Source organism: Klebsiella sp. 7-CIP_Kleb. (assembly GCF_050378655.1).
Lineage (GTDB): Bacteria > Pseudomonadota > Gammaproteobacteria > Enterobacterales > Enterobacteriaceae > Klebsiella > Klebsiella quasipneumoniae.
The window spans coordinates 219817-332190 of record NZ_JBNRLJ010000002.1; the positions used below are offsets into that span (position 1 = coordinate 219817).

Annotated in this window: 107 protein-coding genes, 3 tRNA genes, 1 other RNA gene and 2 pseudogenes (2 of these 113 cut by a window edge); 57 read left to right on the top strand and 56 right to left on the bottom strand. The window is 58.3% G+C overall.

Going from position 1 to position 112374, the window contains the following annotated elements:
- The 7 genes from acpP to yceD form a co-directional block, all read right to left on the bottom strand.
- Window positions 1-87, bottom strand: partial view of an acyl carrier protein gene (gene acpP, locus ACQUTI_RS08735; RefSeq protein WP_000103754.1) — the 5' portion only. 150 nt of this gene lie to the left of the window's left edge; the window shows 87 of its 237 coding nt (coding positions 1-87); its start codon is at window positions 85-87; the stop codon falls past the left edge of the window.
- 210 nt (window positions 88-297) lie between these two features.
- Window positions 298-1032 carry a 3-oxoacyl-ACP reductase FabG gene (gene fabG / locus ACQUTI_RS08740; RefSeq protein WP_002899294.1) on the bottom strand — a complete coding sequence of 245 codons (735 nt, stop codon included), beginning with the start codon at window positions 1030-1032 and terminating at the stop codon, window positions 298-300.
- Window positions 1033-1044: 12 nt separating this feature from the next.
- The gene (gene fabD / locus ACQUTI_RS08745) at window positions 1045-1974 is read right to left on the bottom strand and encodes an ACP S-malonyltransferase (RefSeq protein ID WP_254465551.1); all 930 of its coding nucleotides are present in this window, start codon (window positions 1972-1974) and stop codon (window positions 1045-1047) included.
- A gap of 15 nt (window positions 1975-1989) precedes the next feature.
- Entirely contained in the window at window positions 1990-2943 is a 954-nt protein-coding gene (locus ACQUTI_RS08750) for a beta-ketoacyl-ACP synthase III (RefSeq protein ID WP_043523193.1), read from the bottom strand.
- Between the two features lie 53 nt (window positions 2944-2996).
- The gene (gene plsX, locus ACQUTI_RS08755; protein ID WP_205841332.1) at window positions 2997-4094 is read right to left on the bottom strand and encodes a phosphate acyltransferase PlsX; all 1098 of its coding nucleotides are present in this window, start codon (window positions 4092-4094) and stop codon (window positions 2997-2999) included.
- A 203-nt stretch (window positions 4095-4297) separates the two neighbouring features.
- Window positions 4298-4471 carry a 50S ribosomal protein L32 gene (gene rpmF, locus ACQUTI_RS08760; protein WP_000290724.1) on the bottom strand — a complete coding sequence of 58 codons (174 nt, stop codon included), beginning with the start codon at window positions 4469-4471 and terminating at the stop codon, window positions 4298-4300.
- Between the two features lie 16 nt (window positions 4472-4487).
- Window positions 4488-5009 carry a 23S rRNA accumulation protein YceD gene (yceD, locus tag ACQUTI_RS08765; protein ID WP_017900733.1) on the bottom strand — a complete coding sequence of 174 codons (522 nt, stop codon included), beginning with the start codon at window positions 5007-5009 and terminating at the stop codon, window positions 4488-4490.
- Between the two features lie 141 nt (window positions 5010-5150).
- Here yceD and ACQUTI_RS08770 point away from each other — a divergent pair, with 141 nt between their 5' ends.
- Window positions 5151-5735, top strand: a complete 585-nt coding sequence (locus tag ACQUTI_RS08770) for a Maf family protein (RefSeq protein WP_004204559.1) — start codon at window positions 5151-5153, stop codon at window positions 5733-5735.
- A gap of 37 nt (window positions 5736-5772) precedes the next feature.
- On the opposite strand, the gene rluC is transcribed toward ACQUTI_RS08770, so the two are convergent.
- Window positions 5773-6726: a 23S rRNA pseudouridine(955/2504/2580) synthase RluC gene (gene rluC / locus ACQUTI_RS08775; protein WP_012542245.1), complete on the bottom strand. Its 954-nt coding sequence runs from the start codon at window positions 6724-6726 to the stop codon at window positions 5773-5775.
- Between the two features lie 699 nt (window positions 6727-7425).
- Between rluC and rne the strand changes: the two genes are divergently transcribed.
- Window positions 7426-10659 (top strand): ribonuclease E, encoded by a 3234-nt coding sequence (gene rne / locus ACQUTI_RS08780; RefSeq protein ID WP_048323660.1) that lies wholly within the window; start codon window positions 7426-7428, stop codon window positions 10657-10659.
- A gap of 38 nt (window positions 10660-10697) precedes the next feature.
- On the opposite strand, the gene ACQUTI_RS08785 is transcribed toward rne, so the two are convergent.
- Window positions 10698-11726: a LysR family transcriptional regulator gene (locus tag ACQUTI_RS08785; protein ID WP_428923242.1), complete on the bottom strand. Its 1029-nt coding sequence runs from the start codon at window positions 11724-11726 to the stop codon at window positions 10698-10700.
- Between the two features lie 16 nt (window positions 11727-11742).
- Here ACQUTI_RS08785 and ACQUTI_RS08790 point away from each other — a divergent pair, with 16 nt between their 5' ends.
- On the top strand, window positions 11743-12957 hold the full coding sequence (locus tag ACQUTI_RS08790; RefSeq protein WP_004204552.1) for an MFS transporter: 1215 nt from the start codon (window positions 11743-11745) through the stop codon (window positions 12955-12957).
- 53 nt (window positions 12958-13010) lie between these two features.
- Here ACQUTI_RS08790 and murJ read toward each other — a convergent pair whose 3' ends face one another.
- The 4 genes from murJ to rimJ form a co-directional block, all read right to left on the bottom strand.
- Window positions 13011-14546: a murein biosynthesis integral membrane protein MurJ gene (gene murJ, locus ACQUTI_RS08795; RefSeq protein WP_004204551.1), complete on the bottom strand. Its 1536-nt coding sequence runs from the start codon at window positions 14544-14546 to the stop codon at window positions 13011-13013.
- A gap of 111 nt (window positions 14547-14657) precedes the next feature.
- Window positions 14658-15569, bottom strand: a complete 912-nt coding sequence (locus ACQUTI_RS08800) for a Gfo/Idh/MocA family protein (RefSeq protein ID WP_072140422.1) — start codon at window positions 15567-15569, stop codon at window positions 14658-14660.
- Window positions 15570-15583: 14 nt separating this feature from the next.
- Window positions 15584-16237: a YceH family protein gene (locus ACQUTI_RS08805; RefSeq protein ID WP_004204549.1), complete on the bottom strand. Its 654-nt coding sequence runs from the start codon at window positions 16235-16237 to the stop codon at window positions 15584-15586.
- 9 nt (window positions 16238-16246) lie between these two features.
- Complete coding sequence (gene rimJ, locus ACQUTI_RS08810; protein ID WP_017900738.1) at window positions 16247-16831, bottom strand: ribosomal protein S5-alanine N-acetyltransferase; 585 nt, start codon at window positions 16829-16831, stop codon at window positions 16247-16249.
- Window positions 16832-17059: 228 nt separating this feature from the next.
- Between rimJ and mdtH the strand changes: the two genes are divergently transcribed.
- The 7 genes from mdtH (at window position 17060) to ACQUTI_RS08845 (ending at window position 22426) form a co-directional block, all read left to right on the top strand.
- Window positions 17060-18268 carry a multidrug efflux MFS transporter MdtH gene (mdtH, locus tag ACQUTI_RS08815; protein WP_053810568.1) on the top strand — a complete coding sequence of 403 codons (1209 nt, stop codon included), beginning with the start codon at window positions 17060-17062 and terminating at the stop codon, window positions 18266-18268.
- Window positions 18269-18381: 113 nt separating this feature from the next.
- A complete protein-coding gene (locus tag ACQUTI_RS08820) occupies window positions 18382-18942 on the top strand; it encodes a lipoprotein (RefSeq protein WP_004204546.1) in 561 nt (186 codons plus the stop codon).
- Window positions 18943-19067: 125 nt separating this feature from the next.
- On the top strand, window positions 19068-20114 hold the full coding sequence (pyrC, locus tag ACQUTI_RS08825) for a dihydroorotase (protein WP_122543577.1): 1047 nt from the start codon (window positions 19068-19070) through the stop codon (window positions 20112-20114).
- A gap of 72 nt (window positions 20115-20186) precedes the next feature.
- The gene (gene dinI, locus ACQUTI_RS08830) at window positions 20187-20438 is read left to right on the top strand and encodes a DNA damage-inducible protein I (RefSeq protein WP_122543575.1); all 252 of its coding nucleotides are present in this window, start codon (window positions 20187-20189) and stop codon (window positions 20436-20438) included.
- 302 nt (window positions 20439-20740) lie between these two features.
- On the top strand, window positions 20741-20995 hold the full coding sequence (gene bssS / locus ACQUTI_RS08835; protein WP_002898992.1) for a biofilm formation regulator BssS: 255 nt from the start codon (window positions 20741-20743) through the stop codon (window positions 20993-20995).
- A 125-nt stretch (window positions 20996-21120) separates the two neighbouring features.
- The gene (solA, locus tag ACQUTI_RS08840; RefSeq protein WP_004204542.1) at window positions 21121-22239 is read left to right on the top strand and encodes an N-methyl-L-tryptophan oxidase; all 1119 of its coding nucleotides are present in this window, start codon (window positions 21121-21123) and stop codon (window positions 22237-22239) included.
- Between the two features lie 73 nt (window positions 22240-22312).
- Window positions 22313-22426 (top strand): DUF2770 family protein, encoded by a 114-nt coding sequence (locus tag ACQUTI_RS08845; RefSeq protein WP_004204539.1) that lies wholly within the window; start codon window positions 22313-22315, stop codon window positions 22424-22426.
- Here the strand turns inward: ACQUTI_RS08845 and ACQUTI_RS08850 are convergent.
- Window positions 22412-23476 carry a rhodanese-related sulfurtransferase gene (locus ACQUTI_RS08850; protein ID WP_017900742.1) on the bottom strand — a complete coding sequence of 355 codons (1065 nt, stop codon included), beginning with the start codon at window positions 23474-23476 and terminating at the stop codon, window positions 22412-22414. The genes ACQUTI_RS08845 and ACQUTI_RS08850 overlap by 15 nt on opposite strands.
- 206 nt (window positions 23477-23682) lie before the next feature.
- Between ACQUTI_RS08850 and ACQUTI_RS08855 the strand changes: the two genes are divergently transcribed.
- From ACQUTI_RS08855 to ACQUTI_RS08865, 3 genes are all read left to right on the top strand, one after another.
- The gene (locus ACQUTI_RS08855; RefSeq protein WP_023317908.1) at window positions 23683-24603 is read left to right on the top strand and encodes a Kdo(2)-lipid IV(A) acyltransferase; all 921 of its coding nucleotides are present in this window, start codon (window positions 23683-23685) and stop codon (window positions 24601-24603) included.
- A gap of 171 nt (window positions 24604-24774) precedes the next feature.
- Window positions 24775-26013 carry a multidrug efflux MFS transporter MdtG gene (gene mdtG, locus ACQUTI_RS08860; RefSeq protein WP_004204535.1) on the top strand — a complete coding sequence of 413 codons (1239 nt, stop codon included), beginning with the start codon at window positions 24775-24777 and terminating at the stop codon, window positions 26011-26013.
- Between the two features lie 91 nt (window positions 26014-26104).
- The gene (locus ACQUTI_RS08865; RefSeq protein WP_002898981.1) at window positions 26105-26491 is read left to right on the top strand and encodes a MysB family protein; all 387 of its coding nucleotides are present in this window, start codon (window positions 26105-26107) and stop codon (window positions 26489-26491) included.
- On the opposite strand, the gene ACQUTI_RS08870 is transcribed toward ACQUTI_RS08865, so the two are convergent.
- The 3 genes from ACQUTI_RS08870 to mdoG form a co-directional block, all read right to left on the bottom strand.
- Complete coding sequence (locus ACQUTI_RS08870) at window positions 26492-26719, bottom strand: YceK/YidQ family lipoprotein (protein WP_004204534.1); 228 nt, start codon at window positions 26717-26719, stop codon at window positions 26492-26494. It lies immediately after the preceding gene.
- A gap of 66 nt (window positions 26720-26785) precedes the next feature.
- On the bottom strand, window positions 26786-29314 hold the full coding sequence (gene mdoH / locus ACQUTI_RS08875) for a glucans biosynthesis glucosyltransferase MdoH (protein WP_017900745.1): 2529 nt from the start codon (window positions 29312-29314) through the stop codon (window positions 26786-26788).
- Window positions 29307-30860: a glucans biosynthesis protein MdoG gene (gene mdoG / locus ACQUTI_RS08880; protein ID WP_004140751.1), complete on the bottom strand. Its 1554-nt coding sequence runs from the start codon at window positions 30858-30860 to the stop codon at window positions 29307-29309. The genes mdoH and mdoG overlap by 8 nt, the downstream gene beginning before the upstream one ends.
- A 251-nt stretch (window positions 30861-31111) precedes the next feature.
- Here mdoG and mdoC point away from each other — a divergent pair, with 251 nt between their 5' ends.
- Window positions 31112-32272 (top strand): glucans biosynthesis protein MdoC, encoded by a 1161-nt coding sequence (gene mdoC / locus ACQUTI_RS08885; protein ID WP_064178142.1) that lies wholly within the window; start codon window positions 31112-31114, stop codon window positions 32270-32272.
- A 34-nt stretch (window positions 32273-32306) separates the two neighbouring features.
- On the opposite strand, the gene ACQUTI_RS08890 is transcribed toward mdoC, so the two are convergent.
- The 6 genes from ACQUTI_RS08890 to ghrA form a co-directional block, all read right to left on the bottom strand.
- Window positions 32307-32900, bottom strand: coding sequence for a TetR/AcrR family transcriptional regulator (locus ACQUTI_RS08890; RefSeq protein WP_017900746.1), 594 nt, complete (start codon window positions 32898-32900; stop codon window positions 32307-32309).
- Window positions 32901-32966: 66 nt separating this feature from the next.
- Entirely contained in the window at window positions 32967-33494 is a 528-nt protein-coding gene (gene ymdB, locus ACQUTI_RS08895; protein WP_186602189.1) for an O-acetyl-ADP-ribose deacetylase, read from the bottom strand.
- Between the two features lie 152 nt (window positions 33495-33646).
- Window positions 33647-34129: a DUF1097 domain-containing protein gene (locus ACQUTI_RS08900; RefSeq protein WP_023317903.1), complete on the bottom strand. Its 483-nt coding sequence runs from the start codon at window positions 34127-34129 to the stop codon at window positions 33647-33649.
- A gap of 103 nt (window positions 34130-34232) precedes the next feature.
- Window positions 34233-34787: a TorD/DmsD family molecular chaperone gene (locus ACQUTI_RS08905; RefSeq protein WP_062914045.1), complete on the bottom strand. Its 555-nt coding sequence runs from the start codon at window positions 34785-34787 to the stop codon at window positions 34233-34235.
- Between the two features lie 22 nt (window positions 34788-34809).
- A complete protein-coding gene (locus tag ACQUTI_RS08910; RefSeq protein WP_065877928.1) occupies window positions 34810-35547 on the bottom strand; it encodes a phosphatase in 738 nt (245 codons plus the stop codon).
- Between the two features lie 88 nt (window positions 35548-35635).
- Window positions 35636-36574, bottom strand: coding sequence for a glyoxylate/hydroxypyruvate reductase GhrA (gene ghrA / locus ACQUTI_RS08915; protein WP_186602191.1), 939 nt, complete (start codon window positions 36572-36574; stop codon window positions 35636-35638).
- Between the two features lie 268 nt (window positions 36575-36842).
- On the opposite strand from ghrA, the gene ACQUTI_RS08920 reads away from it, so the two are divergent.
- A tRNA-Ser gene (locus tag ACQUTI_RS08920) sits at window positions 36843-36930 on the top strand.
- A gap of 456 nt (window positions 36931-37386) precedes the next feature.
- Here ACQUTI_RS08920 and ACQUTI_RS08925 read toward each other — a convergent pair.
- Window positions 37387-38292 (bottom strand): LysR family transcriptional regulator, encoded by a 906-nt coding sequence (locus ACQUTI_RS08925; RefSeq protein WP_004204523.1) that lies wholly within the window; start codon window positions 38290-38292, stop codon window positions 37387-37389.
- Between the two features lie 114 nt (window positions 38293-38406).
- Between ACQUTI_RS08925 and ACQUTI_RS08930 the strand changes: the two genes are divergently transcribed.
- The 4 genes from ACQUTI_RS08930 to ACQUTI_RS08945 all read left to right on the top strand — a co-directional run bounded on the left by ACQUTI_RS08930 (window position 38407) and on the right by ACQUTI_RS08945 (window position 40376).
- Window positions 38407-39267 carry a pirin family protein gene (locus ACQUTI_RS08930; protein WP_153245223.1) on the top strand — a complete coding sequence of 287 codons (861 nt, stop codon included), beginning with the start codon at window positions 38407-38409 and terminating at the stop codon, window positions 39265-39267.
- A gap of 18 nt (window positions 39268-39285) precedes the next feature.
- Complete coding sequence (locus tag ACQUTI_RS08935) at window positions 39286-39963, top strand: isochorismatase family protein (RefSeq protein ID WP_004204521.1); 678 nt, start codon at window positions 39286-39288, stop codon at window positions 39961-39963.
- 145 nt (window positions 39964-40108) lie between these two features.
- Window positions 40109-40196: transfer RNA gene (locus ACQUTI_RS08940), tRNA-Ser, on the top strand.
- Between the two features lie 43 nt (window positions 40197-40239).
- Window positions 40240-40376, top strand: a non-coding RNA gene (locus tag ACQUTI_RS08945) — RtT sRNA.
- Between the two features lie 455 nt (window positions 40377-40831).
- Here the strand turns inward: ACQUTI_RS08945 and phoH are convergent.
- The 4 genes from phoH to efeU all read right to left on the bottom strand — a co-directional run bounded on the left by phoH (window position 40832) and on the right by efeU (window position 45410).
- On the bottom strand, window positions 40832-41620 hold the full coding sequence (gene phoH / locus ACQUTI_RS08950) for a phosphate starvation-inducible protein PhoH (RefSeq protein ID WP_002898923.1): 789 nt from the start codon (window positions 41618-41620) through the stop codon (window positions 40832-40834).
- A gap of 504 nt (window positions 41621-42124) precedes the next feature.
- Window positions 42125-43396 carry an iron uptake transporter deferrochelatase/peroxidase subunit gene (gene efeB, locus ACQUTI_RS08955; RefSeq protein ID WP_428923243.1) on the bottom strand — a complete coding sequence of 424 codons (1272 nt, stop codon included), beginning with the start codon at window positions 43394-43396 and terminating at the stop codon, window positions 42125-42127.
- Window positions 43397-43400: 4 nt separating this feature from the next.
- Window positions 43401-44528 carry an iron uptake system protein EfeO gene (efeO, locus tag ACQUTI_RS08960; protein WP_017901109.1) on the bottom strand — a complete coding sequence of 376 codons (1128 nt, stop codon included), beginning with the start codon at window positions 44526-44528 and terminating at the stop codon, window positions 43401-43403.
- Between the two features lie 51 nt (window positions 44529-44579).
- Window positions 44580-45410 carry an iron uptake transporter permease EfeU gene (efeU, locus tag ACQUTI_RS08965; RefSeq protein ID WP_004204515.1) on the bottom strand — a complete coding sequence of 277 codons (831 nt, stop codon included), beginning with the start codon at window positions 45408-45410 and terminating at the stop codon, window positions 44580-44582.
- 270 nt (window positions 45411-45680) lie between these two features.
- On the opposite strand from efeU, the gene ACQUTI_RS08970 reads away from it, so the two are divergent.
- A complete protein-coding gene (locus ACQUTI_RS08970) occupies window positions 45681-46865 on the top strand; it encodes a NupC/NupG family nucleoside CNT transporter (protein ID WP_004204514.1) in 1185 nt (394 codons plus the stop codon).
- Window positions 46866-46896: 31 nt separating this feature from the next.
- On the opposite strand, the gene ACQUTI_RS08975 is transcribed toward ACQUTI_RS08970, so the two are convergent.
- Entirely contained in the window at window positions 46897-47331 is a 435-nt protein-coding gene (locus ACQUTI_RS08975; protein WP_004204513.1) for a DUF3574 domain-containing protein, read from the bottom strand.
- 134 nt (window positions 47332-47465) lie between these two features.
- Entirely contained in the window at window positions 47466-48974 is a 1509-nt protein-coding gene (gene putP, locus ACQUTI_RS08980) for a sodium/proline symporter PutP (RefSeq protein ID WP_004147889.1), read from the bottom strand.
- 420 nt (window positions 48975-49394) lie between these two features.
- On the opposite strand from putP, the gene putA reads away from it, so the two are divergent.
- Window positions 49395-53357 (top strand): trifunctional transcriptional regulator/proline dehydrogenase/L-glutamate gamma-semialdehyde dehydrogenase, encoded by a 3963-nt coding sequence (putA, locus tag ACQUTI_RS08985; protein WP_254465547.1) that lies wholly within the window; start codon window positions 49395-49397, stop codon window positions 53355-53357.
- Between the two features lie 179 nt (window positions 53358-53536).
- Entirely contained in the window at window positions 53537-53932 is a 396-nt protein-coding gene (locus ACQUTI_RS08990; RefSeq protein ID WP_023317894.1) for a lysozyme inhibitor LprI family protein, read from the top strand.
- On the opposite strand, the gene rutR is transcribed toward ACQUTI_RS08990, so the two are convergent.
- The gene (rutR, locus tag ACQUTI_RS08995) at window positions 53933-54571 is read right to left on the bottom strand and encodes an HTH-type transcriptional regulator RutR (RefSeq protein WP_004204508.1); all 639 of its coding nucleotides are present in this window, start codon (window positions 54569-54571) and stop codon (window positions 53933-53935) included.
- Between the two features lie 284 nt (window positions 54572-54855).
- Between rutR and rutA the strand changes: the two genes are divergently transcribed.
- The 7 genes from rutA to rutG are packed head-to-tail and all read left to right on the top strand — an operon-like array spanning window position 54856 to window position 60278.
- Window positions 54856-55947, top strand: a complete 1092-nt coding sequence (gene rutA, locus ACQUTI_RS09000) for a pyrimidine utilization protein A (protein ID WP_004204507.1) — start codon at window positions 54856-54858, stop codon at window positions 55945-55947.
- A complete protein-coding gene (gene rutB / locus ACQUTI_RS09005) occupies window positions 55947-56657 on the top strand; it encodes a pyrimidine utilization protein B (protein WP_428923244.1) in 711 nt (236 codons plus the stop codon). Before rutA ends, rutB begins: the two co-directional genes overlap by 1 nt.
- On the top strand, window positions 56650-57042 hold the full coding sequence (rutC, locus tag ACQUTI_RS09010) for a pyrimidine utilization protein C (protein ID WP_004204505.1): 393 nt from the start codon (window positions 56650-56652) through the stop codon (window positions 57040-57042). The genes rutB and rutC overlap by 8 nt, the downstream gene beginning before the upstream one ends.
- A complete protein-coding gene (rutD, locus tag ACQUTI_RS09015) occupies window positions 57039-57842 on the top strand; it encodes a pyrimidine utilization protein D (protein WP_017901104.1) in 804 nt (267 codons plus the stop codon). Before rutC ends, rutD begins: the two co-directional genes overlap by 4 nt.
- On the top strand, window positions 57839-58429 hold the full coding sequence (locus ACQUTI_RS09020; RefSeq protein ID WP_017901103.1) for a malonic semialdehyde reductase: 591 nt from the start codon (window positions 57839-57841) through the stop codon (window positions 58427-58429). Before rutD ends, ACQUTI_RS09020 begins: the two co-directional genes overlap by 4 nt.
- A gap of 10 nt (window positions 58430-58439) precedes the next feature.
- A complete protein-coding gene (rutF, locus tag ACQUTI_RS09025) occupies window positions 58440-58934 on the top strand; it encodes an NADH-dependent FMN reductase RutF (RefSeq protein ID WP_012968592.1) in 495 nt (164 codons plus the stop codon).
- 21 nt (window positions 58935-58955) lie between these two features.
- Window positions 58956-60278: a pyrimidine utilization transport protein G gene (gene rutG, locus ACQUTI_RS09030; protein ID WP_122542639.1), complete on the top strand. Its 1323-nt coding sequence runs from the start codon at window positions 58956-58958 to the stop codon at window positions 60276-60278.
- Between the two features lie 315 nt (window positions 60279-60593).
- On the opposite strand, the gene ACQUTI_RS09035 is transcribed toward rutG, so the two are convergent.
- Together ACQUTI_RS09035 and ACQUTI_RS09040 are read right to left on the bottom strand one after the other, a co-directional pair.
- A complete protein-coding gene (locus tag ACQUTI_RS09035; protein WP_114508016.1) occupies window positions 60594-61532 on the bottom strand; it encodes a DMT family transporter in 939 nt (312 codons plus the stop codon).
- A 163-nt stretch (window positions 61533-61695) separates the two neighbouring features.
- Window positions 61696-61869: a general stress protein gene (locus ACQUTI_RS09040; protein ID WP_002898708.1), complete on the bottom strand. Its 174-nt coding sequence runs from the start codon at window positions 61867-61869 to the stop codon at window positions 61696-61698.
- An 87-nt stretch (window positions 61870-61956) separates the two neighbouring features.
- On the opposite strand from ACQUTI_RS09040, the gene ACQUTI_RS09045 reads away from it, so the two are divergent.
- The 3 genes from ACQUTI_RS09045 (at window position 61957) to ACQUTI_RS09055 (ending at window position 63150) form a co-directional block, all read left to right on the top strand.
- Window positions 61957-62178 (top strand): hypothetical protein, encoded by a 222-nt coding sequence (locus ACQUTI_RS09045; protein WP_049116017.1) that lies wholly within the window; start codon window positions 61957-61959, stop codon window positions 62176-62178.
- A gap of 127 nt (window positions 62179-62305) precedes the next feature.
- On the top strand, window positions 62306-62902 hold the full coding sequence (gene wrbA, locus ACQUTI_RS09050; protein ID WP_002898704.1) for an NAD(P)H:quinone oxidoreductase: 597 nt from the start codon (window positions 62306-62308) through the stop codon (window positions 62900-62902).
- A 20-nt stretch (window positions 62903-62922) separates the two neighbouring features.
- On the top strand, window positions 62923-63150 hold the full coding sequence (locus ACQUTI_RS09055) for a YccJ family protein (protein ID WP_008805934.1): 228 nt from the start codon (window positions 62923-62925) through the stop codon (window positions 63148-63150).
- Window positions 63151-63215: 65 nt separating this feature from the next.
- Here the strand turns inward: ACQUTI_RS09055 and agp are convergent, their stop codons facing one another.
- Window positions 63216-64463, bottom strand: coding sequence for a bifunctional glucose-1-phosphatase/inositol phosphatase (gene agp, locus ACQUTI_RS09060; protein ID WP_017899485.1), 1248 nt, complete (start codon window positions 64461-64463; stop codon window positions 63216-63218).
- Window positions 64464-64615: 152 nt separating this feature from the next.
- On the opposite strand from agp, the gene ACQUTI_RS09065 reads away from it, so the two are divergent.
- Together ACQUTI_RS09065 and ACQUTI_RS09070 are read left to right on the top strand one after the other, a co-directional pair.
- Complete coding sequence (locus tag ACQUTI_RS09065) at window positions 64616-65065, top strand: winged helix-turn-helix transcriptional regulator (protein ID WP_004201482.1); 450 nt, start codon at window positions 64616-64618, stop codon at window positions 65063-65065.
- Window positions 65066-65180: 115 nt separating this feature from the next.
- Window positions 65181-65969: an SDR family NAD(P)-dependent oxidoreductase gene (locus tag ACQUTI_RS09070; protein ID WP_004201480.1), complete on the top strand. Its 789-nt coding sequence runs from the start codon at window positions 65181-65183 to the stop codon at window positions 65967-65969.
- A 19-nt stretch (window positions 65970-65988) separates the two neighbouring features.
- On the opposite strand, the gene ACQUTI_RS09075 is transcribed toward ACQUTI_RS09070, so the two are convergent.
- Complete coding sequence (locus ACQUTI_RS09075) at window positions 65989-66210, bottom strand: hypothetical protein (RefSeq protein WP_004201478.1); 222 nt, start codon at window positions 66208-66210, stop codon at window positions 65989-65991.
- A gap of 256 nt (window positions 66211-66466) precedes the next feature.
- Between ACQUTI_RS09075 and ACQUTI_RS09080 the strand changes: the two genes are divergently transcribed.
- The gene (locus ACQUTI_RS09080; protein ID WP_002898600.1) at window positions 66467-66589 is read left to right on the top strand and encodes a small membrane protein; all 123 of its coding nucleotides are present in this window, start codon (window positions 66467-66469) and stop codon (window positions 66587-66589) included.
- Between the two features lie 118 nt (window positions 66590-66707).
- Here ACQUTI_RS09080 and ACQUTI_RS09085 read toward each other — a convergent pair whose 3' ends face one another.
- The 3 genes from ACQUTI_RS09085 to ACQUTI_RS09095 form a co-directional block, all read right to left on the bottom strand.
- Entirely contained in the window at window positions 66708-68099 is a 1392-nt protein-coding gene (locus ACQUTI_RS09085) for an APC family permease (protein WP_023289089.1), read from the bottom strand.
- Entirely contained in the window at window positions 68089-68280 is a 192-nt protein-coding gene (locus tag ACQUTI_RS09090) for a hypothetical protein (protein ID WP_049116019.1), read from the bottom strand. The genes ACQUTI_RS09085 and ACQUTI_RS09090 overlap by 11 nt, the downstream gene beginning before the upstream one ends.
- Before the next feature lie 160 nt (window positions 68281-68440).
- Window positions 68441-69862, bottom strand: coding sequence for a glutamine synthetase family protein (locus ACQUTI_RS09095; RefSeq protein ID WP_002898595.1), 1422 nt, complete (start codon window positions 69860-69862; stop codon window positions 68441-68443).
- Window positions 69863-70087: 225 nt separating this feature from the next.
- Between ACQUTI_RS09095 and puuD the strand changes: the two genes are divergently transcribed.
- The 4 genes from puuD (at window position 70088) to ACQUTI_RS09115 (ending at window position 74515) form a co-directional block, all read left to right on the top strand.
- Window positions 70088-70840: a gamma-glutamyl-gamma-aminobutyrate hydrolase gene (gene puuD, locus ACQUTI_RS09100; protein ID WP_025999163.1), complete on the top strand. Its 753-nt coding sequence runs from the start codon at window positions 70088-70090 to the stop codon at window positions 70838-70840.
- A gap of 25 nt (window positions 70841-70865) precedes the next feature.
- Entirely contained in the window at window positions 70866-71423 is a 558-nt protein-coding gene (puuR, locus tag ACQUTI_RS09105; RefSeq protein ID WP_002898590.1) for an HTH-type transcriptional regulator PuuR, read from the top strand.
- A gap of 321 nt (window positions 71424-71744) precedes the next feature.
- Entirely contained in the window at window positions 71745-73232 is a 1488-nt protein-coding gene (gene puuC / locus ACQUTI_RS09110; protein WP_428923245.1) for an aldehyde dehydrogenase PuuC, read from the top strand.
- 2 nt (window positions 73233-73234) lie between these two features.
- Complete coding sequence (locus tag ACQUTI_RS09115) at window positions 73235-74515, top strand: NAD(P)/FAD-dependent oxidoreductase (RefSeq protein ID WP_004201473.1); 1281 nt, start codon at window positions 73235-73237, stop codon at window positions 74513-74515.
- Here ACQUTI_RS09115 and ACQUTI_RS09120 read toward each other — a convergent pair.
- The gene (locus ACQUTI_RS09120) at window positions 74512-75474 is read right to left on the bottom strand and encodes a LysR substrate-binding domain-containing protein (RefSeq protein WP_162574830.1); all 963 of its coding nucleotides are present in this window, start codon (window positions 75472-75474) and stop codon (window positions 74512-74514) included. The two genes, ACQUTI_RS09115 and ACQUTI_RS09120, sit on opposite strands and share 4 nt — an antisense overlap.
- Window positions 75475-75556: 82 nt before the next feature.
- Between ACQUTI_RS09120 and ACQUTI_RS09125 the strand changes: the two genes are divergently transcribed.
- Window positions 75557-76642, top strand: a complete 1086-nt coding sequence (locus tag ACQUTI_RS09125) for a tartrate dehydrogenase (RefSeq protein WP_109938794.1) — start codon at window positions 75557-75559, stop codon at window positions 76640-76642.
- Window positions 76643-77461: 819 nt separating this feature from the next.
- On the opposite strand, the gene ptsP is transcribed toward ACQUTI_RS09125, so the two are convergent.
- The gene (gene ptsP, locus ACQUTI_RS09130; protein WP_122543660.1) at window positions 77462-79963 is read right to left on the bottom strand and encodes a phosphoenolpyruvate--protein phosphotransferase; all 2502 of its coding nucleotides are present in this window, start codon (window positions 79961-79963) and stop codon (window positions 77462-77464) included.
- 309 nt (window positions 79964-80272) lie between these two features.
- Here ptsP and ACQUTI_RS09135 point away from each other — a divergent pair, with 309 nt between their 5' ends.
- From ACQUTI_RS09135 to ACQUTI_RS09155, 5 genes are read left to right on the top strand one after another with little or no spacing between them, the layout of a single operon-like run.
- Window positions 80273-81349 carry a PTS fructose transporter subunit EIIC gene (locus tag ACQUTI_RS09135; protein ID WP_023317881.1) on the top strand — a complete coding sequence of 359 codons (1077 nt, stop codon included), beginning with the start codon at window positions 80273-80275 and terminating at the stop codon, window positions 81347-81349.
- Between the two features lie 20 nt (window positions 81350-81369).
- Window positions 81370-81690 carry a PTS fructose-like transporter subunit IIB gene (locus tag ACQUTI_RS09140; RefSeq protein ID WP_094311318.1) on the top strand — a complete coding sequence of 107 codons (321 nt, stop codon included), beginning with the start codon at window positions 81370-81372 and terminating at the stop codon, window positions 81688-81690.
- Window positions 81691-81740: 50 nt separating this feature from the next.
- Complete coding sequence (locus ACQUTI_RS09145; RefSeq protein ID WP_080847095.1) at window positions 81741-84038, top strand: formate C-acetyltransferase; 2298 nt, start codon at window positions 81741-81743, stop codon at window positions 84036-84038.
- A complete protein-coding gene (locus ACQUTI_RS09150) occupies window positions 84004-84879 on the top strand; it encodes a [formate-C-acetyltransferase]-activating enzyme (protein ID WP_004201461.1) in 876 nt (291 codons plus the stop codon). Before ACQUTI_RS09145 ends, ACQUTI_RS09150 begins: the two co-directional genes overlap by 35 nt.
- Window positions 84880-84894: 15 nt before the next feature.
- On the top strand, window positions 84895-85236 hold the full coding sequence (locus ACQUTI_RS09155; RefSeq protein ID WP_004201460.1) for a PTS fructose-like transporter subunit IIB: 342 nt from the start codon (window positions 84895-84897) through the stop codon (window positions 85234-85236).
- A 13-nt stretch (window positions 85237-85249) separates the two neighbouring features.
- Here ACQUTI_RS09155 and ACQUTI_RS09160 read toward each other — a convergent pair whose 3' ends face one another.
- Window positions 85250-86017, bottom strand: coding sequence for a phytanoyl-CoA dioxygenase family protein (locus tag ACQUTI_RS09160; protein ID WP_122543662.1), 768 nt, complete (start codon window positions 86015-86017; stop codon window positions 85250-85252).
- Between the two features lie 261 nt (window positions 86018-86278).
- Between ACQUTI_RS09160 and ACQUTI_RS09165 the strand changes: the two genes are divergently transcribed.
- A complete protein-coding gene (locus ACQUTI_RS09165) occupies window positions 86279-87112 on the top strand; it encodes a helix-turn-helix transcriptional regulator (RefSeq protein ID WP_023317878.1) in 834 nt (277 codons plus the stop codon).
- Window positions 87113-87129: 17 nt separating this feature from the next.
- Here ACQUTI_RS09165 and ACQUTI_RS09170 read toward each other — a convergent pair whose 3' ends face one another.
- From ACQUTI_RS09170 to ACQUTI_RS09185, 4 genes are all read right to left on the bottom strand, one after another.
- Window positions 87130-88029 (bottom strand): GGDEF domain-containing protein, encoded by a 900-nt coding sequence (locus ACQUTI_RS09170; RefSeq protein ID WP_049092229.1) that lies wholly within the window; start codon window positions 88027-88029, stop codon window positions 87130-87132.
- A 244-nt stretch (window positions 88030-88273) separates the two neighbouring features.
- Window positions 88274-89302 (bottom strand): ABC transporter ATP-binding protein, encoded by a 1029-nt coding sequence (locus ACQUTI_RS09175; protein WP_100050812.1) that lies wholly within the window; start codon window positions 89300-89302, stop codon window positions 88274-88276.
- A 1-nt stretch (window position 89303) separates the two neighbouring features.
- Window positions 89304-90878: an ABC transporter permease gene (locus tag ACQUTI_RS09180; RefSeq protein WP_017899472.1), complete on the bottom strand. Its 1575-nt coding sequence runs from the start codon at window positions 90876-90878 to the stop codon at window positions 89304-89306.
- Between the two features lie 21 nt (window positions 90879-90899).
- The gene (locus ACQUTI_RS09185) at window positions 90900-91916 is read right to left on the bottom strand and encodes an iron ABC transporter substrate-binding protein (RefSeq protein ID WP_023317875.1); all 1017 of its coding nucleotides are present in this window, start codon (window positions 91914-91916) and stop codon (window positions 90900-90902) included.
- Between the two features lie 400 nt (window positions 91917-92316).
- Between ACQUTI_RS09185 and ACQUTI_RS09190 the strand changes: the two are divergent.
- Both ACQUTI_RS09190 and ACQUTI_RS09195 read left to right on the top strand, forming a co-directional pair.
- Window positions 92317-92928: pseudogene (locus ACQUTI_RS09190) on the top strand (CSS-motif domain-containing protein); the annotation flags it as partial.
- A 162-nt stretch (window positions 92929-93090) separates the two neighbouring features.
- A pseudogene (locus tag ACQUTI_RS09195) lies at window positions 93091-93852 on the top strand (EAL domain-containing protein); the annotation flags it as partial.
- Between the two features lie 43 nt (window positions 93853-93895).
- On the opposite strand, the gene ACQUTI_RS09200 reads toward ACQUTI_RS09195, so the two are convergent.
- From ACQUTI_RS09200 to ACQUTI_RS09215, 4 genes are all read right to left on the bottom strand, one after another.
- Entirely contained in the window at window positions 93896-94237 is a 342-nt protein-coding gene (locus ACQUTI_RS09200) for an STAS domain-containing protein (protein ID WP_048295782.1), read from the bottom strand.
- 64 nt (window positions 94238-94301) lie between these two features.
- On the bottom strand, window positions 94302-96728 hold the full coding sequence (locus tag ACQUTI_RS09205; protein WP_186602195.1) for a glycogen/starch/alpha-glucan phosphorylase: 2427 nt from the start codon (window positions 96726-96728) through the stop codon (window positions 94302-94304).
- Between the two features lie 301 nt (window positions 96729-97029).
- Window positions 97030-97117 (bottom strand) — tRNA-Ser (locus ACQUTI_RS09210).
- 119 nt (window positions 97118-97236) lie between these two features.
- Entirely contained in the window at window positions 97237-98889 is a 1653-nt protein-coding gene (locus ACQUTI_RS09215) for an ABC transporter substrate-binding protein (protein WP_065879004.1), read from the bottom strand.
- A 268-nt stretch (window positions 98890-99157) separates the two neighbouring features.
- Between ACQUTI_RS09215 and yccA the strand changes: the two genes are divergently transcribed.
- A complete protein-coding gene (gene yccA, locus ACQUTI_RS09220; RefSeq protein ID WP_205439808.1) occupies window positions 99158-99817 on the top strand; it encodes an FtsH protease modulator YccA in 660 nt (219 codons plus the stop codon).
- 87 nt (window positions 99818-99904) lie between these two features.
- Window positions 99905-100234 carry a sulfurtransferase TusE gene (gene tusE, locus ACQUTI_RS09225; RefSeq protein ID WP_004201447.1) on the top strand — a complete coding sequence of 110 codons (330 nt, stop codon included), beginning with the start codon at window positions 99905-99907 and terminating at the stop codon, window positions 100232-100234.
- On the opposite strand, the gene yccX is transcribed toward tusE, so the two are convergent.
- From yccX to ACQUTI_RS09240, 3 genes are read right to left on the bottom strand one after another with little or no spacing between them, the layout of a single operon-like run.
- Window positions 100231-100512, bottom strand: a complete 282-nt coding sequence (gene yccX / locus ACQUTI_RS09230) for an acylphosphatase (RefSeq protein ID WP_004201446.1) — start codon at window positions 100510-100512, stop codon at window positions 100231-100233. The two genes, tusE and yccX, sit on opposite strands and share 4 nt — an antisense overlap.
- A 48-nt stretch (window positions 100513-100560) precedes the next feature.
- On the bottom strand, window positions 100561-101349 hold the full coding sequence (locus ACQUTI_RS09235) for an AraC family transcriptional regulator (RefSeq protein ID WP_004201445.1): 789 nt from the start codon (window positions 101347-101349) through the stop codon (window positions 100561-100563).
- Window positions 101350-101366: 17 nt separating this feature from the next.
- A complete protein-coding gene (locus ACQUTI_RS09240; protein ID WP_017899466.1) occupies window positions 101367-101921 on the bottom strand; it encodes a YbhB/YbcL family Raf kinase inhibitor-like protein in 555 nt (184 codons plus the stop codon).
- A 190-nt stretch (window positions 101922-102111) separates the two neighbouring features.
- Here ACQUTI_RS09240 and rlmI point away from each other — a divergent pair, with 190 nt between their 5' ends.
- A complete protein-coding gene (gene rlmI / locus ACQUTI_RS09245) occupies window positions 102112-103314 on the top strand; it encodes a 23S rRNA (cytosine(1962)-C(5))-methyltransferase RlmI (RefSeq protein WP_017899465.1) in 1203 nt (400 codons plus the stop codon).
- Between the two features lie 59 nt (window positions 103315-103373).
- Complete coding sequence (gene hspQ, locus ACQUTI_RS09250) at window positions 103374-103691, top strand: heat shock protein HspQ (RefSeq protein WP_017899464.1); 318 nt, start codon at window positions 103374-103376, stop codon at window positions 103689-103691.
- A gap of 28 nt (window positions 103692-103719) precedes the next feature.
- On the opposite strand, the gene ACQUTI_RS09255 is transcribed toward hspQ, so the two are convergent.
- Entirely contained in the window at window positions 103720-104133 is a 414-nt protein-coding gene (locus ACQUTI_RS09255) for a CoA-binding protein (RefSeq protein WP_004201441.1), read from the bottom strand.
- A gap of 154 nt (window positions 104134-104287) precedes the next feature.
- On the opposite strand from ACQUTI_RS09255, the gene mgsA reads away from it, so the two are divergent.
- Window positions 104288-104746 carry a methylglyoxal synthase gene (gene mgsA / locus ACQUTI_RS09260; protein ID WP_004201439.1) on the top strand — a complete coding sequence of 153 codons (459 nt, stop codon included), beginning with the start codon at window positions 104288-104290 and terminating at the stop codon, window positions 104744-104746.
- A gap of 11 nt (window positions 104747-104757) precedes the next feature.
- Here mgsA and helD read toward each other — a convergent pair whose 3' ends face one another.
- Window positions 104758-106812, bottom strand: coding sequence for a DNA helicase IV (gene helD, locus ACQUTI_RS09265; protein ID WP_138100162.1), 2055 nt, complete (start codon window positions 106810-106812; stop codon window positions 104758-104760).
- Between the two features lie 124 nt (window positions 106813-106936).
- Between helD and ACQUTI_RS09270 the strand changes: the two genes are divergently transcribed.
- Window positions 106937-107383, top strand: coding sequence for a YccF domain-containing protein (locus ACQUTI_RS09270; RefSeq protein WP_004201437.1), 447 nt, complete (start codon window positions 106937-106939; stop codon window positions 107381-107383).
- Window positions 107384-107400: 17 nt separating this feature from the next.
- A complete protein-coding gene (yccS, locus tag ACQUTI_RS09275; RefSeq protein ID WP_064150370.1) occupies window positions 107401-109536 on the top strand; it encodes a YccS family putative transporter in 2136 nt (711 codons plus the stop codon).
- Window positions 109537-109546: 10 nt separating this feature from the next.
- Here yccS and ACQUTI_RS09280 read toward each other — a convergent pair whose 3' ends face one another.
- Both ACQUTI_RS09280 and ACQUTI_RS09285 read right to left on the bottom strand, forming a co-directional pair.
- Entirely contained in the window at window positions 109547-110143 is a 597-nt protein-coding gene (locus tag ACQUTI_RS09280; RefSeq protein ID WP_062914558.1) for a TfoX/Sxy family DNA transformation protein, read from the bottom strand.
- Between the two features lie 17 nt (window positions 110144-110160).
- The gene (locus ACQUTI_RS09285) at window positions 110161-110466 is read right to left on the bottom strand and encodes a hypothetical protein (protein ID WP_162994648.1); all 306 of its coding nucleotides are present in this window, start codon (window positions 110464-110466) and stop codon (window positions 110161-110163) included.
- Window positions 110467-110491: 25 nt separating this feature from the next.
- Between ACQUTI_RS09285 and sulA the strand changes: the two genes are divergently transcribed.
- Together sulA and ompA are read left to right on the top strand one after the other, a co-directional pair.
- Window positions 110492-111001: an SOS-induced cell division inhibitor SulA gene (gene sulA, locus ACQUTI_RS09290; protein WP_122543103.1), complete on the top strand. Its 510-nt coding sequence runs from the start codon at window positions 110492-110494 to the stop codon at window positions 110999-111001.
- A 352-nt stretch (window positions 111002-111353) separates the two neighbouring features.
- On the top strand, window positions 111354-112374 hold the 5' portion of the coding sequence (ompA, locus tag ACQUTI_RS09295) for a porin OmpA (RefSeq protein WP_002898408.1). 50 nt of this gene lie beyond the right edge of the window; 1021 of the gene's 1071 nt are visible here — the first part of the coding sequence; it begins with the start codon at window positions 111354-111356; its stop codon lies off the right edge, out of view.

Consider the following 112374-nt stretch of genomic DNA (forward strand, 5'->3'; position numbering starts at 1 on the left):
GAAGGAAGCATTGTTGGTAACTTCTTCCTGCTTAACGCCCAGCTGCTCGCCGATAATTTTCTTAACGCGTTCTTCGATAGTGCTCATACTCTTAAATTTCCTATCAAAACTCGCTTTCGCGATGGTTTTCGTAGTGTATAAAATGTTGAAAAATTTGCAACTAAATCCCGGCAGGTCTTACCACGATTTTGCGCTATTTTGAGGCCGTTTGCCCTAAGAACGCAAATCTTTTCGCACAAAACCGCACAGAGAACCGTGCGAAGTGCGCGGTTCCTGAACGTTTTGCACAAATCTCGGTCAGACCATGTACATTCCGCCGTTGACGTGCAGGGTTTCACCAGTGATGTAACTTGCTTCGTCAGAGGCTAAAAATGCAACCGCGCTGGCGATTTCATTTGGGGTGCCAAGGCGCCCCGCAGGAACTGCCGCCAGCGTACCCGCACGCTGCTCATCGGTCAGCGCACGCGTCATGTCCGTTTCAATAAAGCCCGGAGCAACAACGTTTACAGTAATACCGCGGGACGCAACTTCACGCGCCAGTGATTTACTGAAGCCGATCAGACCCGCTTTCGCCGCAGCGTAGTTGGCCTGACCCGCATTTCCCATGGTACCAACCACAGAACCGATAGTGATAATACGTCCATGACGCTTTTTCATCATAGCGCGCATTACCGCTTTTGACAGACGGAAAACCGATGACAGGTTGGTTTCGATGATATCGTTCCACTCGTCATCTTTCATGCGCATTAACAGGTTGTCGCGAGTGATCCCGGCATTATTCACCAGGATATCCACTTCGCCAAACTCTGCGCGCACATTTTCCAGAACAGATTCAATAGATGCCGGGTCGGTCACATTCAACATCAGACCTTTACCGTTGGCGCCTAAATAGTCGCTGATCGCCTGCGCGCCGCTTTCGCTGGTCGCAGTACCGATAACTTTCGCGCCGCGGGCGACGAGCGTTTCAGCGATGGCGCGGCCAATACCGCGGCTTGCACCGGTAACCAGCGCGATTTTTCCTTCAAAACTCATGGTTTTCCTCTTTTATTGCTCAAGCGCCGCAGACATCGCCGCCGGCTCGTTAAGCGCGGAAGCGGTCAGGGTGTCAACAATACGTTTGGTCAGGCCGGTGAGGACTTTACCCGGGCCAACCTCATACAGATGCGTTACGCCCTGAGCAGCCATAAACTCAACGGTTTTAGTCCACTGAACCGGACTATACAGCTGGCGTACCAGCGCGTCGCGAATGGCGTCCGGCGCGGTTTCGCACTTCACGTCGACGTTATTTACCACCGGGATCGTCGGCGCGTTGAAGGTGATTTTCTGCAGCTCAAGCGCCAGTTTCTCCGCAGCTGGCTTCATCAGCGCACAGTGAGACGGCACGCTCACCGGCAACGGCAGCGCCCGTTTAGCGCCCGCGGCCTTACAGGCGGCGCCTGCGCGTTCAACGGCCTCTTTGTGACCGGCGATAACCACCTGGCCCGGGGAATTGTAGTTCACCGGAGAGACGACCTGCCCTTCGGCCGATTCTTCACAGGCTTTGGCAATAGCCGTGTCGTCCAGACCGATAATCGCTGACATGGCGCCAGTACCTTCCGGTACAGCTTCCTGCATGAATTTGCCGCGCAGTTCAACCAGGCGAACGGCATCAGCGAAAGCGATAACGCCCGCGCAAACCAGCGCGGAGTATTCGCCGAGGCTGTGACCAGCCAGCAGCGCCGGCGCTTTGCCGCCCTGCTGCTGCCAGACGCGGTACAGCGCCACGGAGGCGGTCAGCAGCGCTGGCTGGGTCTGCCAGGTCTTATTCAGTTCTTCTGCCGGGCCCTGTTGCGTCAGCGCCCACAGATCGTAACCCAACGCTGCGGAAGCTTCACCGAAGGTCTCTTCAATGACCGGCCAGGTCGCCGCCATATCGGCCAGCATGCCTACGGCCTGCGAGCCCTGTCCCGGGAACACAAAAGCAAATTGCGTCATGTTTAAATCCTTATACTAAAAACGAACCAGCGCGGAACCCCAGGTGAAACCGCCACCAAAGGCTTCCAGCAAAATCAGCTGCCCACGTTGAATGCGGCCATCGCGGACGGCCTCATCCAGCGCGCAAGGGACTGACGCCGCGGAGGTGTTGCCATGGCGGTCGAGGGTCACTACGACGTTATCCATCGACATGCCCAGTTTCTTCGCCGTCGCGCTGATGATCCGCAGGTTTGCCTGATGCGGCACCAGCCAGTCCAGCGCAGAACGTTCAAGATTATTCGCGGCCAGCGTCTCATCAACGATGTGCGCTAACTCAGTGACCGCCACTTTGAAGACTTCATTGCCGGCCATCGTCAGATAGATCGGATTTTCCGGATCGACGCGATCGGCGTTCGGCAGGGTCAGCAGTTCGCCATAGCTACCGTCAGCATGCAGATGCGTCGAGATAATGCCAGGCTCTTCGGAGGCGCCCAGCACCACCGCCCCGGCGCCATCGCCGAAAATAATAATCGTCCCGCGATCGGTCGGATCGCAGGTGCGCGCCAGCACATCAGCGCCGACGACCAGCGCATAGTCCACCGCGCCGTTCTTGACATACTGATCGGCGACGCTCAGCGCATAGGTGAAACCGGCGCAGGCGGCCGCGACGTCAAACGCCGGGCAGCCCTTGACGCCCAGCATAGACTGAATCTGGCATGCCGAACTCGGAAACGCGTGCGTGCCGGAGGTGGTCGCAACAATGATCAGACCAATTTGCTCCGCGGACACGCCCGCCATCGCCAGCGCCTGCTTTGCGGCTTCAAAGCCCATCGTAGCAACTGTTTCATGCGCTGCGGCAATACGACGCTCACGGATACCTGTGCGGGTGACAATCCACTCGTCAGAGGTCTCTACCATTTTTTCCAGGTCGGCGTTTGTACGCACTTGCTCGGGCAGATAGCTGCCGGTACCAATAATCTTCGTATACATGTACGCTCAGTCACTCTTGGGTAATATACCCGCCTCGTTCAACCGCCGCGGCGTTAGTGGTGTCCATTTGTCCCGCTTTGCTGTCGGGCGTTCACGTCACTGTCGCTTTCCGGCAGCTCGAAACCAGCTGGGTATAAAGATTCCAGGCGCGCGGCGATCCGTTGAGGAATTTGCCGCTGCACCGCCTGCACTGCCTGCTCTATCGCGACGCTAAAGGCGCGTTGATTGGCAGCACCATGACTCTTGATCACGGAACCGCGCAATCCTAACAGACAGGCGCCATTATACTGGTCGGGGTTGAGGTGACTGAATCGCCTCGCCAGGCTTTTTTGTAACCAACGTTTTAGTAACAGCAGCCACCACGACCGTTTTTTGCCCTCTCCCTGAGATTTCAGCAGTGAAAGGAACATTCTGACAACACCTTCCATGGTTTTTAATGTGACGTTGCCCGTGAATCCATCACAAACCAGCACATCGGTTTTTCCGGTCAACAGTTCACTGGCTTCAAGATAGCCGATGTAGTTGAGGGAAGGCAGCGTTTTGAGCACTGCAGCAGCATCGCGGATGCTGCTGAGGCCTTTCATCTCTTCTTCGCCGATGTTCAGCAAGGCGACGCGAGGATTGGCAATGCCGACCACCTCTTCCGCCAGCACTGCCCCCATCACCGCGAATTGCACCAACATCGTGCTGTCGCAATCGACGTTGGCGCCGAGATCCAGCACCACGGTTTTGCCCTTCTGCTGGTGCGGCAGCACCGTCACCAGCGCCGGCCGCTCAATACCTTCAATCGGTTTGAGCAGCAGTTTCGCCAGGCCCATCAGCGCGCCGGTGTTCCCGGCGCTGACGCAGGCTTCCGCCCGCCCTTCTTTCACAAGCTCCAGCGCCACGCGCATTGAGCTTCCGCGACTGCTGCGGATAGCCTGTGCGGGTCGCGCATCACTGGCAATAACTGACTGCGCAGGAATAATCTGCAGACGCGAACGTTGTTCGAAGTCAGCTTTGGCGAGTAATGGCGTGATGGCGTCGGGATCGCCGACTAAAAGAAGTGTGAGTTGCGAATTAGAGTTCAGTGCCTGCAGTGCTGCAGGCACTGTCACGGATGGGCCGAAATCGCCCCCCATGACATCTAACGCCAGGGTTAGACGTGTCAAGGTATCGTCGCTGCCCGGTTCGGTGATTCCCCAGTTGCCCGGGGAGTCCTCACTAAGCTTCATCACGCTGGCACCCGCGAATTTTCACGCTGCAGACGCAACAATCCGGGCATTGACGCCTCTGGTTATCGGGTTAACCGAGTGCCCAGGTACGTACAAACCCGCCATGGCCTGCAACGGGAAATCCTGCGAGTATCGCGTGATTACTTAGCGATAACCTTGCGACCGCGGTAGAAACCGTCGGCAGTGATGTGGTGACGCAGGTGTTTCTCACCAGAAGTTTTGTCTACAGACAGGCTGGTGACTGCGGTCAGCGCGTCATGGGAACGACGCATGCCACGTTTGGAACGGGTTGGTTTATTCTGTTGTACGGCCATGGACCTTACTCCTCAATTACTTACGCTTTAAGCTGGCTAATACGGCAAATGGGTTTGGTTTTTGTGCCTCTTCAGGCAGTTCGCCAAAGACCATGTCCGCGTCGGACACTTCACAGTGTTCAGAATCATGCACCGGAACTACGGGCAGGGAGAGGATAATTTCATCCTCGACCATTGCCTGCAGGTCGATTTCACCGAATTCGTTAACCTCAATCGGCTCATACGCTTCCGGTAGTGCTTCGGCCTGTTCGTCATTTCTGACGGGGCTAAAACAATACGTGGTGTGGACGTGATGGGAGAACGGTTTCCCGCAACGCTGGCATTCGAGGGTTACCGTCACCTTCGCATCGCCTGTAATAACGGCGAGACGCTGGTTATCGATAGCGAACGACATGCTGCATTCCACATCGCTGTCCACGCTGACTACAGAATCGGCTACACGTTCAACCTGATCGCGGGCATAGATGCCTTCGTAATCAAGGCGTTTTTGAGCCGTGCGTACCGGATCAAGAGTCAGGGGTAATTTTACCTTTTGCATAGGGCGCGCATATTAACTTTGTAATGTCATAGAGTCAAAGAAAAAGGCAGCCTCAGGTTGCCTTTTGCCATTTATTCGCACACATTGCGGCGCATAGTTTAAGATGATGCTCTGCGAAGCGCTATATGTGGATGAAAAAATATGTCTCAACTTATCCTGGCGTCAACCTCTCCCTGGCGGCGCATGCTGCTGGAAAAACTGGGGTTACCATTTGAATGTGCGGCGCCTGACGTCGACGAAACGCCCCGCCCTGAAGAATCCGCGCGTCAGCTTGTCACCCGGCTGGCGCAGGCCAAAGCGCAGAGCCTGGCTTCGCGCTACCCCAATCACCTTATTATAGGCTCCGATCAGGTTTGCGTATTGGACGGTGAGATCACCGGCAAACCGCACACCGAGGAAAATGCCCGCAGGCAGTTGAGAAAGGCGAGCGGGTCGATCATCACCTTTTATACCGGCCTCGCGCTGTACAACTCCGCCAGCGGTCATCTGCAAACCGAATGCGAGCCCTTTGACGTCCACTTCCGGCATCTCAGCGATAAAGAGATCGAAGGCTATGTGCGTAAAGAGAACCCGCTGCAGTGCGCCGGGAGTTTTAAGAGCGAGGGGTTAGGTATTACGCTGTTCGAACGGCTGGAAGGCCGCGATCCGAATACGCTGGTCGGTTTACCCTTGATCGCGCTCTGTCAGATGCTGCGCCGCGAAAATTACAACCCGCTGTTAGGCTGAGGTAAAAAAAACGGCGGAACTGATTCCGCCGTTGCACTTATTTGCTCTTCCGTAGCACCTGTAGACAGTGCTTCAGCTGGTTATCCAGCGGCGCCTCAACGCGCATCACCTCCCCGCTCCCTGGGTGGGTAAACTTCAGCGCAGCAGCGTGGAGGAACAGGCGGTTTAAGCCGGTACCAGAGAGTTGCTTGTCAAATTCGCGGTCGCCATAGCGGTCGTCAAAGGCGATAGGATGGCCGGCATACTGGGTATGAACGCGAATCTGATGCGTGCGTCCGGTGACCGGACTGCAGCGCACCAGAGTGGCGAATTCATAACGCTCTTCCACTTTGAAGCGCGTCTCTGACGGCTTGCCTTCCTGACTCACGCGGACGATTCTCTCGCCGCTCTGCAAAATGTTCTTCAACAGCGGGGCCTGCACCACTTTGGTATGCGACTGCCACTGGCCGCGCACCAGCGCCAGATAGTCTTTCTGCATGCCTTTATCACGCAGCTGCTCGTGCAGCGAACGCAGCGCCGAGCGCTTTTTCGCCACCAGCAGCACGCCAGAGGTATCGCGGTCGAGCCGATGTACCAGCTCAAGGAAGCGCGCCTCCGGGCGCAGGGCGCGCAGCCCTTCAATCACGCCGAAGCTCAGGCCGCTGCCGCCATGTACCGCGGTACCGGATGGCTTATTGAGGACCAGAATATGATCGTCTTCATAGAGGATCACCTCAGAGAGCGCCGCCACTTTCTGCAGATGCGGCGATACCGCCTCTTCTTCACGTTCCGCCACACGCACCGGCGGGATACGGACTTCATCGCCCGCTTCCAGCTTATACTCCGGCTTCACGCGTTTTTTATTCACCCGCACCTCGCCTTTACGCAGGATGCGATAAATCATGCTCTTCGGTACGCCTTTCAATTGGGTACGCAAAAAGTTGTCGATACGTTGCCCCGCTTCATCAGCAGCAATGGCAACCATTTTTACGGTTGGGGTCTCAGTTTTCATGGTGCGCGATTCTAAATAGCCGGACGCATTAGCGCCACTCATTTTTATATGCTTATATTTATCATTATCCTGTTTTCACGGTTTGCCTGACCGCCATATTGTTTGTTATTAGAACAATCTGTATGGGCAGGTGATAAAACTGTGAGTAACCGGGTGATAAAAGGTGAAAGTCAACTTGCTATAACAAGGTTAGCAATGGAATAATGAGACCGTTTTCCGTATTGCATCTTGTTAGAACAAGACATTAGCGGAATGACCAGTTTTGTCTGACCGATCGCCCACGCAGCAATGGCGTAAGACGTTGTGATCTTTCAGACAGTTAGCGGGCTGCGGGTTGCAGTCCTTACCGGTACAGGCTCTATGGATTTCAAGTCGCAGGAAGGCGTCAACTCCGGGACTCCCGGGAGCTCATCTGGATCCGCTGATCGAGGTGAGCAGGTTAAGCCATCATGCCTGCAACGCGAAAGACGACGAGTATAAATGGAATATTCTCTGGTGATACATCCCAGGCTGTTCCCCTGAATAATTGCGCTGTGTTTCCGTTTGAAACACAGGCGACCGACACTCTGCGCCTCTTAAGCGCGCGACAACCGTGAGGTTGGCGACGTGAACCAGACACGAGGCCATCGGTTTTCCCCCGGAAAGGCATTACTCTGCCCGCAGCTTAGTCGTCAATGTAAGAATAATGAGTAAGTTACGATGAAAAGAATGTTAATCAACGCAACTCAGCAGGAAGAGTTGCGCGTCGCCCTTGTTGATGGGCAGCGCCTGTACGACCTGGATATCGAAAGCCCCGGGCACGAACAGAAAAAAGCGAACATCTACAAAGGCAAAATCACCCGCATTGAACCCAGCCTTGAAGCCGCGTTTGTTGATTACGGCGCCGAGCGTCATGGTTTCCTCCCCCTCAAAGAAATCGCCCGCGAATATTTCCCCGCCAACTACAATGCGCACGGCCGTCCTAATATCAAAGACGTACTGCGTGAAGGTCAGGAAGTTATCGTGCAGATTGATAAAGAAGAACGCGGCAACAAAGGCGCTGCGCTCACCACCTTTATCAGCCTGGCGGGCAGCTATCTGGTATTGATGCCGAACAACCCGCGCGCGGGGGGAATTTCCCGCCGTATCGAGGGCGACGACCGTACCGAACTGAAAGAAGCGCTGGCGAGCCTGGAGCTTCCGGACGGCATGGGCCTTATCGTTCGCACCGCTGGCGTCGGCAAATCTGCCGAAGCCTTGCAGTGGGACCTGAGCTTCCGTCTGAAACACTGGGAAGCGATTCAGAAAGCCGCGGAAAGCCGTCCGGCGCCGTTCCTTATCCACCAGGAAAGCAACGTCATTGTCCGCGCCTTCCGTGACTATCTGCGCCAGGATATCGGCGAAATCCTGATCGATAATCCGAAAGTGCTCGAGCTGGCGCGCCAGCATATCGCCGCGCTGGGTCGTCCGGATTTCAGCAGCAAAATCAAACTGTACACCGGTGAAATCCCGCTGTTCAGCCACTACCAGATCGAATCCCAGATTGAATCCGCCTTCCAGCGTGAAGTGCGTCTGCCGTCCGGTGGCTCTATCGTCATCGACAGCACTGAAGCGCTGACCGCGATCGATATCAACTCCGCCCGCGCCACCCGCGGCGGCGATATCGAAGAGACGGCGTTCAACACCAACCTCGAAGCGGCTGACGAGATTGCCCGCCAGCTGCGTCTGCGCGACCTCGGCGGCCTGATCGTTATCGACTTTATCGATATGACTCCGGTTCGCCACCAGCGCGCTGTGGAGAACCGTCTGCGCGAAGCCGTCCGTCAGGACCGGGCGCGCATTCAGATCAGCCATATCTCGCGCTTCGGCCTGCTGGAGATGTCCCGCCAGCGCCTGAGCCCGTCGCTGGGCGAATCCAGCCACCACGTCTGCCCGCGCTGCTCCGGCACCGGCACCGTGCGTGATAACGAATCGCTGTCGCTCTCTATTCTGCGTCTGATCGAAGAAGAAGCGCTGAAAGAGAACACCAAAGAAGTGCACGCCATCGTTCCGGTACCGATCGCCTCCTATCTGCTGAACGAAAAACGTGCCGCGGTGAGCGCTATCGAATCCCGTCAGGGCGATGTGCGCGTGATTATCGTGCCAAACGACGAAATGCAGACGCCGCACTACTCCGTCCTGCGCGTGCGCAAAGGTGAAGAGACCTCAACGCTGAGCTACCTGCTGCCGAAGCTGCATGAAGAAGAGATGGCGCTGCCGGGCGACGATGAGCCGGCAGAACGGAAACGTCCGGAACAGCCGGCCCTGGCCGCTTTTGTCATGCCTGACGCGCCGCCAGCCCCGATGCTTGAAGAGCCTGTCGCCGCGCCTGTCGCCGCAGCGGCACCGGTCGCGGCCACCGCACCGGCGCAGCCTGGCCTGCTCTCACGCTTCTTCAGCGCGCTGAAGAATATCTTCTCTGGCGCCGAAGAGGCCAAACCGGCTGAGGTTAAGGTCGAGAAGAAAGCGGAAGAAAAACCGGAGCGTCAGCAGGAGCGCCGTAAACCGCGCGCCAACAACCGCCGCGATCGCAACGACCGCCGTGAAAACCGCGACAATCGTGACAACCGCGATAACCGTGACAATCGTGACACTCGTGCGGACAATGCCGAGGGCCGTGAACCGCGCGAATCGCGTGAAGAGAACCGTCGCAACCGTCGCGAGAAGCCGTCGCAGAATGTGGAAGCCCGTGATGTTCGCCAGACCTCAGGCGACGACGCGGAGAAAGCGAAATCCCGTGACGAGCAGCAGCCGCGCCGCGAACGCACCCGCCGCCGCAATGACGACAAACGTCAGGCGCAGCAGGAAGCCAAAGCGCAGACTCGCGAAGAGCCGGTAGCGCAGGAGACGGAGCAGGAAGAGCGTGTGCAGACCCTGCCGCGTCGTAAACCGCGCCAGCTGGCACAGAAAGTACGCGTTGAGTCCGCTGTCGTTGAGCAGGTTGCCGAGATCGTGCCAGAAGCCGTAGTGGCGGAAGTTATCGCTCCGCGCAGCGAGCCGGTGAAAGCCGAGCTGCCAGCAGTAGTGGAGAGCGTGGCGGACCAGGACGAAAATGGCGAATCCCGTGAAGCGAACGGTATGCCGCGTCGCTCACGTCGTTCCCCGCGTCACCTGCGCGTCAGCGGTCAGCGTCGTCGTCGCTATCGTGACGAACGCTATCCGACCCAGTCGCCAATGCCGCTGACCGTGGCCTGCGCATCGCCGGAGATGGCTTCCGGTAAAGTCTGGATCCGCTACCCGGTGGTTCGTCCGCAGGATCAGCAGTCGGAAGAGGTTCAGGTTCAGAACGACAACCTCGTGGAAACCGTCGCGGCCGTCGCGACCCCGGTTGCCGTCGTTGAAACCGTTACCGCTGCCCCGGTCACCGTCGAGCCGGCTACCATGGAGCCGGTTACCGCCGAGCCTGTGGTCGTCGAGCCGGTCGTAGCCGCCGAGCCGGTGGTGGTTGATGCTGCGGAAGGTATCGCGCCAGCAGCCGTCGAGCCAGCGCCGCAGGAGCTGGTCACCGAAGCGCCGGCTGTCGAAGCGCCTCAGGCTATCGCGCCAGCGACGCTCGACGCCGAGCCGGTGGTGGTAGAACCTGAAGTGGTGGAAACGGCGCCTGTCGTTGAAGCGCCAGTGGAAACCATCGCGCCGGCGGCGGAAACCGCAGTTGAAGCACCGGTTGTCGAAGCCGCGCCTGTCGAGCCGGTCAAAGTCGAGCCTCCGGTGAGCAAGCCGGTAGTGGTGGCGGGTCATCGCCATGCCACCGCGCCAATGACCCGTGCGCCAGCGCCGGACTATGTCCCGGAAGCGCCGCGCCACAGCACCTGGGTGCGCCCGCCATTCGCTTTTGAAGGCAAAGGCGCCGCCGGCGGTCATAGCGCCACCCATAAAGCCACCGCTGAACCGACCCGCCCACAGCCCGTCGAGTAAGCGTGCTAAATAAAAAACCGGCCTCCTGGCCGGTTTTTTTATGCGCTTTGCGGAGGCTGCATGCCGGCGAGGTCCGGCATGATCTCCCGCATCAGGTCGAGGAATTTACGCAGCCGCGTCGGATAATAGCGCGCCCAGGGATAGACCAGGTGGACCGGCAGCGAGGCGGGACGCCACTGCGGGAACAGCTCTGTCAACCTTCCGGCAGCAAGATCCTCCGCCACGGCCCAGCTGGACACCATCGCCACCCCCAGCCCCGCCAGCGCAGTGTTACGCGCGACGTAAAGGCTGTCGGTGCTCAGACAGGGGGTGATCGCCGTGGAGACGAGCTGCCCGCTGACCTGATGTCGGAGCCGCACCTCATGCTGATAAAAGGTGTTAATGGCGATCCACGGCAGGCCGGATAACGCCTCCAGCGAGGTTAACGGCGGGTACTTCGCCAGCAGTTCAGGGGAGGCCACCACGCAGCGCGGCACTTCCGCCAGCAGCACGGAGACCGTGGCCGGATCCACCTCCGCCCCCACGCGGATGGCGCAGTCGATATTATCGCTGAGAAAGTCGACAGTATTATCATTCAGCATCCACTCCACCGACAGTTGCGGGTGGCGCTGGAGAAAGGCGACCAGCGGCCCCAGCAGCTGCTGCTGGCCAAAAGCGTGCGGCGCCCTCACCCGCAGCACCCCCACCGGCCGATCGTCGGCAATACGCAGGTCGTCTTCCAGCGCCAGCCAGGCATCCACCAGCTGGCGGGCGTGACGGTAGCAGCGTTCGCCATCGTCAGTGAGCTTCATCGCATGGGTGGTACGCAGGATCAGCTTGACTCCCAGCAGCCCTTCAAGGGACTGCAGGCGGCGGCTGACGGTCGCCTGGGTGGTCTCCATCTGCCCCGCCGCGGCGGAGAGCGACCCTGCCTCTATAATACGAATATAGGTACGCATCAGCTCAATGCGATCTATACGCTCCTGTCTTTTCATTTTTCTTTTGCCTATACGTGCTACGTATAACCGTTTTACCACCAGCCCGGCTACCGCGCCAGCCGCATTCAGGGAAAAATAGCCCCATTGCATTCACGAGGTATTGATCATGACACCGACTTCCCTTTCCACCCGCGACGCAGGCTGGATTATCTTCATTCTCGCGCTCGGCGCCGGCTTTAGCGTCGCCTCTATCTACTACGCGCAGCCGCTGCTGCCGTTGATGGGCGCCAATCTCCACCTGACGGTAGAAGGTATGGGTCTGGTCCCTACTCTGACGCAGGCGGGTTATGCGCTCGGCATTCTGTTCCTGCTCCCGCTCGGCGACCGCCACGATCGCCGCCGGCTGATTTTGGTGAAAAGCGCGCTGCTGGCGCTCCTGCTGCTCCTGTGCAGCCTCACCGGCCAGCTCAGCTCACTGCTGGTGGTCAGTCTGCTGATCGGTATGGCGGCGACCATGGCGCAGGATATCGTCCCTGCGGCGGCGATCCTCGCCCCGGCGGGCAAGCAGGGCAAAATGGTGGGCACGGTGATGACCGGGCTGCTGCTGGGGATCCTGCTTTCCCGGACGGTCAGCGGCGTGGTGGGCGCAGTGTTCGGCTGGCGGGTGATGTATCAGGCGGCGGCGGTCAGCGTGGCGCTGATTGGCCTGGTGATGTGGCGGGTGCTGCCGCGCTTCGCCATTCACTCGACGCTGAGCTATCCGCAGCTGATGGCCTCAATGGCGCATCTGTGGCAGCGCTACCCGGCGCTACGCCGCGCTGCGCTGGCTCAGGGGGCGCTCTCTGTCGCCTTCAGCGCCTTCTGGTCGACGCTGGCAGTGATGCTCTCCGAACACTATCACATGGGCAGTGCGGTAGCGGGCGGCTTTGGTATCGCCGGGGCTGCCGGGGCGCTGGCCGCGCCGCTGGCCGGCGGACTGGCCGATAAATTTGGCGCCGGTAAAGTGACTCAAATGGGGGCGGCGCTGGTCACCGTCTCCTTCGCCCTGATGTTTATACTGCCGCTGCTGCCACTGCATGGCCAGCTGGCGCTGATTGCCCTGTCGGCGATTGGCTTCGACCTTGGCCTGCAGTCAAGCCTGGTGGCGCATCAGAACCTGGTGTATGGCCTCGAGCCGCAGGCCCGCGGCCGCCTTAACGCCCTGCTGTTTACCGTGGTCTTCATCGGGATGTCGCTGGGGTCGGTGCTGGGCAGCAAGCTGTACGTGCTGGCCGGCTGGAACGGGGTGGTTACCCTGGCGGTGGTCAGCGGGGCGATCGCCCTGGCAATCCGCCTGCTGGAGAATGCCCGTATCGTCGCTGCCGAACGCCGCGCATCATAAAAAAACCCGCTTCGCCTGAGGCGAAGCGGGTTCATCCATTCCCGCACAACCGCTTAGGCTGTACGTCGGGCAAACTCTTTCACGCGGAAGCCCAACAGCAGCAGTGTGGCGAAATAGGCCACCACCCCGGCGACAACCACCACCAGCAGGCGCATCAGACGGAACGGCATCGTCCCCAGCGACCACTCCGGCATGATATGCATGACGCCCAGCAGCGCCGCAGCCATAACCAGCACCGCAGCAATCAGACGCAGCAGGAAGGCCAGCCAGCCCGGTTGCGGGGTAAAGATCTTCTGTTTACGCAACTGCCAGTAAAGCAGCGCGGCGTTCAGGCAGGCCGCCAGGCCAATGGACAGCGACAGACCCGCATGCTTCAGCGGGCCGATAAACGCCAGGTTCATCACCTGGGTCATAATCAGGGTGACAATAGCAATCTTGACCGGGGTCTTGATGTCCTGGCGGGAATAGAAGCCCGGCGCCAGCACCTTCACCACGATAAGCCCCATTAGTCCCACGGAATAGGCCACCAGCGCGCGCTGGGTCATTGCCGCATCAAAAGCGCTAAATTTGCCGTACTGGAACAGGGCCACGGTCAGCGGTTTGGCGAGGATCCCCAGCGCCACCGCGCTCGGCAGCGCCAGCAGGAAGCAGAGACGCAGCCCCCAGTCCATCAGCCGGCAATACTCGTCATGATTACCGCTGGCGAAGCTTTTTGACAGCGATGGCAGCAGGATAGTGCCGAGCGCCACTCCCAGGACACCGGACGGAAACTCCATCAGACGGTCGGCGTAGTACATCCAAGACACCGATCCCGACACGAGAAACGAAGCGAAGATAGTATTGATAATAAGGGAGATCTGGCTTACCGACACGCCAAGGATCGCCGGCCCCATCTGCTTCACCACCCGCATCGCGCCGGCATCTTTCAGATTGATGCGCGGCAGGACCAGCATGCCAATTTTCTTCAGGTGCGGCAGCTGGTAGGCCAGCTGTAGCACGCCGCCGACCGTGACCGCCCAGGCCAGGGCCAGCACCGGCGGATGAAAGTACGGTGCGGCAAACAGCGCAAAGCCAATCATGCTGACGTTGAGGAACGTCGGCGCAAAGGCCGGCACCGAGAAGCGGTTCCAGGTATTAAGGATCGCCCCCACCAGCGAGGCGAGGGAGATCAGCAAAATATAGGGGAAGGTAATGCGCAGCAATTGGGTAGTCAGCGCAAATTTATCGGCGGTATCAGCAAACCCGGGGGCGGTGATGGTGATCACCCACGGCGCCGCCAGCATCCCGATAACGGTGACGATCGCCAGGGCCAGGGTCAGCAATCCGGAGACATACGAGACAAACACCCGGGTGGCATCTTCGCCCTGCTTGCTTTTATATTCGGCAAGGATCGGTACAAACGCCTGAGAGAAGGCGCCTTCGGCAAAAATACGCCGCAGCAGATTAGGCAGTTTAAAGGCGACGAAAAAGGCGTCGGTCGCCATCCCGGCGCCAAAAATGCGCGCCACAATCGCATCGCGGGCAAAGCCCAGCACGCGCGAAAACATGGTCATCGAACTGACGGCCGCCAGTGATTTTAAAAGGTTCATTACGCTGTTATTCCAAACCCTGGAGTAAAACGCCCGCAAATGCGGGCGCTGGAAAGTGGCGATAGTCTACCGGGTTCAACATGAATTACTACTGTCAGTTGTTACAACGGATTATTCGCTGATGGCGTCGCGCCAAAGTTTGTCGACCACCCGCTGAGCCAGCAGCGCCTGTTCGCCTGCGGTTTCAGGAACCGTCTGATTTTGCACGCATTCGATAAAATGGCGCGCGCAGCCGACAAAGCCGCGCTGCTCAAGGGTGGTTTGCCAGCTGGCGACCGGGCGCTGGACCACGCCGTGACCGCACTCCTCCTGCCATTCGCGCATCTCGCTGACGGCATATAGCCCGCCATCCGTAACCGCCTGCACCCACTCGCGCTGGCTGCCTGCGCGGCGGTGCATGCTGGTGGTGACCTGCAGCCGGGGCGAACTGAACTGGTGTTCGGCATACAGCATCTCGCCCTGCGGAGTGATCTGTAGCGCGCCACCGCGCAGACGCGCCTGACCGTCGGCCAGCCATAGCGCGGTATCCACCACGTGCAGATAGTCATCAAGCAGGGTAAAGCGCAGATCGTTGCCCACGCTATCGCTGCGGTGCTTATCCATCCGCAGCGAGGCCGCCTCGCCCAGCCGCCCCTTTAGCTCCCGATAGAGCGGTGCGAAGCGGCGATTGAAACCGACCATCAGCGTCAGACGACGCCGCGCCGCCAGCTCGACCAGCGTCTCCGCCTCACTCAGCTTGTCCGCCAGCGGTTTATCTACGCAAACATGAACCCCGGCATTCAGCAAATGATTCACCACTTCATAATGTGAAGCCGTCGACGTATGAACAAAGACCGCATCGCACTGCGCCGCCAGGGCATCCAGCGATTCAGCGTATGGCATTCGCCAGGTTTCGCAAACCCGCAGCGCCTTCTCTTTTCCCGGCGACCAGGCCGCCTGCAGCGTCCAGCTTTCCGCCGCCCCCAGAACCGGCAGCCACGCTTTCTGCGCAATACCGCCCAGGCCAACCACCCCGATGCGCAATCTTGTCCCCACGTTTAGTCCCCCAGATGGTGTAACAGCGAATCGAGGCGCGCTTTCAGCTCCGCCACCTCGCCTTCCAGCGCTTCAACCCTGGCACGCAGATCGTCTTCCTCTTCCAGCGGCGAGAGTGCTTCCACTGTCGTGATCAGTGTGTCCATGTCGTCGCAAAACAGATGCATATAGCGGCTTTCCCGTTTCCCCGGCTCCCGGGGCAGACGGGCGACAAAGGGACCATCTTCGCGGGTCGCCAGCCCTTCCAGCACGCTTTCCACTTCCGCCATATCGCTGAACTCATGCATCCGCTGCGCCCGACTGCGTAATTCACCCGGCGTCTGGGCGCCGCGCAACAGCAGCGTCGTCACCACCGCCACCTCGCCGGCGCTGAGCTTCAGATCGCCAAATTCGGAGTTGCAAAAGCGCTGCTCATACTTAGTGACCCGATTGCCGAAGCCACTGACCGTACGCAGATAATGGCGTTTCACCAGGGTATCCAGCAGAGCCTGGACTTCGCCTTCGCTCAGCGACATCACCGGCTCGCGGTTGGTTTTCTGATTGCAGGCGGTCACTACGGCATTCACCGACAGCGGATACTGCTCAGGCGTGGTGACCTGCTTTTCCAGCAGACAGCCAATGACGCGCGCTTCGTGCGCGGTTAACTGATATTTCATCCTCTCTCCTTAACGTCCCGCTGACCAGTCCGGCGTCGTTAGCGCCGTCAATACATGGTCACGCCACTGCCCGTCAATCAGCAGGTAATCTTTGGCGTAACCCTCTTTTTCAAACCCCAACCGCGCCAGCAGCGCGCCGCTGCGCTGATTATGCGGCATATAGTTGGCCATAATGCGATGAATATGCTGCGTACGCTGCATATAGCGAATCGCCGACGTCAGCGCTTCAAACATCAGCCCCTGCCCCTGCCACTTCTCGCCAATAGAGTAGCCGAGATAACAGGCATGGAATGACCCGCGCACCACGTTGGAAAAATTCGCCACGCCGACGATCTCCTTTTCCTCCGGATCGAGCAGCGCGAAATAAAAAGCAGACCCCTGCTTATGAAACTCGGCGATCATCGACAGACGCGCCTGCCATCCGGAAGGATAGCAGTGGCTGTCGTCACGAACCGGCTCCCAGGGTTTTAAGAACGCCTTATTCTCGGCGTAATAATCGGCCAGACGCCAGGCGTCACGATCGTGAACCAGGCGCACCACCAGCCGGTCCGTCGTCAAACGCACCTTCGGCACGTTACTGCGATAGCCAAACATTTCCTTTTCAGTCCCCCTGACTTCATTCTTGCTGCCTTCACTATACCTGTCCTGCGCGACGGTGTGAAAACAGCAACATACCATTTTCTGCGCCATCTCCTCTTTTCGATGAATAGCCTCAATCGAACTTGCATTTTGATAAAAAAATATTGTCGCAAGGGCGCTGGGAAAAGCAGCAGATTGCCCGCAGAATATCTACGCTTATCTCTATTTTTCCCTGGAGGGGAAATGTCCCGCGTCTCGCAGGCAAGGAGCCTGGGTAAATATTTCCTGTTAGTCGATAACATGCTGGTCGTGCTGGGCTTTTTTGTCGTCTTCCCGCTGATTTCCATCCGCTTTGTCGATCAGATGGGCTGGGCGGCGCTGATGGTCGGCATCGCGCTCGGCCTGCGCCAGCTCGTGCAGCAGGGATTAGGTATCTTTGGCGGCGCCATCGCCGACCGCTTTGGCGCCAAACCGATGATCGTCACCGGTATGCTGATGCGCGCCGGCGGCTTCGCGGCGATGGCCGTCGCCCATGAGCCGTGGGTGCTGTGGTTCTCATGCATACTTTCCGGGCTCGGCGGCACGCTGTTCGACCCGCCGCGGGCGGCGCTGGTGGTTAAGCTGGTGCGCCCGCATCAGCGCGGCCGCTTTTTCTCCATCCTGATGATGCAGGATAGCGCCGGCGCGGTGATTGGCGCGCTGCTGGGCAGCTGGCTGCTGCAGTATGATTTCCGCCTGGTGTGCAGCGCCGGCGCCGCGCTGTTTATCGCCTGCGCGGCGTTTAACGCCTGGTATCTGCCGGCATGGAAGCTCTCGACGGTAAAAACGCCGATCCGCGAGGGGCTGGGCCGGGTGCTGCGGGACAAGCGCTTCGTCACCTATGTCCTGACGCTGACGGGCTATTACATGCTGGCGGTTCAGGTGATGCTGATGCTGCCGATCATGGTGAATGACATCGCCGGCTCGCCGGCCGCCGTAAAGTGGATGTACGCCATCGAAGCCACCATTTCGCTGACCCTGCTCTATCCCATTGCCCGCTGGAGCGAAAAACGTTTTCGCCTTGAGCACCGGCTGATGGCCGGTCTGCTGGTGATGACCCTGGCCATGCTCCCCATCGGCATGACCAGCAGTTTGCAGCAGCTGTTTACCCTGATCTGCCTGTTTTACATCGGTTCCATCATTGCTGAACCTGCCCGGGAGACGCTGGGCGCCTCGCTGGCGGACGCCCGGGCGCGCGGCAGCTATATGGGCTTCAGCCGCCTGGGGCTCGCCTTTGGCGGCGCGCTGGGATATGCAGGCGGCGGCTGGCTGTTTGATGCTGGTAAAGCCGCCGGTCAGCCCGAGCTGCCGTGGCTGATGCTCGGGGTCATCGGGGTTATCACCTTCCTGGCGCTGTGGTGGCAGTTTAGTCCGAAACGCTCTGCCTCCGGCATGCTGGAGCCGCGGACCTGATGCGCGCGGCGGCGGTTTCTCCTGCTTTCAGCCTATTCTGCTGGTATCGAGGATGCTGACAGGTCATGATGCTTTGTGTCAGGATGAATGAAGGTATGAGCCAGAGGAACCCCATGAAAAAGATTTTGATCGCCGCCGCGCTGATTGTCAGCGGCCTGCTGAGCGGCTGTAATCAGCTGACCCAATACACGGTAAGCGAGCAGGAGATTAACCAGGCCCTGCAGAAGCGAAACCATTTTGCCAAAGATATTGGTCTGAAAGGCGTTGCCGACGCCCATATCGAACTGCAGAACCTCACCAGCGCCATCGGGCGCGAGGAGCCGGGCAAAGTCACGCTGACCGGGATCGCTAACGTTGACCTGAACTCCCTGTTCGGCACGCAGAAAGCGACGATCGATCTCAAGCTCAAAGCGCTGCCAACCTTTGACAGAGAGAAAGGCGCCATCTTCCTGCAGGAAATGGAGGTGGTGGATGCCAAAGTGGCGCCCGAGAAGCTGCAGTCGGTCATTCAGGCCCTCCTCCCCTACCTGAATCAGTCGCTGCGCAGTTACTTCAGCCAGCAGCCGGCCTATGTCCTGCGTGAGGACGCCAGCACCGGTGAAGCACTGGCGAAGAAATACGCCAAAGGCATTGAGGTGAAGCCGGGCGAGATTGTCATCCCCTTTACCAATTAATCTCCAGGGCGCCGCGGCGCCCTCAATTTTTTACGGAAATGAGTGCAAAGGAAAACGTTTACGCTTATCCTTAGTGCCCGGCAAAAAACAGCCCTGATGACTGAACCTATTAGCCGGAGCCTTCCATGACAGCACAATCCCAGGTATTGAAAATCCGCCGCCCAGACGACTGGCATATCCATCTACGTGATGACGATATGCTGAAAACCGTCGTGCCTTATACCAGTGAGTTTTATGGCCGGGCGATCGTGATGCCGAATCTGGTGCCGCCTGTCACCACCGTCGCGGCGGCTATCGCCTATCGCCAGCGCATTATGGACGCCGTCCCGGCCGGGCATGATTTTACCCCGCTGATGACCTGCTATCTGACAGACTCCCTCGACCCGGCGGAGCTGGAGCACGGCTTTAACGAAGGCGTATTCACCGCCGCCAAGCTCTACCCGGCCAACGCCACCACCAACTCCAGCCACGGCGTCACCAGCACCGACGCCATTATGCCGGTGCTGGAGCGGATGGAAAAACTGGGGATGCCGCTGCTGGTACATGGGGAAGTCACCCACGCCGAGATTGATATATTCGATCGCGAAGCGCGCTTTATTGAAACCGTGATGGAGCCGCTGCGCCAGCGCCTGCCCGGACTGAAGGTGGTCTTTGAGCATATCACCACCAAAGATGCCGCCGAGTATGTGCGTGACGGCAATGAACGGCTGGCGGCCACTATCACCCCGCAGCATCTGATGTTCAACCGTAACCATATGCTGGTCGGCGGTATTCGTCCTCACTTGTACTGCCTGCCGGTACTTAAACGCAATATTCATCAGCAGGCTCTGCGGGAGCTGGTCGCCAGCGGCTTCAGCCGCGCCTTCCTCGGCACCGACTCCGCACCGCACGCCCGCCACCGTAAGGAGGCCAGCTGCGGCTGCGCCGGCTGCTTCAACGCCCCGACCGCCCTCGGCAGCTACGCCACGGTGTTTGAAGAAATGAACGCTCTGCAGCACTTTGAGGCTTTCTGCTCGCTGAACGGCCCGCGCTTCTACGGTCTGCCGGTCAATGAGAGCTACGTTGAACTGGTGCGTGAAGAGACGACCGTTGTGGACAGCATTTCCCTGCCTGATGACACCCTGGTGCCTTTCCTGGCGGGTGAAACCATTCGCTGGACCGTGAAGAAATAAAAACGTAGCCCCCTGTTGTCAACGCCAATCGGATACTGTATAAATAACCAGTATCGAACGCAGGGGGCAATTATGCGCATTGAAGTGTCTATCGCCAAAACTACCGCCTTACCCAAAGGCGCGCTGGAAGCGCTGAATAACGAACTCTCTCGCCGTATCGCCGAGCAATTCCCGGCCACCGACAGCCAGGTGAGCGTCCGCTACGCCACCGGCAATCAGCTCTCGGTGTTTGGCGCCCTGAAAGAAGACAAAGACCGGATAAGCGAAATCCTGCAGGAAACATGGGAAAGCGCGGACGACTGGTTTGTCCACGATCTCTCCTGAAGCATGGCGGGATCCAGTTACTCTGGTTTGCTCCCTCATTGTGCTTTTTTTGCCGGGTCGCCCCGGCTTTTTTTAGCCCCTCTTCTGTTCAGAATAGTCCTGATTATTCTGCTCAATATCGACTAAAGTGGCCATTTTACGCGCTTATCTTGAATAAAAAAGCGGCAAAAGAAGAAAATCATGCTGCCTTTCATTTAATTTCTCGAGTTTATTCTTGATCCCTGATATAATTAACTTGCTTCAAAAAATATGCATTAAACCTCGAGAATTGTTGTCTTTTAACATATGAATAAGGGGTTATGATGGAAAAAAATAATGAAGTCATTCAGACCCATCCCCTCGTTGGATGGGACATCAGCACCGTTGATAGCTACGATGCGCTGATGTTGCGCCTGCACTACCAGAACCCCACTCAAGAAAACAGTAATGATGCTGAGATCGGCCAGACGCTATGGCTAACGACGGACGTCGCACGTCAGTTTATTTCAATCCTGGAAGCAGGCATTGCGAAGATTGAATCTGGCGAATACCAGGAAAACGAGTACCGCCGACATTAACGCGGCTTGCGAATGACTTAACATTAAACTTAACAGGCACCTGCGGGTGCCTGAATTATTTTCGGGCTTGTATAAGCACAGGGAGTTAATTACCCTGCTAACAAGGCAATTACCCGGAACTCACCATGCAATACGATCTTATCATTATTGGCAGCGGCTCCGTCGGCGCCGCCGCTGGCTATTATGCGCGCCGTGCCGGACTCAATGTTCTGATGACCGATGCCCATCAACCTCCCCACCAGGAAGGCAGCCATCACGGCAGCAGCCGTCTTATCCGTCACGCCTATGGCGAAGGTGAGAAATATGTTCCGCTGGTGCTGCGTGCCCAGCAGCTATGGGATGAACTGGCAGAGATCAGTGGCGAAGCCGTGTTTGAACGCACCGGCGTCATTAACCTTGGCCCCGCCAGCTCCGCTTTTCTCGCCAACGTCGCCGCCAGCGCCCGTGCGTTCAAGCTTGAGGTGGAAGAGCTGGATGCCCAGGCCGTGATGCAGCGCTGGCCAGAGATACGCCTCCCCGAGGACTATCGGGCGATTTTCGAACCCGCTTCCGGCGTACTGCGCAGCGAGCTGGCCGTCGAAACCTGGATCCGTCTGGCGCGGGAAGCAGGCTGCGCGCAGCTATTCAACTGTCCGGTCTCGGCTATTCATCACCATGCTGACGGGATCACCATCGATACCCTCGACGGTGAATATCATGGTAAAAAGCTGCTGGTCAGCGCCGGGACCTGGGTCACCCGCCTGCTCCCGGACCTCCCCATCCAGCCGGTACGTAAGGTGTTTGCCTGGTACCAGGCCGATGGCCGTTACAGCAGCAAGAATCACTTTCCGGCCTTCACCGGCGAGTTGCCCAACGGCGATCAATACTACGGTTTCCCGGCAGAAGATAACGAGCTGAAGATTGGCAAGCATAACGGCGGTCAACCGATCTCCATGCCGCAGGAGCGAGTGGCATTTGGCGCTGTCGCCAGCGATGGCTCCGAATCGTTTCCTTTTTTGCGCAACGTCCTGCCAGGGATCGGCGGCTGCCTGCACGGCGCCTCCTGTACTTATGACAATACCGTCGATGAAGATTTTATTATCGATACGTTACCCGGCAGACCAGACACGTTGCTAATCACCGGTTTGAGCGGGCATGGCTTTAAGTTTGCCCCGGTGTTGGGGGAAATTGCCAGTCAGTTTGCTCAGGGCGAAGCATCGAGCTTCAACCTGGCGCCCTTCTCGCTGGCGCGCTTTAACGCGTAATGGAATGCGGCACTTTTGCCGTCGGGCAAAAAAAAACGGCCTCTGTCGAGGCCGTTAGTCATTGAGAGCGATTATGCGTCGCCTGTTTAATTTGCTGGTCAATAACGTCCGCGAGCACTTTATGATCTACCTGGCGCTTTGGCTGCTGCTGGCGATCATCGATCTCGTCTGGTTATGGTTTTTCTGATGGCTCAGGATCGAGGATCCCGAGTTTGGTGTTCAGCCGACCACGAGATTTATTAAAGATTTTATTGCCGTTTTCACGCCCGGCGCGCAGCTTACGCTGCTCCTCTTCCGGTAGCTTATGCTCTTCCATGCAGGCTTCGCTACAGCAGCCGGCAAACTTCTCGGCGCAGCTCGGGCACTGGATAAACAGCAGATGGCACCCATCGTTCAGGCAGTTGGTATGGGTGTCGCACGGAGTGCCGCACTGATGACAGTGCGCGATAACGTCATTGGAGATCCGCTCGCCCATCCGTTCATCAAAGACAAAGTTTTTGCCAATGAAACGCACAGGCAGCCCCTGCTCACGGGCGCGGCGGGCGTACTCGATGATGCCACCCTCGATGTGCCAGACCTTATTGAAGCCGTTATGCTTCATCCAGGCGCTGGCTTTTTCACAGCGAATACCGCCGGTGCAATACATGACAATTTTCTTGTCTTTATGGTCCTGCATCATTTCCACGGCTTTCGGCAACTGGTCGCGGAAGGTATCCGCCGGGATCTCCAGCGCGTTTTCGAAATGGCCCACCTCATATTCATAGTGGTTGCGCATATCGATAAACACGGCATCCGGATCGTCAAGCATCGCGTTGACCTCAGCCGCCTTGAGATAGTCTCCGACGTTGGAGGCGTCGAAGGAGGGATCGTCGATGCCGTCGGCAACGATGCGGTCACGCACTTTCAGGCGTAGTACCCAGAACGATTTACCGTCGTCCTCGAGAGCGATATTGAAACGCAGCCCCGCCAGCGCCGGATCGAAGCCATAGAGAAACTCACGCAGGGCTTCAACGTTGCTTTGCGGCACGCTGATTTGCGCGTTGATCCCTTCCCGGGCCAGATAGATGCGGCCAAAGACTTTCAGCTGGGTTAAGGCAACCCACAGCGCATCGCGGGTCGCCTGCGGATCGACAATGGTGAAATATTTATAGAACGAGATCGTCGTGCGCGGCTCGGTTTCAGCCAGCATTTGCGCCTTTAACGTCTCATTTGAAATGCGGTTGTGTAACACTGGCATGGTGTACCTGCTCGACATAGAAATGAGGAAATAAACGGCGGGCATGATATAGCAAAGCTTATTAATTTACATCCCTACATTTTACGCTACATTTTTCTCACCCGGTCGCCCACCCACTTAACAAAACAATGTGGCTGTCGCCGCCTTTGGCTGGCCGGTAAAAAAATGCGATAATATAAGATGTTGCTTACTGATACGGGTATGAAATGACTCATTTGCCTAAATTTTCTCCGGCGCTGCTGCATCCGCGCTATTGGCTGCTGTGGCTGGGTATCGGCCTGCTGTGGCTGGTTGTCCAACTGCCCTACCCGCTGATCTACCGCATCGGGAACGCCATCGGCCGCCTGGCCATGCGCTTTATGAAGCGCCGGGCGAAGATCGCCTATCGCAACCTTGAGCTCTGCTTCCCCGAGAAAAGCGAGCAGGAACGTCACCGGATGGTGGTGATGAACTTCGAATCGGTTGGCATGGGGCTGATGGAGACCGGTATGGCCTGGTTCTGGCCAGTTCGCCGAATCGCCCGCTGGACCGACACCATCGGCTTTGAGCATATTCGCGATGTGCAGGCGCAGCAGCGCGGCATTCTGCTGATCGGCATTCATTTCCTGACACTGGAAATGGGCGCGCGAATGTTCGGCATGAACGAGCCGGGGATTGGCGTCTATCGTCCCAACGATAACCCGGTCATCGACTGGCTGCAGACCTGGGGCCGGCTGCGCTCCAACAAGGACATGATCGACCGCAAGGATCTGAAAGGTATGATCCGCGCGCTGAAAAAAGGCGAGGTGGTGTGGTACGCGCCGGATCATGATTACGGCCCGACCGCCAGCGTCTTTGCCCCACTGTTTGCCGTTGACCAGGCGGCGACCACCTCCGGCACCTGGATGCTGGCGAAAATGTCCAAAGCCTGCATCGTGCCCTTTGTTCCACGCCGTAAACCGGACGGTAAAGGTTATGAACTGATTATCCTGCCGCCAGAGTGCTCCCCGCCGCTGGACGATGCGGAAACCACCGCCGCTTGGATGAACAAGATCGTAGAGCAGTGCATTATGATGGCCCCGGAACAATATATGTGGCTCCATCGCCGCTTTAAAACCCGCCCCGAGGGGACGCCCTCCCGCTACTGATCTCCTTTCCCGGCCGCGCGCCTCCCGGCCGGGAATCCCCACCGCTCAGGCTTTACGCTCTGCTTTAGCTTTAAAAGCTCTCCTCCATTGCGGCATTTATTTCCCAGGCGCATAATTAGCAGGCTCATATTTTCTCTTAATTTGACCTGCTGCGCAGGCCAGTGGAACCCTATGTCGTCTGCTGATACCCCCATTAACTGGAAACGAAACCTGACCGTCACCTGGCTTGGCTGCTTTTTAACCGGCGCTGCCTTCAGCCTGGTCATGCCCTTTCTGCCGCTTTATGTCGAACAACTCGGCGTCACCGGCCATAGCGCCCTGAACATGTGGTCCGGGCTGGTCTTTAGCATTACCTTTCTCTTCTCCGCCATCGCCTCGCCGTTCTGGGGCGGACTTGCTGACCGCAAGGGACGTAAAATCATGCTGCTGCGTTCAGCCCTCGGGATGGCCATCGTCATGATGTTGATGGGGATGGCGCAGAATATCTGGCAGTTTCTGCTGCTGCGCGCGCTGCTCGGCCTGCTGGGCGGCTTTATTCCCAACGCCAACGCCCTGATCGCCACCCAGATCCCACGCCATAAAAGCGGCTGGGCGCTGGGCACGCTGTCAACCGGCGCGGTAAGCGGCGCCCTGCTCGGCCCGCTGGCGGGTGGTTTCCTGGCAGACCACTGGGGCCTGCGTACCGTCTTCTTTATGACCGCCGCGGTGCTGTTTATCTGCTTTCTGTTTACCCTGTTTTTAATCCGTGAAAATTTTGTCCCAATTGCTAAAAAAGAGATGCTCAGCGCGAAGGCGGTATTCTCCTCTCTGCAGAATCCGAAACTGGTGCTCAGTCTGTTTGTCACCTCGCTGATCATCCAGGTCGCCACCGGCTCCATTGCGCCGATCCTGACGCTTTACGTGCGCGATCTGGCGGGTAATGTCAGCAATATCGCCTTTATCAGCGGGATGATCGCCTCAGTGCCGGGCATTGCCGCCCTGATGAGCGCCCCCCGTCTGGGCAAACTGGGGGATCGTATCGGACCGGAAAAAATCCTCATCGTGGCGCTGATTATCTCGGTGCTGTTGCTGATCCCGATGGCGTTCGTCCAGACCCCGCTGCAGTTAGGTATCTTGCGGTTCCTGCTCGGCGCCGCGGACGGCGCGCTGCTGCCGGCAGTGCAAACCCTGCTGGTGTATAACTCCACCAGCCAGATCTCCGGGCGGATCTTCAGCTATAACCAGTCATTTCGTGATATTGGCAACGTCACCGGCCCCCTGATCGGCGCCTCGGTTTCCGCCAACTACGGCTTTCGCGCCGTCTTCCTTGTCACCGCAGGAGTGGTATTGTTTAACGCGATCTATTCGACCCTTAGCCTGCGCCGACCAGCCGCGGACGCCTCGCAGCCCGACCGCCATTCAGTAAATTAACGTCCAGAGGGGCTCAGCCCCTTGACGCCTTGCCAAGCGCCTTCTATAGATTGAATCGTGTTCAATTCATATTCTTCTCAGGAGATTCGCTATGCCAAAGGATTCGATGTTCTATGCCACGCTCGAAGAAGCTATTGATGCAGCACGTGAAGAATTTCTCGCCAACAACCCTGACAGCGATGAAGAGAGCGCTAACGTTGAGCAGCTCAATATTCAAAAATATGTGCTGCAGGATGGCGATATCGCCTGGCAGGCCGAATTTTTTGCTGACGAAGAGGAACAAGGCGAATGCTTACCGATGCTTAGCGGCGAAGCCGCGCAGAGCGTCTTCGATGGGGATTATGATGAGATAGAGCTCCGTCAGGAGTGGCTGGAGGAAAATACGCTTCATGAGTGGGATGAAGGTGAATTCCAGCTCGAGCCCTCGCTGGACACCGAAGAGGGACAGACGGCGGCCGACGAGTGGGACGAGCGTTAATCAGTTATAGGGCCCGTGGCTGGCGTCCAGCGGCAGCAGAAGCGTATCGAATACCAGCGAGAACGGCAGGTCCAGAATGGTGAGATAGCGCCATCCTGAATCGCGAACGTCCCACTGCACGCCCGGGTAATATTGATTGCCATGCCCCTGCCCGGGCACCGTCCGGCTGATAATGCTGCCGCAGCCGCTGAGCAGCAGCGCCATGGCAATGATCGGTAGTATTCGCATCCATAACCTCGTCTTTCAGATAAAAAAATACCGGCATCGCTGCCGGTATTTTCATTAACGTACGGCTTATTTCGTTTTCAGCGCCAGCGGGTTAAGCGCCAGCTGCTGATAGGCGTTCACCCACGAGGAGTATTTCTCCGGCGCGGCCCATACGCGATAGTGCAGACGCGACATGGTTACCGGGTCGCTCAACAGCACCAGTCGACGATCGCGGTTCAGCTTATCCGGCGTTTCATTCAGCGCCTGCTCGACATGACGCTCGCGGGCGATCTCCAGGATATGACCCTGACGGTGCCGCGCGGTGGCCATCGCGGTGGCAAGGGCGTTAAACGACGGGTTAAACACCGCGTGCATAAAGCCATCGTCCAGCGAACGCTGACGGTTCAGCGTCAGGTACGCATCGGTATCCTTGAGCACCTGCGGCGGCGAATACTCTTCCGGAATCAGGAACAGCTTCCAGCGCTTGGTGCGCAGGCCCACGGTCGCCCGGCTGGAGATAGCCGACACGAACGGCGACAGAATCAGCGATACGACAATCGGCGCCAGCCAGAACAGGAAGCGCAGATCCAGCCATGCCATTCCGACCGCCCATACCAGCCCCAGCAGCAGCTGCGAGCCGTGACGCATAAAGGCTTCTCCCCACGGCGTGGAGTCATCATCACGCTGCGGCGAATTCCACACCACTTCCCAGCCGAGGAAGGCGCTGACCACGAAGACGGTGTGGAACAGCATGCGAACCGGCGCCAGCAGGACCGAGAACAGCACCTCCAGCAGCAGGGAAAGCGTCACGCGGATAAATCCACCGTACTCCTTCGGCCCCTTACACCACACCAGGATAATACTCAGCAGCTTCGGCAGGAACAGCAGCACCATGGTCGAGGCGAACAGCGCAATAGCCAGCTCCGGACGCCACTGCGGCCACACCGGGAACAGCTGACGAGGCTGCAGGAAGTACTGCGGCTCGGTCAGGGCATGCACCACCTGCAGCGCAGTCGACAGGGCAAGGAACATAAACCACAGCGGCGCTGACAGGTAGGACATCACGCCGGTAAGGAACACCGCTCGGTGGACCGGGTGCATCCCTCTCACGAGGAACAGGCGGAAGTTCATCAGGTTGCCCTGGCACCAGCGGCGGTCGCGTTTCAGCTCGTCCAGCAGGTTCGGCGGCAGCTCTTCATAAGAGCCCGGCAGATCGTAGGCAATCCACACGCCCCAGCCGGCGCGGCGCATCAGCGCGGCTTCAACGAAGTCGTGCGACAGAATCGACCCGGCAAAGTTGCCCTCGCCCGGCAGCGGCGCCAGCGCGCAGTGCTCAATGAACGGCTTCACGCGGATAATGGCGTTATGTCCCCAGTAGTGGGACTCCCCCAGCTGCCAGAAGTGCAGACCCGCCGTAAACAGCGGACCATACACCCGGGTGGCAAACTGCTGGCAACGCGCATACAGCGTGTCCATGCCCGAGGCGCGTGGGGATGACTGGATGATCCCGGCGTTCGGGTTCGCTTCCATCAGACGCACCAGGCTGCTCAGACACTCTCCGGTCATTACCGAGTCCGCGTCAAGCACCACCATGTAGCTATACTGGCTGCCCCAGCGGCGGCAGAAATCATCGATGTTGCCGCTCTTACGCTTCACGCGACGACGACGACGACGGTAGAAGATCTGCCCTTCGCCCTGCACTTCGGCAATCAGCTCCATCCACGCCTTTTGCTCAGCAACACAGATATCGGGGTTATAGCTGTCGCTGAGGATATAGACGTCGAAATGGGCGCCGTTGCCGGTGGCTTTCACCGACTCCCAGGTCGCCCGCAGCCCGGCGAACACGCGGTCAACGTCTTCGTTACAGATCGGCATAATAAGCGCTGTCCGGTGCGCCGGGTTCAACGGTTCGTCACCGACCGTCGAGGCGGAAATACTGTACTTATCGCGACCGATCAACAGCTGCAGGAAGCCCATTAACGCGGTCCAGAAGCCAGCGGAAACCCAGCAGAACAGCACCGCGAAGAGGATCAGAATGCCGCTCTGCAACACGTACGGCAGCAGCTGCATGAACGAGATCCACAGGTTCTGCCCCACCATGTCGGCCGGGTTGATCAGCGCCCAGCCCTGATAAGGCAGAATGGTTTTCATGTACCAGGTGGCCACCACGGTCTGCGACAGCGTCAGCAGCAGCAGGATGTAGCGACGAATGGTGCCGACGGTACGCCATTTTTGCTCGCTCTCGCGCTCTTCTTGCGTCAGGCGGGAGAGATAGCGCGGCGTGACATCGCGTCCGCGCAGACGGTCCCAGAAGCGGCCAACCGGGTTGGTACGCCACGGGTCCGGGATCATCGAGGAGCGCTTGGCTTTCGGCATCGCATGCAGCTGGGTGCGGCCTTCATCATCCTTCACCAGCTGATCGCCAGACAGCGAATCCGGCCAGCTGTGCGCCAGCCGCGCCTTTACCGACCCCAGCGGGGAGTCGTCTTCGCGGGCGAAGGTCTGATGTTCGTCATCCAGGGCCTGATGAACGGCCTGCAGGCTGGTGTCCGGCAGCGCCGATTTCTCGGCGTCCGACAGCGGCAATGCGTCAATGTACTTCGTTATCTTATTCATTGGCAGGCAGCTGATAGCTCCAGGTTTCGCTCAACGTGTCATCACCGTTAACCAGTGCGGCGCGCATTTCCGTCGTTTTCTTCGGATCTTTCACCTTCAAACGCAGGATCATACGCCAGCCTTTGGTCACCGGATTGTAACGCACGGTATTTTCAACGATTTCAGCGTTATCGCCGGTGCTCGCCTGGGCGGCGACCGGGGTATCCGCTGGCAGTTTTTTCATATCGGCGCCGGTAAAGTCGACAATGAAAGCAATGGTGCCGTCCGGCTGGCGGATCAGGTTCGACTGCTTCACGTCGCCGGTAGAGCGCCGGGTCTGCATAACGTACGCGTTATCGGGCGCATGCAGCTTGTCTTCATCGCGGCTGAAGGTGATGGTGTACTTGAAGTTCATCTCCTTGCCCGGCTCCGGCAGCTGATCCGGCGTCCAGTAAGTCACGATGTTATCGTTGGTTTCATCGTTGGTCGGGATTTCGACCAGTTCGATTTTCCCTTTGCCCCACTCCCCTTTCGGGGTGATCCAGGCGCTCGGGCGCAGGTCATAACGATCGTCAAGGTCCTCGAAGCGCGAGAACTGACGGCCGCGCTGCAGCAGGCCGAACCCTTGAGGGTTTTCCATCGCATAGCTGCTAACGGCCAGGTGTTTCGGGTTGTTCAGCGGACGCCAGATCCACTCGCCGTTGCCCGCCAGGATCGACAGACCATTGGAGTCGTGCAGCGCCGGACGATAGTTGAGCGCCGGAGAAGGCTGGTTGGAACCGAACAGGAACATGCTGGTCAGCGGCGCCACGCCCAGTTTGCCCACTTTGTCACGCAGGTAAACTTTGGACTGGACATCCACCACGGTGTCGCGTCCCGGCATGATCACAAAGCGATAGGCGCCGGTTGCCCGCGGTGAATCCAGCAGCGCATAGATAGTCAGACGCTTGTCGGTAGCTTTTGGACGCTCGATCCAGAACTCACGAAAACGCGGGAACTCTTCGCCGGAAGGCAGCGCGGTATCGATAGCCAGACCGCGCGCGGACAGACCGTATACCTGACCCTGACCCAGCACGCGGAAGTAGCTGGCACCGAGCATGCTGACGATTTCATCGTTCTTATCTTTGCTGTTGATCGGATACAGTACTTTGAAGCCGGCGAAACCAAGGTCTTTCACCGTGTCTTTATCGTGCTGAACGTTACCAAAGTTAAAATAGTCCGGGCTATATTTAATTTTACGCACGCTGGTGGCCGTCACTTCATTGATGGTGACCGGCGTGTCGAAGTACATACCCTGATGGTAAAATTCAAGCTTGAATGGGGTTTTCTGGTTATTCCAGTAAGCTTTATCGTGATTAAACTGAATTTGCTGGTAGTCCGCGTATTTCATATCGCGGAAAGCGGAGGGCAGGTTACTCTTTGGCGCTTCATAGCCTTTCCCGGCTAACGTTTTGGCCTCTTTTGCAACGTCATCAATGCTAAATGCCCATGCAGATGAAGTACACAGGGACAACATTACGGCTGCGCTTAACCAACGCATTTTCATCATCTGTGGTTTATGTTTCATATAAGTAAGCACTTCCCCCTTTGTGTGCTTAAATCGATCCGATCTATTTTAATGGAAACTCAGGCAATCCGACAACATAATCCCTGCTTTGTTCAGCGTAGCGGCGCAGGGAATAAACAGTTCGCAGTCCCGTTTGCACTTTGCGTGCTTATCCTGGAGACAGGTACCCCGAGTTCATGTAGGGTTGCTGATAATGTAAGCGTTATCATCTTGAGTGATAAGACGAATTATCTGAGATTGTCGTGAATCGTATGAATAATACTCCGGTACAGCGTGAATATTTTTTCGACAGCATCCGCGCCTGGCTGATGCTGCTGGGGATCCCTTTTCACATTTCGCTGATTTATTCCAGCCACAGCTGGCATGTCAACAGCGCTGAGCCCTCGTGGTGGCTGACGCTGTTTAATGATTTCATTCATGCCTTCCGCATGCAGGTCTTCTTCGTCATCTCCGGCTATTTTTCCTATATGCTGTTCCTGCGCTACCCGCTGAAAAAGTGGTGGAAAGTGCGCGTCGAACGGGTCGGCATTCCGATGCTGACCGCCATCCCGCTGCTGACGCTGCCTCAGTTTATTATGCTGCAGTACGTCAACGGCAAGGCGGAAAACTGGCACACCCTTTCCGGGTACGACAAATTCAACACCCTGGCGTGGGAGCTCATTTCCCACCTGTGGTTTTTGCTGGTCCTGGTGGTGCTGACTTCGCTGGGCGTGGTGCTGTTCAAATGGCTGACGCGCCGCCCGGCAGGAGGTGCTCACGCCTTCGGTGACACTGTCACTATGGGCCAGCTGACGATGATTTTCCTTGCGCTAGGGGTGCTTTACGCGCTGATCCGTCGGTCATTGTTCGTGATCTATCCGCCCCTGCTGAGCAATGGTCTGTTTAACTTTGTGGTCATGCAGACGCTGTTCTATCTGCCCTTCTTTGTGCTGGGGGCGCAGACCTTTATTAATCCGCGCTTAAAGGCGATGTTCACCACGCCGTCGCCATGGTGCTACGCGGCAGCGCTGCTGGGATTTATCGCCTATCGGCTGAACCAGCAGTACGGCTCCGGCGACGGCTGGATGTATGAAACGGAATCGGTGATCACCATGGTGCTGGGGTTGTGGATGGTCAATGTCGTCTTTTCGCTCGGCCATCGCCTGCTTAACTTCCAGTCGGCGCGGGTGACCTATTTCGTCAATGCTTCGCTGTTTATTTACCTGGTGCACCATCCGCTGACGCTGTTGTACGGGGCGTGGATCACCCCGGCCATCAAGTCAAATACCTTAGGCTTTATTGGCGGGTTGGTTTTTGTGGTGGGTATTGCCCTGATCCTGTACGAAATTCACCTGCGTATTCCGCTGCTGCGTTTCCTGTTCTCCGGTAAACCGATGAACAAACCGGCCAAAACCCCGGCCTCGGCCAGTTAACCTTTAGCTTTTGCGGCACGCCTGGCGTGCCGCGCTACGCTTGCTCATCAAACAGCCGGTCGAAGATCATGTTATACAGGGCTTCTAAATCCGCTTTATCGACCGGGGTGGATGCGCTCAGCTCACAGCGGTAGGCTGCCCCCTCCGTCAGAACGGCGATGAGCTCTGAAGCGGCATTGCGTCGCGCATCGCTGAGCCCGGGATGATAACGCTGCGACAAACGCCCGCCCTCCTCTTTCAACCGCCGGTCGGCCTGCACCAGGATCTCGCGCAAGCGTGGGTTGCGCGAGGCTTCGGCGTTAATTTCCATCAACAGATAATTGTCGCTTCTGGTGGCTGCCGAAGTCGGGATCCTGCCCGCCAGCACCGCCGCTTTTCGCGCCAGATTGTGGTTCTCATCGATCATCTCGCCGACTCTGGCGTTGACGATTTCGCTGACAATTGCTTCGATGATCGCTTCCTTGCTGGCAAAAATGCGATACAGCTGACCGACGCTCAGACCCGCCTCGCGGGCGATATCCGCGACAGAGGCGCCATGCAATCCCTTCGCCGCGAAACATCTTTGCGCAGCGGCAACGATCTCCGCGCGGCGCGCCTGCTGCTTCTGCTGTACTTTTCCTTCTGACACCCTGCTCCCTCCTGCTATCCATCATTCCTGTCAATATCGGCGGTTATCATAGCCTATTCTGCTGAATCAGGGGCATGCCGCCAGCAGGCGACGATAGATAGCTGCCGTTTCCTCGTCGAAACAGACGAACAGGACCCGTTCAAGCGGGTTATAGCGGGTGAGAAACGCGGTCACGGTGCGCACGGCGATCGCCGCCGCTTCCTCTTTCGGATAGCCATACACGCCGGTGCTGATCGCCGGAAACGCAATGGAGCGATAGTTGTTTGCCGCCGCCAGCTGCAGGCTGTTTCTGTAGGCATCGGCCAGGGTTTGCGCCTCCATGCGGTCGCCGCCGTGCCAGACCGGACCCACGGTATGGATCACCGCGCTGGCGGGAAGATCGCCCGCCATCGTGATCACCGCATGCCCAGGGGGACATTCGCCCTGCTGCTGCAACACCTGCTTGCAGGCCGCCAGCAGCGCGGGACCGGCCGCCCGGTGGATCGCGCCATCCACCCCGCCGCCGCCCAACAGCGAGGGGTTTGCCGCATTCACAATCACATCGACATCAAGCGTCGTAATATCGCCGAGAATTACTTCAGGTTGAACAGCCATTTCTCCTCCTGTCGGCATAGCGCGTGGGTACGGCTTTCTGCCGATACTAGGGCATACCCGCCCCCGGGAGCAAGATTATCCCGCAGCGCCGGCGACAAGATGGTAAAAAAAACAGGACCCTGAGGGTCCTGTTGATATCATCGTCCCGCCGTTCAGGCGTTGTCGTTGACGAACGATTTTTGCTTTTCCGCACGGGCCGCCAGCCACAGGCCACTATTCTTCATGGCATAGCCAAAGACCAGGCCCAGCGCCAGGGAAGGGATCACCAGACGCCAGTCGCCATCTGCAGCGAAGGTCGCGCAGGCGCCGATAAAGGTGCCAGGGACAAACGACAGCAGCCTCTGTCGCGCCTGGATGCACATCAGAAAGGCCACGACGCCGGTCATCATATAGCTGAGGATCTGCAGCTGTGGGGCCAGCGCGCTACCGTGGATAATCACCAACGCCCAGACCACGCCGCTCATTACCGTGCAGGAGGAGATGGCCAGACCTTTCAGACCGCCCTGCGGGCAAGCGAAATAGGCCGTACAGCCGAGGAAACCGGCCCAGCTCAGCAGGCCGAGGGCGACGGCCACCCATCCCCAAATCCCGGAGAGAATGCCCGTCGTCAATGCGATTGCGAAGAGTATGTTCATGGCGCGTATCCTAGCAGATACGCACCGAAAGAATGCGATCTAAAACACACTAAATGAATGAACCTGATTTCAGTTACATTAAATTAGTGACTTAAATCACATTTTATTGCTCATCTTCTTCCTGAAGCTCTTCCCACATCGCGGCGATGGCGTCGCGGGTTAACGGCGCCATGGTGCGCCAGAACAGTGTGTGCGCATGCGCTTCGACTTTCCCCAGCATCGTCCCGCACCACGGCAGGATATAGTCGGCAAACAGGAGCTCCAGCGTCTCGCTCTGCGCTTCTGTGGCATGATCCTCCAGCCAGGAGGCGGCCAGCAGCAGCGATCCGAGATGATCCGCCGGACCTTCTCCTGTCGGGATGCCGTGATTGCTCAGAAAAGACCGGACCTCCGCTTCAGAGGAACCCTCCACCCACGCGCTACGGTACGGCGGAACGCTGCAGGCTTCACCGACGAACAGCGCATTATAGTCCGTCGCCAGGGACTGCATTTCACAGCTTTTCTGCAGACGCGCCAGCAGCTCGTCCTGCTCCAGCGGCCAGCTGGCGGCCAGTTTGCCCTCGCGGATCAGGGTAAACAACGGCACCAGCAGCGGGTCCTGCGGTTGACGGTAATACAGCGAACCCAGCACGCGGCAGAGGATTGAAAACTCGTTCATTCAGTTATTCCAGTTATACAAATTAAAGGTCAGCAAATTCCGGGATCGCCGGCATACCACGCGACTCGAGGAAGTCGAGCAGGCGACGCGGAGAAACGTTGAGGATCCTCTCCTCCGGGAAATCGACAGCATCGAGGATCTTGCGGCACTCGGTAAACTCTCCGAGGGTAAACGCCGTATGAGAGTCCGAGCCCAGCGCCACCCACCCTCCGGCGTCGCGCACCGCGGCGGCGATAGCACGGCAGTTATCTTCACTGCCCACGCGCGATGAAACGAAAGAGGAGTTATTGATCTCCAGCGCCACCTGGTAACGGGCCGCCGCTTCGGCAATGGCCGGGATATCCACCGGGAATTTCGGATTACCGGGATGGCTAATCATATGCACTTTACCGCTGGCCATCGTGGCAATCATCGCCTGCGTATGGGTGGCGCTATCCTGCGGCGGAAACACCGGCTCGTGGAATCCGGCGATGATCAAATCGAGCGACGTCAACATCGGCCCGGAGCAGTCGATCTCACCTTCGATATTTTTAATATTCGACTCAATACCGCGCAGGATCCCCACCCCGTCTACCAGGCGGGGCCAGATGCGCATATTAACGAAGTGCCAGTAATGCGGGGCATCCGCCATATCCGGGCCATGGTCGGTGATGGCGAAGAGTTTGATCCCTTTACGCTTTGCTTCCGCAATATAATCGTGCAGGGTGCTGTAGGCGTGGGTGCTGGCGACGGTATGCATGTGCAGGTCAACGGGATACATCACATTCTCCTCTTCTGTTTGCCGCAAGAATAGCAGGAAACCGGGCTATTGATTAGCAAAAACCCCGCCGTGGCGGGGTTCGCTTATCTTAATAACCGCGCTGACGATCGACCTGACCGCTAACCGATTCCCCTCGCTCCAGCCGGCTAATGGTCCCGGCGATATAGGCAATTGCCTCCATCGGGCGGGTGACTGCCGCCACGTGGGGAGTCATAGCCACCCGCGGGTGCGCCCATAGCGGACTCTCCTGCGGCAGCGGTTCGCGACTGAAGACATCGAGCATCGCGCCTTTGAGCTTACCGTTGTTCAGTGCCGCCAGCAGATCCTCTTCTACGACATGCACGCCGCGGGCAAGGTTGAGGAGATAACTCTCATCAGGCAGCTGCGCCAAAAGCGTCTGGTTGATAATACCGACGGTTTCGGCGGTATTCGGCAGCAGGTTGATCAGGACGCGAGTCCCCAGCAGGAATCCACCCAGCTCGGCCTGGCCGACAAAGCTCTGTACCTGCGGCCAGGATTTACGGCTACGGCTCCAGACGCGAAGCGGGAATCCCCAGGGTTGCAGGCTTTCCGCAACCTTCGCCCCCAGCACGCCGGCGCCCATAATCCCGATGGTGAATTCGTCGGCGCGGTACTCGGGCAGCGGCTGCCAGCGGGAAGCCAACTTCAACGCCTGATAGTCATCGAACCGGCGGAACCAGTGGAGCACCTGGCTCACGGCATACTCCTGCATCTGCCGTCCCATACCGGTATCTTCGAGACGAAACAGCGGGATCGACAAGGGCAACATATCCGGATGATCGCGCAGCTTACTAAGGATCGAATCCACTCCCGCCCCAAGGGCGAACACGGCCTTCAGCGCCCTGCCTTGCAGCATCTCTACCGGTGGATGCCAGACCAGGGCATAGTCCGCCGGCTGGTTATCGCCCGCTTTCCATTCGCGTACTCGCGCGCCGGGTAACTGCTTTTCCAGCTCTCGGATCCAGTATTGGGTATCAAAGGTCGGATGGTAAAAAATAATCTCCATAGGGGCTCCTGATAGCAGACGCCCGGAGCAGGTTAATGCAGGCGTCTTATTTTACTCATTGTTTTCTATTGGTTTGCCAGCATAACAAATTTCCCCTTGCCGCAAAGTGAAAAGGGAGTGGCGACAAAAAAAACGGATTTCGCACGTTTAAGGAGCAAGTTGTTCGAAGTTTGTCTAAACGCGCTGATTTTGCAAAAAGTTGATTGACGGGCGATACGTATTTCCCTACATTAGCGCCCGTTCCCGACAACAACGGGAAAGACAATATGGTGAGGTGTCCGAGTGGCTGAAGGAGCACGCCTGGAAAGTGTGTATACGGCAACGTATCGGGGGTTCGAATCCCCCCCTCACCGCCATATTTTAAGAAGAGCTCGTACGCAAGTACGGGCTTTTTTTTCGCATGTGGCACCCGCCGGGGGGGATGAGAATCCCCGACCGGGGTTCGACAACTGGCGCAGCCAGTTGGACAGACCGTGAGCCCGCGAGCGGGCTGCCCCGCAGGGGCGAGCGAAGCGAGTCAATCCCCCCCTCACCGCCATATTTTAAGAAGAGCTCGTACGAAAGTACGGGCTTTTTTTTCGCATGTGGCGCCCACCGGGGGGGGTAGAGAACCCCCGACTGGGGTTCGACAACTGGCAACGCCAGTTGGACAGACCGCGAGCCCGCGAGCGGGCTGCCCCGCAGGGGCGAGCGAAGCGAGTCAATCCCCCCCTCACCGCCATATTCGAGATGAGAGCCTGTACGCAAGTACGGGCTCTTTTCTTTTATATTCTCCGCCGGGGAGAGCCCCCCGAGAAAAGCCAATCCCGAAGCTAATCCTCTTCCATTCGCTGATACTCTTCGCTGAGGTAATCCACCAACGCCCTGACGGAGGGCAGCAGCCCGCGCCTTGAGGCAAATACCGCATGGATCACTTCCCGCCGCGGCTGCCACTCATCCAGTACCACCTCTAACTCCCCTGACGCCAGCTGATCGCGCACCATTAACAAAGGAAGCTGCACCACCCCTACGCCGGCCATCGCCGCCTCGCGCAGCGCCAGCATATCGGTGGTCACCATTCGCGGCGTGAAATACACCTCCGCCCTTGCCCCCTCAGGCCCGGTAAGCTGCCATTTATGCTGATGCTTGTTCGCCCCCAGGCTGAGCCCAGGCCAGGCGCTCAGCTCAGACGGCGCCTGCGGACGTCCGAGCCGGGAAATCAGCTCCGGACTGGCCACCAGCCGGTGCCCTCGGTCCGCCAGCACGCGCATCACCAAATCGCTGTCCTCGATAGGCCGGGGCCGGACGCGGATCGCCACATCAATGCCCTCCCCGACCACATCCACCCGGCGGTTGGTCGCCTCAAGATGCAAAGTGACCCCGGGATAACGCGCCATAAATCGCGCCAGCATCGGTCCAATATGGACATGCAGCAAGGTGACCGGACAAGTGATCCTGACGCTGCCGCGCGGCTCGGCGCGCAGCGTGTCGACCGCCTGCTGCGCCGCCTCGGCCTCTATCAGCATCGCTTTGCAATGCTGGTAAAAGGTCTGCCCGACCTCGGTAACCGCGAACTGGCGAGTGGTTCGCTGAATCAAACGCACGCCCAGCCGCTCCTCGAGTTGCGCAATGCGGCGGCTGAGCTTGGATTTCGGCTGGTCAAGCGCTCGCCCCGCCGCGGCGAAACCGCCATGGTCCACGACCTGGACAAACCAGGCGAAGTCATTGAGATCCTGCATCCTTCCTCCATTGTTCCATTTTTGGAACAGTATAGGCCATTTTTGCTTACTACCGCACATGTCGTCCCGGATATAAGCTTATTCACATCAGATACCGATACACAGGAGAAAGCCATGAAACAGATTACAGGAGTCTACACCGCGCCCGCGCAGCATTGGGTAGGCGACGGCTTCCCGGTTCGTTCGATGTTTTCCTATCAGACGCACGGCCAGCAGCTGAGCCCCTTCTTACTGCTCGACTATGCCGGGCCGTACACCTTCCCGGCGGGCAGCAATAAACGCGGCGTCGGTGAGCATCCGCATCGCGGATTCGAAACCGTCACCATCGTCTACGCCGGTGAGGTAGAACATCGTGACTCCACCGGCCGTGGCGGGGTGATTGGCCCAGGCGACGTGCAGTGGATGACGGCTGGCGCCGGGATCCTGCACGAAGAGTTCCACTCTGAGGCCTTCACCCGCAGCGGCGGCGAGCTGAAGATGATCCAGCTGTGGGTCAACCTGCCCGCCAAAGACAAAATGACGGCCCCCGGCTACCAGAGCATTACCGCCGGGACGATCCCCACCGTCGCGCTGACGAATGGCGCCGGACAGGTTCGGGTTATTGCCGGCCAGTATGACGACGTCAGCGGCCCGGCCCATACCTTCTCACCGCTTAACGTGTGGGATATGCAGCTGAATCAGGGGAACGACCTCACGCTGCGCCAGCCGGAAGGCTGGAGTACCGCGCTGGTGGTACTGGAAGGGGAAGTGATCATCAACGGTTCCGAATCCGCCCGCGAAGGCCAGCTCGCCGTCCTGAGCCAGGCAGGAGAGACACTGCATCTGGAGGCGACCGCCCTGGCAAAAGTTCTGCTGATGGCCGGAGAACCGCTGCAGGAGCCGATTGTGGGCTATGGCCCCTTTGTCATGAATAACAAAACGCAGATCGCAGAAGCCGTTCGCGATTTTAACAGCGGCCGCTTTGGCCAAATCTAACTGATTGAGGTGAATACTATGTCTACTCCCGCTAATTTTAACGGTGCTCGTCCGGTGATTGATGTCAACGATACCGCAATGCTGTTGATTGACCACCAGAGCGGCCTGTTCCAGACCGTCGGCGATATGCCGATGCCAGAGCTGCGCGCTCGCGCCGCCGCGCTGGCGAAGATGGCCTCGCTTGCCGGGATCCCGGTGATCACCACCGCCTCCGTGCCGCAGGGGCCGAACGGTCCGCTGATCCCGGAGATTCATGAGAACGCGCCGCATGCGCAATACATCGCCCGTAAAGGCGAGATCAACGCCTGGGATAACCCGGAATTCGTCGCCGCGGTGAAAGCGACCGGTCGCAAAACGCTGATTATCGCCGGGACCATCACCAGCGTCTGCATGGCCTTCCCGGCGATTGCCGCCGTCGCCGACGGTTATAAAGTGTTTGCCGTGATTGACGCTTCCGGCACCTACAGCAAAATGGCGCAGGAGATCACCCTGGCTCGCGTGGTACAAGCTGGCGTAGTGCCGATGGATACCGCCGCCGTCGCCTCTGAGCTGCAGCGCACCTGGAATCGCCCGGACGCAGCAGAATGGGCGGAGGTGTACACCAAAGTCTTCCCGGCCTACCAGCTGCTGATTGAAAGCTACAGCAAAGCGCAGGACGTGGTGAAGAATAACGAACAGCTTGATTCCCAGCGCTAAAACACCCGCCCCACTGCGTCGCAGCGGGGCATTGTTCATTGCGTGAGCGGTCGGTAAAGAAAGAAGAAAATATGCTTGACCGTTTTAACGCAACTCCCTATAGTAGCGCCCCGTTGCCCACCCAAGGTGAGCAGCAAGACAATATGGTGAGGTGTCCGAGTGGCTGAAGGAGCACGCCTGGAAAGTGTGTATACGGCAACGTATCGGGGGTTCGAATCCCCCCCTCACCGCCATATTCGAGATGAGAGCCTGTACGCAAGTACGGGCTCTTTTCTTTTATATTCTCCGCCGGGGGGGATGAGAACCCCCGACCGGGGTTCGACAACTGGCGCAGCCAGTTGGACAGACCGCGAGCCCGCGAGCGGGCTGCCCCGCAGGGGCGAGCGAAGCGAGTCAATCCCCCCTCACCGCCATATTCGAGATGAGAGCCTGTACGCAAGTACGGGCTCTTTTCTTTTATATTCTCCGCCGGGGGGGATGAGAACCCCCGACCGGGGTTCGACTACTGGCAACGCCAGTAGGACAGACCGCGAGCCCGCGAGCGGGCTGCCCCGACAAAAACGCCGGGAGCGTTTTTGAACAACGCCTGCGTTGGCCCCGCAGGGGCGAGGCCCATGGATGGGCCGAGTAACGGCGAGCGAAGCGAGTCAATCCCCCCCTCACCGCCATATTCGAGATGAGAGCCTGTACGCAAGTACGGGCTTTTTTTTCGCATGTGGCACCGCAGACATCCCCGGGGTCGGCATCAATGCCTCTCCCGGGCTACCAGACCGTATCCGCCAGGTAGCCCGCTATGCGCAGCGCCGCCGGGAGGCCCCCAAAAACAACAAAGCCCGGGCTCGCCCGGGCCTTGCTCACAGTATGACGATTAATAATAGGCTTTCAGCGTCCGCTGGCAGAGGGCCGAGCGCACGCAGTCATCGGTGGTGAAACGCACGATGCCGATCATCTCGTCTTCCTCAAAACGCGCAAGCGCATCGCTCAGGCCGGACCGCACCCCTGAGGGCAAGTCGCACTGGGTGATATCGCCATTGACGATGACCGTCACGTTCTCCCCGAGGCGGGTTAAAAACATCTTCATTTGCGCTGCGGTCACGTTCTGGGCCTCGTCCAGAATCACCACCGCATTTTCAAAAGTACGTCCGCGCATATAGGCGAACGGCGCGATTTCCACCTTGCCGATTTCCGGACGCAGGCAGTACTGCATAAAGGAAGCCCCCAACCTTTTCACCAGCACGTCGTAAACCGGTCGGAAATAGGGCGCGAACTTCTCGGCGATATCTCCCGGTAAGAAGCCGAGATCTTCGTCGGCCTGCAGAACGGGACGGGTAACAATAATTCTGTCCACATCCTTATGGATCAGCGCTTCAGCTGCCTTCGCCGCACTGATCCAGGTCTTGCCGCATCCGGCTTCGCCGGTGGCGAAAATCAGCTGTTTATTGTCGATGGCATTCAGATAATGCGCCTGAGCCTCATTGCGCGCCTCAATTGGGGAAGTATCACGGCTGTCCCGCGCCATGCCAATTGCTTCTACGCCACTCATTTGCACAAGCGATGTGACCGATTCTTCTTCACGCTGCTTATGGCTGCGTGAATCCCGTCTCAGCACACGTTTTGCTTCACGACGAGCTTTGATCACTGCTTTTTGTCTTCCCATGGATAGCACCTTGCGTTGTAGGTTTACATCACACGCGTCAACATCGACGCGACTATGCGCACGAACGATTGAGGTTTGGCTTCCTTGTAAGCCATTGCTTGCCGGTAGAACTGACAACGAGTCGCGGCTACGCGCACCGCGTACCCTGCCAAGGTGGTAATAATTCGAAGCGGAGGGAGAAAGAGTGAGAAAATCGCTGCCGGAAGCGGGGCTTCCGTGCTGAAGAGTACGGTCTGTGGTTTTACGTTGTCCGGTACGGGACCTTACCATTCGCGATCTCCATAGTGAAACGTCACACTGCCGGGAACTACCGCGTATGTAATAAGTACATCAAAAAAGATTCTTAATGCAACTTATTTTTCACAATGACGCAACAAATAGTTCTTAAGCAAGTGTAGGAGACTATCGGTCATTTGTATTACAGAAATATAACACATGGCAGGAAATATAATAAAAAAGAGAAAAACAGCAGAAAACGCCCTGCCCTTGCGGACAGGGTCGGTATCAGGCCTGCAGCAGCGTCTGTCCCAGGTAGTGCTTATCATCCACCACGCCGGGTAAAACAAAGAAATAGCCCCCGCCGATGGGTTTGACGTACTCCTCCAGCGCCTCGCCGTTAAGCCGTTTCTGCACCGTCAGAAAACCCTTTTCCAGGTCGTGCTGATAGCAAACGAACAACAGCCCCATATCCAGCTGCCCGGCATTAGTGACTCCCAGCGAATAGCTGTAGCCGCGGCGCATCATCAGGCTGGACTGGGTTTCCGGCGTGCGAGGGTTGGCCAGACGAATATGGCTATCCAGCGCGATCGTCTCGCCGTTAGGATCTTTACTGTAATCCGGGGTATCGTGTTCGTTTTTCATCCCCAGCGGCGCACCGGTGTGCTTGTCGCGGCCGAAGATGGTCTGCTGCTCCTTGAGCGGCGTCCGGTCCCAGAACTCGACGTGGAACTGGATGATGCGCGCCGCCTGATAGCTGCCGCCCACCGCCCAGGCCGGCTCGTCCTGATCCGCCGTGACCCACACGACCTGATCCATCAGCGCGCTGTCATGGCTCGCCGGGTTAGCGGTACCGTCCTTGAAACCCAGCAGGTTGATGGGGGTTTCTTTGCCTTTGCTGCGCGCCGCGCTATCGGAGATAAATCCTTCCCGCTTCCAGCGCACGCTGAGCAAATCCGGCGTATGTTTGATGACATCGCGCAGGGCGTGGATCACCGTGTCCTGAGTATTGGCGCAGATCTGCAGCAGCAGGTCGCCATGGCACAGGGCGGCATCCAGTGAATCATTGGGGAAGCGAGTCATCGGCTGCAGCTTTTTCGGCGCTTTATCCGCGAGACCAAAGCGCTCATCAAACAGCGAATGGCCGACCGAGACGGTGATGGTCAGATTATCCGGGGCAATCCACGGCCCTAAGATGCCGGAATCCATCGGCGGCAGACGCGGATTAGGCGTATCCGGCGCGGGGCCGCCCTGGGTTAAAAAGGCGATACGCTGGGTCAGCAGCCGAAACAGACGCTCGAGGTCGGCTTTATCTGACGCCAGCACATCGAACGCCACCAGCATCATCGAGGCCTGCTGCGGCGTCAGAATACCCGCCTGATGCCGGCCATAGAATGGCTGTTTTTCCTGGCGCGCGTCAGGTGTGAGCGTCCCGGGGGAACTTTCCGCTTTTGCCGCATGCGCCACCGGGCAGCCGCCGGTGATGGCCAGCGCGCCGATCCCTTTCAGTAAGCGACGACGTGACGGCTCGTTCACGTCGTGTGGTTTCTGTTGTGCCATCGACTTAGTCCAGACCCAGGATCCCGCGCAGCTGAGCCAGATCTTCCGCCAGGGTGGTGATCGGCCCTTTCAGCGCATTACGGTCAGCGGTGGTCAGCTTATCGTAAGTTTCGAAACCCTCTTTGGTGCGGTATTTGCTGAGGATACTGTCCACTTTCTTAAAGTTGGCGTCCACTTTAGCCAGCAGTGCGCTGTTCTCTTTTTGCAGCTGCGGGCGCAGCAGATCGACAATTTTCTGCGCGCCGTCAATATTGGCCTGGAAGTCCCACAGGTCGGTATGGCTGTAGCGATCTTCTTCACCGCTGATCTTGCTGGCTGCGACTTCTTCAATTAATCCTGCCGCCCCGCCCACGACTTTTGACGGTGGGAACGCCAGCTCGCTGATGCGCTTTTGCAGCTCCAGCACATCGCTGTTCAGCTGATCGGCATATTTTTCCATGCCCTTGACGCTGTTATCGCCAAACAGCGCCTTTTCCAGACGGTGGAATCCGGTGAATTTCGGATCTTCCGCTTTTTTCTCGAAATCGTCTTCGCGGGCGTCGATGCTGCCGTCAAGGTCAGAGAACAGCTCAGCAATCGGCTCAATGCGCTCGTAATGCTGGCGCGTCGGGGCGTACAGCGCTTTCGCTTTTTCGATGTCGCCAGCTTTCACCGCGTCGGTAAAGGCTTTGGTGCCGCTGACCAGCTGCGCGGTTTCCGCCGTCACATAGGCTTTATAAGCGGTGATCGCTTCGCCGAGGCTCAGCACCGCATCCGCTTTCGCCGCGTCTTTGGTGGCGGCGCCGGTGACGATCAGTTTGCCTTTCGGGTTGGTGAGCAGACCGCAGGTCATGTCATATTCGCCCGGCTGCAGGTTTGCGGTGAGCTTCTGGGTAAAGCCCGGCGCGATGTTTTCGCGCTCTTCCACCACCATCACCCCTTTCAAAATCTCCCACTCCAGCGCTTTCTGGCTGTGGTTCTGAATAATAAACTGGGTTTTACCCGCGTTAACGGTCACCTGCATCGGCTCGCACTGTTTGTCGTTGACGGTGACTTTGACCTGCGGGATATCCGCAGCCTGAGCACCGAATGCAGAGCTGAGCAGCGCGGCCACGGTCACCCGCAGCGCATTACGGCGAAAATGAATCATCATGATCATCCCTTTCGGTAAGTAGAGTGTCGCTTATAAGCTCGCAGCGCCCGATCAGGCAGCCCGCGAGGCAGTCGTATTATTTCGCGGCGGCAGCGCAAACAGCACCAGCGCCGGGATCAGATAAAGCAGATAGACAGCCACTTCGCTGACGCTTGGCGTCTCCTGGTAGCCGAAGATCCCTTCCAGCAGCGTGCCGAACAGCGTATGCGTCGACAGCACAGTGCTCAGATCGAAGGCGGTCTCCTGGAACAGGTTCCACAGGCCCGCCTCGTGGAAGGCGCGGATCGCCCCCGCCGCCAGGCCAGCGGCCACCAGCAGGATAAACAGGCTGGTCCATTTGAAGAACACGCCAAGGTTGAGACGGATACCGCCCCAGTAGAGGAGGAAACCCAGCACGATTGCCGTGGCCAGCCCCAGCATCGCCCCCAGCGGCGGCCAGATGCCAACGTCCTGCTGGAATGCCGCCAGCAGGAAGAAGACCGACTCCAGCCCCTCACGGGCGACCGCGAAAAAGACCATCATCACCAGCGCCCAGCCGTGGTGATTGCCGCGCTGTAGCGCCTTATCCACGGCCTGCTCCAGCTGCTGCTTGACGTTGCGTGAGACATTGCGCATCCAGAAGACCATCCACGTCAGGATCACCACCGCAATGACCGCGACGATCCCTTCGAACAGCTCCTGTTCGCGCTGAGGAAATTCCCCGGTGGTTTCGTTGATAAAGATGCCTAAGCCAAGACACAGCGCCGCTGCGAGGATCACGCCAATCCACATCACGCCAATCCAGTTGCCGCGCTGGGTGCGTTTCAGATAGCTGGCGATCAGGCTGACAATCAGCGCCGCCTCCAGGCCTTCGCGTAACATAATGAGAAATGGGACAAACATGCCAATACCCTTAAATGTAAAGCACCGTCAACGAATGCAAAAACAGGTAATATTTATGATAGTGATTATCATTACAATACTCAGAAACACAAGCGAAATGTTTAGAGAATGATGACTATCTGTAAATAAATCGCTGGCAAATAATGACTTATGAAAATATTCGCCTGGTATGAGGGAAAAGAATAAGCAAAGGATTTTTTACGCCAGATATTTACCCGTCGCGGCGGCTATGGCTAAATGGCGGCCTTATTGACCTGCGAAAAGAACAACATGACTGCATTTTTTCATTTCCTGCTGGCGCTGGCGGTGATCCTCGCCCTGGCCTGGCTTGTCAGCTACGACAGACAAAAAATTCGTATTCGTTATATTCTTCAGTTGATTATTATAGAAATAGCGCTCGCTTTCTTTTTCCTGCACGCCGAAAGCGGCCTGTGGCTGGTAAAAAATATTTCCGGCTTTTTTGCTTCGCTGTTAGGCTTTGCCGCCGAAGGGACCAATTTCGTCTTTGGCGGCATGAGCGAAAAAGGCTTAGCCTTTATTTTTCTTGGCGTCCTGTGTCCGATTGTGTTTATTTCCGCGCTGATTGGTATTCTCCAGCACTGGCGGATCCTGCCGATTTTTATTCGCGTGATTGGCACCCTGCTGTCGAAGGTCAACGGCATGGGTAAGCTGGAATCTTTTAACGCCGTCAGCTCCCTGATCCTCGGCCAGTCGGAAAACTTCATCGCCTACAAAGGCGTACTGGGCGACCTCTCCTCACGGCGTCTGTTCACCATGGCGGCGACGGCCATGTCGACCGTATCGCTGTCGATCGTCGGCGCCTATATGACCATGCTGGACGCCAAATATGTCGTCGCGGCGCTGATCCTGAATATGTTCAGCACCTTTATCGTGCTGTCGGTGATTAACCCGACGCGGCCGGGCAGCGAGCAGGAAATAAAGCTGGAGAAGCTGCATGAATCACAGAGTTTCTTTGAAATGCTCGGGGAATATATTCTGGCCGGCTTTAAAGTGGCGATGATTATTCTGGCGATGCTGATCGGCTTTATCGCCCTGATCAGCGCCATTAACGCGCTGTTCGCTACCCTGTTTGGCCTCAGCTTCCAGCAGATCCTCGGCTACGTCTTCTATCCGTTAGCCTGGCTTATCGGCATTCCGCTGAGCGATGCGCTGAACGCCGGCAGCATCATGGCCACCAAGCTGGTCGCTAACGAATTTGTGGCGATGATTGAGCTGCAAAAGATTGCCGCCAGCATGACGCCGCGCGGGCTCGGTATTCTCTCGGTCTTCCTGGTGTCGTTTGCTAACTTTGCTTCAATCGGCATTATCGCCGGGGCGATCAAAGGCCTGAATGAACCGCAGGGCAATATCGTCTCCCGCTTCGGCCTGCGGCTGGTGTTTAGCGCCACGCTGGTGAGCCTGCTTTCCGCCAGCTTCGCCGGGCTGGTGCTGTAAGACAAACGGCGGGGCTGCCCCCGCCGTTTACTCAGAACTGCACGCAGACCGGCTGGTCGACACGCATCACCGACTCCTGCGCGAAGCGCGATTTATAGCCCTCGCGCAGGGCCTCAATACCGGTCTCGCTCTGCGCGTCGTGGCCATGGATCACCATCAGCGCCTTGCTCTGCTCCCGCACCACCTGACCATTCTGGCCAAGCCACTGGCCGTGGGCATCAAACACCGTCAGCCCGTCGCGAAAGCGCGGCGTGACGTCGCGGTCGACAAACTGTTGCCACTCTTCAGCGGTGATGTCTTTCCCCGCCGGGCGGCTCAGACCGAAGTAAAGCGTGGTTTGCACCATGGACTGATCCGCCGGGCAGGCGCCGGGCTTCGGCGCGCTGGTCGATGAACTTCCACCCGCCGCGCAGCCGCTGAGTAACCCTGCCAGCACCAGCGCCATTACACCCTGTCTGAACGTCATCTTTGCTATCCTCATTGTTATTAGTCAGGAAATATCAGCGGATTTTCAAATAATTAGCAAGGGTTATAATATTCCGGCCCGGCAACAGGCAATAAAAAGCCCGCCAGCGGCGGGCTCGTGAGCGTCAGATGAGCTTACTCAGCCGTGGCGCGTACCGGCGGCGGCGTATGGTAGTGGGCATCCGCTTCAGCGAAGCGCTGCTGCATGCTGGCTGACGGCGCTTTATCCAGCAGACTAAAGACCACAATCCCGATGCTGCCGAAGACAAAGCCCGGAATAATTTCATACAGGCCCAGCCAGCCAAACTGCTTCCAGACGATCACGGTCAGGGCGCCAATCACCATCCCGGCCAGCGCGCCGTTACGGGTCATACGCGACCACATCACCGAGAACAGCACCACCGGGCCAAAGGCGGCGCCGAAACCGGCCCAGGCATAGCTCACCAGACCCAGCACGCGGTTCTCCGGGTTGGCCGCCAGGGCAATGGCCACCAGGGCAACCACCAGCACCATCATACGGCCCACCCAGACCAGCTCTTTCTGACCGGCGTTTTTGCGCAGGAAGGCTTTATACAGATCTTCAGTAATCGCGCTGGAGCAAACCAGCAGCTGACAGCTCAGGGTGGACATCACCGCCGCCAGAATCGCCGACAGCAGGATCCCGGCAATCCACGGGTTAAACAGGATTTGCGCCAGCTCGATAAACACGCGTTCGGCGTTCTGGTTAACCGCGCCCGCCAGGCTCGGGTTGTTATTGAAGTAAGCGATGCCAAAGAAGCCGACGGCCACCGCCCCGCCGAGGCAGAGGATCATCCAGGTCATACTAATGCGACGCGCGTGGACGATGCTGTGGTGCGAATCCGCCGCCATAAAGCGCGCCAGAATATGCGGCTGACCGAAATAGCCCAGTCCCCAGCCCATCAGCGAAATAATCGCCACGAAGTTCAGCCCTTTCAGCATGTCGATATTTTCGATGCTCTTCTGCTTAATGACTTCCAGCGAATCGCCAAAACCGCCGACGGATATAATCACGATTACCGGGGTAAGGATCAGCGCGAAAATCATCAGGCTGGCCTGCACGGTATCCGTCCAGCTGACGGCGAGGAAGCCGCCGACAAAGGTATAGATAATTGTCGCCGCCGCGCCGGCCCACAGCGCGGTTTCATAGCTCATGCCAAAGGTGCTTTCAAACAGACGCGCCCCCGCCACAATTCCCGAGGCGCAATAGATAGTAAAGAACAGCAGAATAACCAGCGCCGAAATAATTCTCAGCACCCGGCTTTTATCTTCAAAACGGCCGGTAAAATAATCAGGCAGCGTCAGAGCGTTATTATTCACCTCGGTATGCACGCGCAGGCGCCCGGCGACCAGCTTCCAGTTAATCCACGCCCCCAACGTTAAGCCGATGGCAATCCAGCTTTCGGAAATCCCGGAGAGGAAAATGGCACCCGGCAGGCCCATCAGCAGCCAACCGCTCATGTCCGAGGCGCCGGCGGAAAGCGCGGTCACAAATGGCCCCAGACTCCGCCCCCCGAGAATATAATCATCAAAGTTTTTGGTCGAACGCCAGGCAATAAACCCTATCAATACCATACCAAAAATATAAACAATAAATGTCACCAGCATCGGTGTGCTAATAGCCATGCAAAGTCTCCAGAATTTTTATCGACAGCGTCCAACTTCGTCGTTTTTTTCCACTACCGGAACGGGGTAATGGCGCATTGTTTAATTGGGCGACCGTATCCTGACGGAAGCTTCGGTTTTTCACAAACGATTTAACACAGCATTTACACGAAAATCCGACGGCGCAAAACGTCAATTTGCGAGAGGTTGCACTCTCTCACGTTTTTAAAGGTTGCACCAAACAAAAGTGTTAACTCACGCATACAAATACCCTATGAGCCCGGGGTTAAAATTCTGCTATTTTAGGCATTATTTTTAACAAATCCGCCATTTCACGGCTTTCGTCACAAGCCATAATTAACATGGTTGCACAAAGTTGCAACATAGTGGATATTTCCATGCAACCGCATAAGCTAACGATAAATGACAGGAGTTTTGAGCATGGGCACCACCACCATGGGTGTTAAGCTTGACGACGCAACCCGCGAGCGCATTAAGTCCGCCGCGAGCCGCATTGACCGCACGCCGCACTGGCTGATTAAGCAGGCCATCTTCAATTATCTGGAAAAACTGGAGAACGATGAGACGCTGCCCGAGCTACCGGCGCTGCTCTCCGGGGCCGCCAACGAAAGCGATGACGCCAGCGTATTAACGGAAGAGCCGTATCAGCCGTTCCTCGAATTCGCCGAGCAGATCCTGCCGCAGTCGGTAAGCCGCGCGGCGATCACCGCCGCCTGGCGTCGCCCGGAAACCGACGCGGTGCCGATGCTGCTGGAGCAGGCCCGACTGCCGCAGCCGCTGGGCGAGCAGGCGCATAAGCTGGCGTATCAACTGGCGGAAAAACTACGCAACCAGAAGACCGCCAGCGGCCGCGCCGGCATGGTGCAGAGTCTGCTGCAGGAGTTCTCCCTCTCCTCACAGGAAGGGGTGGCGCTGATGTGTCTGGCGGAAGCCCTGCTGCGTATTCCGGATAAAGCCACCCGCGATGCGCTGATCCGCGACAAAATCAGCAACGGCAACTGGCAGTCGCACATTGGCCGCAGCCCGTCGCTGTTCGTCAACGCCGCCACCTGGGGGCTGCTGTTCACCGGCAAACTGGTCTCCACCCACAACGAAACCAGCCTCTCCCGCTCGCTGAACCGCATCATCGGCAAGAGCGGCGAACCGCTGATCCGCAAGGGCGTGGATATGGCGATGCGACTGATGGGCGAACAGTTCGTCACCGGGGAAACCATCGCCGAAGCGCTGGCCAACGCCCGCAAGCTGGAAGATAAAGGTTTCCGTTACTCTTACGACATGCTAGGCGAAGCGGCCCTGACCGCCGCCGACGCCCAGGCCTATATGGTCTCTTATCAGCAGGCGATCCACGCCATCGGCAAAGCCTCTAACGGCCGCGGCATTTATGAAGGGCCGGGCATCTCCATTAAGCTGTCGGCTCTGCACCCACGCTACAGCCGCGCCCAGTATGACCGGGTGATGGAAGAGCTCTACCCGCGTCTGAAATCGCTGACCCTGCTGGCGCGCCAGTATGACATCGGCATTAACATCGACGCCGAAGAGGCGGACCGTCTGGAGATCTCTCTCGACCTGCTGGAAAAACTGTGCTTCGAGCCGGAGCTGGCGGGCTGGAACGGGATTGGCTTCGTGATTCAGGCCTACCAGAAGCGCTGTCCGTTTGTCATTGATTACCTGATTGACCTCGCCACCCGCAGCCGCCGTCGCCTGATGATCCGTCTGGTGAAAGGCGCCTACTGGGACAGCGAAATCAAACGCGCGCAGATGGAAGGTCTCGAAGGCTATCCGGTCTACACCCGCAAGGTTTACACCGACGTCTCCTATCTCGCCTGCGCGAAAAAGCTGCTGGCGGTGCCGAACCTGATTTATCCACAGTTCGCCACCCACAACGCCCATACCCTGGCGGCTATCTACCAGCTGGCGGGCCAGAACTACTACCCTGGCCAGTATGAGTTCCAGTGCCTGCACGGCATGGGCGAACCGCTGTACGAGCAGGTGGTGGGCAAAGTCGCCGACGGCAAACTGAACCGGCCGTGCCGGATCTACGCCCCGGTGGGCACCCACGAGACGCTGCTGGCGTATCTGGTGCGTCGTCTGCTGGAGAACGGCGCCAATACCTCCTTCGTCAACCGTATTGCGGACAATACCCTGCCGCTGGACGAGCTGGTGGCCGACCCGGTCAGCGCGGTAGAAAAACTGGCGCAGCAGGAAGGCCAGGCCGGCCTGCCGCATCCGAAAATCCCGCTGCCGCGCGATCTCTATGGCAGCGGCCGAAGCAACTCCGCCGGTCTGGATCTGGCTAACGAGCATCGTCTGGCCTCCCTCTCCTCTTCCCTGCTCAACAGCGCCCTGCATAAATGGCAGGCATTGCCGATGCTGGAGCAGCCGGTAGCCGAAGGCGAGATGCAGCCGGTAGTCAACCCGGCTGAGCCAAAGGACATTGTCGGCTACGTCCGCGAAGCCAGCGATGACGAAGTGCAGCAGGCGCTGACCAGCGCTATCAACAACGCGCCAATCTGGTTCGCCACCCCGCCGCAGGAGCGCGCCGCCATTCTCGAGCGCGCCGCGGTGCTGATGGAAAGCCAGATGCCGACCCTGATGGGGATCCTGGTGCGCGAAGCGGGTAAAACCTTCAGCAACGCCATCGCCGAAGTGCGCGAAGCCGTTGACTTCCTCCACTACTATGCCGGCCAGGTGCGCGACGATTTCGATAATGAAACCCACCGTCCGCTGGGTCCGGTGGTCTGTATCAGCCCGTGGAACTTCCCGCTGGCGATCTTCACCGGGCAGATTGCCGCCGCGCTGGCGGCCGGCAACAGCGTGCTGGCGAAACCGGCCGAGCAGACGCCGCTGATCGCCGCCCAGGGCGTGGCGATCCTGCTGGAATCCGGCGTGCCGCCAGGGGTGATCCAACTGCTGCCGGGCCGCGGGGAAACCGTCGGCGCCGCGCTGACATCCGATGAGCGCGTGCGCGGCGTGATGTTCACCGGCTCCACCGAAGTGGCCACCCTGCTGCAACGCAATATCGCCAGCCGCCTCGACGCTCAGGGACGCCCGACGCCGCTGATCGCCGAAACTGGCGGGATGAACGCGATGATCGTCGACTCGTCGGCGCTCACCGAGCAGGTGGTGATCGACGTCCTGGCCTCCGCATTCGACAGCGCCGGCCAGCGCTGCTCCGCCCTGCGCGTCCTCTGCCTGCAGGAAGAGGTAGCCGACCACACCTTAACCATGCTGCGCGGCGCGATGAGCGAGTGTCGCATGGGCAATCCGGGCCGCCTGACCACCGATATCGGTCCGGTTATCGATGCAGAAGCGAAAGAGAATATCGAATGCCATATTCAGACGATGCGCGCCAAAGGCCGCACCGTCTATCAGGCGGTGCGCGAGAATAGCGAAGACGCCCGCGAATGGAACCACGGGACCTTCGTGCCGCCGACGCTTATCGAACTCGACAGCTTTGACGAGCTGAAAAAAGAGGTTTTCGGCCCGGTGCTGCACGTGGTGCGCTATAACCGTAACGAGCTGGATAAACTGGTGGAGCAGATTAACGCCTCCGGTTACGGCCTGACCCTCGGCGTGCATACCCGCATCGACGAGACCATCGCCCAGGTCACCGGCAGCGCGAAGGTGGGCAACCTGTACGTCAACCGCAATATGGTTGGCGCCGTGGTCGGCGTGCAGCCGTTCGGCGGCGAAGGGTTGTCCGGTACCGGTCCGAAAGCCGGCGGCCCGCTGTACCTTTACCGTCTGCTTTCCAGCCGACCGCAGGGCGCCGTTGGCGTGACCTTCGCCCGCCAGGATGCAGAGCGTCCGCTGGACGCCCAGCTGAAAACGCTGCTGGAAAAACCACTGCAGGCGCTGCAGCAGTGGGCGGCGGGCCGACCTGAGCTGCAGGCGCTGTGCCAGCAGTACAGCGAGCAGGCGCAAAGCGGCACCCAACGCCTGCTGCCGGGGCCAACCGGCGAGCGCAACACCCTGACGCTGATGCCCCGCGAGCGCGTGCTGTGCGTGGCGGATAATGAGCAGGATACGCTGATCCAGCTGGCGGCTGTGCTGGCGGTCGGTTGTGAAGTGCTGTGGCCGGACAGCGCCTTGCAGCGCGATCTGGCGAAGAAACTGCCGCGGGACGTCAGCGAGCGGATCCGTTTTGCCAAAGCGGATCAGTTGCCCGGTCAGGCCTTCGACGCGGTTATCTATCACGGCGATTCCGACCAGCTGCGCGAGCTGTGCGAGCAGGTGGCGGCGCGCGACGGGGCGATTGTCTCCGTGCAGGGCTTCGCCCGCGGCGAAACCAATCTGCTGCTGGAGCGGCTGTATATCGAGCGTTCGCTGAGCGTCAACACCGCGGCGGCAGGCGGTAACGCCAGCCTGATGACCATCGGCTAACCCGGGCCCCCCGGTGGCGCTGTGTTACCGGGGCTACATAACACCGTAAAGGGTAGCCCGGATAAGGCGTTGTGCGCCGCCATCCGGGCTATCTGCGATGCGATCAGCTAATGACAGCCGACGTCAGCTGTGCTTAATTAGGGCTCCCTGACGGGAGCCTTTTTTATGGGAGCAGAACAATGAAACGCATGTTATTTGCCGTGGCGGCCCTGCTGGCCAGCGGCGCGGCGCTGGCGGACGAGTGCAGCAACGCCAACACCCAAACCGAAATGAATCAGTGCGCGGCCGCGCAGTTTCAGGCGGCCGACAAAAAACTGAACGACACCTGGCAGCAGGCTCTGCAGCGGGCGGCGGGTAAACAGCAGACATTACTGAAACAGGCGCAGCAGGCATGGATTGCTCTGCGCGACGCCGACTGCGCCTTCCTCGCGTCCGGCGCCGAAGGCGGCAGCATGCAGCCGATGCTGCTGAGCCAGTGCATGACCGATAAGAGCGTGGAGCGGGAATCTTTCCTCGCCTCGCTGCTGCAGTGCGAGGACGGCGATCAAAGCTGCCCGCTGCCGCCGGCCAATTAACTAACGGACGCGAATGCCTTCGATAATCATCCGCTGGACATTATCGACCGTTTGTTCGAAAAAGGCCGCGTCCTGCAGCGTGGCGCCGGTGACCGCCTCTACCTGGGTGGCGAAGTCGGCGTAATGCTGGGTAGTGGCCCAGATCATAAAGATTAAATGCTGCGGATCGACCGGCGCCAGCTTGCCGCGGTCGATCCAGCCGGAGACAATCGCCGATTTCTCATCGACCAGCGCTTTCAGATCCCCGGTCAGCTCACCCATCAGCAGCGGCGCGCCCTGCAGCATCTCAAGGCAGAAGAGCTTCGAGGCCTGGGGGTGATCGCGGGACACCTCCAGCTTCAGGCGAATATACTCGCGGATCGCCACCAGCGGGCTGATATCCTCGCGAAAGGCCTTCAGCGGCGCCAGCCAGATGGCGAGGATCTGCTGCAGAACGGCCACGTACAGCGCCTCTTTCGAAGGGTAGTAATAAAGCAGATTGGTTTTCGACACCCCGGCACGCTCAGCTACCTGCTCCAGCCGCGTACCGTGAATACCAAATTGCGAAAATGCCTCCAGCGCGGCGGCCAGGATGGCCTCCTTTTTGGCGCTGACCGCTTGTGAACGTTTGCCGTTTTTCTTCACCGCGCCCTGTGCCATACATCCTCTCCTTCAGTTGACGCCACCAGCATAGCAAAAGCCCTTCGCCGACACGACCCCATGCACCCTGATTGCGCATGACTGCCGTTTTTTCGTGCACTGATTTTGACCATCCAGTCCACTTTTTTATCGTCCTTTTTAGCAACCCAATAGCAACACATTAATAACATTAGCATTTATAAAACTGGCATCGCGTTTGCTTTACCTGTTCTGCGAGGTGGTCCAGGGCGAGGCAGGATGCCGCACCACCGCAACCCATCTTCCATGACTGTAGAGAGGTAGGTATGAAAATTGGTGTTTTCGTTCCCATTGGCAACAACGGCTGGCTGATCTCCACCCATGCCCCGCAGTATATGCCGACCTTCGAACTGAATAAGGCTATCGTGCAGAAAGCCGAGCACTACCATTTCGACTTCGCGCTCTCCATGATCAAGCTGCGCGGCTTCGGCGGGAAAACAGAATTTTGGGATCACAACCTGGAGTCCTTCACCCTGATGGCCGGCCTGGCCGCGGTGACCTCGAAGATCCAGATCTACGCCACCGCCGCCACCCTTACGCTGCCGCCGGCGATCGTCGCCCGGATGGCCTCCACCATCGATTCCATCTCCGGCGGCCGGTTTGGCGTCAATCTGGTGACCGGCTGGCAAAAACCGGAATATGACCAGATGGGCATGTGGCCGGGGGATGACTATTTCGCCAGCCGCTATGACTATCTCACCGAATACGTTCAGGTGCTACGCGACCTGTGGGGCACCGGGCGCAGCGATTTCAAAGGCGATTACTTCACCATGAACGACTGCCGGGTCAGCCCGCGCCCTTCGCAGCCGATGAAGGTGATCTGCGCCGGGCAGAGCGACGCCGGTATGGCCTTCTCCGCCCAGCACGCGGACTACAACTTCTGCTTTGGCAAAGGGGTCAACACGCCGACGGCCTTCGCGCCGACCGCAGCGCGCATGATGCAGGCGGCGGAAAAAACCGGCCGTGACGTAGGCTCCTATGTGCTGTTCATGGTGATCGCCGACGAAACCGACGAAGCGGCGCGCGCCAAATGGGAGCACTACAAAGCGGGCGCCGATGAAGAAGCGCTGGCGTGGCTCACCGAGCAGAGTCAGAAAGACACCCGCTCCGGCAGCGATACCAACGTGCGCCAGATGGCCGACCCAACCTCGGCGGTCAATATCAATATGGGCACCCTTGTCGGATCGTATGCCAGCGTCGCCCGTATGCTTGATGAAGTAGCGAGCGTGCCCGGCACCGACGGCGTGCTGCTGACCTTTGATGATTTTCTTGCCGGCATCGACGCCTTTGGCGAACGCATTCAGCCGCTGATGCGCTGCCGGGACCACATTGCTCCTGTTACCCGTGAGGTGGCCTGATGATTACCCTTCCCGCTCGCCCGGAATCCCTGACCTTCGCGCCGCAGCAGAGCGCGCTGATTGTTGTCGATATGCAGAACGCCTACGCCAGCCAGGGCGGCTATCTGGATCTTGCCGGCTTTGACGTCTCCGCCACCCGACCGGTTATCGACAATATTAATACCGCCGTCGCCGCCGCCCGCGCCGCGGGCATGCTGATTATCTGGTTCCAGAATGGCTGGGATGACCAGTATGTTGAAGCCGGCGCCCCGGGCTCGCCGAACTACCACAAGTCCAATGCGCTGAAAACGATGCGTCAGCGCCCGGAGCTGCAGGGCAAGCTGTTGGCGAAAGGCGGCTGGGACTATCAGCTGGTGGACGAACTGACGCCGCAGGAAGGCGACATCGTGTTGCCGAAACCGCGCTACAGCGGCTTCTTTAACACCCCACTCGACAGCATTTTGCGCAGCCGCGATATACGCCACCTGGTGTTCACCGGGATCGCCACCAACGTCTGCGTCGAATCGACGCTGCGCGATGGCTTCTTCCTCGAATACTTCGGCGTGGTGCTGGAGGATGCCACCCATCAGGCCGGCCCGGCCTTCGCCCAGCAGGCGGCGCTGTTCAATATTGAAACCTTTTTCGGCTGGGTCAGCGACGTCGAGAGCTTCTGCCGCGCGCTATCCCCTGCCACCCCGCTGTCTTTAGCCAAGGAGAAACGTTATGCCTAAACAGGTGATCATTCCGCCAGGCACTACCACGCCGATTGCCCCCTTTGTTCCGGGGACGCTCGCCGATGGCGTGGTCTACGTCTCCGGCACTCTGCCGTTTGATAAGCAAAATAATGTGGTGCACATCGGCGACCCAAAGGCGCAAACCCGCCACGTGCTGGAGACCATCAAGAGCGTTATCGAAACGGCGGGCGGGAGTATGGCGGATGTGACTTTCAACAGCATCTTTATCACCGACTGGACAAATTACGCCGCGATTAACGAGGTTTACGCCGAGTTTTTCCCCGGCGATAAACCCGCGCGCTTCTGCATTCAGTGCGGTCTGGTGAAGCCCGATGCGCTGGTGGAAATCGCCAGCGTCGCCCATATCGGCACCCCGACATGATGAGGCTCAATATTGCTCCAGCCCCATGGCCCGGCGCGCCGGTGGTGGTCCTCAGCGCCGGTCTGGGCGGCGGCGGCGGCTACTGGCTGGCGCAGCGCGCGGCGCTGGAGGAACAGTATCAGCTGGTGAGTTATGACCATAACGGGACCGGGGAGAACGCCGGTCCGCTGCCCGCCGACTACAGCATGGCGACGATGGCCGGAGAGCTGTTCAGCGCTCTGCAGGCGGCGGGGATCGCCCGCTTCGCGCTGGTGGGCCACGCGCTGGGGGCGCTAATTGGCCTGCAGCTGGCGCTCGATCGCCCCGAGGCGGTGAGCGCCCTGGTGCTGGTCAACGGCTGGCTGTCGCTGTCGCCGCACACCCGCCGCTGCTTCCTGGTGCGCGAGCGTCTGCTGCATGCCGGCGGCGCGCAGGCGTGGGTCGAAGCACAGCCGCTGTTTCTCTACCCGGCGGAATGGATGGCCGCGCGCCTGCCGCGCCTCGAAGCGGAAGATGCGCTTGCCATCAGCCATTTTCAGGGCAAGGAGAACCTGCTGAAGCGGCTGCAGGCCCTGAAGCAGGCTGATTTTTCGCGTCGCGCGGCGGCCATCGCCTGCCCGACGCTGATTATCAGCGCCGCTGACGATCTGCTGGTCCCGGCCTCCTGCTCCCGCGTGCTGCAGACGGCGATCCCCGGCAGCCAGCACGTGGAAATGCCATGGGGCGGCCATGCCTGTAACGTCACCGACGCCGATACCTTTAATACCATTTTACGCGACGGGCTGGCCGCTATGCTGCCGGTCGCCACGGAGACCCGATGAACGACGCGATAAACCAGACGGCCTGCGAGACGCTGTTTACCCAGGCCCGAACCCACAACGGCTGGCTGGATAAGCCAGTGAGCGATGCGCAGCTGCAGGCAGTCTGGGACCTGATGAAAATGGGGCCGACTTCCGCCAACTGTTCGCCGGCGCGCATCGTGTTTGTGCGCAGCGCGGAAGGCAAAGAGAAACTTCGCCCGACGCTCTCCAGCGGCAATCTGCAAAAAACCATGCAGGCGCCGGTGACCGCCATCGTGGCGTGGGACAGCGCCTTTTACGACCGGCTACCGACCCTGTTTCCCCACGGTGACGCCCGCAGCTGGTTCACCTCCAGCCCGCAGCTGGCGGAGGAGACCGCGTTTCGCAACAGCTCCCTGCAGGCGGCATATCTGATTTTCGCCTGCCGGGCGCTGGGTCTCGACACCGGGCCAATGTCCGGCTTCGACCGGGAAAAAGTCGATGCGGCGTTTTTCGCCGACAACGGCTGGAAAAGCAACCTGCTGGTGAACATCGGCTATGGCGACCCCGGCAAACTGTACGGCCGCCTGCCGCGTCTGTCCTTTGATGAAGCCTGCCTGCTGGCATAAGGAGTTTACGATGGAGTTAGCGGACAAAGCGAGTTTCCGTGACGCCATGGCCCACGTCGGCGCCGCGGTTAACATTATTACCACCGATGGCCCGGCGGGCCGGGCGGGATTTACCGCCAGCGCGGTCTGCAGCGTTACCGACACGCCGCCGACCCTGCTGGTCTGCCTGAACCGCTCGGCCTCGGTGTGGCCGGTGTTCAGCGAACATCACACGCTGTGCGTCAATACCCTGGCGGCGGGACAGGAGGCGCTGTCGACGCTGTTTGGCGGAAAAACGGCGATGGACGAGCGCTTTGCTGCCGCCGACTGGCAGACCGGCGCCACCGGCTGCCCGCGGCTGGAGGCGGCGCTGGTCAGTTTTGACTGCCGCATCGACCAGCGCGTCAGCGTCGGCACGCACGACATCCTGTTTTGTCACGTCGTGGCCATTACCCGTCACCCGGAACCCCGGGGTCTGATGTGGTTTGACCGCGGCTATCACACGCTTATGCGACCCGCTTGTTAACCTCTAACCCGGGATATCATCATGGCACTCTTCGATTTTCCTCGCTGGAAGCTGACCTCCCCCGCCGCCGAATCCGGCGTCGTCGCGCCCGATGAACGCTTATCGGCCGGGCAAACGCTGGTGATGGGCGTGCAGCACGCCGTTGCGATGTTCGGCGCGACGGTGCTGATGCCGTTGCTGATGGGGCTCGACCCTAACCTGTCGATACTGATGTCGGGAGTCGGCACCCTGCTGTTCTTTGTCGTCACCGGCGGACGGGTGCCGAGCTATCTCGGCTCGAGCGCCGCCTTTGTAGGGGTGGTGATCGCCATTACCGGCTTTAATGGCCAGGGGCTGAACCCTAATCTAAGCGTCGCCCTTGGCGGGATCATCGCCTGCGGGCTGGTCTACACCCTGATCGGTCTGGTGGTGATGAAGATCGGCACCCGCTGGATCGAGCGCCTGATGCCGCCGGTGGTGACCGGGGCGGTGGTGATGGCTATCGGCCTGAACCTGGCGCCGATTGCTGTGCGCAGCGTGTCCGCCAGCGCCTTCGACAGCTGGATGGCGGTGTTGACCGTGCTCTGTATCGGCATAGTCGCGGTATTTACCCGCGGGATGCTGCAGCGTCTGCTGATCCTGGTCGGCCTGATCGTCGCCTGCGCGCTGTACGCCCTGCTGGCTAACGGCTTTGGCCTCGGCAAACCGCTGGACTTCTCCCCCCTCGCCCAGGCGGCGTGGTTCGGGCTGCCGCACTTTACCCCCCCATCCTTTAACGGCCAGGCGATGATGTTGATTGCCCCGGTCGCGGTGATCCTGGTGGCCGAGAACCTCGGGCACCTGAAAGCCGTCGCCGGGATGACCGGGCGCAATATGGACCCGTACATGGGGCGCGCCTTCGTCGGCGACGGTCTGGCGACCATGCTCTCCGGCTCGGTGGGCGGCAGCGGGGTCACGACCTATGCGGAGAACATCGGCGTCATGGCGGTGACCAAGGTCTACTCGACGCTGGTGTTTGTCGCCGCGGCGCTGATTGCCATGCTGCTGGGCTTCTCGCCTAAATTCGGCGCATTAATCCACACCATTCCCGGGCCGGTGATCGGCGGCGCCTCGATCGTGGTCTTTGGCCTGATCGCCGTCGCCGGGGCGCGGATCTGGGTGCAAAACCGCGTCGACCTCAGCCAGAACAGCAATCTGATCATGGTGTCTGTGACCCTGGTGCTGGGCGCCGGCGATTTCGCGCTGTCGCTGGGCGGCTTTACGCTGGGCGGGATTGGTACCGCCACCTTCGGGGCGATCCTGCTGCACGCGCTGCTTCATCGCGGGACGCGGGAGGCGAAGGAGGCCAGAGTAACGCCGGTTTAAGCTACATTAGCGCGGCGTTGGCGCAGGGAGCGGGTGGGCCGGATAAGGCATTTATACCGCCATCCGGCCTGCCGGGAACGTCTCAGCGATGTTGAGGCCGTCAGCACCGGCAGTTTCAGCAACAATGGTGAATAAATTAACGACAGGTCGTACGAACGTAGGCCGGGTAAGGCGCAGCCGCCACCCGGCAGAAAAGCGACGCAGTGCCTGATGCTATCGCCCGGCGGCGCTGCGCTTGCGCGGGCCTGGAGACGATCAGAGCCGGACGAGCAGGCCAGCCAGGCTAAGCGCCACTGTAGGATCAGAAGCGTAAAATTACGGCTCGCGACGATCGGCCAGGTCCGGGAGCGGCTGCGCATCGTCATTTGTTGACATCTGCGGCGGCGGTTTGCGCTTCCACTTCAGCTCGCTCACCAGCACTCCCGCGAGGATAAAGAAGCAGCCAAGGAGGGCCAGCAGCGGCAGACGCTCGCCGGCCAGCCGGCCAAAAATACCGGCCCATACCGGTTCGCCGGTATAGATCAGCGTGGCCCGCGTCGGCGAGACGCTGCGCTGCGCCCAGTTCATGGTCACCTGAATGATCGCGCTGAAAATGCCCAGCCCCAGCGCCACGCCGAGCAGCGTCGGCGTCAACGGCGGCACCGACTCACCGGCCGGCTTCATGGCAGCGAAAGCCACCAGCGACGCGGTCGCCAGCTGCACCACCGTCACCCGTCGGACATCCACTTTTCCGGCCCAGGCGCTGATAAGGATAATCTCCGCGGCGATCGCCAGCGCGCTCGCCAGAGTGATCATCTCCCCCACGCCAAGCGCCAACAGATTGTTTTCCGGCCCGGCCAGCAGGATCAAACCGATAAAGGCCAGCACAATCCCCACGCAGGACATCAACCCTGGCATACGCCCCAGACACAGCCACTGCAGCAGCGGCACCAGCGGCACATACATCGCCGTGATAAAGGCAGACTTGCTGCTGGAGATCGACTGCAGCCCCCAGGTCTGCAGGCCATACCCCAGCGCAATCGCCACGCCAATCGCCACCCCCGCCTTCACCTCCAGCCACGTCAGGCCGCGCAGGGTGCGGAGCGAGAGCAGGCCCACCGCCAGCGCGGCGGTCGCGAAACGCAGGCCGACAAAAAACAGCGGCCCACTGAGGCTGACCGCATACTGTACGGCAAGGAACGTCCCTCCCCAGAACATGGTGATCATGATAAGGAGCGCTTCCTGGCGGCTAACGGAGAATTTTAACGAAGACATAAGACAGCCATGACGATAAACGGGCGACCAGTGTGCAATCGGCCCGGCGGGAGCGCAACCTCCGACAGCTAAAAAAAACCGCCGGCAGATGCCGGCGGCGAGGGCGATGCGGTTGGGTCGGGGAGATTAACACCGCATCAAAGAGAACAGTGCCAGTCGCGCGTTAACTCTCACGACTACCATGACTGTTTTTACCCCCTTTTTTGCCAGCCTCTGAGGCGCGCTGAGGGTCATTTTTAAAATTCCCCCCGCTATGCTGGCCACCTTTACGTCCTGCTTCTGATGCTCTTTCACGGTCTTCAGCAAAGTTGCCAGAACCGCCACGATGGTTTGCCATTACTGACCTCCATTAGGTTAGACATCATAGTGCATTACGCGGGAGCGGCGACGCCGCTGTTCTGCCGCGTATCTATAAGGTTAGTGAATGACTGCCGGTGACGATGGCAAATGTCACATTCAGAAACAAAGCCTGGCGAAAAAAATCCCCTCGCGCCGCCTGATGGCGCTAACCTGCTCTGCTGCCGAAGAAAAAATAGTCAGCAAAAAATGTATCCTGATGCTACATCCTCGCCGCACCGGCCAGTATAGCGTAGGCATCGCTTCCCGCTTCTCAGCCGCTCAGGCCGCGCTGCGCAAGGAAAAGTAAATAATGTTTTGTCATTTTGTTATAAATCAAATAAATGCCCGTTGGATTTGCACTCTTCGGCAGAGGCTTTATCTTTAAAGGTACCAGCTATTTGGCTGGCTTATAATGCAACCGAGGAGTGATGGAAATGGCTAAAATTCTGGTGCTTTATTATTCCATGTATGGACACATTGAAACCATGGCTCACGCCGTCGCCGATGGGGCGAACCGGGTGGACGGCGTTGAGGTGGTTGTGAAGCGCGTGCCGGAAACCATGCAGGCAGAAGCGTTTGCCAAAGCTGGCGGGAAAACGCAAAACGCGCCTGTCGCCACGCCGCAGGAGCTGGCTGAGTATGACGCCATCATCTTTGGTACCCCGACTCGTTTCGGCAATATGTCCGGACAAATGCGCACCTTCCTCGATCAGACCGGCGGCCTGTGGGCATCCGGCGCGCTGTACGGCAAGATCGCCAGCGTATTCAGCTCAACCGGCACCGGTGGCGGCCAGGAACAAACCATTACCTCCACCTGGACGACGCTGGCCCACCACGGGATGATCATCGTCCCGATCGGCTACGGCGCACAGGAGCTGTTCGACATCTCCCAGGTCCGCGGCGGGACGCCTTATGGCGCCACCACTATTGCCGGCGGCGACGGCTCGCGTCAGCCAAGCGAGGAAGAGTTAGCCATCGCCCGCTATCAGGGTGAACATGTCGCCAAACTGGCCGTTAAACTGCACGGCTAATCTTCCGCAGGAGGAGCACTATGCCAACTCAAGAAGCAAAAGCACATCGCGTCGGCGAATGGGCAAGTTTACGTAACACCTCGCCGGAGATCGCCGAGGCAATTTTCGAAGTTGCCCACTACGATGAAAAACTGGCTGAGCAAATCTGGGAGGAAGGCAGCGACGAAGTGCTGGCGCTGGCCTTTGCCAAAACCGATAAAGATGCGCTGTTCTGGGGTGAACAGACGATTGAGCGTAAAAACGTATAGGGCGTTTATCCCTGCCGAGTCTCACCCTAACCTGCTAAAAACCCGGATTGCTCCGGGTTTTTTCATTATTTCGCCGCCTCGTTGATCACCTTTTTAAAGGTCTCCAGCGGGCAGAATCCCTGGTCATCGACCGGGCAGCCGTTAAGCGCCAGCGTGACCCGCTGCGGCGGGGTCTGTAACGTCAATGGGTCGGCATTACGCAGCTGCTCAGTGCTCTGATAGACATACTCAATCTTCATCAGATCGCGGTTGCTGCCGCTGTCGTGCCAGCGCTGAAACAGCAGTTTGCCGCCGATAGGCGTGCGCTCGTACTGGCCAGGAAGTTGATAGGGCTTAAAGTCCAGCGCCGTCAGCAGCGAGGCGATATTCGAGTCGTGTCCCACCAGCAGGGTGACTTTCGCCTTGCTGGCTCCCTCGCCCACCAGCGCGTTATCGATATATTTAACCAGCGGTTTGGCCACGTTTTGCGCCACTGCCGTCGAGGTGAACAGACTATCCTGGTAGCCGTTTTTCAGCTTCGACAGCACCTGCCACTGCTTATCGCTGGTGATTTCCCCCCACGCCACCTGATCTTTCGGGAAGCCTTCATAGTATTGCAGGGTGAAGGCGTCCACCAGCGAGTTGCCCACCTTCAGCGGCCCGGATACCCCCGGCTCCTGCTGATAACCGGCGCTAAAGGTATCTTTACCCTCGCTCAGGGAACAGACCTGCTTCTCTTTGCAGGAGGGCGAGTTGCGGTAATCGATCATTGTCTCCAGCAGCTTGTAGCTCTCGGTCAACTGCATCCCCTGGCGCTCTTTTTCCATCGCCTGCAGCGCTTTCTCGCGAAACGCCGGGGAGTCGTCGGTGATAACCGGGTTGAAGGTCGGGTCCATGGTGCCCATCTGCGGCTGATGATGCACCGCAATGCCGCAGCCCGGGAACGCGCCGGTGATAAAGAACTGCGCAGTGGCGACGGTGCGCTGCAGGCTGTTAGCGTAGGCGTAAACGGCGTTTTCCGGCGGGCACTCCCCGCTGGTCACCAGCTTCTGTTGCGCCAGCCATTCGCGCATATAGTGGCCCATATACACCTCCAGCACGCCTCCCTTGGTGGTCAGCTGGCCGCCCGGCACATCCCACTGCGGCCAGGCTTTGGCGGTGGACTGCTCCAGCACGCTGCCGTTATTGGCCAGCGGCGCGCGAAGGTTGTGACGACTCATGATCAGCACCTGCTGCAGCTGATACCCCTCTGGGGCGGCCGTGTCCTGCGCCTGGGCGCCAGCGGATAACATGACCGCGCCGGCTACGGCGGCGGCGAGTAGACATATTTTCATCCCTTCATCCTTAGTCATTTATTATCATCGGGTTAATTGTGACGGATTTAGGCCATTTTTCCTGGCATTCGCTCGCAAACTTAGACCGGAGCCGAAAATTTCCTCTGCCGACCAAATAGTTTTATAATGAAACAACTAACCTGGAGGCTTTCGTGAAACGTACCCGTCTGGAAAACAGCTGCTGTCCTGTCGCCCGCTCCCTCGACGTTATCGGCGACTGGTGGTCGCTGCTTATCGTCCGTGATGCCCTCCGCGGGGTACGCCGTTTTAGCGAATTCCAGAAAAACCTCGGCATTGCCAAAAATATGCTCGCCGGGCGGCTGAAAATGCTGGTGGATGAAGGCATCCTGCATTTGCAGCCGGCCTCCGACGGCAGCGCCTGGCAGGAGTATGTCCTGACGGATAAGGGCCGCGCCCTGCAGACCGTGCTGGTCGCCCTCTCCCAGTGGGCGGACGACTATCTGTTCGACCCGGACGAACCGGCGACGCGGCTCATTGACCGCCAGCAGCGTCAGCCCCTGCGTAAGCTGGTGCTGCAGGCGGCCGATGGCCGTGAGCTGTCCCCAGCGGATATCACCATCGCCCTCCCGCTGAACGACTAATCGCTCCCTGCGGCAGGCAGAAATAAAAAAAGCCCGGCAAAATGGTTGCATTATTAAACCAGATATCTCATGCTGAATTTGGTTTAATAATGCAACCTTTTAAGAGGCAATACTCATGTCCCAGTCATCGCACACTGCTTTTATCACCGGCGCTTCCTCAGGTATCGGCGCGATCTATGCCGAACGACTTGCCGCCCGCGGCTACGATCTGATCCTCGCCGCCCGTCGTGAAGATCGGCTGCAGGCGCTCGCCGGGCAACTGCAGGCGCGCTACGCCATCCGGGCCAGCATCCTCAAGGCCGACCTGAGCGAGGAGCAAGGCATTGAAGCCGTAGAGCAGCGTCTGCAGCAGGATCCCGCCGTTGACCTGTTCATCAACAACGCCGGAACGGCAAAAATGGCGGGCTTTCTCGCCAGCACGTCGCGCGAGCACCAGGCGATTCATACGCTCAACACCACCGCGCTTCTGCGCCTGAGCTATGCCGCACTGGCCGCTTTCGCTCCCCGGGGCCGCGGAACGCTGATCAATATTGCCTCTATTCTTGCGCTGCATACGCTGCCGGGCAGCGCGGTCTACAGTGCCAGCAAAGCCTGGGTGTTGAGCTTTACCCGTGGCCTGCAGGATGAGTTCGCCGACAGCGGCGTGCGTATTCAGGCGGTATTGCCGGCGGCGACCGCCACCGATCTGTGGCCGACCTCCGGCGTGGCGCTCGACGCCCTGCCCACCGGTACGGTAATGACCACCGAGGATCTGGTTGACGCCGCTCTCAGGGGACTCGAAATGGGGGAAAAGGTCACCTTACCGCCGGTGCATGATCTGGGACTGTGGGAGGCTTTCGAGCAGACGCGACTGGCGCTGTTTACCAGCGCGCGAACCGGGCAACCGGCGCCGCGGTATCGCTAATTCGCCCCGGCGGCGGGCATTATTCCGGCAGCGGAACCGCCGCCAGGGTACAGATCGCCTCGTGCTCCCCGCCGCGGCGATCGGTGATCACTACCTTATCGCCCGCTTTTTTGCCTTCACAGGGTTTCAGGACCTGCTCCACGATCCGCTCGCGGCTCGCCTGACGTTCATTTTCAGCCTGACTGGCGAAGGCCGTCAGCGCCAGCGCCACGCCCAGCAGGCTGAGGGTTGTCTTATACATGTCTTACTCTCAGATCATTCTTATTCGCGGTCAGCGTAACCCGTTGCTGGCCGCACTTCTGTAAAATCACTTAACGGAGTGTTACGCCATTTCAGCTGAAAGCCAGGCTGTCACATTCCTGCGGGAAATATTTTATCACAACCCCGACAGCAGTTATTCTCGCGATGAGGCGTCATCTTTCAGACATATCCCGATGTTATCTTCACACAGAGCCCTGTATCTTTTTCCCTTTCTAAACAGAATATTAGGTTGGTCTATGTCGGGTCTTATTCTCTTTATCGTCGCGGTGGCGCTGCTGGGCGTCGCCATCTACAGCCTGGTGTCGTACCTCAAAGAGCGGCGCGCCAGTCAGTTACCTGTCCATAAAAAGAAGAAATAATACCTTCCGTTCTCCGCCGTTTTCTGCTGATTTCTTTACCATCCTGTACTGTCCCTTACCGAACCAAAAACAAAGGCAGGCCTGCGGGCCTGCCTTCGTTCGGTTTCAGCGTCAGGTTCTAGGACTCCCAGGCCTGCTCCGCCTTGGCGGCATCGAACTGCGGCGGCGGTTTACGGAAGCGTCGGGTCAGATAAGCCAGATACAGCAGACCAAGCGCCGCCCACACCAGGCCGAGCGTCAGGGAAGTGGCCTCGAGGTTGATCCACAGCACCCCTACCGTCAACGCCCCGACCATCGGCAGCAGCAGATAGTGCAGTCGATCCTTCCAGGTTTTGTTGTACCCCTTGCGCCGCCAGAAGTGGTTGAACACCGACAGGTTAACGAAGGTGAAGGCCACCAGCGCGCCGAAGTTAATTAACGCGGTGGCGGTCACCAGGTCGAAGAACAGCGCCGACAGCGCGACGATACCCACCATAATCACGTTCAACGCCGGGGTGCGCCATTTCGGATGCACATAGCCGAAAATGCGCTCCGGGAAGACGTTATCGCGACCCATCACGTACAGCAGACGGGAGACGCTGGCATGGGACGCCAGGCCGGACGCCAGGGTGTTAACAAAGGTGGTGCAGAGGAATATTGACTGGAACAGCTTGCCGCCCACGTACAGCGCAATCTCCGGCAGCGCGGCGTCCGGGTCTTTAAAGCGATGAATATCCGGGAAAAACAGCTGCATAAAGAACGACGCAACGATGAAAATAATGCCGCCGTACATCGCGGTGAGAAAAATCGCCTTCGGGATCACCCGCGCGGCGTCAGGCGTCTCTTCCGACAGTGTGGTCACGGCGTCGAAGCCGAGAAACGAGAAGCAGACAATGGTCGCCCCGGTAATAATCGGGATCAGATGCGCATTCTGACTGATAAACGGCTGCAGCGACCAGACGGTCCCTACCCCCTCGCCTTTGTGCAGCCCCTGAACCACCAGAATGACGAATACCACCATAATCGAGATCTGCACCAGCACGAACAGGGTGTTGAAGTTCGCCACCAGATTAACGCTTTTCAGGTTTGCGGCGGTCAGAATGGCGACAAAGGTCACCACCCACACCCATGGCGGCACCTCAGGGAACAGCGCCGAGAGATAGATCTTCGCCAACAGGACGTTGATCATCGGCAGGAACAGATAATCCAGTAGCGAGGACCAGCCGACCATAAAGCCGACGTGCGGACTGATGGATTTTTGCGCGTAGGTGTAGGCGGAGCCGGCTTCCGGGAACTGGCGCACCAGTTTGCCGTAGCTGATGGCGGTGAACAGCACGCCAGCCAGCGCCAGCAAATAAGACGCCGGGACGTGGCCGTTGCTGATACCGGAGACGATGCCGAAGGTATCAAACACCGTCATCGGCGTCAGATAGGCCAGCCCCATCATCACCACTTGCCAGAGTTTGAGGGATTTACGCAGACGCGGTCTGCCCGCCTGAGCGGCGTTATGCGCAGGAAGATTAATAGCCATCGCCCATTCCCCCCTTGCGGATAACAGTTTGCGGACACAACGTTCGCGTAACAAACCTGCTTAGCAAGGGGATAAGGCATAAATAAAAGGGTAAGACGGACCGGTGAGCGGTTGCTGGCTGGCATCCAATGCGGCCTGAGCGGCCTCCCTCTCCCTGCGGATATTTGAACATCTGCATCATCTCATTTCCTCGTCACACACTGTGTCGTTAACTGAAGCCCCGTTGCCGCCTGCGCTCCTTAACGCGACATCCGGGAAATGGCTGGGCTCCCAGCAAAAAGGACGACCAGGCTCCGCTCAGGCCGTATGATGCTACTCATGCGCCCCTTGCGGGGCGACCATCAGGCGTTTTTCAACATCCACTCAATTTCAGTTTCTGTGATAAGACGCTCAAACTGCAGTAATTCATCATGCTTGCAGGCATGGAAAACGTGGCAGAAACGCTCGCCGAGGCGCTCACGCAGGTGATCGTTCTGCATAAACTCCCACAGCGCATCGCTCTGGCGGATCGGGAACGGCAGACCCTCTTGTTCCAGGCCGTTACCTTCCACCTCTTCCTGCAAAGGCAGTTGAGGGTTATCCAGCCCGTGCAGAATACCGGCGAAAATCGCCGCCATTACCAGATACGGGTTGGCGTCCGCCCCCGCCACGCGATACTCCACGCGGTGGTTCTGCCGCTCGCCGCACGGGATCCGCAGCGCCACGGTACGGTTGTTATGCCCCCAGGAAGCCTGCGTCGGGACATACATCCCCGGCTGGAAGCGGCGATACGAGTTCACGTTCGGCGCCAGCAGCGCCATCGAGGCCGGCATCAGATCGATCATCCCGGCCAGCGCGCGTTTAAGCAGCGCGGAGTCTTCCCCGTCGCCGTCCACCAGCACGTTTTCCCCTTTATTGTTCAGCATGCTGATGTGGATATGCATTCCGCTGCCCGCATGCTCTTCATAAGGCTTAGCCATAAAAGTGGCGTGCATCTTATGCTTCTCCGCCATTAAACGCACGAGACGTTTTAACGCCAGCGCATCATCGCAGGCGTCCAGCACGTTATCGGTATGGTGGAGGTTGATTTCAAACTGGCCCGGCGAGGCTTCGGCCACCGCGCCGTCGGCGGGGATCAGCTGCAGTTTCGCCAGCTCGTCGATGTCGTTGAGCACGTCGGCAAAGTGGTTCAGGTTATCGACCGAGTAGACCTGGCTTTGGGTGTTGCGATCGTCGGTGCCCGGCGCGCACGGCGGCTGCAGGTAGCCTTCGGCATCGCGTTTGCGGTCCAGTAAATAGAACTCCAGCTCTACCGCTACCACGGGGAACAGCCCGCGCTGGCGCAACTGCTGCCAGAGGCGGTTGAGTACGTTCCGCGGCTCAACGTCAAAGGGAGCGCCATCTTCATCAACCATGGTCAGCTGTACCTGGGCTATCGACTGCGGATCGGCCGCTGAAGGCGTTAAGGTGCCGGGCACCGGAATGCAGCTGCGATCCGGCTCGCCCATCTCCTGGCCCAGACCGGCCTCTTCCACGACGTTGCCGAGAATATCCATCGCAAACACCGAGGCCGGGAAATAACAGCCTTTCTCCAGCTTGCTCAGGCCGGCAACCGGGATGCGCTTGCCGCGGAAGCAGCCGTTCAGGTCAGTGAGGAGGACATCGACATATTGGGTATCAGGGTAGGTTTCGAGGTAGCGCTTCACTTCTTTCGCGAACGCGCTGACCCGTCTCTCTTCCGTTTGCTGAACAAAATTCTCAACTTCTACGATATTGGTTTCCATGATTCACCGCCGTTGGTTTGGTTTCGGTCCTGCACTCAGACCGTTAAATATAATGTCCACCCCATCGACTGTGTATGCAAATAAATTGTTTGTCAAATGTTAAATTAAGTTTGCAAAGGGCTATTTCCACTGCTAGATTGAGAAAATATTGAACGATATGGCCGTTAAACCCGCTATAGCGGTCATAATTTAGTCCACTTTGTGAGGGCGATCATGGAAAATATAATGTACAAGCCAGTTATTGGCGTCGTGATGTGTAGAAACAGGCTTAAGGGTCACCAGACCCAGACCTTGCAAGAAAAGTACCTGAATGCAATTGTTAACGCCGGCGGACTGCCGATCGCCCTGCCACATGCGCTGGCTGAGCCGGATCTGCTGAACGCGTTAGTCGATAAACTGGATGGGATATACCTGCCAGGCAGCCCCAGTAACGTGCAGCCGCACCTTTATGGTGAAAACGGCGATGAGCCTGACGCCGACCCCGGGCGTGATCTTCTGAGCATGGCGCTGATTAACGCCGCACTCGAAAGGCGCATCCCCATTTTCGCCATCTGTCGTGGACTGCAGGAACTGGTTGTCGCCACCGGTGGGACTCTGTATCGTCGTCTGTTCGAGCAGCCTGAGCTGCTGGAGCATCGCGAAGATCCTGAACTGCCCGTCGAGCAGCAGTATGCGCCGTCCCATCAGGTTGAGGTTCAGGAAGGAGGATTGCTGTCGCAATTGATACCGGGCTGCAACACGTTTTGGGTAAACTCGCTACATGGGCAAGGGGCAAAAACCCTCAGTCCGCAGCTGCGCGTGGAGGCGCGAGCGCCGGATGGACTGGTGGAAGCGGTCAGCGTGAACGATCACCCTTTCGCGCTGGGCGTACAGTGGCATCCTGAATGGAACAGTAGCGAATACGCCCTGTCGCGTATGTTGTTTGATGGTTTTATCACCGCCTGTCAGGGCCATCATGCTGAAAAGCGGCGGCGCTGACCACTACCGTTAAGGAAATGCAAATATGAGCGATGACGGACTGGCGCCAGGGAAACGTCTGTCAGAGATCCGCCAACAGCTGGGTCTTTCGCAGCGTCGTGCCGCCGAACTGTCTGGGTTAACACATAGTGCCATCAGCACCATAGAGCAGGACAAAGTCAGTCCTGCCATCAGTACGCTGCAAAAGCTGCTGAAAGTCTATGGGCTGTCGCTCTCGGAATTCTTTTCTGAACCCGAAAAGCCGGACGAACCCCAGGTGGTCATTAATCAGGATGACCTTATCGAAATGGGCAGTCAGGGCGTTTCCATGAAGCTGGTTCATAACGGAAATCCGAACCGTACGCTGGCGATGATTTTTGAAACTTACCAGCCTGGAACCACGACCGGGGAGAGGATTAAGCATCAGGGTGAGGAGATAGGCACCATACTGGAGGGTGAGATTGTGCTGACGATTAACGGTCAGTCGTACCACCTGGTGGCTGGACAGAGCTATGCCATTAATACCGGCATCCCGCACAGCTTCAGCAACACCTCGGCAGGCATCTGCCGCATCATCAGTGCCCACACCCCCACCACATTCTGAATATTTAGCCTGAACGAGCTTCAGGCTTTCTTCAGACCTGCGGCGGCGGAAATTTTATTTTCGTCGCCGCGAAAAACTCGCAGTCATAACGTTGGTGCCGGAAGGGAATCTTATTTTCTGCTGGCCCTGAAATAATTAACGCCGTGAATGGCGACTCACCCCTGAATTATTCGGCATGCAGACAACCTGTCGAAATTTAGGGTGATAAAACGGTATTCAACTCCGGGGATACACTATGCTCTGCGCCTGGCGCAGCGCCCCCGTGCAGCCTGAAAACGCCGATGTGATTAATTTGCCGATAATGTTTTTTAAGGAGTCATGATGAATTTTCAGCACCTGGCTTACTGGCAGGAAAAAGCGAAAAGCCTGGCCATTGAAACACGATTATTTATTAACGGCGAATATTGCGCCGCGGTCGATAATACCACCTTTGAAACCATTGACCCTGCCGCGCAGCACACGTTAGCCCATGTCGCTCGCGGCAAAAAAGCGGACGTTGAGCTGGCGGTGAAGGCCGCGCGTCGGGTCTTTGATAACGGCGACTGGTCACAGGCCACCCCCACACAGCGTAAAGCGGTTCTCACACGCTTTGCCGACCTGATGGAGGCCCACTGCGAAGAGCTGGCGCTGCTGGAAACGCTGGATACCGGCAAGCCGATTCGCCACAGCCTGCGCGACGATATTCCCGGCGCCGCCCGCGCCATCCGCTGGTATGCCGAAGCGCTGGATAAAGTCTATGGCGAAGTGGCTCCTACCGGCAGCAACGAACTGGCGATGATCGTCCGCGAACCGATTGGCGTCATCGCCGCGGTGGTGCCGTGGAACTTCCCGCTGCTGCTGGCCTGCTGGAAGCTCGGCCCGGCGCTGGCGGCGGGCAACAGCGTGATCCTTAAGCCCTCGGAAAAATCGCCGCTCACCGCGCTGCGCCTCGCCGGGCTGGCGAAAGAGGCGGGCCTGCCGGACGGCGTGCTGAACGTGGTCAGCGGCTTTGGTCACGAAGCCGGACAGGCGCTGGCCCTGCATCCAGACGTGGAGGTCCTTACCTTTACCGGCTCCACCCGCACCGGCAAGCAGCTGCTGAAAGACGCCGGCGACAGCAATATGAAGCGCGTGTGGCTGGAAGCGGGCGGCAAGAGCGCCAACATCGTCTTCGCCGACTGCCCTGATCTGCAAAAAGCGGTCAGCGCCACCGCCGGCGGCATCTTCTACAACCAGGGGCAGGTGTGCATCGCCGGCACTCGCCTGCTGCTGGAGGAGAGCATCGCCGACGAGTTCCTGGCACGACTGAAAACCGAAGCGCAACACTGGCAGCCGGGCAACCCGCTCGACCCAAACACCACCATGGGCATGCTGATTGACAACACCCATGCCGACAGCGTGCACAGTTTTATTCGCGGCGGCGAAAGCAAAAGCATGCTGTTCCTCGACGGGCGGAAAAATCCGTGGCCTGCCGCCGTCGGCCCGACCATTTTTGTTGACGTCGACCCGGCCTCCACCCTCAGCCGGGAAGAGATCTTCGGCCCGGTGCTGGTGGTGACTCGCTTCAAAAGCGAAGACGAGGCGCTGCGGCTTGCCAACGACAGCGACTACGGCCTCGGCGCTGCGGTATGGACCCGCGATCTCTCACGCGCCCACCGCATGAGCCGCCGCCTGAAGGCCGGTTCGGTCTTCGTCAACAACTATAACGATGGTGATATGACCGTCCCCTTCGGCGGTTACAAACAGAGCGGCAACGGACGCGATAAGTCGCTGCACGCGCTGGAAAAATTCACCGAACTGAAAACCATCTGGATTGCCCTGGAGTCTTAATCATGACCGAACATACCACCAGCTATTACGCCGCCAGCGCCAACAAATATGAACCCTTTCCGACGCTGGACGAATCGATAAGCTGCGACGTCTGCGTCGTCGGCGGCGGCTACACCGGACTCTCGTCTGCCCTGCATCTGGCCGAAATGGGCTACGACGTGGTGGTGCTGGAAGGGGCGCGCATCGGCTTCGGCGCCAGCGGCCGCAATGGCGGTCAGCTGGTTAACTCCTACAGCCGCGATATCGACGTGATTGAAAAAAACTACGGCCCGGATGCCGCTAAAATGCTCGGCAGCATGATGTTCGAAGGCGGCGATATTATTCGCGAACGTATCCAGCGCTACCAGATCCAGTGCGATTATCGCCCGGGCGGCCTGTTCGTGGCGATGAATCACAAACAGCTGGAGACGCTGGAAGAACAGAAAGCCAACTGGGAGCGCTACGGCAACACGCAGCTGGAGCTGCTGGACAGAGAGGCGATTCGTCGCGAAGTGGACAGCGACCGCTACGTCGGCGCCCTGCTCGACCACAGCGGCGGCCATATTCATCCGCTCAACCTCGCCATCGGCGAAGCGGACGCCATTCGCCTGAACGGCGGCCGGGTCTATGAGCAGTCGCCGGTCACCCGCATTCAGCACTCCACTCCGGCAGTGGTCAGCACCGCCCGCGGCCAGGTCACTGCCCGCTATGTGATCGTCGCCGGCAACGCCTATCTCGGCGACAAACTGGAGCCGGAGCTGGCGAAGCGCAGCATGCCTTGCGGCACCCAGGTGGTCACCACCGCTCCGCTGTCGGAGGAGGTCGCTCGCTCGCTGATCCCGAAAAACTACTGTGTGGAAGACTGTAACTATCTGTTGGATTACTACCGCCTCACCGGCGACAACCGCCTGCTGTATGGCGGCGGCGTGGTCTACGGCGCCCGCGACCCGGACGATGTGGAACGGCTGATTATGCCGAAGCTGCTGAAAACCTTCCCGCAGCTGAAAGGGGTGAAAATCGACTACCGCTGGACCGGCAACTTCCTGTTGACCCTCTCAAGGATGCCGCAGTTTGGTCGCCTCGATACCAACATCTACTACATGCAGGGCTACAGCGGGCATGGGGTCACCTGTACCCACCTCGCCGGACGGTTGATTTCGGAACTGCTGCGCGGTGACGCTGAGCGTTTCGACGCCTTTGCCAAACTGCCGCACTACCCGTTCCCGGGCGGCCGCAGCCTGCGCATTCCCTTCACCGCCATGGGCGCCGCCTACTACAGTCTGCGCGACCGCCTGGGGGTTTAATCGCCTCTGCCGACGGCGCTGGCCGTCGGCTCATGCTGCGGATAGTGCTGCTGAAAGTAGTGGCGCAGAAACTCCACAGTGGTGCGAATTTTAGCCGACGTCGCCAGCCGGGAAACATAGACTGCCCAGACGTTGGCAGGCTGAAAGAATTCCGGCAGCACATGCACCAGATGGCCGCTGGCGATATTCTCCCGGACGTCCCACCATGAACGTAACGCAATTCCTTGCCCGTCCAGACACCACTGATGCACAATTTCACCATGGTTTGACGACAGCGGCCCGGTCACCTTGATCGCATGCTGCCCCTCTTTGCTGTGCAACTGCCAGATGCCAAACGGATGATCGCGTTCTTTAATCACCAGGCAGGGTAAGGCGGCCAGATCGCTCAGCTGTTTCGGCGGTGGATGGCGGGCAAGGAATTGCGGCGAGGCGCAGAGCACGCGGTGGTTGGCCGCCAGCTGGCGGGCAATCAGATTCGGCGCGATATCATCGCCCACACGAATATCGAGATCCACCCCTTCATTGACTAAATCCACCAGCCGGTCCTGGACATCGAAACGCAGTTCCAGCTGCGGGTACTGAAGGGCCAGCGCCGACAGCGCCGGGGCCACCACCCGGCGACCAAAGCCGAAGCTACTGATAATACGCAGCGTTCCCTGCGGCACCTGGCGCACGTCGGAAAGCTCGTCCATCATCTCATCGACATCCTGCAGAATGCGCTGCGCCCATTCGTAGATCCGCTCCCCCTCCTCGGTAATGGTGACCCGGCGGGTGGTCCGGTGCAACAACACCACATTCAGGGTTTGCTCCAGCAGCGAAACCCGCTTGCTGATGAACGCCGGTGATACGCCAAGCTCTTCGGCGGCGGCGGCGAACCCGGCCCGGCGAGCGACCAGCATAAAGACGCGTAAATCATTTAGCAGCGGCAGATTATTCATGATCTGTGTTTTATGTTTCACCAGTTAGCGTGATTAATTATGAACCAGTCAATTATAGGATAAGCAGGTGGTCAAACATCATCGCTAAAAAGTGAGAACCGGAATGAAAAAAACCTATCGTATTGCCGCCATCCCGGGTGACGGAATTGGCAAAGAAGTTCTGCCTGAAGGGATTCGCGTGCTGCAAGCCGCCGCACAGCGGTGGGACCTGGCGCTGAGCTTCGAGCAGATGGAGTGGGCAAGCTGCGAATATTATGCCCATCATGGCAAGATGATGCCGGACGACTGGCGCGAGCAGCTGCAGGGCTTCGATGCCATCTACTTCGGCGCCGTCGGCTGGCCGGATACCGTTCCCGACCACATTTCGCTGTGGGGGTCGCTGCTGAAGTTCCGCCGTGAGTTTGACCAATACGTCAACCTGCGTCCGGTGCGTCTGTTCCCCGGCGTCCCCTGCCCGCTGGCGGGCAAAAAGGCCGGCGATATCGATTTTTACGTGGTGCGCGAAAATACCGAAGGCGAATATTCCGCCCTCGGCGGGCGCGCCAATGAAGGCACCGAGCATGAAGTGGTGATTCAGGAGTCGGTCTTTACCCGCCGCGGCGTGGACCGGATCCTGCGCTACGCCTTCGAACTGGCGCAAAGCCGCCCACGCAAAACGCTGACCTCCGCAACCAAATCCAACGGTCTGGCGATCAGCATGCCCTACTGGGATGAGCGGGTGGAAGAGATGGCCAAAAACTATCCGGATATTCGCTGGGACAAGCAGCATATCGATATCCTGTGCGCCCGCTTCGTGCTGCAGCCGGAGCGTTTTGACGTGGTCGTCGGCTCCAATCTGTTCGGTGATATTCTCTCCGATCTCGGCCCGGCTTGTACCGGCACCATCGGTATTGCGCCATCGGCGAATCTCAACCCGGAGCGCACCTTCCCGTCGCTGTTCGAACCGGTTCACGGGTCGGCGCCGGATATCTATGGTAAAAATATCGCCAACCCGATCGCCACCGTGTGGGCCGGGGCGATGATGCTCGATTTCCTCGGCAACGACGATGAGCGCTATCACGCCGCGCACAACGGCATTCTGGCGGCGATTGAGCAGGTGATTGCCAGCGGGCCGAAAACCCCGGATATGAAAGGCAGCGCGTCAACGCAGCAGGTCAGCGACGCTATCTGCCAGGCCATTTTGTCTTAACCCTGTCGGCCGCTCCCGTGAGCCACCTGTAGCCGGGTCAGCCGCAGCCGCCACCCGGCAACACCACGGGTACCATGCCTGATATCTTGCCCGGCGGCGCTGCGCTTGCGCGGGCCTAAACGCCAGCCGGACGGTTCCCTCTCCCTCCGGGAGAGGGCCAGGGTGAGGGGAAGCACTGCAGTGTGGTTGTTTATGTTATCGGTGGCTTCAGCGTAGTTTGCGCTCCCGGTTAATCGTCTGCGCTATGTCATTCATGGCGCAGGGAGCGCACAGGGGGCGGCCCGTCGCCGCCGCCCCCTGTACCCCCGGGCTCCGGCCAGCAAAATCGCCGCTGCGCGGTCCCTTCGACTTATCCCTGCAGGCTTCGGGTCGGGCCGAGGCAGCGTCCCTGCAAAACACGGCCCTCAGCCCGCATCCATGCGGGCTGCCCCGGCCTTCCGGGAACGTCTCAGCGATTTTGAGGCCGCCAGCACCGGCAGTTTCAGCAACAATGGTGAATAAATTAACGGCAGGCCGCACGAACCCCTGGCCGGGTAAGGCGACAGCCGCCACCCGGCAAGAATACAGGTACCGTGCCTGATATCTTGCCCGGCGGCGCTGCGCTTGCGCGGGCCGACAGACAGTCAGAGCCGGATAATCGGTTTGCCACGGTTTCGCCCCGGAAAAACGGCTGTTCTGCGTTATTTCCGGGCAGATGGCGCTCCCGGTTAATCTTCTGCGTTATGTCTGGCATAGCGCAGTGAGCGCACAGGGGGCGGCCCGTCGCCACCTTCCCCTTTACCCTCGCGCTCCGGTCAGCGACGCTGGCCGGATAACCGATCACAGCTCCAGCTCACGGCGCAGCAGTTGCGCGATATCTTCGCGGCTCTGCGCGGAGACCAGAGCTTGACGGAACTCCGCGTGCATAATGCGTCGCGCCAGGCGTGAGAAGATGCGCATATGCTGGTCGCCCGCCGAGTGCTTGTTTAGCGTCAGCATAATCACAAACTGCGCCTCTTCATCGCCCCACATCACCGGCTGCGCCAGCCGGGCGACGCTGATGGTCGACTGCTCAATATGCTCGGATTTACTGTGCGGTATGGCGAAGCTAAAGCCAAGCCCGGTGGAGAACACCGCCTCACGGGCCCACAGGTCAGCCTCCAGCTTGCGTGGGTAGCGGCAGCGACCGGCCAGCAGCAGGTTATCCGTCATCCCCTTCAGCACTTCTTCCTTACTACGCCAGTCGCTGTTGAGCGTAATGCACTCGGCGCTCACCAGCGGCACCTCCTGCTGGCGCATACGGAACTGGGCCAGCAGATGCTCCACCTCCAGCGAGGTACGGCACTGCATCGCCTGATTCAGCAGCTGACGGCAGGCGCGGCTGTCCAGCTGCGCCAGACGTGCTTTGGTCGCCGGGATCGCCGGCGCGCTCATACTCAGTTCATCCAGGCCGAGGCCGACCAGCAGCGGCAGCACCGAACCTTTGGCCCCCAGCTCGCCGCACAAGCCAATCCATTTCCCCTGCCGGTGCGCCGCCTGCACGGCATAGTCCAGCGCACGCAGGAAGGCCGGGTTGAGACTGTTGTAATGGCGCGTCACTTTCGCGTTATCGCGGTCGACCGCCAGCAGATACTGCGTTAAGTCATTGCTGCCGATGCTAAAGAAGTCCACCTCTTCGCAGCACTGATCGATGATGAACATCACCGACGGCACCTCCAGCATGATGCCCAGCGGGATTTTTTCATCAAACGGGATCTGTTCAACGCGCAGCGACTGTTTGGCCTCCGCCAGCCGCTCTTTCACCCACAGGATCTCTTCCATGGAGGAAATCATCGGGATCATGATCTTCAGCGCGCCGTGCGCCGAGGCGCGTAGAATCGCCCGCAGCTGAGTATGAAACAGCGCCTGGTACTCTTCATAGATGCGCACCGCGCGGTAGCCGAGGAAGGGGTTATTTTCCGCAGGAATGTTGAGATAGGCCACCGGCTTATCACCGCCGATATCCATAGTCCGCACAATAATGCTGCGCCCGGCGGCAGGCTCCAGCGCCTGACAGAAGATGTTGTAAAGCTCATCTTCCGATGGCGCGCCGGGCCGGTCCATATACAGCATCTCTGTGCGGAACAGGCCAACCGACTGCGCACCATTGTTGAATGCCGCCACCGCCTCTACCGAATGGGCGATGTTCGCCGCGATCTCGACGCGGATACCGTCTTCCGTCTGCCCTGGCTTATCCAGCCATACCTGCTGCTGTTGCTGGATCTGCGCCTGAACCCACGCCTCCTGCTGATAGTAGCGCGCCACCGCCGGACTCGGATCCACCACCAGCAGTCCGGCGGTGCCGTCGATCTGCACCTGGGTACCCTCCCACGGCAACAGTGCGTCGAGGTCAACCCCCACCAGGGTCGGAATATTGAACGAGCGGGCGAGGATCACGGTGTGCGACGTGGTGCCGCCGCCGCGCAGCAGCAGCCCTTTGAGATGCGCTTTATCCAGTTCGAGAAACTGGCTGGGGGTCAGCTCGTCGGCAAGGCAAATGGTGGCCTCCCGCAGCTGGCCCGGGGGCGGAAAGCGGGCTTCGCCATAGATATGTTGCAACAGCTGGAAGCAGACATCGCGCACATCGAGCACCCGCTCCTGTAGATAAGTGTTGCCGGAGTCGCGGAACCGTGCGCAGAAGTGGTCGCTGGTGGCGACAATCGCCTGCGCGCAGCTGAGGCCGGTAAGAATGCCGTCGAGCAGGTGCTGGCGCAGCGAGGCATCCGTCGCCAGCGAGCGGTGGGCATCGAGGATTGCGCTGGCGGTGCCGTCGTTGTCCAGCAGCCGCAGCTCAATATCTTTTACCAGCAGGCGCAGGCCATTATCCAGCGCCGCCTGCTCCTGTTCAGGAGCGACGGCGCCCGGCAGTTCCCCCAGCTCATGCAGATCGCGGGATTTCAGGTGTATTAGCCTGCCCCCCGCGCTGCCGGCGCACACCGGGCGGGCATGAAACAGCGTCGGGTTCAGCCGCGAGAGCGACGCAGGCACCGGCTGGATCTCCAGCGCATGCGCAGCGGGCAGCGGCGCGTCGCACTGCGGGAATTCATTTTCGATAAAGGCGCTTAAGGCGGCGAACGCGTCGGCTTCATCTTCGCCATGAATGACCAGCTGGCAGGCGTCGCCCTTCAGGGTATTGCTGCCGATGATCGCCAGCGCGCTCTTGGCATTTCCGCTGGTCTCGCGGCGCAGATTGCGCCACTCAATCGCCGATGAAAAACGGTTACACAGCGTTTCGACCAGACTGGCCGGACGCGCATGCACGCCGTTTGGCAAATCACATGTAAATTCAATGACCAGAGCCATCGTCTTCCTCCTGAGCAATCCATTATTTACCCAAAAGGTAATGAATGAAGGGGCCGGGGACTAGGTGATAAAACTGGCAATTACTGGACTATTGTACACACGATACTTTTTTATGCCCGCCATCACAATTCCATCCATTTAGCGCCCATCCTTCCTGCCATCACTAAGATTTGAGGTGGATCGCAATTCCTTTCTAACCTTACAAATGTCCAGTAAATGCACTTTTTCTCTACTGTTTTATGCGGCGACCTTTTTCTAATGTTGAGCCATCAATACTGTCACGGGCCCTACAGCGCTCAGGAGCAAACAATGAACGAACTGGTGCAAATACTAAAAAATACCCGCCAGCATCTGATGACCGGCGTGTCACACATGATCCCCTTTGTGGTCTCCGGTGGGATCCTGCTGGCGGTGTCCGTCATGTTGTATGGCAAAGGCGCAGTTCCCGATGCCGCCACCGATCCCAACCTGAAGAAGCTGTTTGACATCGGCGTCGCCGGGCTAACGCTGATGGTCCCTTTTCTCGCCGCCTACATCGGGTACTCCATCGCTGACCGCGCCGCGCTGGCGCCCTGCGCCATCGGCGCCTGGGTGGGCAACAGCTTCGGCGCCGGCTTCTTCGGCGCGCTGATCGCCGGCATGATCGGCGGCCTGGTGGTCTACTACCTGAAAAAAATACCGGTCCACAAGGTGCTGCGCTCGGTGATGCCGATTTTCATTATTCCCATCATCGGCACCTTTATTACTGCCGGGATCATGATGTGGGGGCTCGGCGAACCGGTGGGCGCGCTAACCGCTAACCTGACCGGCTGGCTGCAGGGTATGCGTGAAGGCAGCATCGTGGTGCTGGCCATCATTATGGGCCTGATGCTGGCCTTTGATATGGGCGGCCCGGTGAACAAAGTGGCCTACGCCTTCATGTTGATCTGCGTCTCGCAGGGGGTCTACAGCGTGGTGGCTATCGCCGCCGTCGGCATCGCCGTGCCGCCGCTGGGGATGGGGTTGGCGACGCTGATCGGCCGTAAATATTTCACCGCCGAAGAGCGGGAAACCGGCAAAGCGGCGCTGGTGATGGGCTGCGTCGGGGTCACTGAAGGGGCGATTCCCTTTGCCGCTGCCGACCCGCTGCGCGTTATTCCGGCCAATATGATTGGCGCTGCCAGCGGCTGCGTCACCGCGGCGCTGTTGGGGGCCCAGTGTTACGCCGGCTGGGGCGGGCTCATCGTGCTGCCGGTGGTCCAGGGCAAACTCGGCTTTATCGCCGCGCTGTTGGTCGGTGCCTGCGTCAGCGCCGCCTGCGTCATTGTGCTGAAAGCGCTGGCTAAAAAGAAATCGTCTGACGCTAAAGCCGACGACGAATTAGATCTTGATTTCGAAATTAACTAACAGACTGGAAGGAACAGATTATGACCCACATTATCGCTGTCACCGCCTGCCCGTCGGGCGTGGCTCACACCTACATGGCCGCCGAGTCGCTGGAAAGCGCCGCCCAAGCCAAAGGCTGGCAGGTTAAAGTCGAAACCCAGGGCTCAATCGGCATTGAAAACGAACTGACCGCCGAAGAGATCGCCGCCGCCGATATGGTCATCCTGACCAAAGATATCGGTATCAAATTCGAAGAGCGTTTTGCCGGGAAAACTATCGTGCGCGTCAATATCAGCGATGCAGTCAAGCGCGCCGACGCCATCATGAACAAGATAGACAGCCATCTTTCTCAGCGTACCTGAAGCCTTACAAGGGGCGCCCTCGCGCCCTTCGCCACCACATGGAGTTTGTCATGACGAATCGTACTCAACGCCTGAAAGCCAGCCTGTTCGCCCAGCCGCGCGAAATCTCCCTGGAGCGCGCTCTGCTGTATACCGCCAGTCATCAGCAAACGGAGGGCGAACCGGTGATTATTCGCCGGGCGAAGGCCACCGCCTGGATCCTCGATAAGGTAGACATTTCGATTCGTGATGATGAACTGATTGCCGGCAACCGGACCATCAAACCGCGGGCAGGCATTATGTCGCCGGAGATGGATCCCTACTGGCTGCTCAACGAACTCGACGCCTTTCCGACCCGGCCGCAGGACCGCTTCGCGATAAGCGAAGAAGATAAGCAAATATACCGCGAAACGCTGTTCCCCTACTGGGAAAAGCGCTCAATGAAGGATTTTATCAACGGCCAGATGACCGACGAGGTCAAGGCCGCCGTCAGCACCCAGATATTCAGCGTGAACCAGACCGATAAGGGCCAGGGCCATATCATCATCGACTATCCGCGTCTGCTCAATCATGGCCTCGGGGCGCTGGTGGCGGAGCTAAAAGCCCACTGCGAGCAGCAACCCGGGAACCACTTTTATCAGGCGGTGCTGATCCTGCTGGAAGCCTCCCGGCGCCATATTCTGCGCTACGCCGCGCTGGCCGAGGAGATGGCTGGGCACTGTCAGGACCCGCAGCGTCAGCAGGAGCTGTTAACCATCGCCGCTATTTCGCGCCACAACGCGGAGCACCGGCCAACGGACTTCCCCCAGGCCTGCCAGCTGTTCTGGTATATAAACATCATTCTGCAGTACGAATCCAACGCCAGCTCAATTTCACTGGGGCGTTTTGATCAGTATATGCTGCCGTTTTATCAGGCGTCGCTGAATCAGGGTCAGGATCCGGCGTATCTCAGGGAGCTCCTGGAGTCGCTGTGGGTGAAATGCAACGATATCGTGCTGCTGCGCTCCTCGAGCAGCGCGCGCTATTTCGCTGGTTTTCCCACCGGCTACACCGCTCTGCTCGGCGGACTGACGGAAACCGGACGCAGCGCGGTCAACGCGCTGTCGTTTTTATGCCTCGATGCCTATCAGAACGTGCAATTGCCGCAGCCGAATCTTGGCGTGCGGGTCAACGAGCTGATTGACCGCCCGTTCCTGCGTAAAACCGCTGAAACCATCCGCCTGGGCACCGGCATTCCACAGATTTTCAACGACGAGGTGGTGGTCCCCGCCTTCCTCAATCGCGGCGTGTCGCTGGAAGACGCCCGCGACTACGCGGTGGTCGGCTGCGTCGAGTTGTCGATCCCTGGCCGCACCTACGGCCTGCATGATATCGCCATGTTCAACTTGCTGAAGGTTATGGAACTGGTCCTGCAGGAAAATGAAGGGCAACCGGAGGTCAGCTGGGAAGGACTTATCAGTCAGATCCGTGACAAAATTCGTTATTACATCAAGCTGATGGTCGAGGGCAGCAATATCTGCGATATCGGCCATCGCGACTGGGCGCCGGTCCCCCTGCTCTCCTCGTTCATTGAAGATTGCGTCCGGCACGGCAAAGATATCACCGCCGGCGGCGCGCGCTATAACTTTTCCGGCGTCCAGGGCATCGGGATCGCCAACCTGAGCGATTCACTGCACGCCCTGAAGGGGATGGTTTTCGATCAGCAGCGTCTCAGTTTTGACCAACTGATGGCGGTCCTGAAAGCCAACTTCCGCACGCCGGAGGGAGAAAAGATCCGCGCCCGGTTGATTAACCGTTTTGAGAAGTACGGTAACGACATCGACGAAGTCGATAATATTAGCGCCGATCTGCTGCGCTTTTACTGCAAAGAGGTGGAGCAGTACCTGAACCCGCGCGGCGGCCATTTTACTCCCGGCTCCTATACCGTCTCGGCGCATGTGCCGCTGGGCTCGGTGGTGGGGGCTACCCCGGACGGGCGGCTGGCCGGCGAACAACTGGCGGACGGCGGCCTGTCGCCGATGGTCGGCCAGGATGCTCAGGGGCCGACGGCGGTGCTGAAATCGGTCAGCAAGCTGGATAACTATCTACTGTCGAACGGTACGCTGCTTAACGTCAAATTCACCCCGGCAACGCTGGCCGGCGACGGCGGGCTGAACAAGCTGGCAGACTTTTTACAGGCTTTCTGCAAGCTCAAGCTGCAGCATATTCAGTTTAACGTGGTCAATGCCGACACCCTGCGTGAAGCGCAGCAGCGGCCGCAGGACTTTGCCGGCCTGGTGGTGCGCGTCGCGGGCTACAGCGCCTTCTTTGTTGAGCTGTCGAAGGAGATTCAGGATGACATCATCCGCCGCACCGCGCATCAGCTGTGAGGTGATGGAGACGCGCGCCGATCGGGCGCGTATTTTTAACCTGCAGCGCTACTCGCTCAACGATGGCCAGGGGATCCGCACGGTGGTCTTTTTCAAAGGCTGCCCCCACACCTGCCCGTGGTGCGCCAACCCGGAGTCAATGTCGCCGAAGATCCAGACCCTGCGCCGGCAGAGCAAATGTCTGGGCTGCGCCCGCTGTCTGCAGGACGTCGCCGAGTGTCCCTCCGGGGCATGGGAGCAGATCGGTCGCGACGTGACGCTGGAGAACCTCCTTCAGGAGGTGCTCAAAGATGAAGTCTTCTTCCGCGCCTCCGGCGGCGGTGTCACCCTCTCCGGCGGGGAGGTGCTCATGCAGGCCGGGTTTGCCGCCCGTTTTCTTCAGCGCCTGCGCCAGTGGGGGATCCGCACCGCCATCGAGACCGCCGGCGACGGCGCCTTTGACCGTTTGCTGCCGGTGGCTGAATCCAGCGACGAAGTGCTGTTTGATTTTAAAATCATGGATCCTGAGCTGGCGCGGTCGCTGCTGCGAATGAATCAGCCGCGGGTACTGGACAATTTTCGCCAGCTGGCGACAAGAAACATCAATCTGATCCCGCGGGTGCCGCTGATCCCGGGTTACACCATGAGCGTGGATAATTTTCGCCAGATACTGGCGTTTCTCGCGCCGTTCGCGCTAAAAGAAATGCACCTGTTGCCGTTTCATCAATATGGCGAGCCAAAATACCGTCTGCTGGGCAAACCCTGGACGCTGGCCAGCGTGAAAGCGCCTGGCGAAGCGGACATTCAACCTTATCGGATAATGGCCGAAGCGGCCGGATTCCACGTCACTATCGGCGGTTAACGCCAGGAGGATGTTATGGACTTCAATATTGTCGCCGTCACCGCCTGCGTCAGCGGGGTGGCGCACACCTATATGGCTGCCGAACGACTGGAAAAGGTCGGTCATCATGAAAAATGGCACCTGAAGGTGGAAACCCAGGGCGCGCTCGGCGTTGAAAATCGCATTACCGCAGAAGATATCGCCCGCGCCGAAGTGGTGCTGCTGGTGACGGATATCGAAATTGACGACGCCCAGCGCTTTAGCGGCCTGCGGACGATTAAAACCAGCATCAAGAGCTTCCTGCTGCAGCCGCAGCAGATCGTCGAGGCCGTGAAAAGCATCATGAAAAAGCCGGTCGTCTATGTAGAACTTCCCTGACCGGCGACGAGTCTTACTCTACATCCAGCAGCCACTTTTGCGCTGGCGTCAGGCGGCTTGCCGTTTCCGGCGTCAGCCAGCGCCGCTGGTCCTGCTGCGGCGTATCCGCGCGATCGATATATAACCCATGCAGCACGCGTCGTCGGCTACCCTCACGATTACGGGTACCGCCGTGCCAGGCGTGGGCGTTGTAGATCATCACGCTGCCGGCCGGCGCAGCAAACACAATCTCGTCTGGGTGGGCCTGTTCCGGGTCGTCCAAGACTTCTTCCGGCAACTCCGGCCGCAGGTGGGTTCCAGGGATAATCCGCGGCGCGCCGTTAGCGGCGCTTAAATCGTCTATCGCCCAGATGGTATTCACCAGGTGGACTTTGGGAAAATCCGGGCGCGGCTTTTTCCAGTCGGCGTGCAGCGGCTGGTGACCGCCGTTATACAGCGCCTCACGCGCATTAAGGCTGGAGACTTTAAAATCACCGTTGAAGATATAGCGGCAGGCGGAGAGGATCAGCGGGTGGGACCAGACTTTCTCCCAGATAACCCCCTTATTCACCAGGTTGGCGATCCGCGTCGCAGTCGCTTCCTGATGGTGTTCCATCGCCAGATTGTCGCCTTCACGCTCAACCAGGGTATCAATTAGCTGGCGCATTTCGCTCAGCCACTGGGCGTCAACGACGTTATGCACGACGGTGTAGCCGAGGGTGTCGAGTTCATGTTTCATTTGCGCACTAAGCGCCTGACTGGCGCCTAACGCATCGAGAAAACTAGCCGATGGTGAGTTCATTTTGCGTTCCTTTTTAACGTTCCGATAACACAAACAAACTCTACTGGTCCATCCGCGGCATGACAGGAGGCGAGCGCTACGAAAAACTGGACATACGTACGCGAGCCGCCGAAGTGTGATGGGCATCAACAATCTCCTCTCCGGCGATGCATGCGCGGCGCCTGGCAGGGAATTCGCTGCGCAAATTGACGAAACAAACGCTGTCTGGGGATAAAAAATAGATTACCATCAACAGGATAATGCGCATGCTGAGGGCAAAGAATGATTGAAGATCTGCCAGATATTCTGCATCGGTTAATCAGTCAAAAAGATCATTTACAGGTGAGATTTCCTGAGCCGGATATCTCCGTCCCTGCCCTCGCCCTCAACGTGCCGTTTCCGCGTCTGGAAATAGTGCTGGAGGGCCAGCTCAGTGAACAGGGGCTGCCACTGGCCGCCTCGACGTTAACCACTTTACAGGTGCTGTACGTGCAGGCGGGAAAATGGACGCTGCCGCAGTGGACCGGCCCGGCCACCACCCTGAGTATTCTGTTTGGTCGACAGAAGCTGGGGTTCAGTATTCAGCGCTGGGACGGGAAAAGCCTGCACACGGAAAAGCAAAGCGTTGCCCGCCTTGGACCGCGCGTGGGCTCTTACCTGTTGCTGAGCCTGAACGAAGTCAGCCTGCAGCCCGATCCGCTGACCGCGCGGTTGGTGGTCGCCGCGCTGCTGAGTCACTGTCGCGAACAGCTGGTTGGGCTGGAAATGCGCGTCAGTCGCAGCCGGGATCTGTTTCTCGCCGTTCAGGACTACCTCGAGGAAAATCTTAGCCTGCCGCTGACGCGGGAATCGGTGGCCAGACGTTTTCACATCACGCCCAACTATCTTTCGCATATTTTTCAGAAATCAGGCTCGGTGGGATTTAACGAATATCTGACCCGGGTGCGTCTGGAAAAGGCAAAACAGCTGCTGCGCGGCTACGACCTGAAGGTGAAAGAGATCGCCCATAACTGCGGCTTTGTCGACAGCAACTATTTTTGCCGGGTCTTCAAACGCTACACCGAGCGTTCGCCGTCAGAGTATCGGCGACACTGCCGCAGCGCGCAGCAGACCTAACCTGCCGTGTCGGAATATTACGCCCACTCCACGCGCCCACGCCCGTTGTGCTTGGCCTTGTACAGTGCCTCGTCGACTTTGCGGATAAACGTCTCCTGCGCTTCGCCCGGCCGCCAGGTTCCCACGCCAATGCTGATCGACAGCGGCGCCTGATGATTGATCAGGATGGTGCGGGCATTGTCGAGGATCGACTGCGCCAGGACGTGCAGCTCAGGCTCCGACAGGCCATCGACGATAATGGCAAACTCTTCCCCACCAATACGCGCCGGCAGGACCTGCTCGCTGGTCAGTTTCGCCAGCTGTTTCCCCAGGGAAAATAACACTTCATCCCCCACCAGGTGGCCCCAGGTATCATTGATTTTCTTGAAAAAATCGATATCCAGAATCATGAGCCCCAGCGCATGCCCGGACTTTTCGCGAATGGTATCGATGAAAAAACGGCGATTGGGCAACTGAGTGAGCTCGTCCTTCAGTGATTGCGAGCGCGCATCAACGTACAATAGGTTGATGCGCTCAATAATTTTGTAGACGCCCACCACGGTCAGCAGCATCCCGGAGAGGCGCAGCAGATCTTCGCAGTAATAACCCATCCAGCGCGGCTGAACCACTATCTCATCCATCACATCGAACGTGCCGCCAGCAATCCACAGCAGCAGCCCATAGCGCACCCAGTTGACGGCGATATGGCTCATCCGCACCTTTGCTGAGCTCCACAGCATAAACACCAGAAACAGCAGCGCCAGCAAATCGATATAGAGCCCGGGGTTGGCCAGGATCTCACGCCACGTGCCGATCGGCGGCGACACCAGCGCACAGCCGACAGCGACGGCGACGATGACCAGCAGCGCAGGCAGCAGCGTACCCCGCGCCAAAGCGGACGGAATGGAGCGATTCGCAGGAGTATGGCATTCAGGCATAACGATGTCTCACGGTAACAACAGGGCCGATCGCGGGACAGGATAGCAGTTAAGCGCAGCGGGACGAATGAAAAAGCGACGCGCCGACAAAACGGCGGTGAGGTAGACTGACCCCGCGGAATTGTTCCAACGTACTACCACTCCATGGCGACGAGGTCAGTGGCGCGGATACTATCGGCTAAATCCGTGAGTTGATTAGCTTTCCGTGCGGCGCCACCGTTATCCGGCGGCGCCTGCTCAGAGATTAGCCGCTGAACACGCGCGCCTTGCCGCTGACCGTCAGTCGCACCGTCGCGCCTGGCTGCCACGCCGGCTGGCTTACGGTTCGCAGGACAATCGGCCGATCGTGCCCGGACATCGACAGCGTCAGCGTGGAGAGCTGGCCGGAGAAATCAACATCGTGGATGGTGGCGGTACTTTCCTGTGGTCCGCTCACGCTGACGCTCAGTTGCTCCGGACGCAACATCACCTTACCTTCACCAGCAGGATGCGCTGCGTCTGTCGCCAGGTCGCCCAGCACGCAGCTGGCCCGCCCGGGGCTCAGCCGTGCGGGGAGGATCAGGGCATCGCCGAGAAACAGCGCCGTCTCTTCGTCCACCGGCTGCGAGTAAACCGCCAGCGGGGTACCCACCTGGGCGAAACGTCCCTGGCGCATCACCGCCACCTGTGTGGCGAACGACAGCGCTTCGGTCTGGTCATGAGTCACCAGAATCGAGGCGATGCCGGTCTCCGCCAGCAGATCGGCGGTCGCTTTGCGTGTGCTGGCGCGCAGCCCGGTGTCCAGGGCAGAAAAGGGCTCATCGAGCAGCATCAGCGCCGGCTGCTGGGCCAGGGCGCGAGCCAGGGCCACACGCTGCTGCTGGCCGCCGGAGATCTCATGCGGCCAGTGGCGCGCCAGGCTATGGTCAAGGGCGACCATCTCCATCAGTGCGCCCACCCGGCGACGTTTTTCCTCGCGGCTGGCGTCCAGCCCCCAGGCGATATTGTCCGCGACATTGAGGTGAGGAAATAGCGCCCCCTCCTGCGGAACGTAGCCGATCCGTCGCTGGTGGGCAGGAACAAACACGCCCTCGGCAAACAGAGGCGCGCCGTGCATCACGATGCGTCCGCTGTCGGGCGTTTCGAAACCGGCAAGGATGCGCAGCAGCGTGGTTTTTCCCGAACCCGACGGACCCACAATTGCCGTCCGGCTACCCGGAGCCACCTGAAGATGAATATTATCGAGGACCTGCGCATCGGCGAAGGATTTCGAAACAGAAGACAATTCCAGCATGTTACAACCCTGCCATTTTTTTCGACTGCATATAGAGAACCGCCGTCAGCGGCAGCGAAATGATGATCATCAACAGCGCGTAGGGCGCCGCCGCCACATAGTCGATCTCGCTGGTTAACGCCCAGAAGCCGGTCGACAACGTGCGGGTGCCTAACGGCGAGAGCAGCAGCGTGGCGGTAAGCTCATTGCTGACGCCAAGGAACACCAGCGCGGCGCCGGCGGCCGCCCCCGGGGCGGCAAGTCGCATGGTGATACTCCACAGGGCGCGGGCCGGGCTGCGTCCGAGACTGCGGGCGACGTTTTCCAGCTCCACCGGCGCCTGGGCGATACCGGCGCGCAGGTTAATCAGCGCCCGCGGCATAAACATTAACAAATAGGCCAGAAACAGCGTCACTTCGGTCTGGTACACCGGACGGGCATAGTGGATGGTGACGGTGACCAGCGCCAGCGCGGTCACAATGCCGGGCAGCGAGCTGGTGATGTAATTACACCCCTCCAGCAGGCGGAACAGCGGACGCGGATAGCGCACGCCGAGCCAGGCGATGGGGATCGCGCAGACCGTCGTCAGCAGCGCCCCGCCCGCCCCCAGCAACAGAGTCTGGCGCAGGGAATGCCACAGATCGGCATGTAGCCAGTTATCGATACCGCCCAGCCACAGCCAGCGCCCCAGGACCAGCAACGGCACCCCCATCGCCAGCAGCACCAGCAGCAGAAACAGCAGCTGCGCGCCGAAGGCGGCCCCTTTACCCAGCACCAGGCGCTTCTGCTCGCGCGCCGCCCCGGCGCCGATACGCGCATAGCGCGCTTTACCACGCGAAGCGCTCTCCAGCAGCAGGATCGCCAGACAGCACAGAGCCAGCACGCCCGCCAGCATATTGGCGGCCGGACCGCTGAAGGTCGACTGGAACTGATCGTAAATGGCGGTAGTGAAAGTATCGAAGCGGATCATCACATACAGACCATATTCCGCCAGCAGATGCAGGGCCACCAGCAGCGCACCGCCGCAGACGGCCAGCCGCAGCTGCGGAAGCACCACCCGGAAAAACACTTTCCACGGCGGCGTGCCCAGCGACGCGGCGACATCCTCAAGGGTGGGATCGAGTCGGCGCAGCACGGCCGCCACCGGCATATAGATAAACGGATAGTAGGCCAGCACCGAGAGAAACACCCCAGCGCCCAGGCCATGCAGCGAGGGTACAGCGCTGATCCAGGCGTAGCTCTGGACAAAGGCCGGAATGGCCAGCGGGGCCACCGCCAGCGCCGACCACAGCTGCCGCCCGGCAAGCGCGGTACGTTCCGTCAGCCAGGCCAGCGTCACGCCAAGCACAATGCTGATGGGGACAGTCAGCACCGTCAGCCACAGGGTATTGCTGAGCAGTTCGCCTACCCGCGGGCGAAAGACCAGCGCTTTGATTGTCGGCCAGCCGGTATCGAATCCGACCGCCACCACAAACCCTAACGGCAACAGCGCCAGCAATGAAAACAGGAGCGCTAAGGCAACCATCGGAAATGCAGGACGCCTGCGCTCAGGCAGGCGTCCTGTTTTCTTTCCGAGCGACAGACTCAGAACAGACATAGCAACATCACTTCCTCAGGATCAGAGCAGGCCAGCCTGCGTCATCAGTTCAATGACCTTTTTACTGTTCAGCGAGGAAGGTTCCACCTTCGGGGCATCCAGATCTTTCAGCGGGGTCAGTTTCGGGTTAGAGGCCGCGTCTACCCCCACCGCATATTCGAAGGCGTTATTGGTGCGCAGCGCATCCTGTCCCTGCTTACCGGTGATCCATTTAATAAAGGCCTGCGCCTGTGCTTTATGTTTGCTGGAGGCCAGCACGCCGCCGCCGGAAATGCTGACGAAGGCCCCCGGATCCTGGTGTTTGAAGTAATACAGTTGGGTGTTTTTGCTGTTCTCGCCGGTTTTTGACTGGTCAACGAAGCGATAGTAATGATAGATCACTCCGCCGTCGATCTGCCCGGCGTTGACCGCTTTCATCACCGTGCTGTTGCCTTTATAGGCGACAAAGTTGGTTTTCATCGCCTTCAGCCAGTCGAGGGTCGCCTGCTCACCCTTCAGCGCCAGCATCGCGCTGACGATAGCCTGGAAATCAGCCCCCGATGGCGAAGCCGCCCAGCGGCCCTTCCACTCCGGTTTTGCCAGATCCATCAGCGAGTGCGGCAGCTGCGCCTCGCTGATTTTTGCCGGGTTATAGACGAACACGGTGCTACGCGCGGCGATGCCAATCCAGCGACCGTGCTGAGGGCGATATTGTGCCGGAACCTGCTGCAGAGTGGCCGCATCCAGCGGGGCAAAAAGTTTGGCGTTATCAACCAGCACCATCGACGGTGAGTTCTCGGTCAGAAACACATCGGCTGGCGACGCGGCGCCTTCCTGAACCAGCTGATTACCCAGCTCGCTGTCATCGCCATTGCGCAGCGTGACTTTAATACCAGTCTCTTTCGTAAATCCATCCACCCACGACTTCACCAGATTTTCGTGTTGGGCGTTGTAGACCACAATCCCGTCCTGACCGTCAGCCGCCATCCCCTGCGGCGCCAGAAACAGAGAAGCGGCAACCAGCGCTGCCGTACAGAGGGGCGATAAGCGAGATTTCATGAACGCATCCTTAATGAACCAGGGAAATTAATGGTAAATAGCCTGAGCGGAGAGGATTAAATCACAGCAAAAAAAGAATGATAATGAAAACAATTATCATAAACTTAAAAAAGCAAAAAATAGCGCAAGCACGCCACTACGGACTGGAAAATGCTAATAACCAGCCGGCCCAGAAAAATATATTAAGAAAACATTAATTTTTTATTTTTATTACCGGCAGAAGAGGTACGTAGCGTCAACGCGATATAACCGGCCTTTGTCGGCAGGTATTGTGATAGCGATCATATTTTTATGATGCACCGTCATCGCGGAAGTTATCTCCCTTCTACGATCATAGAAAAGCCTTTACTGCCAGAGAGATGGTTCACTTTATGCACAAACACCATTGCATGCCCAACAAATGAAAGAGATAAAGCGACGAAACGCATGGATTGCCTTTTCCCTGGCGCTGGTGGTATTTCTGGCTGGCGTGTTCGTAATAAACTGGCAACTGTGGCATTCCGATCAGGCCTCGCATGTCGCCACCGCCCGTCAGGCGGCAAAGAAAATCGCCGTTATTCTGGATGAGGCCCGCGCAGCAACGATGACGGCGATGAACGTTAGCCGCGGCGGTTGCTCCGTGCAGGGCCAGTTTCAGCTCGGGACCGAGGCCGCCCTGCAGCCGCATCTGCGCACAATTGTGCTGGTAAAACAGGGCCAGGTGTGGTGCTCGTCGCTGCCGGGCAATCGGGTACTGATGCTCCATCCTGAGTCTTTACCCGATGAGCCACTGCAGCTGATGCCCGCCAGAATGATGGTGAATAAGCGGCCAGTGCTGATCTATCACACTCGTTCGGCGCAGGTAAGAGTCATTGTCAGCATCAGCGATATCCATTTGCGCGATGCCTTGTATAGCGATGAGGATAACGGCGGGCTGGCGCTTTTGGTTCACAATCAAATGATTGCCAGATATGGCGATGTGAAGCCACTCAACGCTGGTCCGAACCAGGATATTTTTAGCTCACCAGACTATCCATTTCACATTGCCTATCCTGAGTCGCCTTTTTTTAGCCCCGGCCGCTTATTTCATAATGGGTCCGGGCTGCTGATTTTTATTTTCTCTGTTTCGTTGCTGTTTTATTTTCTGTTGCGCAAATACCTCAATGTCTATACCTCAGAAGAGGAGAGGCTGCGCTACGCCATCGCTCAGGGCGCTATCGTTCCCTACTATCAACCGCTGGTGAACGGGAAAACCGGAGAGATCTATGGCGTGGAAATCCTTGCCCGCTGGCCAAACACCACGGCGCAGTGGCGTTCGCCCGCTGAATTTATTCCGCTGGCCGAGCGTACCGGCTTGATTATCCCACTCACTTGTAGCCTGATGGCGCAGGTCGCCGCCCAGATGAGGCCGATCTTCAGTAAGCTGCCGGACGGGTTTCATATCGGCGTCAATATCAGCGCATCACATATCAACGCTCCGTCGTTTATCGATGACTGCCTGCACTTTCAGCGCGGCTTTGAGGGCACAGCGGTGAAGCTGATGCTGGAGATCACCGAACAGGAGCCGCTGTTGCTCAACGAGGCGGTTGTCGACAAGCTCAACGCGTTACACTCCCGCGGGTTTTCCATCGCGCTGGACGACTTTGGCACCGGCTATTCCGGGCTTTCCTATCTGCATGAGCTGGTTTTCGACTATATCAAAATCGATCAGAACTTTGTCGGCCGGGTGACTGACGAGGCGCCGTCAAGCAAACTGCTGGACTGCGTGATAGAGATGGCGCGGACGTTGTCACTGCGCATCATTGCCGAGGGCGTCGAAACTCAGGCCCAGCTGGATTATCTCAATCGCCAGAATATTCATCTGTTGCAGGGCTACTTTTTCTGGAAGCCGATGCCCTACGTCGCGCTGGTGATGCTTCTGCTGAGCAAACCAAAGGCGCGGATTATCGAAGAATGAACGGGGGATCGATAATCCGCGGCCTTCCAGGCCTGCCTGAGCGTCATTTCGCAGTCAACAGGTTCAGTGCATCCTGACGAGTCTCTTTAATCGAAAAGACGCGATCCATGCGGGTGAGCTTGAACAGGTTTTGGATTGTCCCATTGACCGAGCAGAGCACCAGCTCTCCCTGCCCACTGACGCTCTTGAGAATGGATACCAGGGCGCCCAGGCAGCTACTGTCGATGAAATCGACATGGCTCAGGTCCAGCACCAGGTTTTTCGTCTGACCGTCAAGGGCCACAAGAACCTGCTGCTTAAACGCTGATGCGACGGAAGCATCCAGCCGGCGAACCAGGGGGACAATGACCTTGACGCCCTGCTCAGTATGTAATTCAACGTTCATGTTCATCCTCAATGTTGGCTGATAACCGTCGACGCGTCCCTGCTCTGTTCGGCATGTGCTCTCTTTAGCACCTGATACCCCAAATATCCCTGGCGTAGCCGCGGATGGTTCGGTCGCTGGAAAATTCCCCCATCCGGCAAATATTGAGCAAGGCCCGGCGGTGCCACTGATCCGGCTGTTCAAAATCGGCCATTGCCTGCCGTTGCACCAGACAATAACTGTCGAAATCCAGCAGATGGCAGTAATGATCGGCCCCTGTCAGCATCTGATGCAGTGGCGCAAACAGCTCGCGATCGGCTGAAAACAGCCCGGACACCAGGCTATCGACAACACGCGCGATAGCCGGGTTGTCATGATAGAACCCATGATGCCGCCCAAGGCGTCGGCTCTCTTCAATCTCTTCCGCCACCGCGCCAAACAGATAAAAATTCTCGCTCCCCACCGCCTCGCGGATTTCGATGTTCGCCCCATCATAGGTGCCAATAGTTAACGCCCCGTTCATGGCAAACTTCATATTGCTGGTGCCGGACGCCTCGGTGCCGGCGGTGGAAATTTGCTCAGAGAGATCCGTGGCGGGAATGATTTTTTCCGCCAGCGAGACTTTATAATCTTCGAGGAATACCACTTTAAGCTGCCCGGCAACCTGCGGGTCACTGTTAATTTTTCGGGCAACGGTATTAATCAACTGAATAATCAGCTTTGCCATCCGATAGCCTGGCGCCGCTTTACCCGCAAACAGATGCACCTTTGGCGCGATAGTACGCCCGTTCTCTTTGATATCCAGATACAGCGCGATCACGTGCAGAATATTGAGCAACTGGCGCTTGTATTCATGAATACGTTTGACCTGACAGTCAAACATCGCCAGCGGATCCAGCGCGATGCCGTAGCGTTGAGCCACCAGCTCGCTGAGTGCGGTTTTATTGGCAAATTTTATGGCCCGGATACGCTCAATCACGGCTGGCTCGCTGGCCAGATCTTCCAGGCGGGAAAGCAGGGGTAAATCAGTTGGCCACCCTTCCCCCAGTTGTTGCTGTAAAAATTCTGCCAGGCCCGGGTTAGCCTGCTGCACCCAACGACGCGGCGTGACGCCGTTGGTCTGATTAATGAATTTCTCCGGGGTCATAAAATAGAAGTCGGGCACCAACTGTTTTTTGACCAGTTCCGAATGCAGCCACGCTACTCCGTTGACGCGGTGGCTACCGACAATGGCCAGATTAGCCATGCGAATTTGCTTATCGTGATGCTCGTCAATTAAAGACAGTGAAGATAACAGATGAGGTTTATCCGGCCAGCGCCGGGCTACTTCTTCAAGGAAACGATGGTTAATCTCAAAGATAATCTGCAAATGACGCGGCAGTAGTTTCTCAAACAACGACACCGGCCAGGTCTCCAGCGCTTCCGGCATCAGCGTATGATTGGTATAGGCGCAGGTATTTTGCGTTATCTCCCACGCCTGCTCCCATGGCAGTCGGTATTCATCGACCAGGATCCGCATCAGCTCCACCACCGCTAATGCCGGATGGGTGTCATTAAGCTGAATAGCCACATGCTGCGCTAGCAAAGTAATGTCGTCATTAACCTCGGCATAGTCACGAAAAATATCCCGTAGCGTACAGGCCACCAAAAAATACTCCTGCGTCAGACGCAGCTCTTTTCCGGTCAGGACCTCATCGGAAGGATAGAGTATTTTTGAAATATTCTCCGAGGCGATTTTCTCACTTACTGCCTTAATATAATCCCCGCGATTAAAAATATGGATATTAAAGGAGTCAGAGGCCACCGCGCTGTAAAGGCGCAGCGTGTTAGTTGATGTATCCCGGTAGCCGGAAACAAAATAATCATGGGGAATACCGATGATGGTTTTCCAACCGAGCCACATCGGATTGTAGTTGCCATCAATATCTTCGCTGTGCTCAATATACCCCCCCAGCGGGATCAGAATTTGCTGAGCGTGATGCTCCACCAGCCATGGGGAATGCATGGAGTGCCAGTCATCAGGATGCTCGACCTGCTGATCGTTTTGAAAGGACTGGCGAAAAAGCCCATATTCGTATTTGATGCCATGCCCGGATGCGGCAATATCAAGGGTAGCCATCGAGTCGATAAAGCAAGCGGCTAAACGGCCTAACCCGCCGTTACCCAGCGCGGCGTCAGGCTCCTCGTCAAGGATCAGTTCAAGATCAAACCCCAGGTCATTGACCACCTGGCGCATCTCATCCAGTAAATTCATATTCACCAGGTTATTACGCAGCGACTGGCCGAGTAAAAATTCCATCGACAGGTAGTAAACGCGCTTTTTTCGATCTTCGCGCTGCCGCGCCTGGCTCGTCAGAAAATGGTCCTGCTGAAAATGACGAATGGCTAGCGCCACCGCGTTAAAAATATCGCCATTTGTCGCTTTATTTAAGTTAACACACAGCGTGTATTTTAATTTCTGTTCAACCAACGCCCGTAATGCTTTGATATCTTGCGGGTTAATGACAGGCATGCTGACCTCACTGGTCTCTGTTTCTGCGAAAGCACCATGGCAGGTAAATCATCGTTTTCCAAGTATAGACGAAGATATTTTGCACCAGGTTTTTTATTCCTGAGCACCATTTCCGTTTATAATGTGAGACTGAATAATTAAAATAACAACAATTTGAAATGGATTAATCGTCACATTTTCACCAGCGATAACGCTGCAGGCAGGGTGGGTTTGCGCAGTCGTGACGTGAAGATGACGCGCCGTCAGAAAGACCAGGGGAAAAGTAAAAAGGGGTTACCTTTCGGTAACCCCTTCTTTTATATGGCGGAAGCGCAGAGATTCGAACTCTGGAACCCTTTCGGGTCGCCGGTTTTCAAGACCGGTGCCTTCAACCGCTCGGCCACACTTCCGGTGTGAGGCGCACTATAAACACCTCGGCGGATGCTGTAAAGCACCATTTTGTTCAACTGCCTTAAAAACAAACAATTTTGTGTTATTCGTCTGAATTTCAGGCAGTTCGCGCAGAAAATCAGCGCCCGTCGCCGCTAGCGGATGGGTGTTTTTTAATGTACATGTCTTTGGTGTAGTAATACCCCAGCTTATCCGGCGTGAAGCCTCCCACCCAGGGTTTCACTAAATGGGTACGCACATAGTGATAGACCGGAATGGCGGGAACATCCTGCGCCAGCAGATCTTCCGCTTGTTGATAGTATTTGCCCCGGCTAGCCACATCGGAGGCTTTCGCCGCATTGCGCAGCGCCTCATCGTAAGCCGGGTTGCTGTACTGACTGGTGTTCTCGCTATCCCCGGTACGGAAAGTGTTGAGGAAGGTGGCAGCATCGTCGTAGTCGGCGGTCCAGGCATAGCGGACAGCGTCAAAGTTATGCGTATGCATGGTATCCAGCATCGTCTTCCACTCCTGGTTCTGCAGCTTCACCTCGACGCCGAGGTTTTTCTTCCACATAGAGCTGGCGGCGATGGCGATACGCTGGTGCGACTCATAGGTGTTATACAGCAGGGTAAAGACCAATGGGTGACTGTCATCATACCCCGCCTGCGCCAGCAGTTTTTTCGCCTCGGCAATCCGCTTCTCGCGCGGCCAGCTGGCGTAATCCGGGTTGTGCAGCGTCACGCCGCCGATATCCGGCTGGCTGATCACCCAGGCCGGGCGCTGCCCCTGGCCAAGTACTTTTCCGGCAATGATATCTTTATCAAGCGCCATATTCAGCGCGCGACGCACTCGGGCGTCGTTAAACGGCGGCCGGGTAGTATTGAATTCGTAGTAATAGGTCGCCAGCTGCGGCGAAACGTCCAGCTGGTCGCCCATGGTTTTCTGCAACTGCGCAAACTGATTGATCGGCACCGTATAAACAATATCGATCTCCCCCGCTTTGTAGCGGTTGACATCGGCAGCCTCGGAAGAGATGGGCAGGTAAGTCACTTTATTAATAACGGTGTGCGCATTATCCCAGTTCTTCGCATTACGTTCAGCCACCAACCGCTCATTCACCACCCATTGGGTCAGCTTATACGGGCCGCTGGTAACGATATGCTCTGGGCGGGTCCATTTATCGGCAAAACGCTCCACCAGCACTTTGTCGATCGGTACCAGCGAAGGGTGCGCCAGCATCGCCAGGAAGGCGGCATTCGGCTGGTTCAGAGTGACCTGCAGCGTGGTGTCGTCCAGCGCTTTCACCCCCAGCGTCTCTGGTCCCTTTTGCCCCAGGGCAATTTCACGGGCGTTGGCGATATGCATATTGCCGGGATAGCTCGCATAGGGGGAGGCGGTGGTTGGCGAGACCAGCCGTTGCCAGCTCCAGACGATATCCTGCGCCGTGATGGCCGTGCCGTCGGACCAGGTCAGACCAGGGCGTAAATGGAAGGTCCATAACAGGTTGTCCTTGTTTTCCCAGCGTTCCGCCAGTCGGGGCTGGATCGCCCCCGCAGGCGTCACGCTGACCAGCCCTTCAAAGAGATCGCTAATGATGTTGAATTCAATGTCGCTCTCGACTTTATGCGGATCGAGTGAGGCAGGTTCACTGCCGTTATTTCTGACCAGTTCCTGCTTTTCTGCCAGCTGAGTCCCCGGCGGCACCTGCGCCGCCTGCGCCCCGCCGAACATTGCTATCATACTTACGGCCAGGAGCGTTCGCGTGATGTGATTGTTTTTATGTAATGTCATTTCCCTTTGCCTTTAACGTACGGAGTTATTCCCCCTTCCACACTTAGTCGCAGAATTTCAATAAAGCAATATTTTTCAGCAACCTATAAGATTTCGATCGGCTCACCGAAGCGAAACGCGAAAACATATCGCTTTTTCCAATCCACGTAGAATTTTATGCTAGTCAAACGCGGCAAAAACTAAGTAAAGATGGGTAAAAGCATTAGGGCTTCACGCTTGTTTTTCTTATTCTTTATCCCTAATTACATCTGTCATAAGAGAGTGACTCATGGATCGCATAATTACATCATCGCGTGACCGTTCCTCGCTGCTCAGCACGCACAAGGTTCTGCGTAACACTTACTTCCTGCTCAGCCTGACGCTGGCGTTTTCCGCCATCACCGCTACCGCCAGCACGGTGCTGATGTTGCCTTCCCCGGGGCTGATTTTGACCCTCGTGGGGATGTACGGTCTGATGTTCCTGACCTATAAAACGGCGAATAAGCCCACCGGGATTATTTCCGCCTTCGCCTTCACCGGCTTTCTCGGCTATATCCTTGGGCCGATGCTGAACGCGTACCTTTCTGCCGGCATGGGCGATTTAATCGGCCTGGCGCTGGGCGGTACGGCGCTGGTCTTCTTCTGCTGCTCGGCCTACGTGCTGACAACGCGCAAAGACATGTCTTTCCTCGGCGGGATGCTGATGGCCGGCGTCGTGGTGGTGCTGATTGGTATGGTCGCTAACCTGTTCCTGCAGCTGCCGGCGCTGCACCTGGCGATTAGCGCGGTGTTCATCCTGATCTCTTCGGGCGCCATCCTGTTCGAGACCAGCAACATCATCCGCGGTGGTGAAACCAACTACATTCGCGCCACGGTCAACCTGTATGTCTCGCTGTACAACATCTTTGTCAGCCTGCTGAGCATCCTGGGCTTCGCCAGCCGGGACTAACCGCTCCCCTGCTACCAGAGGCCTCGCTTATGCGGGGCCTTTTTTTTTGCTACACTGCGGCCAATTTCAGGCGGTATGTGAAAAATTATGTTTATTTTTGAAGGCAACGAAATTGAGACGGATAGCGAAGGCTATCTGAAGGATACTACCCAGTGGAGCGAGGCGATGGCCGACGTTATCGCCGCACAGGAAGGGATAACGCTCGCCGTTGAGCACTGGGAAGTGGTGCGCTTTGTGCGCGAGTTTTACCTTGAATTCAACACCTCACCGGCGATCCGCATGCTGGTCAAGGCGATGGCCAACAAGTTTGGTGAAGAGAAAGGCAACAGCCGCTATCTCTATCGCCTGTTCCCGAAAGGCCCCGCCAAACAGGCGACCAAAATCGCCGGGCTGCCGAAGCCGGTGAAGTGCATCTAATAGAGGATCGCGAATTTGTCCCAGCTGCGGGTGGGTTGATGGGGTTCAGTCAACACCCGGTCAACCCGCGCGCTGCGCGGCCCGCCGGCTTTCAGCCAGGCGATGAGTTTCTCCACCTGCTCCGCCTCGCCGCAGGCAAGGACTTCTACGCCGCCGTCGTCCAGATTACGGGCATAGCCGGTCAACCCCAGCTGCAGCGCTTCCCGCTGCGTGGAATAGCGAAACCCTACGCCCTGAACGGAACCGTATACCCATGCCATGGTGCAGATACTGGCCATTAACCTCTCCTTTTGACTTACCCTTTACGCTGAGGATAGCAAATTCGCTCAGCGTACGTGCTTTGGTAGTAAACCATAGTGCTGGCGAAAGCGCGCGGTAAAGCGCGATCCCGACTGATATCCGCTGTTCTGCGCGATTTCGCCTATTGGCCGCGAGGTGGTCTGCAGCTGTCCCAGGGCGTGGGCCATCCGCACCTCCTCGACGATCTGGCGAAAACTCTGCGATTCCTGCTGCAGACGACGGCGCAGCGTGGACTCTCCGAGAAAGAGCATTTTCGCCACCCGCGACACGCTCCATGCCTGCGCCGGCGATAGCATGACCAGCTGCCGAACCTGCGCCGACAGATCCTGCTGCCGCTCGACGAGCAGCGGGCCGGCATACCCCGCCTCGTGGAGCGCCAGCAGCAGGCCCATGGTCTGGTGCTGCTGCAAAGCAGTGGATAATCCTTCCCGCACCGCCTGCAGAACGCTTTGCCACATAAAAGCCAGCTCACTGGTCACCGGGGCGCAGAGCGAAGTCAGACGCCCCGGTGGTTTTTCGCTGAGATAGCGGGTCTTAAACGCCGTCAGCAGCTCAGGCGTCAGCGACAGCAGATCGGAGCAAAAGAGGCCGTTGTCCGGCTGGTTAATCACTTCCAGCTCAACGTCAGCCGGCAACACAATCAGCTGTTGCGGTGTCGCCAGCACACGGCTCTCCCCTTGCACAATCACTTTGCTGCCGCGTTTCACCCGACAGAGCGCCGGGGAAAACAGACGCACGCGGTGCAGCCTGCACAGCCGTCGGGTGGTAATCTCCGCGGCGGTCAGGGCGTTATGCTGAAAATGGATACTCTCCATCAGACCGACCTTTTGTTTTAGCGCCCGGCCGTCGCCGTCAATTGCGCGCTGGCGAGAGCATGGCTGTGTAACAGATACCCGACCAGCGCCCCGCTGGCCTCGGCATTCACCGGCAGCGTGGGGACATCCAGCGCCCACACCGTAAAACGGTAGCGGTGCGGTTTATCTCCCGCCGGCGGGCAGGCGCCGCCGAAGCCGGCATAGCCAAAATCATTGCGCCCCTGCACCGCTCCGTCCGGCAGTGTAGCGCTGTTTTTATCTCCCGCACCAGCGGGTAACGAAAAGACGCTGCTGGCGATATTGACCACCGTCCAGTGCCACCAGCCGCTGCCGGTAGGCGCATCAGGATCCCGGACGGTGACCGCGAAGCTGCGCGTCCCCGCTGGGGCATTTTTCCATGCCAGCTGCGGAGAGACATTGCCTCCGGTACAGCCGAAACCGGCAAACCAGTGCTGCTGGGCCAGCGCTTGCCCGTCATGCATATCATCGCTGCTTACGCTAAACGGCGCTGCCATCGCGCCACTGCTCACTGCCGCGACCATCGCCACGGTCATCCGCATTCCTGTTTTCATCGTCTTCTCCTCCTGGGGGTGAGAAGACAGGGTATGACAGTCCATGCACGGTGAATGTGCCGATGCGCCTGCGTTTTGTGCCGAAACGCTCACCTGCGCCTGCCGGAGGAAAGATGCTTGCGTGCGCCAGGTGTGCTAATCTACGCGCCATTTTTCGGTGCCGACATTCCCGTTGCTTAAAGGTAGCTCCATGACAGATTCCCTATTCCCCCGCTTAGTGTTAGCCAAAGGACGCGAGAAATCCCTGCTGCGTCGCCATCCGTGGATTTTCTCCGGCGGCGTCGCCCGTATGGAAGGTAAAGCCCGCAGCGGTGAAACCATCGATATCGTTGACCATCAGGGAAAATGGCTGGCCCGCGGCGCTTACTCGCCCTCGTCACAGATCCGTGCCCGCGTGTGGACATTCGACCGCAACGAAGCCATCGATAACGCCTTCTTTGAACGCCGCCTGCAGCAAGCGCAAACCTGGCGTGCCTGGCTGGCCGAGCGCGATGGCCTCGACAGCTACCGTCTGATCGCCGGCGAGTCTGATGGGCTGCCGGGCGTGACGATCGACCGCTTTGGCAACTTTTTCGTGCTGCAGCTCCTCAGCGCAGGCGCCGAATACCAGCGCGCCGCCATTATCAGCGCCCTGCAGACCCTGTTCCCGGACTGCGCCATTTACGACCGCAGCGATGTCGCGGTGCGTAAAAAAGAGGGTCTGGAGCTGGCCCAGGGGCCGGTGGTGGGAGAACTGCCGCCAGCGCTGCTGCCGATTACCGAGCACGGTATGAAGCTGTTGGTTGATATTCAGGGCGGGCACAAAACCGGCTACTACCTCGACCAGCGCGACAGTCGCCTGGCGACCCGTCGCTACGTGGCGGACAAACGGGTGTTGAACTGCTTCTCCTACACCGGCGGCTTTGCGGTGTCGGCGCTGATGGGCGGCTGCCGCAAGGTCACCAGCGTGGATACCTCGCAGGAGGCGCTCGACGTTGCGCGCCAGAACGTGGAGCTCAACGGACTGGATCTGTCCAAAGCGGAGTTTGTGCGCGACGACGTGTTCAAACTGCTGCGTAAGTACCGGGATCAGGGAGAGAAATTCGACGTCATCGTGATGGATCCGCCGAAGTTCGTGGAAAACAAAAGCCAGCTGATGGGCGCATGCCGCGGCTATAAAGACATCAATATGCTGGCGATCCAGCTGCTGAACCCCGGCGGCGTGCTGCTGACCTTCTCCTGTTCCGGCCTGATGACCACCGATTTATTTCAGAAAATCATCGCAGATGCCGCAATTGATGCCGGGCGTGATGTACAATTTATAGAACAGTTCCGTCAGGCTGCCGACCACCCGGTGATCGCAACCTACCCGGAAGGGCTGTATCTGAAGGGGTTTGCCTGTCGCGTCATGTAACTTGAAAAACGAAACATGAGCCTCATATAGGGAGTATTCATGTTTCCCAGGAGGTGCCTATGATAGCCAGCAAATTCGGTATCGGCCAACAGGTCCGCCATACGCTCTTGGGCTACCTGGGCGTCATCGTCGATGTCGATCCCGAGTACTCGCTCGCGGAGCCGGAAGAGGATGAAATTGCCGCTAATGACGAACTGCGTGCGGCGCCCTGGTACCATGTAGTGATGGAAGATGATGACGGTCAGCCGATCCACACCTATCTGGCTGAAGCGCAGCTGAGCAGCGAACTCCGCGACGAACACCCGGAGCAGCCGTCCCTTGACGAACTGGCCAAAACGATTCGCCAGCAGCTGCAGGCTCCGCGCCTTCGCAACTAAACAAAACCCCGCCTGGCGGGGTTTTTTGTTATTTTGCTAATCCCAGTCTCGGCAGCTCTATGGCCGGGCAGCGATCCATCACCACGTTTAACCCGGCTTCTCTGGCCAGCACTGCGGCCTGCTCATTGATCACCCCCAGCTGCAGCCACAGCGTTTTCGCGCCGATAGCAATCGCCTCCTGCGCCACGCCCCATGCCGCTTCTGAATTACGGAAGACATCAACCATGTCGACCTTTTCCGGAACATCGGCAAGCGTTCCATATCCCTGCTGCCCCAGCAGCGTCTTGCCCGCCACCTTCGGCGAAACCGGGATAACGTGATACCCCTGATCCAGCAGATACTTCATGACCCGGTAGCTCGGACGGTCAGGTTTGTCGCTGGCTCCGACCAGCGCAATCGTCCGTGTCGAGGTCAGGATGTCAGCAATATCATTCTCTTTCATGGTTTCCTCCTGCTATTTCACCTAAGTGTATGCTAATCCGCAGCAGGGGGCCATCCAGGCTAACCCACAGATCCAGCAAAATTTTCATCCGCGATGCTTGCAGCGACAGCCACATTCAGTAATCTGTCAACAGGTCAAAATGTGGAATGAAAATATGGAACTGACAACACGTACCCTGCCCGCGCAAAAACATATCGCGCTGGTGGCTCACGATCACTGCAAAGATATGCTGATGAAATGGGTTGCTCGCCATCAGGCGCTGCTGGCGCAACATGTTTTGTACGCCACCGGCACTACCGGCAACCTGGTCTCCCGGGCTACCGGGCTGGAGGTCAATGCCATGCTGAGCGGCCCGATGGGCGGCGACCAGCAGGTGGGCGCCCTCATTTCAGAAGGCAAAATCGACGTACTGATCTTCTTCTGGGATCCGCTGAACGCGGTTCCTCACGACCCGGATGTCAAAGCCTTGCTGCGCCTGGCTACGGTCTGGAACATTCCGGTCGCCACTAACGTCTCCACCGCTGACTTTATTATCCAGTCGCCGCACTTCGCTCAACCGCTCGATATTCTGATCCCGGATTATCCACGCTATCTTGCCGAGCGCCTGAAATAATCGAGCCGCGATTACGGCTTCCTGGCCACAGGCACATCCAGCGCCTGCAGGATCTCAACAAACGGCGACGGTTGCGCCTTGTTAAATAACAGCCACACCCGGTGACGGGCGCGGGTTATGGCCACGTACAGCAGTCGACGCTCCTCCGCATCCGGAAAATCTTCCGGCTGCGGCAGGAGCGCCTCCTCGATGATCGACTCGCGCGCCGGGGCCGGAAACGCATCCACGCCCTCCTGCAGTCCCAGCACAATGACATAGTCGGCCTGCTGACCTTTGCTGGCATGAATGGTCATAAAATCAAGCTGCAGGTGCGGCCAACGCGTCGCCGCCTTATCGAGCGCCTCGGGCTTAAGATGGTGATAGCGGGCAAGCAGCAGGATCCGCTGCTCGGGCTTAACGTAACCGCTCAATTTATCCAGAAGATCGTCCAGCTTATCGTCGGCTAACAGCGTGACGGCCTTTTTATCTCCCGCCGTCAGGCTATTCAGCGGTTTGCTTAACTGATGCGGATTCTGCTGGATAAAACCATTGGCTATTTCGCCGATTCGCCCGTTAAAGCGATAGGTGGTATCCAGCGCACAGCAATCCCCTTCGCCAAAGTAGTGGTTGAACGCGGTGGTCAGGGAGAGCTGCGCCCCGCTGAACCGATAAATCGCCTGCCAGTCATCGCCAACGGCAAAGAGCGTAGTTTGGCTATTTTGCCGGCGTAGCGCGGCCAGCAGCGAGGCTCGCTGCGGCGAAATATCCTGAAATTCATCCACCAGAATGTGTTTCCACGGGCTGACAAAGCGGCCTTTATCGAGAATATTGACCGCCTGATGGATCAGGCCGGAAAAATCGACCGCATTCTCCGCCTTCAGCGCCGCCTTCCACTCTTTCAGCAGGGGCGACATCAGCTTCACCCGTTTACTGAACAGATCGCGTACCGTTTCCGGCGCGCCGGCGATCATCTCCGCCTGGGAGCCGCCGTGCATGCGCATCAGGCTGATCCAGCGGTCAAGCCGGCTGGCCATCCGCCGCTGCACTTTTTTATCCTGCCAGAAGTCCCCCTCCGGCAGTTGCCAGCCCATCTCCTCTTCCAGCCACAGACGCCAGCCTTTCGCCTGCGCTTTTTTCTCATGGCACTGCTTTTGCCAGCTTTTCAGCAGCAATGCGTGACGGGCCGCAGTATCACTTTCCAGCTTACTGATGGTGGGCACTTTTTTGCTGCCCTGCTGGATAATATGCAGCGCCAGCGAGTGGAAGGTGCGAGCGGTAATATCGTCTGAAGCCAGACGCTCGCGGATCCGCTCATCCATCTCCTGCGCCGCCTGGCGGCCGAACGCCAGCAGCAGTATTTGCTCTGCCGCCGCTTCTCCCCGCGCCAGCAGCCAGCCCGCTCGCGCCACCAGCACCGAAGTTTTACCACTGCCCGCTCCCGCCAGCACCAGCAGGGAGCGCTCGCCGTTCACCACCGCCCGCGCCTGCGACGGGTTGAGCGGGGAGGATTCCACGCCGTCAAAAAAGCCGCGATACTGCTCCAGCATCGCCTCGGTAAAGGCCTGGTTATGGGCCTGACGCGCCGCTTCAATATCCCCTAACCAGCGCTGACATTCCCGCCACAGTTCCCGGCAGTTATCAAAGGCGTCAAGCCGGCTGGTGGGCATCGGCAGCCCGGTTAACGCATGGCGAATATTATCCTGAACGTCCGCTACCTGCTGACGCGTCAGCCACTTACCTTCTGCCCGGGTGCGTTCGATGGCTGCCAGCTGCTGCTTCAGCACCCCGGCGGCGATATTGCTCATTTCCGTGCTCCACTGCTGCCAGAGCGTATGCAAATGGTGATAAAAGCGCTGCGTTTCGCTCCATTCGGTACCGTGCAAACGCACGACTTTATCGTCCGGCAGCACAAACTCCAGCTCGCCCCAGACCAGACCGCGCTTACAATGCACTGACAATAACTGATTGAAAGGGATAAGATACTCATGACGATCGCCGGAAACCTTTACCCCGGCGTTCAGTAACTGCACCCTGTCATAAGGATGCTGAGCCATGCGTTTGCCCAATGTTGTCGCTTTAAGTTCCATATAATGTCGATTTTCAATCAGGGTGGATTGTTTTTCAGTTTAACCGCCCCGGACCAGGTGCTCCAGCGCAAAAAAACGTTACAATTGTCAGGTCTTCTTATTCACAGGGCAAAACCGAGGGTTTATGCGTACCATTCTGAATATTCTGAACTTTATCCTTGGCGGTTTCGCCACCACTTTAGGCTGGCTGCTCGCCACCCTGGTCAGTATTATGCTGATCGTCACGCTGCCGCTGACTCGTTCCTGCTGGGAAATCACTCGCCTTTCGTTATTCCCCTACGGTAACGAGGCGATTCATGTTGATGAGCTCGAGCCTGGTCGACAAAACAGTCTGCTGAACGCCGGCGGCACCATCCTGAACATTTTGTGGTTTATTTTTTTCGGCTGGTGGTTGTGCCTGATGCATATTTTCAGCGGCATCGCCCAGTGCCTGACTATCATAGGCATCCCGGTGGGGATCGCTAATTTTAAAATCGCCGCCATCGCCCTCTGGCCAGTGGGGCGCCGGGTCGTCTCTGTTGAAACCGCGCGCGCCGCGCGTGAAGCCAATGCGCGTCGTCGCTTTCAGTAACCGAACGGAACACGGACATGATTAGCCCCCTGCTACGCCGCTACACCTGGAACAGCGCCTGGCTTTATAACGTACGCATTTTTATCGCGCTCTGCGGCACGACGCTGTTTCCCTGGTGGATCGGCGAAGTCAAACTCACCATCCCCCTCACCCTCGGCGTCGTGGCCGCGGCGCTGACCGACCTTGACGACCGTCTGGCGGGCCGTCTGCGCAACCTCGCCATTACTCTGGTTTGCTTTTTCATCGCCTCCGCCTCTGTGGAGCTGCTGTTTCCGTGGCCGCCGCTGTTTGCCCTTGGTCTGACCGTGTCTACCATCGGCTTTATTTTGCTCGGCGGCCTCGGCCAGCGCTATGCGACCATTGCCTTCGGCGCCCTGCTTATCGCCATCTACACCATGCTTGGCGTTACGCTGTACGATCACTGGTATCTGCAGCCGTTGTTCCTGCTGGCGGGTGCCGTGTGGTACAACCTGCTGACGCTGTCCGGCCACCTGATCTTTCCGATTCGTCCACTTCAGGACAACCTGGCGCGTAGCTATGAGCAACTGGCCCGCTATCTGGAGCTCAAATCACGGCTGTTTGATCCAGACCTTGAGGATGAGAGCCAGGCGCCGCTGTACGATCTGGCCCTCGCCAACGGCCAGCTGGTGGCGACCCTTAACCAAACTAAGGTTTCACTGTTGACCCGTCTACGAGGCGACCGTGGGCAGCGCGGTACTCGTCGCACGCTGCAGTATTACTTTGTGGCCCAGGATATTCATGAACGCGCCAGCTCATCGCATATCCAATATCAGACCCTGCGCGATCAATTCCGCTACAGCGATGTGATGTTCCGTTTCCAGCGCATGCTGTCGATGCAGGCGCAGGCCTGTCAGAAACTCTCGCGGGCGATTCTGCTGCGCGAACCCTATCAGCATGATGCCCATTTCGAACGGGCGTTTATGCATCTCGATGCAGCACTCGAGCGCGTGCGCGCCGGCGGCGCATCCGACGAGCAGCTTAACGCCCTCGGCTATTTACTCAATAACCTGCGCGCCATTGATGCGCAGCTGGCCACGATTGAATCGGTGCAAACCACCGCGCCCGCCGGGAGTAATACCGAGACGCTGCTGGCCGACGACAGGCTCGGCGGGCTGAACGATATCTGGCTGCGCCTGCAGCGCAATATGTCGCCAGAGTCAGCCCTCTTTCGCCACGCGGTGCGTATGTCGCTGGTGCTTTGCGCCGGCTACGCTTTTATCCAGTTTACCGGGCTTCAGCATGGCTACTGGATCCTGCTGACCAGCTTGTTCGTCTGTCAGCCGAACTATAACGCCACCCGCCATCGCCTGGCGTTGCGGATCATCGGCACCCTGGTCGGGGTGGCGATCGGCCTGCCGGTCCTCCTGCTGGTACCGTCGGTTGAAGGACAGCTGCTGCTGATCGTTCTCACCGGCGTGCTGTTCTTTGCCTTCCGTAACGTGCAGTACGCCCATGCCACGATGTTTATTACGCTGCTGGTGCTACTGTGCTTTAACCTGCTTGGCGAAGGTTTTGAAGTCGCCCTGCCGCGCATCATTGATACGCTGATCGGCTGCGCCATCGCCTGGGCGGCGGTGAGCTTCATCTGGCCGGACTGGAAATTCCGCAACCTGCCACGGGTGTTGGATCGCGCGATGAACGCGAACTGCCGTTATCTGGATGCCATCCTGGAGCAGTACCACCAGGGCCGCGACAACCGGCTGGCCTACCGTGTCGCACGCCGTGACGCCTACAACCGCGATGCTGAGCTGGCTTCCGTCGTCTCGAACTTGTCGACGGAACCACGGGCGGATGCCGCCCAGCGCGAGACCGCCTTTCGCCTGCTGTGTCTCAATCATACCTTCACCAGCTACATCTCCGCCCTCGGCGCGCATCGGGAAAAACTGTCCACGCCGGACATCCTCGCCCTGCTGGATGATGCGGTCTGCTATGTGGATGATGCCTTACATCATACCCCAGCGGATGAACAGCGAGTGCAGAAGGCGTTGACCAGCCTGCAAGACCGGATCCACCATCTGGAGCCGCGCGCGGACAGTAAAGAGCCCCTTGTGTTACAGCAGATTGGCCTGCTGCTGGCGCTGTTGCCTGAAATCTGCCGCCTGCAGCAGCGGGTACACGCTCAAACGGAATAACCGTTGTCCACTAGCGGGCAGCCGCCCATTCCAGAAGCTCCTGACGCCGTGGCGTCGGGAGCGCGGCGGCATGGACGCCAACGATAGCCCCCTCCAGCGCCAGCAAGACGTTGTGTGATAGGGAAGCATTGTTCTCACGCAGCTTTAGCCAGGCCCGGCGGGCGCCCACCTCCCGTAGTGCTAACACATCTGGTATGCCCGAGTGAATCAGCTGCAATTCCATATGAAAGCTGATATTAGGTAAATCTTTCAGGCGTCCCGACGACCGGCGGCGACATTTTTCACGCTGGGCGCTCTGCCACGACATCAGCGATAAGCGGAAAAGCTGTTTCTCATCGCGCCACAAGGCATCGTCAATTTGATAATACTTTAGCGGCACGATGCGCCCATGTCGGCGCAGCATCAATAAAGGATTATGGTGTTCTACCCGATAGGCAGCGCTCTGCTCGCAGGCTTTCAGATAAATATTTCCCTCTGCCACCATCGCAAACACGGTATCTTCGATAGCCAGGCTGTAGCCGCCAAACAGGGGGCGAGAGTGAAGTTGACCCAGCGGTGAGACGCAGGCCTGAAATTGCGGGAGCCGCGGACATACAAGTTTTTTCATGATCATTCCTTTGTGAATCATGTAATTAAACTTAAGTTGTTAACGGATCCGCTAAGAGAAAACATAAGGGACTTCCCTGACAGCAGCAAGATGATTTTTGCCTGCTTTTCCACCAGAGTGCGGTTTTGCGAGACGCTTTCAGAAAATTGCAGCTGTTGCTGCAACTGGAAGACAGGAGAGAAAGGATTAGCTGGCGTTAAGGATGGTGTTGAGGTCAGCCGCAAAGCCGGACAGTCAGGGTGGCTGAAAGCGATTAAATTTCCATCAGCAAAATGACAAATTGCGGTTGATCTTTTCCCCTGGTGGATATACTGTATATGCATACAGTAACTACAGGCGGGATAGACTATGTTTACTTCAGCTCACGCAAACCGTTCAGCACAGGCTTCTGCTCCGGCAGGCCACTACGCTCATCGTTCTGGCGAACAGGCCGCCAATGGGCTGATCAGTGAAATTGTCTATCGTGAAGATCAACCCATGATGACACAGTTGTTGTTGCTACCTTTATTACAGCAGCTGGGTCAACAGTCTCGCTGGCAGCTGTGGCTTACGCCGCAACAAAAGCTAAGCCGCGAGTGGGTTCAGTCTGCCGGTCTGCCGCTGTCTAAAGTCATGCAAATTAGCCAGCTCTCTCCTTGCCATACCGTAGACTCTATGATCCGTGCCCTGCGCACCGGTAATTATAGTGTGGTTATCTGCTGGCTGGCGGAGGAGTTAACCGCTGACGAACATGAGCGTCTGGTCAATGCCGCCCAGGAAGGCTGCGCAATGGGGTTCATCATGCGCCCGGTCCGAAATCAGAGCACGCTCGGCAGACAACTCAGCGGGCTAAAAATTCACTCAAATTTGTATCATTGAGTGAAATTAGGATTATTCCTGGAATTTTTTTTACCGGTGGTAAAGGCGTTGTGTTTTTTAGGGTCTTTTTCGCGGAATGCCTGCCACACGGGGATTTGTGCCTTTTTTTCGTGTACGAAAATCAACCATATTTGTTAAATATTGTGTACACAACCCTTTTTTTTCATATGCCTGACAGAGTTCACACTTGTAAGTTTTGAACTAAGTTGTAGACTTTACATCGCCAGGGGTGATCGGCTTACGCTGCATGTATCAGCATAGTTAACAACAAGTCACGCCCCCGGTGAAGGATTTAACCGTGAGGTCTTTTGTAACTTCATGGCGAATTTTGGATGATAATGAGGCGCAAAAAATGAAAAAGACAGCTATCGCGATTGCAGTGGCACTGGCTGGCTTCGCTACCGTAGCGCAGGCCGCTCCGAAAGATAACACCTGGTATGCAGGTGGTAAACTGGGTTGGTCCCAGTATCACGACACCGGTTTCTACGGTAACGGTTTCCAGAACAACAATGGTCCGACCCGTAACGATCAGCTTGGTGCTGGTGCGTTCGGTGGTTACCAGGTTAACCCGTACCTCGGTTTCGAAATGGGTTATGACTGGCTGGGCCGTATGGCATATAAAGGCAGCGTTGATAACGGTGCTTTCAAAGCTCAGGGCGTTCAGCTGACCGCTAAACTGGGTTACCCGATCACTGACGATCTGGACATCTACACCCGTCTGGGCGGCATGGTTTGGCGCGCTGACTCCAAAGGCAACTACGCTTCCACCGGCGTTTCCCGTAGCGAACACGACACTGGCGTATCCCCAGTATTTGCTGGCGGCGTAGAGTGGGCTGTTACTCGTGACATCGCTACCCGTCTGGAATACCAGTGGGTTAACAACATCGGCGACGCTGGCACTGTTGGTACCCGTCCTGATAACGGCATGCTGAGCCTGGGTGTTTCCTACCGTTTCGGTCAGGAAGATGCTGCACCGGTTGTAGCTCCGGCTCCGGCTCCGGCTCCGGAAGTGGCGACCAAGCACTTCACCCTGAAGTCTGACGTACTGTTCAACTTCAACAAAGCAACCCTGAAACCGGAAGGTCAGCAGGCTCTGGATCAGCTGTACACCCAGCTGAGCAACATGGATCCGAAAGACGGTTCCGCTGTTGTTCTGGGCTACACCGACCGCATCGGTTCCGAAGCTTACAACCAGCAGCTGTCTGAGAAACGTGCTCAGTCCGTTGTTGACTACCTGGTTGCTAAAGGCATCCCGGCTGGCAAAATCTCCGCTCGCGGCATGGGTGAATCCAACCCGGTTACTGGCAACACCTGTGACAACGTGAAAGCTCGCGCTGCCCTGATCGACTGCCTGGCTCCGGATCGTCGTGTAG

Excerpts from the sequence above, each read along its gene's own strand:
- fabG (WP_002899294.1), bottom strand. The coding sequence starts at position 1,032 with ATGAGTTTTGAAGGAAAAATCGCGCTGGTTACCGGTGCAAGCCGCGGT.
- fabD (WP_254465551.1), bottom strand. The coding sequence starts at position 1,974 with ATGACGCAATTTGCTTTTGTGTTCCCGGGACAGGGCTCGCAGGCCGTA.
- ACQUTI_RS08750 (WP_043523193.1), bottom strand. The coding sequence starts at position 2,943 with ATGTATACGAAGATTATTGGTACCGGCAGCTATCTGCCCGAGCAAGTG.
- rpmF (WP_000290724.1), bottom strand. The coding sequence starts at position 4,471 with ATGGCCGTACAACAGAATAAACCAACCCGTTCCAAACGTGGCATGCGT.
- yceD (WP_017900733.1), bottom strand. The coding sequence starts at position 5,009 with ATGCAAAAGGTAAAATTACCCCTGACTCTTGATCCGGTACGCACGGCT.
- ACQUTI_RS08770 (WP_004204559.1), top strand. The coding sequence starts at position 5,151 with ATGTCTCAACTTATCCTGGCGTCAACCTCTCCCTGGCGGCGCATGCTG.
- rluC (WP_012542245.1), bottom strand. The coding sequence starts at position 6,726 with ATGAAAACTGAGACCCCAACCGTAAAAATGGTTGCCATTGCTGCTGAT.
- rne (WP_048323660.1), top strand. The coding sequence starts at position 7,426 with ATGAAAAGAATGTTAATCAACGCAACTCAGCAGGAAGAGTTGCGCGTC.
- ACQUTI_RS08785 (WP_428923242.1), bottom strand. The coding sequence starts at position 11,726 with ATGCAATGGGGCTATTTTTCCCTGAATGCGGCTGGCGCGGTAGCCGGG.
- ACQUTI_RS08790 (WP_004204552.1), top strand. The coding sequence starts at position 11,743 with ATGACACCGACTTCCCTTTCCACCCGCGACGCAGGCTGGATTATCTTC.
- murJ (WP_004204551.1), bottom strand. The coding sequence starts at position 14,546 with ATGAACCTTTTAAAATCACTGGCGGCCGTCAGTTCGATGACCATGTTT.
- ACQUTI_RS08805 (WP_004204549.1), bottom strand. The coding sequence starts at position 16,237 with ATGAAATATCAGTTAACCGCGCACGAAGCGCGCGTCATTGGCTGTCTG.
- rimJ (WP_017900738.1), bottom strand. The coding sequence starts at position 16,831 with ATGTTTGGCTATCGCAGTAACGTGCCGAAGGTGCGTTTGACGACGGAC.
- mdtH (WP_053810568.1), top strand. The coding sequence starts at position 17,060 with ATGTCCCGCGTCTCGCAGGCAAGGAGCCTGGGTAAATATTTCCTGTTA.
- ACQUTI_RS08820 (WP_004204546.1), top strand. The coding sequence starts at position 18,382 with ATGAAAAAGATTTTGATCGCCGCCGCGCTGATTGTCAGCGGCCTGCTG.
- pyrC (WP_122543577.1), top strand. The coding sequence starts at position 19,068 with ATGACAGCACAATCCCAGGTATTGAAAATCCGCCGCCCAGACGACTGG.
- dinI (WP_122543575.1), top strand. The coding sequence starts at position 20,187 with ATGCGCATTGAAGTGTCTATCGCCAAAACTACCGCCTTACCCAAAGGC.
- bssS (WP_002898992.1), top strand. The coding sequence starts at position 20,741 with ATGGAAAAAAATAATGAAGTCATTCAGACCCATCCCCTCGTTGGATGG.
- solA (WP_004204542.1), top strand. The coding sequence starts at position 21,121 with ATGCAATACGATCTTATCATTATTGGCAGCGGCTCCGTCGGCGCCGCC.
- ACQUTI_RS08845 (WP_004204539.1), top strand. The coding sequence starts at position 22,313 with ATGCGTCGCCTGTTTAATTTGCTGGTCAATAACGTCCGCGAGCACTTT.
- ACQUTI_RS08850 (WP_017900742.1), bottom strand. The coding sequence starts at position 23,476 with ATGCCAGTGTTACACAACCGCATTTCAAATGAGACGTTAAAGGCGCAA.
- ACQUTI_RS08855 (WP_023317908.1), top strand. The coding sequence starts at position 23,683 with ATGACTCATTTGCCTAAATTTTCTCCGGCGCTGCTGCATCCGCGCTAT.
- mdtG (WP_004204535.1), top strand. The coding sequence starts at position 24,775 with ATGTCGTCTGCTGATACCCCCATTAACTGGAAACGAAACCTGACCGTC.
- ACQUTI_RS08865 (WP_002898981.1), top strand. The coding sequence starts at position 26,105 with ATGCCAAAGGATTCGATGTTCTATGCCACGCTCGAAGAAGCTATTGAT.
- ACQUTI_RS08870 (WP_004204534.1), bottom strand. The coding sequence starts at position 26,719 with ATGCGAATACTACCGATCATTGCCATGGCGCTGCTGCTCAGCGGCTGC.
- mdoH (WP_017900745.1), bottom strand. The coding sequence starts at position 29,314 with ATGAATAAGATAACGAAGTACATTGACGCATTGCCGCTGTCGGACGCC.
- mdoG (WP_004140751.1), bottom strand. The coding sequence starts at position 30,860 with ATGAAACATAAACCACAGATGATGAAAATGCGTTGGTTAAGCGCAGCC.
- mdoC (WP_064178142.1), top strand. The coding sequence starts at position 31,112 with ATGAATAATACTCCGGTACAGCGTGAATATTTTTTCGACAGCATCCGC.
- ymdB (WP_186602189.1), bottom strand. The coding sequence starts at position 33,494 with ATGGCTGTTCAACCTGAAGTAATTCTCGGCGATATTACGACGCTTGAT.
- ACQUTI_RS08900 (WP_023317903.1), bottom strand. The coding sequence starts at position 34,129 with ATGAACATACTCTTCGCAATCGCATTGACGACGGGCATTCTCTCCGGG.
- ACQUTI_RS08905 (WP_062914045.1), bottom strand. The coding sequence starts at position 34,787 with ATGAACGAGTTTTCAATCCTCTGCCGCGTGCTGGGTTCGCTGTATTAC.
- ACQUTI_RS08910 (WP_065877928.1), bottom strand. The coding sequence starts at position 35,547 with ATGTATCCCGTTGACCTGCACATGCATACCGTCGCCAGCACCCACGCC.
- ghrA (WP_186602191.1), bottom strand. The coding sequence starts at position 36,574 with ATGGAGATTATTTTTTACCATCCGACCTTTGATACCCAATACTGGATC.
- ACQUTI_RS08925 (WP_004204523.1), bottom strand. The coding sequence starts at position 38,292 with ATGCAGGATCTCAATGACTTCGCCTGGTTTGTCCAGGTCGTGGACCAT.
- ACQUTI_RS08930 (WP_153245223.1), top strand. The coding sequence starts at position 38,407 with ATGAAACAGATTACAGGAGTCTACACCGCGCCCGCGCAGCATTGGGTA.
- ACQUTI_RS08935 (WP_004204521.1), top strand. The coding sequence starts at position 39,286 with ATGTCTACTCCCGCTAATTTTAACGGTGCTCGTCCGGTGATTGATGTC.
- phoH (WP_002898923.1), bottom strand. The coding sequence starts at position 41,620 with ATGGGAAGACAAAAAGCAGTGATCAAAGCTCGTCGTGAAGCAAAACGT.
- efeB (WP_428923243.1), bottom strand. The coding sequence starts at position 43,396 with ATGGCACAACAGAAACCACACGACGTGAACGAGCCGTCACGTCGTCGC.
- efeO (WP_017901109.1), bottom strand. The coding sequence starts at position 44,528 with ATGATGATTCATTTTCGCCGTAATGCGCTGCGGGTGACCGTGGCCGCG.
- efeU (WP_004204515.1), bottom strand. The coding sequence starts at position 45,410 with ATGTTTGTCCCATTTCTCATTATGTTACGCGAAGGCCTGGAGGCGGCG.
- ACQUTI_RS08970 (WP_004204514.1), top strand. The coding sequence starts at position 45,681 with ATGACTGCATTTTTTCATTTCCTGCTGGCGCTGGCGGTGATCCTCGCC.
- ACQUTI_RS08975 (WP_004204513.1), bottom strand. The coding sequence starts at position 47,331 with ATGACGTTCAGACAGGGTGTAATGGCGCTGGTGCTGGCAGGGTTACTC.
- putP (WP_004147889.1), bottom strand. The coding sequence starts at position 48,974 with ATGGCTATTAGCACACCGATGCTGGTGACATTTATTGTTTATATTTTT.
- putA (WP_254465547.1), top strand. The coding sequence starts at position 49,395 with ATGGGCACCACCACCATGGGTGTTAAGCTTGACGACGCAACCCGCGAG.
- ACQUTI_RS08990 (WP_023317894.1), top strand. The coding sequence starts at position 53,537 with ATGAAACGCATGTTATTTGCCGTGGCGGCCCTGCTGGCCAGCGGCGCG.
- rutR (WP_004204508.1), bottom strand. The coding sequence starts at position 54,571 with ATGGCACAGGGCGCGGTGAAGAAAAACGGCAAACGTTCACAAGCGGTC.
- rutA (WP_004204507.1), top strand. The coding sequence starts at position 54,856 with ATGAAAATTGGTGTTTTCGTTCCCATTGGCAACAACGGCTGGCTGATC.
- rutB (WP_428923244.1), top strand. The coding sequence starts at position 55,947 with ATGATTACCCTTCCCGCTCGCCCGGAATCCCTGACCTTCGCGCCGCAG.
- rutC (WP_004204505.1), top strand. The coding sequence starts at position 56,650 with ATGCCTAAACAGGTGATCATTCCGCCAGGCACTACCACGCCGATTGCC.
- rutD (WP_017901104.1), top strand. The coding sequence starts at position 57,039 with ATGATGAGGCTCAATATTGCTCCAGCCCCATGGCCCGGCGCGCCGGTG.
- ACQUTI_RS09020 (WP_017901103.1), top strand. The coding sequence starts at position 57,839 with ATGAACGACGCGATAAACCAGACGGCCTGCGAGACGCTGTTTACCCAG.
- rutF (WP_012968592.1), top strand. The coding sequence starts at position 58,440 with ATGGAGTTAGCGGACAAAGCGAGTTTCCGTGACGCCATGGCCCACGTC.
- rutG (WP_122542639.1), top strand. The coding sequence starts at position 58,956 with ATGGCACTCTTCGATTTTCCTCGCTGGAAGCTGACCTCCCCCGCCGCC.
- ACQUTI_RS09035 (WP_114508016.1), bottom strand. The coding sequence starts at position 61,532 with ATGTCTTCGTTAAAATTCTCCGTTAGCCGCCAGGAAGCGCTCCTTATC.
- ACQUTI_RS09040 (WP_002898708.1), bottom strand. The coding sequence starts at position 61,869 with ATGGCAAACCATCGTGGCGGTTCTGGCAACTTTGCTGAAGACCGTGAA.
- ACQUTI_RS09045 (WP_049116017.1), top strand. The coding sequence starts at position 61,957 with ATGACTGCCGGTGACGATGGCAAATGTCACATTCAGAAACAAAGCCTG.
- wrbA (WP_002898704.1), top strand. The coding sequence starts at position 62,306 with ATGGCTAAAATTCTGGTGCTTTATTATTCCATGTATGGACACATTGAA.
- ACQUTI_RS09055 (WP_008805934.1), top strand. The coding sequence starts at position 62,923 with ATGCCAACTCAAGAAGCAAAAGCACATCGCGTCGGCGAATGGGCAAGT.
- agp (WP_017899485.1), bottom strand. The coding sequence starts at position 64,463 with ATGAAAATATGTCTACTCGCCGCCGCCGTAGCCGGCGCGGTCATGTTA.
- ACQUTI_RS09070 (WP_004201480.1), top strand. The coding sequence starts at position 65,181 with ATGTCCCAGTCATCGCACACTGCTTTTATCACCGGCGCTTCCTCAGGT.
- ACQUTI_RS09075 (WP_004201478.1), bottom strand. The coding sequence starts at position 66,210 with ATGTATAAGACAACCCTCAGCCTGCTGGGCGTGGCGCTGGCGCTGACG.
- ACQUTI_RS09080 (WP_002898600.1), top strand. The coding sequence starts at position 66,467 with ATGTCGGGTCTTATTCTCTTTATCGTCGCGGTGGCGCTGCTGGGCGTC.
- ACQUTI_RS09085 (WP_023289089.1), bottom strand. The coding sequence starts at position 68,099 with ATGGCTATTAATCTTCCTGCGCATAACGCCGCTCAGGCGGGCAGACCG.
- ACQUTI_RS09090 (WP_049116019.1), bottom strand. The coding sequence starts at position 68,280 with ATGATGCAGATGTTCAAATATCCGCAGGGAGAGGGAGGCCGCTCAGGC.
- ACQUTI_RS09095 (WP_002898595.1), bottom strand. The coding sequence starts at position 69,862 with ATGGAAACCAATATCGTAGAAGTTGAGAATTTTGTTCAGCAAACGGAA.
- puuD (WP_025999163.1), top strand. The coding sequence starts at position 70,088 with ATGTACAAGCCAGTTATTGGCGTCGTGATGTGTAGAAACAGGCTTAAG.
- puuR (WP_002898590.1), top strand. The coding sequence starts at position 70,866 with ATGAGCGATGACGGACTGGCGCCAGGGAAACGTCTGTCAGAGATCCGC.
- puuC (WP_428923245.1), top strand. The coding sequence starts at position 71,745 with ATGAATTTTCAGCACCTGGCTTACTGGCAGGAAAAAGCGAAAAGCCTG.
- ACQUTI_RS09115 (WP_004201473.1), top strand. The coding sequence starts at position 73,235 with ATGACCGAACATACCACCAGCTATTACGCCGCCAGCGCCAACAAATAT.
- ACQUTI_RS09125 (WP_109938794.1), top strand. The coding sequence starts at position 75,557 with ATGAAAAAAACCTATCGTATTGCCGCCATCCCGGGTGACGGAATTGGC.
- ptsP (WP_122543660.1), bottom strand. The coding sequence starts at position 79,963 with ATGGCTCTGGTCATTGAATTTACATGTGATTTGCCAAACGGCGTGCAT.
- ACQUTI_RS09135 (WP_023317881.1), top strand. The coding sequence starts at position 80,273 with ATGAACGAACTGGTGCAAATACTAAAAAATACCCGCCAGCATCTGATG.
- ACQUTI_RS09140 (WP_094311318.1), top strand. The coding sequence starts at position 81,370 with ATGACCCACATTATCGCTGTCACCGCCTGCCCGTCGGGCGTGGCTCAC.
- ACQUTI_RS09145 (WP_080847095.1), top strand. The coding sequence starts at position 81,741 with ATGACGAATCGTACTCAACGCCTGAAAGCCAGCCTGTTCGCCCAGCCG.
- ACQUTI_RS09150 (WP_004201461.1), top strand. The coding sequence starts at position 84,004 with ATGACATCATCCGCCGCACCGCGCATCAGCTGTGAGGTGATGGAGACG.
- ACQUTI_RS09155 (WP_004201460.1), top strand. The coding sequence starts at position 84,895 with ATGGACTTCAATATTGTCGCCGTCACCGCCTGCGTCAGCGGGGTGGCG.
- ACQUTI_RS09160 (WP_122543662.1), bottom strand. The coding sequence starts at position 86,017 with ATGAACTCACCATCGGCTAGTTTTCTCGATGCGTTAGGCGCCAGTCAG.
- ACQUTI_RS09165 (WP_023317878.1), top strand. The coding sequence starts at position 86,279 with ATGATTGAAGATCTGCCAGATATTCTGCATCGGTTAATCAGTCAAAAA.
- ACQUTI_RS09170 (WP_049092229.1), bottom strand. The coding sequence starts at position 88,029 with ATGCCTGAATGCCATACTCCTGCGAATCGCTCCATTCCGTCCGCTTTG.
- ACQUTI_RS09175 (WP_100050812.1), bottom strand. The coding sequence starts at position 89,302 with ATGCTGGAATTGTCTTCTGTTTCGAAATCCTTCGCCGATGCGCAGGTC.
- ACQUTI_RS09180 (WP_017899472.1), bottom strand. The coding sequence starts at position 90,878 with ATGTCTGTTCTGAGTCTGTCGCTCGGAAAGAAAACAGGACGCCTGCCT.
- ACQUTI_RS09185 (WP_023317875.1), bottom strand. The coding sequence starts at position 91,916 with ATGAAATCTCGCTTATCGCCCCTCTGTACGGCAGCGCTGGTTGCCGCT.
- ACQUTI_RS09200 (WP_048295782.1), bottom strand. The coding sequence starts at position 94,237 with ATGAACGTTGAATTACATACTGAGCAGGGCGTCAAGGTCATTGTCCCC.
- ACQUTI_RS09205 (WP_186602195.1), bottom strand. The coding sequence starts at position 96,728 with ATGCCTGTCATTAACCCGCAAGATATCAAAGCATTACGGGCGTTGGTT.
- ACQUTI_RS09215 (WP_065879004.1), bottom strand. The coding sequence starts at position 98,889 with ATGACATTACATAAAAACAATCACATCACGCGAACGCTCCTGGCCGTA.
- yccA (WP_205439808.1), top strand. The coding sequence starts at position 99,158 with ATGGATCGCATAATTACATCATCGCGTGACCGTTCCTCGCTGCTCAGC.
- tusE (WP_004201447.1), top strand. The coding sequence starts at position 99,905 with ATGTTTATTTTTGAAGGCAACGAAATTGAGACGGATAGCGAAGGCTAT.
- yccX (WP_004201446.1), bottom strand. The coding sequence starts at position 100,512 with ATGGCCAGTATCTGCACCATGGCATGGGTATACGGTTCCGTTCAGGGC.
- ACQUTI_RS09235 (WP_004201445.1), bottom strand. The coding sequence starts at position 101,349 with ATGGAGAGTATCCATTTTCAGCATAACGCCCTGACCGCCGCGGAGATT.
- ACQUTI_RS09240 (WP_017899466.1), bottom strand. The coding sequence starts at position 101,921 with ATGAAAACAGGAATGCGGATGACCGTGGCGATGGTCGCGGCAGTGAGC.
- rlmI (WP_017899465.1), top strand. The coding sequence starts at position 102,112 with ATGACAGATTCCCTATTCCCCCGCTTAGTGTTAGCCAAAGGACGCGAG.
- hspQ (WP_017899464.1), top strand. The coding sequence starts at position 103,374 with ATGATAGCCAGCAAATTCGGTATCGGCCAACAGGTCCGCCATACGCTC.
- ACQUTI_RS09255 (WP_004201441.1), bottom strand. The coding sequence starts at position 104,133 with ATGAAAGAGAATGATATTGCTGACATCCTGACCTCGACACGGACGATT.
- mgsA (WP_004201439.1), top strand. The coding sequence starts at position 104,288 with ATGGAACTGACAACACGTACCCTGCCCGCGCAAAAACATATCGCGCTG.
- helD (WP_138100162.1), bottom strand. The coding sequence starts at position 106,812 with ATGGAACTTAAAGCGACAACATTGGGCAAACGCATGGCTCAGCATCCT.
- ACQUTI_RS09270 (WP_004201437.1), top strand. The coding sequence starts at position 106,937 with ATGCGTACCATTCTGAATATTCTGAACTTTATCCTTGGCGGTTTCGCC.
- yccS (WP_064150370.1), top strand. The coding sequence starts at position 107,401 with ATGATTAGCCCCCTGCTACGCCGCTACACCTGGAACAGCGCCTGGCTT.
- ACQUTI_RS09280 (WP_062914558.1), bottom strand. The coding sequence starts at position 110,143 with ATGAAAAAACTTGTATGTCCGCGGCTCCCGCAATTTCAGGCCTGCGTC.
- ACQUTI_RS09285 (WP_162994648.1), bottom strand. The coding sequence starts at position 110,466 with ATGCATATACAGTATATCCACCAGGGGAAAAGATCAACCGCAATTTGT.
- sulA (WP_122543103.1), top strand. The coding sequence starts at position 110,492 with ATGTTTACTTCAGCTCACGCAAACCGTTCAGCACAGGCTTCTGCTCCG.